Origin of the sequence: Janthinobacterium sp. PLB04, assembly GCF_021165895.1 — a bacterium.
Lineage (GTDB): Bacteria > Pseudomonadota > Gammaproteobacteria > Burkholderiales > Burkholderiaceae_D > Janthinobacterium > Janthinobacterium lividum.
Window position 1 is genome coordinate 5477805 of the sequence record NZ_CP088968.1, and the last position, 115343, is coordinate 5593147.

General features: G+C 64.4%; 92 protein-coding genes, 1 other RNA gene and 1 pseudogene (2 of these 94 cut by a window edge). 52 read left to right on the forward strand and 42 right to left on the reverse strand.

What is annotated here, in order from left to right; genetic code table 11:
• Positions 1-513 carry the 5' portion of a short chain dehydrogenase gene (locus LSO07_RS24230; protein ID WP_151096806.1) on the reverse strand. 87 nt of this gene lie to the left of the window's left edge, so only the first 513 of its 600 coding nucleotides appear in the window; it begins with the start codon at positions 511-513; the stop codon falls past the left edge of the window.
• 112 nt (positions 514-625) lie between these two features.
• Between LSO07_RS24230 and LSO07_RS24235 the strand changes: the two genes are divergently transcribed.
• Positions 626-1543: a LysR family transcriptional regulator gene (locus LSO07_RS24235; protein ID WP_034786568.1), complete on the forward strand. Its 918-nt coding sequence runs from the start codon at positions 626-628 to the stop codon at positions 1541-1543.
• Between the two features lie 166 nt (positions 1544-1709).
• Here the strand turns inward: LSO07_RS24235 and LSO07_RS24240 are convergent, their stop codons facing one another.
• The 3 genes from LSO07_RS24240 to LSO07_RS24250 are packed head-to-tail and all read right to left on the reverse strand — an operon-like array spanning position 1710 to position 5979.
• A complete protein-coding gene (locus tag LSO07_RS24240) occupies positions 1710-3140 on the reverse strand; it encodes an efflux transporter outer membrane subunit (protein ID WP_225317407.1) in 1431 nt (476 codons plus the stop codon).
• Between the two features lie 40 nt (positions 3141-3180).
• On the reverse strand, positions 3181-4779 hold the full coding sequence (locus LSO07_RS24245) for a DHA2 family efflux MFS transporter permease subunit (RefSeq protein ID WP_034786566.1): 1599 nt from the start codon (positions 4777-4779) through the stop codon (positions 3181-3183).
• Positions 4780-4785: 6 nt separating this feature from the next.
• Positions 4786-5979, reverse strand: a complete 1194-nt coding sequence (locus LSO07_RS24250; protein WP_034786565.1) for an HlyD family secretion protein — start codon at positions 5977-5979, stop codon at positions 4786-4788.
• A gap of 144 nt (positions 5980-6123) precedes the next feature.
• On the opposite strand from LSO07_RS24250, the gene LSO07_RS24255 reads away from it, so the two are divergent.
• Positions 6124-6840, forward strand: a complete 717-nt coding sequence (locus tag LSO07_RS24255) for a TetR/AcrR family transcriptional regulator (RefSeq protein ID WP_034786564.1) — start codon at positions 6124-6126, stop codon at positions 6838-6840.
• Between the two features lie 23 nt (positions 6841-6863).
• On the opposite strand, the gene LSO07_RS24260 is transcribed toward LSO07_RS24255, so the two are convergent.
• From LSO07_RS24260 to aceE, 4 genes are all read right to left on the reverse strand, one after another.
• Positions 6864-8033, reverse strand: a complete 1170-nt coding sequence (locus LSO07_RS24260; protein ID WP_151096807.1) for a hypothetical protein — start codon at positions 8031-8033, stop codon at positions 6864-6866.
• 416 nt (positions 8034-8449) lie between these two features.
• Positions 8450-10234: a dihydrolipoyl dehydrogenase gene (gene lpdA, locus LSO07_RS24265; protein WP_034786562.1), complete on the reverse strand. Its 1785-nt coding sequence runs from the start codon at positions 10232-10234 to the stop codon at positions 8450-8452.
• Positions 10235-10244: 10 nt separating this feature from the next.
• On the reverse strand, positions 10245-11915 hold the full coding sequence (gene aceF, locus LSO07_RS24270) for a dihydrolipoyllysine-residue acetyltransferase (RefSeq protein WP_151096808.1): 1671 nt from the start codon (positions 11913-11915) through the stop codon (positions 10245-10247).
• 94 nt (positions 11916-12009) lie between these two features.
• Complete coding sequence (aceE, locus tag LSO07_RS24275) at positions 12010-14706, reverse strand: pyruvate dehydrogenase (acetyl-transferring), homodimeric type (RefSeq protein WP_034786560.1); 2697 nt, start codon at positions 14704-14706, stop codon at positions 12010-12012.
• A 535-nt stretch (positions 14707-15241) separates the two neighbouring features.
• Between aceE and folD the strand changes: the two genes are divergently transcribed.
• The 5 genes from folD to LSO07_RS24300 all read left to right on the forward strand — a co-directional run bounded on the left by folD (position 15242) and on the right by LSO07_RS24300 (position 20459).
• On the forward strand, positions 15242-16087 hold the full coding sequence (gene folD / locus LSO07_RS24280; RefSeq protein WP_151096809.1) for a bifunctional methylenetetrahydrofolate dehydrogenase/methenyltetrahydrofolate cyclohydrolase FolD: 846 nt from the start codon (positions 15242-15244) through the stop codon (positions 16085-16087).
• Between the two features lie 79 nt (positions 16088-16166).
• Positions 16167-18251, forward strand: coding sequence for a M3 family metallopeptidase (locus tag LSO07_RS24285; RefSeq protein ID WP_404811508.1), 2085 nt, complete (start codon positions 16167-16169; stop codon positions 18249-18251).
• 5 nt (positions 18252-18256) lie between these two features.
• Entirely contained in the window at positions 18257-18682 is a 426-nt protein-coding gene (locus tag LSO07_RS24290; RefSeq protein ID WP_034786773.1) for a DNA polymerase III subunit chi, read from the forward strand.
• Entirely contained in the window at positions 18679-19047 is a 369-nt protein-coding gene (locus tag LSO07_RS24295) for a hypothetical protein (RefSeq protein WP_151096810.1), read from the forward strand. The genes LSO07_RS24290 and LSO07_RS24295 overlap by 4 nt, the downstream gene beginning before the upstream one ends.
• A gap of 269 nt (positions 19048-19316) precedes the next feature.
• A complete protein-coding gene (locus LSO07_RS24300; protein ID WP_070257968.1) occupies positions 19317-20459 on the forward strand; it encodes a branched-chain amino acid ABC transporter substrate-binding protein in 1143 nt (380 codons plus the stop codon).
• A gap of 91 nt (positions 20460-20550) precedes the next feature.
• Here LSO07_RS24300 and LSO07_RS24305 read toward each other — a convergent pair whose 3' ends face one another.
• A complete protein-coding gene (locus tag LSO07_RS24305) occupies positions 20551-21453 on the reverse strand; it encodes a LysR family transcriptional regulator (RefSeq protein ID WP_151096811.1) in 903 nt (300 codons plus the stop codon).
• A 91-nt stretch (positions 21454-21544) separates the two neighbouring features.
• On the opposite strand from LSO07_RS24305, the gene LSO07_RS24310 reads away from it, so the two are divergent.
• Positions 21545-22558, forward strand: a complete 1014-nt coding sequence (locus LSO07_RS24310; RefSeq protein WP_151096812.1) for an NAD-dependent epimerase/dehydratase family protein — start codon at positions 21545-21547, stop codon at positions 22556-22558.
• Between the two features lie 21 nt (positions 22559-22579).
• Here the strand turns inward: LSO07_RS24310 and LSO07_RS24315 are convergent, their stop codons facing one another.
• Together LSO07_RS24315 and ilvD are read right to left on the reverse strand one after the other, a co-directional pair.
• On the reverse strand, positions 22580-22891 hold the full coding sequence (locus LSO07_RS24315; protein ID WP_034786554.1) for a c-type cytochrome: 312 nt from the start codon (positions 22889-22891) through the stop codon (positions 22580-22582).
• Between the two features lie 345 nt (positions 22892-23236).
• Positions 23237-25102: a dihydroxy-acid dehydratase gene (gene ilvD, locus LSO07_RS24320; RefSeq protein ID WP_151096813.1), complete on the reverse strand. Its 1866-nt coding sequence runs from the start codon at positions 25100-25102 to the stop codon at positions 23237-23239.
• Between the two features lie 170 nt (positions 25103-25272).
• On the opposite strand from ilvD, the gene LSO07_RS24325 reads away from it, so the two are divergent.
• The 3 genes from LSO07_RS24325 to LSO07_RS24335 all read left to right on the forward strand — a co-directional run bounded on the left by LSO07_RS24325 (position 25273) and on the right by LSO07_RS24335 (position 28769).
• The gene (locus tag LSO07_RS24325; protein WP_151096814.1) at positions 25273-26184 is read left to right on the forward strand and encodes a LysR family transcriptional regulator; all 912 of its coding nucleotides are present in this window, start codon (positions 25273-25275) and stop codon (positions 26182-26184) included.
• A 79-nt stretch (positions 26185-26263) separates the two neighbouring features.
• On the forward strand, positions 26264-27094 hold the full coding sequence (gene lgt / locus LSO07_RS24330; protein ID WP_034786551.1) for a prolipoprotein diacylglyceryl transferase: 831 nt from the start codon (positions 26264-26266) through the stop codon (positions 27092-27094).
• A gap of 157 nt (positions 27095-27251) precedes the next feature.
• Positions 27252-28769: a GGDEF domain-containing protein gene (locus LSO07_RS24335; protein ID WP_151096815.1), complete on the forward strand. Its 1518-nt coding sequence runs from the start codon at positions 27252-27254 to the stop codon at positions 28767-28769.
• On the opposite strand, the gene LSO07_RS24340 is transcribed toward LSO07_RS24335, so the two are convergent.
• The 5 genes from LSO07_RS24340 to LSO07_RS24360 all read right to left on the reverse strand — a co-directional run bounded on the left by LSO07_RS24340 (position 28766) and on the right by LSO07_RS24360 (position 31154).
• Positions 28766-29230: an EVE domain-containing protein gene (locus LSO07_RS24340; protein ID WP_151096816.1), complete on the reverse strand. Its 465-nt coding sequence runs from the start codon at positions 29228-29230 to the stop codon at positions 28766-28768. The genes LSO07_RS24335 and LSO07_RS24340 overlap by 4 nt on opposite strands.
• Positions 29231-29309: 79 nt before the next feature.
• Positions 29310-29487, reverse strand: a non-coding RNA gene (gene ssrS / locus LSO07_RS24345) — 6S RNA.
• A 189-nt stretch (positions 29488-29676) separates the two neighbouring features.
• Positions 29677-29988 carry a cell division protein ZapA gene (locus LSO07_RS24350; protein WP_034747344.1) on the reverse strand — a complete coding sequence of 104 codons (312 nt, stop codon included), beginning with the start codon at positions 29986-29988 and terminating at the stop codon, positions 29677-29679.
• Positions 29988-30278, reverse strand: a complete 291-nt coding sequence (locus LSO07_RS24355; RefSeq protein ID WP_306532427.1) for a DUF904 domain-containing protein — start codon at positions 30276-30278, stop codon at positions 29988-29990. The genes LSO07_RS24350 and LSO07_RS24355 overlap by 1 nt, the downstream gene beginning before the upstream one ends.
• 129 nt (positions 30279-30407) lie before the next feature.
• Positions 30408-31154, reverse strand: coding sequence for a hypothetical protein (locus tag LSO07_RS24360; RefSeq protein ID WP_151096817.1), 747 nt, complete (start codon positions 31152-31154; stop codon positions 30408-30410).
• 513 nt (positions 31155-31667) lie between these two features.
• On the opposite strand from LSO07_RS24360, the gene groES reads away from it, so the two are divergent.
• From groES to LSO07_RS24385, 5 genes are all read left to right on the forward strand, one after another.
• Positions 31668-31958, forward strand: a complete 291-nt coding sequence (gene groES, locus LSO07_RS24365; RefSeq protein WP_010400979.1) for a co-chaperone GroES — start codon at positions 31668-31670, stop codon at positions 31956-31958.
• A 50-nt stretch (positions 31959-32008) separates the two neighbouring features.
• Positions 32009-33658 carry a chaperonin GroEL gene (groL, locus tag LSO07_RS24370; RefSeq protein ID WP_034786546.1) on the forward strand — a complete coding sequence of 550 codons (1650 nt, stop codon included), beginning with the start codon at positions 32009-32011 and terminating at the stop codon, positions 33656-33658.
• Positions 33659-33906: 248 nt separating this feature from the next.
• Positions 33907-34383 (forward strand): hypothetical protein, encoded by a 477-nt coding sequence (locus tag LSO07_RS24375; protein ID WP_225317408.1) that lies wholly within the window; start codon positions 33907-33909, stop codon positions 34381-34383.
• An 85-nt stretch (positions 34384-34468) separates the two neighbouring features.
• The gene (locus LSO07_RS24380) at positions 34469-35026 is read left to right on the forward strand and encodes a GNAT family N-acetyltransferase (protein WP_052140513.1); all 558 of its coding nucleotides are present in this window, start codon (positions 34469-34471) and stop codon (positions 35024-35026) included.
• Between the two features lie 81 nt (positions 35027-35107).
• Positions 35108-36682 (forward strand): POT-type proton-dependent oligopeptide transporter, encoded by a 1575-nt coding sequence (locus tag LSO07_RS24385; RefSeq protein WP_151096819.1) that lies wholly within the window; start codon positions 35108-35110, stop codon positions 36680-36682.
• A gap of 51 nt (positions 36683-36733) precedes the next feature.
• Here the strand turns inward: LSO07_RS24385 and LSO07_RS24390 are convergent, their stop codons facing one another.
• The gene (locus LSO07_RS24390) at positions 36734-38377 is read right to left on the reverse strand and encodes an alpha-D-glucose phosphate-specific phosphoglucomutase (RefSeq protein ID WP_151096820.1); all 1644 of its coding nucleotides are present in this window, start codon (positions 38375-38377) and stop codon (positions 36734-36736) included.
• Positions 38378-38545: 168 nt separating this feature from the next.
• Between LSO07_RS24390 and LSO07_RS24395 the strand changes: the two genes are divergently transcribed.
• The 11 genes from LSO07_RS24395 to LSO07_RS24445 all read left to right on the forward strand — a co-directional run bounded on the left by LSO07_RS24395 (position 38546) and on the right by LSO07_RS24445 (position 52458).
• Positions 38546-39031: a sigma-70 family RNA polymerase sigma factor gene (locus LSO07_RS24395; RefSeq protein ID WP_170846370.1), complete on the forward strand. Its 486-nt coding sequence runs from the start codon at positions 38546-38548 to the stop codon at positions 39029-39031.
• Positions 39031-40128: a FecR family protein gene (locus LSO07_RS24400; RefSeq protein ID WP_151096821.1), complete on the forward strand. Its 1098-nt coding sequence runs from the start codon at positions 39031-39033 to the stop codon at positions 40126-40128. The genes LSO07_RS24395 and LSO07_RS24400 overlap by 1 nt, the downstream gene beginning before the upstream one ends.
• Before the next feature lie 91 nt (positions 40129-40219).
• Positions 40220-42616: a TonB-dependent siderophore receptor gene (locus LSO07_RS24405; RefSeq protein ID WP_151096822.1), complete on the forward strand. Its 2397-nt coding sequence runs from the start codon at positions 40220-40222 to the stop codon at positions 42614-42616.
• A gap of 294 nt (positions 42617-42910) precedes the next feature.
• Positions 42911-45172 carry a TonB-dependent siderophore receptor gene (locus LSO07_RS24410; protein ID WP_151096823.1) on the forward strand — a complete coding sequence of 754 codons (2262 nt, stop codon included), beginning with the start codon at positions 42911-42913 and terminating at the stop codon, positions 45170-45172.
• Between the two features lie 73 nt (positions 45173-45245).
• On the forward strand, positions 45246-45992 hold the full coding sequence (locus tag LSO07_RS24415; protein WP_151096824.1) for a DUF4198 domain-containing protein: 747 nt from the start codon (positions 45246-45248) through the stop codon (positions 45990-45992).
• A gap of 2 nt (positions 45993-45994) precedes the next feature.
• Positions 45995-46342, forward strand: coding sequence for a DUF3649 domain-containing protein (locus LSO07_RS24420; RefSeq protein WP_151096825.1), 348 nt, complete (start codon positions 45995-45997; stop codon positions 46340-46342).
• Positions 46339-47961, forward strand: a complete 1623-nt coding sequence (locus LSO07_RS24425; protein WP_151096826.1) for a PepSY-associated TM helix domain-containing protein — start codon at positions 46339-46341, stop codon at positions 47959-47961. Before LSO07_RS24420 ends, LSO07_RS24425 begins: the two co-directional genes overlap by 4 nt.
• Positions 47961-48314 (forward strand): DUF3325 domain-containing protein, encoded by a 354-nt coding sequence (locus LSO07_RS24430; RefSeq protein WP_151097940.1) that lies wholly within the window; start codon positions 47961-47963, stop codon positions 48312-48314. The genes LSO07_RS24425 and LSO07_RS24430 overlap by 1 nt, the downstream gene beginning before the upstream one ends.
• Before the next feature lie 123 nt (positions 48315-48437).
• A complete protein-coding gene (locus LSO07_RS24435; protein ID WP_151096827.1) occupies positions 48438-48980 on the forward strand; it encodes a sigma-70 family RNA polymerase sigma factor in 543 nt (180 codons plus the stop codon).
• Complete coding sequence (locus tag LSO07_RS24440) at positions 48977-49936, forward strand: FecR domain-containing protein (RefSeq protein ID WP_151096828.1); 960 nt, start codon at positions 48977-48979, stop codon at positions 49934-49936. Before LSO07_RS24435 ends, LSO07_RS24440 begins: the two co-directional genes overlap by 4 nt.
• A 74-nt stretch (positions 49937-50010) precedes the next feature.
• The gene (locus LSO07_RS24445) at positions 50011-52458 is read left to right on the forward strand and encodes a TonB-dependent siderophore receptor (RefSeq protein ID WP_151096829.1); all 2448 of its coding nucleotides are present in this window, start codon (positions 50011-50013) and stop codon (positions 52456-52458) included.
• On the opposite strand, the gene LSO07_RS24450 is transcribed toward LSO07_RS24445, so the two are convergent.
• The 12 genes and pseudogenes from LSO07_RS24450 to LSO07_RS24505 form a co-directional block, all read right to left on the reverse strand.
• Complete coding sequence (locus LSO07_RS24450) at positions 52449-54263, reverse strand: putative bifunctional diguanylate cyclase/phosphodiesterase (RefSeq protein WP_151096830.1); 1815 nt, start codon at positions 54261-54263, stop codon at positions 52449-52451. The two genes, LSO07_RS24445 and LSO07_RS24450, sit on opposite strands and share 10 nt — an antisense overlap.
• 168 nt (positions 54264-54431) lie before the next feature.
• Positions 54432-56060: a methyl-accepting chemotaxis protein gene (locus LSO07_RS24455; protein ID WP_151096831.1), complete on the reverse strand. Its 1629-nt coding sequence runs from the start codon at positions 56058-56060 to the stop codon at positions 54432-54434.
• A 226-nt stretch (positions 56061-56286) separates the two neighbouring features.
• Positions 56287-57762: a xylulokinase gene (xylB, locus tag LSO07_RS24460; RefSeq protein WP_151096832.1), complete on the reverse strand. Its 1476-nt coding sequence runs from the start codon at positions 57760-57762 to the stop codon at positions 56287-56289.
• Positions 57763-57779: 17 nt separating this feature from the next.
• Positions 57780-58670, reverse strand: a complete 891-nt coding sequence (locus LSO07_RS24465; protein WP_034786532.1) for an AraC family transcriptional regulator — start codon at positions 58668-58670, stop codon at positions 57780-57782.
• Positions 58671-58739: 69 nt separating this feature from the next.
• A pseudogene (locus LSO07_RS24470) lies at positions 58740-59828 on the reverse strand (ABC transporter ATP-binding protein); the annotation flags it as partial.
• A gap of 2 nt (positions 59829-59830) precedes the next feature.
• Positions 59831-60871: an NAD(P)-dependent alcohol dehydrogenase gene (locus LSO07_RS24475; RefSeq protein WP_070281392.1), complete on the reverse strand. Its 1041-nt coding sequence runs from the start codon at positions 60869-60871 to the stop codon at positions 59831-59833.
• Positions 60872-60882: 11 nt separating this feature from the next.
• A complete protein-coding gene (locus LSO07_RS24480; protein WP_070257990.1) occupies positions 60883-61710 on the reverse strand; it encodes a carbohydrate ABC transporter permease in 828 nt (275 codons plus the stop codon).
• Positions 61698-62588 carry a carbohydrate ABC transporter permease gene (locus LSO07_RS24485; RefSeq protein WP_099388896.1) on the reverse strand — a complete coding sequence of 297 codons (891 nt, stop codon included), beginning with the start codon at positions 62586-62588 and terminating at the stop codon, positions 61698-61700. Before LSO07_RS24485 ends, LSO07_RS24480 begins: the two co-directional genes overlap by 13 nt.
• Before the next feature lie 81 nt (positions 62589-62669).
• Positions 62670-63941, reverse strand: coding sequence for an ABC transporter substrate-binding protein (locus LSO07_RS24490; protein ID WP_034786528.1), 1272 nt, complete (start codon positions 63939-63941; stop codon positions 62670-62672).
• A gap of 136 nt (positions 63942-64077) precedes the next feature.
• Positions 64078-64608: a GNAT family N-acetyltransferase gene (locus LSO07_RS24495; protein WP_208672431.1), complete on the reverse strand. Its 531-nt coding sequence runs from the start codon at positions 64606-64608 to the stop codon at positions 64078-64080.
• A gap of 8 nt (positions 64609-64616) precedes the next feature.
• Entirely contained in the window at positions 64617-65135 is a 519-nt protein-coding gene (locus LSO07_RS24500; RefSeq protein WP_070257992.1) for a GNAT family N-acetyltransferase, read from the reverse strand.
• Between the two features lie 36 nt (positions 65136-65171).
• Positions 65172-66446 carry an amidohydrolase family protein gene (locus LSO07_RS24505; protein WP_151096833.1) on the reverse strand — a complete coding sequence of 425 codons (1275 nt, stop codon included), beginning with the start codon at positions 66444-66446 and terminating at the stop codon, positions 65172-65174.
• A 381-nt stretch (positions 66447-66827) separates the two neighbouring features.
• Here LSO07_RS24505 and LSO07_RS24510 point away from each other — a divergent pair, with 381 nt between their 5' ends.
• The 4 genes from LSO07_RS24510 to LSO07_RS24525 all read left to right on the forward strand — a co-directional run bounded on the left by LSO07_RS24510 (position 66828) and on the right by LSO07_RS24525 (position 73622).
• The gene (locus LSO07_RS24510) at positions 66828-67667 is read left to right on the forward strand and encodes a phasin family protein (protein ID WP_151096834.1); all 840 of its coding nucleotides are present in this window, start codon (positions 66828-66830) and stop codon (positions 67665-67667) included.
• Positions 67668-67832: 165 nt separating this feature from the next.
• Positions 67833-69584, forward strand: coding sequence for an ABC transporter ATP-binding protein (locus LSO07_RS24515; protein ID WP_151096835.1), 1752 nt, complete (start codon positions 67833-67835; stop codon positions 69582-69584).
• Positions 69574-71382, forward strand: a complete 1809-nt coding sequence (locus LSO07_RS24520) for an ABC transporter ATP-binding protein (protein WP_151096836.1) — start codon at positions 69574-69576, stop codon at positions 71380-71382. The genes LSO07_RS24515 and LSO07_RS24520 overlap by 11 nt, the downstream gene beginning before the upstream one ends.
• Before the next feature lie 182 nt (positions 71383-71564).
• Positions 71565-73622 carry a tetratricopeptide repeat-containing diguanylate cyclase gene (locus LSO07_RS24525; protein ID WP_318526604.1) on the forward strand — a complete coding sequence of 686 codons (2058 nt, stop codon included), beginning with the start codon at positions 71565-71567 and terminating at the stop codon, positions 73620-73622.
• A 57-nt stretch (positions 73623-73679) separates the two neighbouring features.
• Here LSO07_RS24525 and LSO07_RS24530 read toward each other — a convergent pair whose 3' ends face one another.
• Together LSO07_RS24530 and LSO07_RS24535 are read right to left on the reverse strand one after the other, a co-directional pair.
• Positions 73680-74009, reverse strand: coding sequence for a hypothetical protein (locus LSO07_RS24530; protein ID WP_034786523.1), 330 nt, complete (start codon positions 74007-74009; stop codon positions 73680-73682).
• 138 nt (positions 74010-74147) lie between these two features.
• Positions 74148-75425, reverse strand: a complete 1278-nt coding sequence (locus LSO07_RS24535; RefSeq protein WP_404811520.1) for a cytochrome-c peroxidase — start codon at positions 75423-75425, stop codon at positions 74148-74150.
• Positions 75426-75591: 166 nt separating this feature from the next.
• Between LSO07_RS24535 and acpA the strand changes: the two genes are divergently transcribed.
• Positions 75592-77712 carry an acid phosphatase gene (gene acpA / locus LSO07_RS24540; protein WP_151096838.1) on the forward strand — a complete coding sequence of 707 codons (2121 nt, stop codon included), beginning with the start codon at positions 75592-75594 and terminating at the stop codon, positions 77710-77712.
• A 57-nt stretch (positions 77713-77769) separates the two neighbouring features.
• Here the strand turns inward: acpA and LSO07_RS24545 are convergent, their stop codons facing one another.
• Complete coding sequence (locus LSO07_RS24545) at positions 77770-78699, reverse strand: hypothetical protein (protein ID WP_151096839.1); 930 nt, start codon at positions 78697-78699, stop codon at positions 77770-77772.
• A 168-nt stretch (positions 78700-78867) separates the two neighbouring features.
• On the opposite strand from LSO07_RS24545, the gene LSO07_RS24550 reads away from it, so the two are divergent.
• Entirely contained in the window at positions 78868-79743 is an 876-nt protein-coding gene (locus LSO07_RS24550) for a hypothetical protein (RefSeq protein ID WP_151096840.1), read from the forward strand.
• On the forward strand, positions 79740-81254 hold the full coding sequence (locus LSO07_RS24555; protein WP_151096841.1) for a hypothetical protein: 1515 nt from the start codon (positions 79740-79742) through the stop codon (positions 81252-81254). Before LSO07_RS24550 ends, LSO07_RS24555 begins: the two co-directional genes overlap by 4 nt.
• Positions 81255-81472: 218 nt before the next feature.
• Here LSO07_RS24555 and LSO07_RS24560 read toward each other — a convergent pair whose 3' ends face one another.
• Complete coding sequence (locus tag LSO07_RS24560) at positions 81473-81892, reverse strand: hypothetical protein (RefSeq protein WP_081345510.1); 420 nt, start codon at positions 81890-81892, stop codon at positions 81473-81475.
• Positions 81893-82172: 280 nt separating this feature from the next.
• On the opposite strand from LSO07_RS24560, the gene LSO07_RS24565 reads away from it, so the two are divergent.
• Positions 82173-83243 (forward strand): hypothetical protein, encoded by a 1071-nt coding sequence (locus LSO07_RS24565; RefSeq protein WP_034786519.1) that lies wholly within the window; start codon positions 82173-82175, stop codon positions 83241-83243.
• Positions 83244-83246: 3 nt separating this feature from the next.
• Here LSO07_RS24565 and LSO07_RS24570 read toward each other — a convergent pair whose 3' ends face one another.
• Positions 83247-84206: a LysR family transcriptional regulator gene (locus LSO07_RS24570; RefSeq protein WP_225317409.1), complete on the reverse strand. Its 960-nt coding sequence runs from the start codon at positions 84204-84206 to the stop codon at positions 83247-83249.
• A 109-nt stretch (positions 84207-84315) separates the two neighbouring features.
• Between LSO07_RS24570 and LSO07_RS24575 the strand changes: the two genes are divergently transcribed.
• The 13 genes from LSO07_RS24575 to LSO07_RS24635 all read left to right on the forward strand — a co-directional run bounded on the left by LSO07_RS24575 (position 84316) and on the right by LSO07_RS24635 (position 101795).
• Entirely contained in the window at positions 84316-85155 is an 840-nt protein-coding gene (locus LSO07_RS24575) for a phytanoyl-CoA dioxygenase family protein (RefSeq protein ID WP_151096842.1), read from the forward strand.
• Positions 85155-85973, forward strand: a complete 819-nt coding sequence (locus LSO07_RS24580; protein ID WP_151096843.1) for a sugar phosphate isomerase/epimerase family protein — start codon at positions 85155-85157, stop codon at positions 85971-85973. Before LSO07_RS24575 ends, LSO07_RS24580 begins: the two co-directional genes overlap by 1 nt.
• A gap of 101 nt (positions 85974-86074) precedes the next feature.
• The gene (locus LSO07_RS24585; RefSeq protein WP_034786515.1) at positions 86075-86536 is read left to right on the forward strand and encodes a MarR family winged helix-turn-helix transcriptional regulator; all 462 of its coding nucleotides are present in this window, start codon (positions 86075-86077) and stop codon (positions 86534-86536) included.
• Positions 86537-86701: 165 nt separating this feature from the next.
• Positions 86702-89077 (forward strand): M1 family metallopeptidase, encoded by a 2376-nt coding sequence (locus tag LSO07_RS24590; RefSeq protein ID WP_151096844.1) that lies wholly within the window; start codon positions 86702-86704, stop codon positions 89075-89077.
• Positions 89074-89580 carry a DUF6702 family protein gene (locus tag LSO07_RS24595; protein WP_151096845.1) on the forward strand — a complete coding sequence of 169 codons (507 nt, stop codon included), beginning with the start codon at positions 89074-89076 and terminating at the stop codon, positions 89578-89580. The genes LSO07_RS24590 and LSO07_RS24595 overlap by 4 nt, the downstream gene beginning before the upstream one ends.
• Positions 89577-91613, forward strand: coding sequence for a TonB-dependent receptor (locus tag LSO07_RS24600; protein ID WP_151096846.1), 2037 nt, complete (start codon positions 89577-89579; stop codon positions 91611-91613). The genes LSO07_RS24595 and LSO07_RS24600 overlap by 4 nt, the downstream gene beginning before the upstream one ends.
• Positions 91614-91716: 103 nt before the next feature.
• Positions 91717-92451 (forward strand): 2OG-Fe dioxygenase family protein, encoded by a 735-nt coding sequence (locus LSO07_RS24605; RefSeq protein ID WP_034786511.1) that lies wholly within the window; start codon positions 91717-91719, stop codon positions 92449-92451.
• A gap of 142 nt (positions 92452-92593) precedes the next feature.
• Complete coding sequence (locus LSO07_RS24610; protein ID WP_034786510.1) at positions 92594-93955, forward strand: hybrid sensor histidine kinase/response regulator; 1362 nt, start codon at positions 92594-92596, stop codon at positions 93953-93955.
• A gap of 265 nt (positions 93956-94220) precedes the next feature.
• Positions 94221-94949: a CerR family C-terminal domain-containing protein gene (locus LSO07_RS24615; RefSeq protein WP_034786509.1), complete on the forward strand. Its 729-nt coding sequence runs from the start codon at positions 94221-94223 to the stop codon at positions 94947-94949.
• Positions 94946-96370, forward strand: a complete 1425-nt coding sequence (locus LSO07_RS24620; protein WP_225317410.1) for an efflux transporter outer membrane subunit — start codon at positions 94946-94948, stop codon at positions 96368-96370. Before LSO07_RS24615 ends, LSO07_RS24620 begins: the two co-directional genes overlap by 4 nt.
• A gap of 13 nt (positions 96371-96383) precedes the next feature.
• Positions 96384-97559 (forward strand): efflux RND transporter periplasmic adaptor subunit, encoded by a 1176-nt coding sequence (locus tag LSO07_RS24625; protein WP_151096847.1) that lies wholly within the window; start codon positions 96384-96386, stop codon positions 97557-97559.
• Positions 97560-97568: 9 nt separating this feature from the next.
• A complete protein-coding gene (locus LSO07_RS24630) occupies positions 97569-100685 on the forward strand; it encodes an efflux RND transporter permease subunit (protein ID WP_034786506.1) in 3117 nt (1038 codons plus the stop codon).
• 132 nt (positions 100686-100817) lie between these two features.
• Positions 100818-101795, forward strand: a complete 978-nt coding sequence (locus LSO07_RS24635) for a hypothetical protein (RefSeq protein WP_092608179.1) — start codon at positions 100818-100820, stop codon at positions 101793-101795.
• A gap of 39 nt (positions 101796-101834) precedes the next feature.
• On the opposite strand, the gene LSO07_RS24640 is transcribed toward LSO07_RS24635, so the two are convergent.
• From LSO07_RS24640 to LSO07_RS24665, 6 genes are all read right to left on the reverse strand, one after another.
• On the reverse strand, positions 101835-102575 hold the full coding sequence (locus LSO07_RS24640) for a tetratricopeptide repeat protein (RefSeq protein WP_070254494.1): 741 nt from the start codon (positions 102573-102575) through the stop codon (positions 101835-101837).
• Positions 102576-102679: 104 nt separating this feature from the next.
• Positions 102680-104077, reverse strand: a complete 1398-nt coding sequence (locus tag LSO07_RS24645) for an efflux transporter outer membrane subunit (RefSeq protein ID WP_151096848.1) — start codon at positions 104075-104077, stop codon at positions 102680-102682.
• Positions 104074-105276: an HlyD family secretion protein gene (locus LSO07_RS24650; protein ID WP_225317411.1), complete on the reverse strand. Its 1203-nt coding sequence runs from the start codon at positions 105274-105276 to the stop codon at positions 104074-104076. Before LSO07_RS24650 ends, LSO07_RS24645 begins: the two co-directional genes overlap by 4 nt.
• Positions 105263-106957 (reverse strand): MFS transporter, encoded by a 1695-nt coding sequence (locus LSO07_RS24655; RefSeq protein WP_070254491.1) that lies wholly within the window; start codon positions 106955-106957, stop codon positions 105263-105265. Before LSO07_RS24655 ends, LSO07_RS24650 begins: the two co-directional genes overlap by 14 nt.
• 208 nt (positions 106958-107165) lie before the next feature.
• Positions 107166-109577 carry a catalase gene (locus LSO07_RS24660; protein ID WP_151096849.1) on the reverse strand — a complete coding sequence of 804 codons (2412 nt, stop codon included), beginning with the start codon at positions 109575-109577 and terminating at the stop codon, positions 107166-107168.
• A gap of 242 nt (positions 109578-109819) precedes the next feature.
• A complete protein-coding gene (locus LSO07_RS24665; protein WP_070254489.1) occupies positions 109820-110173 on the reverse strand; it encodes a DUF883 family protein in 354 nt (117 codons plus the stop codon).
• A gap of 370 nt (positions 110174-110543) precedes the next feature.
• Here LSO07_RS24665 and LSO07_RS24670 point away from each other — a divergent pair, with 370 nt between their 5' ends.
• On the forward strand, positions 110544-111944 hold the full coding sequence (locus tag LSO07_RS24670) for an aminotransferase-like domain-containing protein (RefSeq protein ID WP_151096850.1): 1401 nt from the start codon (positions 110544-110546) through the stop codon (positions 111942-111944).
• Here the strand turns inward: LSO07_RS24670 and LSO07_RS24675 are convergent.
• Positions 111941-112354, reverse strand: a complete 414-nt coding sequence (locus tag LSO07_RS24675; RefSeq protein ID WP_208672432.1) for a DoxX family protein — start codon at positions 112352-112354, stop codon at positions 111941-111943. The two genes, LSO07_RS24670 and LSO07_RS24675, sit on opposite strands and share 4 nt — an antisense overlap.
• Before the next feature lie 185 nt (positions 112355-112539).
• Between LSO07_RS24675 and LSO07_RS24680 the strand changes: the two genes are divergently transcribed.
• The 3 genes from LSO07_RS24680 to LSO07_RS24690 all read left to right on the forward strand — a co-directional run bounded on the left by LSO07_RS24680 (position 112540) and on the right by LSO07_RS24690 (position 115085).
• Positions 112540-113520, forward strand: coding sequence for an alpha/beta fold hydrolase (locus LSO07_RS24680; protein WP_151096851.1), 981 nt, complete (start codon positions 112540-112542; stop codon positions 113518-113520).
• Between the two features lie 165 nt (positions 113521-113685).
• The gene (locus LSO07_RS24685) at positions 113686-114429 is read left to right on the forward strand and encodes a sensor histidine kinase (protein WP_151096852.1); all 744 of its coding nucleotides are present in this window, start codon (positions 113686-113688) and stop codon (positions 114427-114429) included.
• Positions 114426-115085, forward strand: coding sequence for a response regulator (locus LSO07_RS24690; protein ID WP_225317412.1), 660 nt, complete (start codon positions 114426-114428; stop codon positions 115083-115085). Before LSO07_RS24685 ends, LSO07_RS24690 begins: the two co-directional genes overlap by 4 nt.
• Before the next feature lie 12 nt (positions 115086-115097).
• On the opposite strand, the gene LSO07_RS24695 is transcribed toward LSO07_RS24690, so the two are convergent.
• Positions 115098-115343, reverse strand: partial view of a XapX domain-containing protein gene (locus LSO07_RS24695; RefSeq protein ID WP_034786497.1) — the 3' portion only. The gene runs 36 nt beyond the window's last position; 246 of the gene's 282 nt are visible here — the last part of the coding sequence; its start codon lies off the right edge, out of view; the stop codon is at positions 115098-115100.

Consider the following 115343-nt stretch of genomic DNA (forward strand, 5'->3'; position numbering starts at 1 on the left):
GAAGCCGTAGAAGAAGGGGCCATACGACTCCAGCGACTCCTCCAGCACCGTGGGGCTGACGACATTGATGCGCACGCCGCGCGGCAACTCGATGGCGGCGCCCCGCACGAAACCTTCCACGGCCGCGTTGGTCATGCTGGCGGCCGTGCCGAAGCGGATCGGCTGCTCGGCCACGATGCCGCTGGTGAGGGTGATCGAACCGCCGTCGTTCAGGTATTCCTGCGCCACCAGCGCCACGTTGACCTGGCCCATCAGCTTGCTGTCCAGGCCCAGCTGGAATTGCTCGGGCGTGAATTCGGCCAGGGGGCCGAAATGCAGCTTGCCGGCCGTGACGACGACGGCATCGACCTTGCCGATGCGCTTGAACAGGGCGCGCACTTGCACGATGTCGCCCATGTCGGCCTGGTGCGTGCCGCTGCGGCTGCCCACTTCGATGATTTCATGGCGTTGCGCCAGTTGGGCGGCGACGGCCGTGCCGATGGTGCCGCTGGCGCCGATGATAACGATTTTCATGCTGCTTCCTTGTGTGGGTTGAACGATGGAGCCAGTATGCGCCGCTTACAAAAAGGAATAAATACGCTAGAATTTACAAGATTACTAATCTACAGTTTGCAATCAAGGCGCCATGGATAAATTGCGCAGCATGGAGATTTTTGTCGCCGTCGTCGATGCGGGCAGTTTCACGGCTGCCGCCGAGGCGTTCCGGATCTCGCCCGTGATGGTGGGCAAGCACATCAAATATCTGGAAGAGCGGCTGGGCACGCGGCTGCTGGCGCGCACCACGCGGCGGCAAAGCCTGACGGAAATCGGCCAGCAGTATGTGGAGCAGTGCCGCCAGATTTTGGCCAGCATCCATGCGGCCGAACGGGGCGCGGAAGCCATGCGCACGGCGCCGCGCGGCAAGCTGAAGATCACGGCGCCCGTGTCCTTCGGCAGCGAGTGCATCGCGCCGCTGCTGGCCGACTACCTCGATGCGTATCCGGAAGTGAGCCTGGAATTGAACCTGAACGACAGGACAGTGGACCTGGTGGAAGAAGGATTCGATGCCGCCATCCGCATCGGCAAGCTGGAAGATTCCGCCATGGTAGCGCGCGCGCTGCGGCCGTATGCGATGGTGATCTGCGCCGCGCCCGCCTACCTGGCCAGACACGGCACGCCGCGCACGCCGGCCGATCTGGCGCGCCACGAATGCCTCGATTTCATGCAATGGACGCGTCATGTGCGCTGGCGCCTGGCCAGGAGCGGCGACGACGATGGCAGCCCCGTGCGCGAGAGCCGCTTCCGCTCAAATAATGGGCAGGCGCTGCGCGTAGCGGCCCTGCACGGCTTCGGCATCGTCATGCAGGCGGAGATCCTGATGGCCGGCGATATCGCCGCCGGCAGGCTGGTGCCGCTGCTGGCCGACTACGTGCCGGCGCCGCGCCCCATGCACCTCGTGTATGCGCGCGACCGCCAGCCCACGCCGAAGCTGACGACCTTCATCGATTTTCTGCTGGAACGCTACGGGCCGGCGGCGACACCGCCGCCGGCCACGCTCACGTAACTAGTTGAATTGACTTACCATTTTTTGCTCATGGTTGACATTGCGACACCTGAGAAAACCGTAGCGAGCGGCAGTGATTTGTGGCCGAGAAGCGCAACCGTACTTTAGTACGGTGAGCATCGCCGGCCGCAAAGCGCGACGCGCAGTAGGTTTTATCTGGTGTCCTTCAATGCTGCCAGCCTGCACCTAAAGACCTCGCCACGGCGACGGTCGCCAGCAGGCGCTGGGTCTTGATCTGCGCGGCGGCGCGGTCCGCTGCCAGCGAACTGCGCTGCGCGTCCGTCACGTCCAGGTAGGTCGAGATGCCGCGCTCGTAGCGCGTGCGCGCCACCAGGTAGGCGCGCGCCGCCGCTGCCTGCGACAGGGCCTGGGCGTCGCCCTGCAACTGGCGCTGCTCCACGTCGGACAGCGCATCTTCCACTTCGCGCAAGGCCGTCAGCAGCTTGGTTTCATGGTTCGCCACGGCTTCCGCATAGCGCGCCTTGCTCAAGTCCAGGTTGGCCTGGTTGCGGCCACCGTCGAAGATCGGCAGGGACAGGGCCAGCGGACCAAAGCTGAACTGGCGCGAACCGCCCTGCGCCAGGTCGCGCAGCTTTTCGGACGCATAGCCGAAATTGCCCGTCAATTGCAGCGACGGATAGAACGCGCCTTCGGCCACGCCTACTTGTGCATTCGCCGCGCGCAGGCTCGCCACGCTGGAAACCAGGTCCGGGCGGTGCGCCAGCAGGCTGGCTGGCAGGCCGACAGGGATACCTGGCGGCAGCGGCAAGATGGATGGATCGGCGGCGACCGGCAATTGCAGCGCCGACGGCGGCTTGCCCGTCAGGGTGGCCAGGCTGTTTTCCAGCTGGTTGCGCTGGCGCTTGACTTCATGCAGGTCGGCCTGCGCGTTCGACAGTTCGACTTTCGCGCGCGCCAGGTCCAGCTCATTCGTCAGGCCCGCGTTGAAGCGCGCCTCGACCAGCTGCGCCGATTCGCGGCGCGTATCGAGCGCACCATTCAGGATCGCCATTTCCGCATCGAGGCCGCGCAGCTGCCAGTAGTTGCTGGCCACTTGCGCCGACAGCATCAGCAGCACGCCGTCGCGGTCGGCCTGCGCCGCCAGCGCCTGCGAATCGGCCGCTTCGACCATGCGCTTGACGCGCCCCAGCAAGTCCACTTCGTACGACAGCGTGCCACCCACGGAAAAATTGTTGCCGCTGATGGAGCGGTTGCCCAGGGCCAGGCCCTGCGAGGTGTTGGCCGAGGTGCGCGAGTTGGAGATGCCCGTGCTGACGTTCACGCTCGGTCCCTGGTTCGCACGCGCCGTGCCGCTTTGCGCCAGTGCCTGCAGCAATCGCTCGCCAGCCGCTTTCACGCTCGGGTTGTCGCGCAGCGCGGCTTGTTCCAGCCGGTTCAGGGTATCGTCGCCGAACACGTTCCACCATTCGGCCGGCAATTGCGCGGCGTCCGCGCTACCCGCGCCATGGCGGAACGTGGCCGTGTCGATGCCGGCCAGATTGGCGGGCGCCTTGAAATCCTGGCCCACGGTGCCGCAGGCGGCAAGCAGCACGGCCAGCGAGGCGGCTGCGGCGATTTTGGTCATAACTGTGTTCATGATGTGTACCTTCTTGTTCTTGAGGTGTTTGCGTACGCGGTCAATGACCGCCGCCACCGCCACCGGGGGCTTTGAGTTTGTCGGCCAGCCACAGGGGCACGATGCAGGCCAGCAGGATGGCGCCGATCAGGAAGAAGCCGTCGTTATAGGCCATCACATACGCTTCGCGGCGCACGATGCCATCGATCGCCTGCAAGGCCTGGTTGCCGGCCGTGACGGCGTCATAGCCCTTGGCCATGAACGAGGACGTCAGCTGGTCGATGCGCAGCTGCGTGGCGCTGGAATAGGCATTGATCGCTTCACCCAGGCGCTGCGAATGGAAGTGCTCGCGGGTGCTCAGGGCCGTGGCCAGCAGGGCGATGCCGATCGAGCCGCCGAGGTTGCGCGTCATGTTGAACAGGCTCGAAGCGGATGCCATGTCCTTCGGCGCGATGCCCTTCATGGCGAAGTTCGACAGGGTCAGCATGACGAAGGGCTGGCCCAGCGCGCGCACCACCTGCGACCACAGCAGCTGGTCGTAGCCGGTGGAAGCGTCCATGTAGGCATTCATCATGCACGAGCCGCCAAACAGCAGCAGGCCGATCGAACACAGGATGCGGTTATCCACCGTCGAGGACAGCTTGGCGACGAATGGCATGATGAACAGCTGCGGCAAGCCCACCCACATGATGACTTCACCGATCTGCATCGGCGAGTAGCCGGCGATCTGGCCCAGGAACAGCGGCAGCAAAAAGGCCGAGCCATACAGGCCCATGCCCGTCACGGCCGACAGCACGGTGGCGACCAGGAAATTGCGCTGGCCGTACAGGGCCAGGTTGACGAACGGTTCGGCGCGCGTGGCGCTGGTGACGACCCAGCCCAGGATGCCCGTCAGGGCCAGCGCGGCAAAGGCGATGATGAAACCCGAGTCGAACCAGTCCTTCGAATTGCCCTCTTCCAGGAAGATGGTCAGGCAACCGAGGCCCAGGGCCATGAAGAAGATGCCCAGCCAGTCGGCCTTCCAGAACAGCTTCAGTTGCAGCGGCTCCTTGTCCAGGCCATAGATCATGCCGACGATCAGCAGCACGCCGGGCACCCAGTTGATGTAGAAGATCGATGGCCAGCCATACAGCTCGGAGAGGTATCCGCCCAGGGTCGGTCCCATGGCCGGCGCCAGGGTCGCCGTCAAGCCAAAGATGGCCATGCCGACGGCGCGCTTCGATGGCGGCAGCTTGAGCATCACCAGGGTAAACGCCATCGGAATCAGGGCGCCGCCGGTGAACCCCTGCAGCATGCGGAAGACGATCATGCTTTCCAGGTTCCAGGCCGCCCCGCACAGGGTGGAGAACAGCAGGAAGAAAGCGGTGGTGCCGATCATGTAGGTACGCAGTCCGAACACGCGCGCCAGCAGCGCGGTGAGGGGAATGACGATGATTTCCGCCACCAGGTAGGCCGTGGAAATCCACGAGCCCTCTTCCTGGGTGGCCGACAGCGAGCCAAGGATATCCTTGAGCGAGGAGTTGGTGATCTGGATGTCGAGCACCGCCATGAAGGCGCCCAGCATGCCGGCGGCGACCGCCAGCCAGGTGCGCCCGGAGACTTTTTCGTCGATCACGGGAAACGCTGGCGGCTTCGCCAGCGTGGTGGAGGGGCTGCTCATGGAAGCTTAGCGGGTGGCAGTCTGGGCAGCGGGAGCGGCGGCGTGGCGCGCAGCCGGCTGCGTTTCAGGCTGGTTCACTTCCACTTCGGCGATCACCGACATGCCCGGCACCAGGCGGCCATTCATGGCCTTGATGTCTTCCGGCTGGAAGACGATTTTCACGGGCACGCGCTGGACGATCTTGGTGAAGTTGCCGGTGGCGTTATCGGCCGGCAGCAGGGCGAATTGCGCGCCCGAGGCAGGCGCGAAGCTGTCCACGGTACCCACCAGTTTCTTGCCCGGCATGGCGTCGATGGTCACGTGCACGCTCTGGCCTCGGTGCAGGTCGGCCAGCTGCGTTTCCTTGAAGTTGGCGGTGACCCAGACGTTGTCCTGCACGATGGCCGTCAGTTGCTGGCCCGGCTGCACGCGCATGCCCGTTTCCACGTTGCGCTTGCCGATGCGGCCGGCGACGGGGGCCAGGATGCGGTTGTATTGCAGCTGTTGTTCCGCGTCCTTCAATTGCACGCGCAGCACGGCCACTTGTGCCTTGGCCACGTCGCGCGCAGCTTGCGCCGCGCCAATCTGCGCCTTGGCGGCCGAGGCGCTGTCGCGGCGGGCGGCCAGGTCGGCCACGGCGCTCGAGCGGGCCGCGTTGGCCGCGTCGAGTTCCGCTTTCGATACGGCTTTCATCTGGCTTGTGTACAGCTGGCCATAACGGTCCGCATCCTGTTTTGCGCGCAGCAGTTGCGCATCCGCTTGCGCCACTTGCGCCTGGGCGCCGCTGGCTTGCGCCTGCACTTGCGCGATCTGCGCGTCCGCCTGCAGCACTTGCTGCTCGGCGCTGGCGATCTGCGCGGCGATCTGCTCGGTTTTCACGCGCTGGTCGAACGGGTCGAGTTCGGCGATCACGTCGCCCTCTTTCACCATTTGATTGTCGTCGATGAAGACCTTGGTGACGACGCCGGAAATGCGCGCCGAGACGGGATGCACGTGGCCGGCCACGTAGGCGTTTTCCGTTTCCACGAAATAGTGGCTGCGGTACCACATGCGGGCGCCAGCGCCCAGGGCGACCAGGACGATCAGGCCGGCGATGATTTTCACGCGGTTGTTAGGTGGTGCGGAGCTGGCGGAAGCGGCGGGCGCGGAAGGTGCGGCAGGGGCCGCGGGTGGGACGGCACTCAGCACCTTGTGCTCTGCCTGGCCTGGCTGGTTGGACATACTTGCTCCGGAAATGAAATGATGTATGTTCATTATTGGGCAAAGAAAAGCCAAAGTCAAGAAATGAAACGATTGCATTTCATTTTAATTTGCACTACAGTGTGAGCCATCACTTACCTTCCACCTTATAAAGAGACCCAGACCATGTCCGATCCCGGCCTCAGCGATACCTTGCCTACCGATAAAGAATCCGACGACGCCCAGGAGCTTTCCTGCTGCGGCAAGCCTGCCGGCCGGCCGCGCGCGGCCGACATGGAAGCGCGCATGGAAAACCTGCTGCACACGGCAGGCTGCCTGTTTCTGGAAAAGGGGTATGGAAAGGTAAGCCTGGAAATGATCGCCCGCGAAGCCCATGTAGCCGTGCGCACGATTTATGTGAAGTTTGGCGGCAAGTCCGGCTTGTTCAATGCCGTGGTGGAATTGCGCCGCGCCGCCTACTTCTCGACCATGCCGGCGCTAGAAACGGATATGCGGCCCCTGCCCACCATCCTGGGCGAATTCGGCCTGCTGTTCGTGCAACTCGTCACCATGCCGGCGGCCATCCGCCTCAATCGCATGGTGGTGGCGGAAGCGGCCACGCACCCGGAACTGGCGGAAACGTTTTACAAGGTGGGGCCGGGACAGACGCGCGAGATGCTGACCAGGTTTTTCAGCCGCCCCGACATCGCGCCCCTGTTTCGCGCGGAGCTGACGGCGGCCATGCTGTCGCTGCACCTGCTCAATTGCCTGCTGGGCGATCAGATGTCGCGCCTGCTGTTCCCGCCACAGGCACAACCGGATGTGGCGCAATTGCGCGCCAAGGTGGCGGTCAGTCTCGACCTGTTCCTGCGTGGCACCCTGCGCCAGCCGCTGGCGGACTGACGCGGGATGGCTGGCCGGGGAATTCAGCCAGGGCGGCTGCAATCTTCCGGCAGCGCCGCTTCGGCGCGTGCATCGCTCAAGCCCAGCGCCCGCAGGAAAGGCTGGGCCGCCGACGCGCCATCAAGACTGAGTGAAGACTCACTTCCATCGTAGCGATCCGGGCCATAGCGCATCAGGTCGAACGAGGTTTCAAAGCGCTGCGCCAGGAAATATGTGCGGAAGTAATCGAAGGAAAACGCCACCTGGCCATCGGCCCGCAACAGCAAGCCATGCGCATACAGCGGCGCCAGCCAATCCCCGGCCGCCATGCTCCAGCCCTTCACGCCACAATAGTCGCTGGCAAAACGCTCCAGTTCCGCCTCGCTGAGGAAGACGGTCTTGGCTTCGAACATCACGAACGCCAGTTCGATCAGGAATTCGCGCGCATCGGCAGCCACGCCGGCGTCCACGCGCTGCTGCACGCCCGCCTTGCCCAGCAAGCCATCGAGATAAGCGCGCTCGCCTGCCAGCTGCGGCAGCAAGGTGGCAAACACATACTCGGCATCCATCTGCCCCGTTTCCTGACCATTCGGCGTGTACAGCACCGACAGGGCGAAGTTCTTGCTCACGTCATCGAACTCGCGCAGGGACACCGTCCACTGCGTGCCAGCCGCGCCACCATCGGCCGCGCCCGTGCCAAACTCGAGCACGGCAAACGCCGCCATCTGGCCCTGCGCACTGTACAGGCTGCCGGGATTGCTCTTGAACAGGATGCCCAGCGACTTCATCAGCGAACTGGCATCGCCCGTATGCTGGTGGCCATGGAACACGGCGTGGATATTCTTGTAGTACGCGCGCTGCTCGGCGCTGGCGTGCTCGTCGGCGGAGAAAAAGCTGAAGCCGGCATTGCCCAGCGCCGCAGCCGCGACACCCTGCACGCGGCTGCCTGGCACCAGATAGAAACGCGCGCCGGGCAAGCTGGCCGCCTGCAGCAAGGGGCGCAGGAAGTATTCGTAGACATACACGGGCGTCGTATCGGCACAGGCGTCCAGCGCCACCAGCTGGCCCGTGAAGAAAATCGCATCGATCTTCTTGCCTGCCGCCAGGATAGCAGCCACATCCTGGTACAAGGCATGCAGCATCACGGCTTGCTCTTGCTCATCGGCCCGGCGCAAACGGACATCGGCAATATGAAGGGCGGTAAATTTTTTCATCGTTGCAAAACTCTCTCAGTACAGCGGAATTTGACCGTATCCCACGCTGGCAACATTCCTGGAAAAATCACACGCTTCCGTTGAAGCAAAAGCAAAACATGGTTACAGACCTCCATTCTGCCACTTTTTCCGCACGGCAATACTCACCAATTTTCACAAGACACCGCTGCGCCACGTTTTACTATGCTGCAGGTCAAGGGAAATAAAAAAACCGGGAACATGTCCCGGTTTTTCATACTGAAAGTTAACTCTTTATCAGCGCTTGCGCGGCGGCGGCAAGTCTGTACACACGCCTTCGTACACTTCCGCGGTTTTTTCCTACCTGCCGGTCGATTCACGCAGGGTCGGGTGCGGGTAGTAACCCGCTCCAATAAAAAACCCCGCAATCGCTTGCGGGGTTTTTTAGTGTTACAACATCAGCGCTTGCGCGGCGGCGGCAAGTCCGTGCACACGCCTTCGTACACTTCCGCAGCCATGCCGATCGACTCGCCCAGGGTTGGATGCGGGTGGATGGTCTTGCCGATGTCGGTGCCGTCGCAACCCATTTCGATGGCCAGCGCAATTTCACCGATCATGTCGCCCGCATGCGTGCCGACGATGGTGCCGCCGATGATGCGGTGCGTTTCCGCGTCGAACAGCAGCTTGGTGAAGCCTTCGGCGCGGCCATTGGCCACGGCGCGGCCGGAAGCGGCCCAAGGGAAGTGGCCCTTCTCGACCTTGATGCCCTTGGCTTTCGCTTCGTCTTCCGTGATGCCGGCCCATGCCACTTCCGGATCCGTGTAGGCGACCGACGGGATCACCTTGACGTCGAAGTGCGACTTCTGGCCGGCAGCGGCTTCCGCTGCCACGTGGCCTTCATGCACGGCCTTGTGCGCCAGCATCGGCTGGCCCACCAGGTCGCCGATGGCGAAGATGTTCGGCACGTTGGTGCGCATCTGGCTGTCGACGTTGATGAAACCGCGGTCCGTCACCTGCACGCCGGCCTTGTCGGCGGCAATCTTCTTGCCGTTCGGGCTGCGGCCCACGGCGACCAGCACCAGGTCGTAGACTTGCGGCGCCGGTGCCGTGGCACCCGCTTCGGCTGCTTCGAACGTGACCTTGATGCCTTCCGGCAGCGCCTCGACGGCCACCGTCTTGGTCTTGGTCATGATGTTGTCGAAGCGCTTCTCGTTGAACTTCTGCCACACCTTGACGGCGTCGCGGTCCGCGCCCTGCATCAGGCCATCCATCATTTCAACCACGTCGATGCGCGCGCCGAAGGTGGAATACACCGTCGCCATTTCCAGGCCGATGATGCCGCCGCCGATGACCAGCATGCGTTTCGGGATCTGGCGCAATTCCAGCGCGCCCGTCGAATCCACGATGCGCGGGTCTTCCGGCACGAATGGCAGTTTCACCACGGACGAACCGGCCGCGATGATGGCTTGCTTGAACTGCACGACTTTTTTCGAACCGTCGCCTGCCGTCACTTCGATATGGTTCGCGGAGAGGAACTGGCCCACGCCCGTGACGACTTGCGTCTTGCGCGCCTTGGCCATGCCGGCAAGGCCGCCCGTCATGTTCTTGATCACGCCTTCCTTGTAAGCGCGGACCTGGTCGATGTCGATGGTCGGCTTGGCAAACGTCACGCCCGTGTTGGACATGTGCGCCGTTTCATCGATGACGGAAGCGACGTGCAGCAGCGCCTTGGACGGGATGCAGCCGACGTTCAGGCACACGCCACCCAGGGTGGCGTAGCGCTCGACGATGACGGTGCTCATGCCCAGGTCGGCCGCGCGGAACGCCGCCGAGTAGCCGCCGGGACCGCCGCCCAATACCATCATGTCGACATCGATGTCGACCTGGCCGCTGTAATTGCCGGCCGGGATGGCGGCAACGGCTGCCGGTGCTGCCGCCGGGGCAGCCGCCGGAGCTGCTGCCGCAGGTGCAGGAGCCGCCGCAGGAGCGGCAGCAGCCGCACCTTCAGCTGCTTCCACCAACAGCAGCGCGCTGCCTTCGGCGATCTTGTCGCCGACCTTGACCTTGACTTCCTTGACGACGCCCGCGTGGGTCGATGGAATCTCCATGCTGGCCTTGTCCGATTCGACCGTGATCAGGGACTGGTCCACCTTGATGGTGTCGCCGACCTTGACCATCAGTTCGATGACTTCGACTTCCTTGAAATCGCCGATATTCGGTACTTTTACCTCTACTGTGCTCATCAATCGCTCCTTACAGCAGAATTTTGCGCATGTCGGCCAGGACTTCGCCGAGGTACACGGAGAATCGCGCGCCCATCGCGCCATCGACCACGCGGTGGTCGTAGGACAGCGAGGTACCCATCATCAGGCGTGGCTGGAAGGCCTTGCCATCCCATACCGGCTTGATCGAGGCTTTCGACAGGCCCAGGATCGCCACTTCCGGCGCATTGACGATAGGCGTGAAGTGCGTGCCGCCGATGCCGCCCAGGGACGAAATCGTGAAGCTGGCGCCCTGCATGTCGGCCGGTTTCAGCTTGCCTTCGCGCGCCTGCAGCGACAGTTCCGTCATTTCGCGGGCGATCTGCGAGACCGACTTCTGGTCCGCGCCCTTGATCACCGGTACCACCAGGCCATTCGGCGTGTCGGCCGCGAAGCCGATGTTGTAGTACTGCTTGAGGATCAGGTTTTCGCCCTTGGCGTCGAGCGAAGCGTTAAACGCGGGGAATTTCTTCAGCGCGGCGACGGACGCCTTGATGACGAAGGCCAGCATGGTCAGCTTGGCCGCATCCTTGTTCTTCGCATTGGCCGCGTTGGTGTCGACGCGGAACGCTTCCAGGTCCGTCACGTCCGCTTCGTCGAACTGCGTGACGTGCGGGATCATGACCCAGTTGCGGTGCAGGTTCGGACCCGAGATTTTCTTGATGCGCGACAGCGGCAGCAATTCGGTCGTGCCGAACTTGCTGAAGTCCAGCGACGGCCATGGCAGCAGGTCCAGACCCACGCCCGAACCGGCTTTGGCGGCCGGCGCATTTGGCGCGGCGACGGCGCCCGACATCACGCCCTTGACGAAGTTCTGCACGTCTTCCTGGGTGATGCGGCCTTTCGGACCGGAACCGCCCACGCGGGCCAGGTCCACGCCCAGTTCGCGCGCGAACTTGCGGATCGATGGCGACGCGTGCGCCAGCTTGCCATTTGCGGCAGGCGCGGCGGCGGGAGCTGGTGCGGCAGCAGGTGCGGCGGCAGGCGCCGGCGCCGAAGCGACGGCGGCCGCTGGTGCGGCGGCAGCTTGCGCGGCAGGTGCAGGTGCAGCAGCGGCAGGAGCAGCGCCGCCCGTCGTTTCCACGACCAGTACCAGCGAACCCTTGGCAACCTTGTCGCCGACCTTGACTTTCAATTCCTTGACGACACCGGCATGGCTCGATGGAATTTCCATGCTGGCCTTGTCCGATTCGACCGTCAGAAGCGACTGGTCGACCTTGATCGCATCGCCCACCTTGACCATCAGTTCGATGACTTCGACTTCCTTGAAGTCGCCGATATCGGGCACGGTCACTTCCACCAGCGCAGGCGCGCCGGCAGGTGCGGCAGGTGCAGCGGCGGCGGGGGCGGCTTCAGCGGCAGGTGCAGGTGCTGCAGCGGCGGGTGCCGGTGCAGCGGCAGGCGCGGCCGTAGCGGACGCATCATCCGCCACTTCCAGCAGCAGGACCAGCGAACCTTCGGCGATCTTGTCGCCCACGTTGACTTTCAATTCCTTGACGACACCGGCGTGGCTCGATGGAATTTCCATGCTGGCCTTGTCCGATTCGACCGTGATCAGGGACTGGTCAACCTTGACCGTATCGCCTGGCTTGACCATCAGTTCAATGATCTCGACTTCCTTGAAATCGCCGATATCCGGGACTTTGACTTCCACAATGCTCATAGCTTGCTCCGTTATTTTATTTGTCAGATGGACCCGCACACACGCCAGGGCGGCACTTTCGCACCGCCCTGGCATCATCGGGTCCGCACAACGATTACTGGGTCACCGGATTCGGTTTGTTCGCGTCGATGCCGTACTTGGCGATCGCCTGCTCCACCACCGACACGTCGATCTTGCCTTCGTCGGCCAGCGATTTGAGCGCGGCCACGGTGACATAATAACGGTTCACTTCGAAGAACTCGCGCAGCTTGGCGCGGCTGTCCGAGCGGCCAAAGCCATCGGTACCCAGCACTTTATAAGTGCGGCCCTTCGGCATGAAGGCGCGGATCTGTTCTGCAAACGCGCGCATGTAGTCGGTCGTGGCGACGATCGGGCCATCCGTGTCCTGCATCAGCGACGTCACGTACGGCACGCGCTGCTCTTTCGACGGGTTGACCATGTTCCAGCGTTCCGCATCCTGGCCATCGCGGGCCACCAGGGTCAGCGACGGCGCCGACCACACGTCCGCAGCCACGCCCCAGTCGTTTTGCAACAGCTCGGCGGCGAAGATCGATTCGCGCAGGATGGTGCCGCAACCGATCAGCTGTACGCGCAGCTTGGCGTCAGCCTGGCCTTCCTGCAGCTTGTACATGCCTTTCAGGATGCCTTCTTCCTGGCCTGGCTTGATGCCTGGCTGGGCGTAGTTCTCGTTCATGATCGTGATGTAGTAGAACACATCTTCCTGGTTGGCGATCATGCGGCGCAGGCCGTCCTGGATGATGACGGCGACTTCATGGCTGAAGGTCGGATCGTACGGCATGCAGGTCGGGATGGTCGCGGCGAAGATATGGCTGTGGCCATCTTCGTGCTGCAAGCCTTCGCCGTTCAAGGTCGTACGGCCAGCCGTGCCGCCCATCAGGAAGCCACGGGCGCGCATGTCGGCCGAAGCCCACACCTGGTCGCCGATACGCTGGAAGCCGAACATCGAGTAGAAGGTGTAGAACGGGATCATGATGCGGTCGTTGGTCGAGTACGACGTCGCCGCGGCGATCCACGAGCTCATGCCGCCCGCTTCGTTGATGCCCTCCTGCAGGATCTGGCCAGCCTTGTCTTCGCGGTAGTACATGACCTGGTCTTTGTCGACTGGCTCGTACAACTGGCCTTTCGGGTTGTAGATGCCGATCTGGCGGAACAGGCCTTCCATGCCGAAGGTACGCGATTCATCGACCAGGATAGGCACCACGCGCTGGCCCAGGTTCGGGTCTTTCAGCAGGGTCGAGATGACGCGCACGAACGCTTGCGTGGTCGAGATTTCACGGCCTTCCGGCGTCGCTTCCAGCACGTTCTTGAAGGCGTCCAGGCCAGGCACGGGCAGGGTTTCTTCCGACTTCTGGCGGCGCTGCGGCAGGTAGCCGCCCAGGGCCTTGCGGCGCTCGTGCAGGTAGACCATTTCCGGCGCGTCGTCGGCCGGCTTGAAGAACGGGATGTCGGCCAGCTTGTCGTCAGGGATAGGCAGCGAGAAGCGGTCGCGCATTTCGCGGATGGCTTCGTCGTCCAGTTTTTTCGTCTGGTGCGCCGTGTTGCGCGCTTCGCCGGACTTGCCCATGCCGTAGCCCTTGATGGTTTTCACCAGCAGGACGGTTGGCTGGCCCTTGTGTTCCTGGGCGATCTTGAATGCCGCGTAGATCTTGTGCGGATCGTGACCGCCACGGGTCAGGCGCCAGATGTCGTCGTCCGTCATGTTGGCAACCATTTCCAGCAGCTTCGGATGCTTGCCGAAGAAGTGCTTGCGCACGTAGGCGCCATCTTTCGCCTTGTAGTTCTGGTATTCGCCGTCGACGGTTTCCATCATCACGCGCTGCAGGATGCCTTCCTTGTCCTGTGCCAGCAGGGCGTCCCAGCCCGGACCCCAGATGACCTTGACGACGTTCCAGCCGGCGCCGCGGAATTCGCCTTCCAGCTCCTGGATGATCTTGGTATTGCCGCGCACAGGGCCGTCCAGGCGCTGCAGGTTGCAGTTGACCACGATGACCAGGTTGTCGAGCATGTCGCGTGCGGCCAGGCCGATCGCGCCCAGCGATTCCGGCTCGTCCATCTCGCCGTCGCCGCAGAAGGCCCAGACCTTGCGGTTGTCGGTCTTGGCGATGCCGCGTGCGTGCAGGTATTTCAGGAAGCGCGCCTGGTAGATCGCCATGTGCGGGCCCAGGCCCATCGACACGGTCGGGAACTGCCAGAAGTCAGGCATCAGCTTCGGATGCGGGTACGAAGACAGGCCCTTGCCGTCGACTTCCTTGCGGAAGTTCAGCATTTGCTCTTCCGTCAAACGTCCTTCGAGGAAGGCGCGCGCGTAGACGCCGGGCGAGGAGTGGCCCTGGATGTACAGCAGGTCGCCGCCGTGGTCGGCCGTTGGCGCGTGCCAGAAATGGTTGAAACCGATGCCCAGCATGTTCGCCAGCGAAGCGAACGAGGACAAGTGGCCGCCCAGGTCGCCGTCGGCACGGTTGGCCTTGACGACCATGGCCATGGCGTTCCAGCGCATCCACGAGCGCAGGCGCTCTTCGTATTCCAGGTTGCCGGGACAGTGTGCTTCTTGCTTGGTGGGGATGGTATTGACGTAGGCGGTGGTGCTGGAGAACGGGATCTGGGCGCCGCGGCGGCGAGCCAGGTCAACCATGCGCTCCATCAGGTAATGCGCGCGCTCCGGACCTTCATTTTCCAGAACGGCTTCGAGCGCGTCCAGCCACTCCTTGGTTTCCTGCATATCCGGGTCGGTGCCGATCTGTGTCGTTACCTGGTTCAGTTGAGCTGACATCTGTTGAGTCTCCTTTGTGAACGCCCCACCCCGATTTTCCGGATCGCTGTCGGACGGTATTTCGCTGATTATTTACTATTAAGTCGGTTTAGTGTGGGGATTCTAACAGCGTATTTACTATTTTTCAAATTACGATATAGCATTTCACATCATGAAATCACCCTATGAAATTTATGCTGCACTGCCGCAAATTCTGCCCGGAAATTAGGGTGATCAAAGTGCCAAAAACGGCGCCAAAAGAACCGCAGGCCCTTGCGCTCCCTAGGCCACCAGCACACCAGCAAAACGCATTAACGCCCCAGTCGTCCGCACAGGCATACCGGGCCAAGCGGGCCTGAAAAATGTCGAGGGCAAGGCGCGGCGACGCAGACAGTACGCCAGTACGGCAAGGAGCCGCAACGCCGCCATCGGCATTTTCTCAGGCTCGCGTCTCTGGCCCGCTGTTGTTAAGCCTTTACATAGCCAAAACCGCCCCTTTGCGCCGCCCGGCTTTATAATCTGACTTTTCCCTCCCACAGCTCTCAGCCTCCCTACCATGCCAGCACAACTGATCGACGGAATCGCCCTCTCCCAAAAACTGCGCAGCGAGATCGCCACGCGCGCCGCTGCCCTCACGGCCAAGGGCACCCAGCCCGGCCTGGCCGTGATACTCGTCGGCGAAGACCCGGCCAGCCAGGTGTATGTCCGCAACAAGGTCAAGGCGTGCGGCGACGTGGGTTTTCACTCGGTGCTGGAAAAATATGAAGCGGACCTGTCCGAAGCGGACTTGCTGGCACGTATTGCCAGCCTGAATGCCGACCCGACTATCCACGGCATCCTCGTGCAGATGCCCTTGCCCAAGCACATCAACCCGCACAAGGTCATCGAAGCGATCGCCACGACAAAAGACGTGGATGGCTATTCCGTCCTGAGCGCCGGCGAACTGATGACGGGCTTGCCCGGCTTCCGCCCTTGCACGCCGTACGGCTGCATGAAACTGATCGAAAGCACGGGCGTGGACTTGCGCGGCAAGCACGCCGTCGTCATCGGCCGCAGCAACACCGTCGGCAAGCCGATGGCCCTGCTGCTCTTGCAAGCGAACGCTACCGTCACCATCTGCCATAGTGCAACCCCGGACTTGGGCCTGTACACGCGCCAGGCGGACGTGGTCGTGGCCGCCGTCGGCCGCCGCAACACCCTGACGGCCGACATGGTCAAGCCGGGCGCCATCGTGATTGACGTGGGCATGAACCGCGACGATAACGGCAAGCTGTGCGGCGACGTGGACTTTGCCGGTGTGCAAGAGATCGCTTCGCACATCACGCCCGTGCCGGGTGGCGTGGGGCCGATGACGATCACCATGCTACTCATGAACACGGTCGAAGCCGCCGAGCGCATTTAAGAGGAGCACCTGAGACAATGCTCATGGCGGCGTTGCCTGGCCTTGAACATTTTTCAGGCGCTCCATATATGAAGACAGAATGGACGAACCGACGATGAATACCAATCCCCTGCTTGATTTTTCCGGCCTGCCACGCTTCGACGCGATCACGCACGAGCATGTCACGCCTGCCATCGATACCTTGCTGGCCCAGGCGCGCGCCACGGTGGCGCGGCTGGAAGCGCCTATGGAAGAAGTGAGCTGGGAAAACTTCGTCGCCCCCCAGGACCAGATCGCCGAAACCCTGGGCCGCGCCTGGAGCATCGTCAACCACTTGAACAGCGTGGTCGATACGCCGGAGCTGCGCGCCGCCTACAATGCGAACCAGCCCAAGGTGACGGAATTCTGGACCGAACTGGGCCAGAACGAAATCCTCTTCGGCAAATACAAGCAACTGCAGGCGCGCGCCGATTTCGCCAGCCTGTCGCCAGCGCGCCGCCGCATCGTCGACAATGCCGTGCGCGATTTCCGCCTCGGTGGCGCTGAGTTGCCCGAGGACAAGAAAGAGCGCTTTGGCGCCATCCAGGAAGAACATGCGGCCGTCTCGACGCGTTTTTCCGAAAACGTGCTCGACGCCACCAATGACTACAAGCTGCTGGTCGAGAGCGAAGCTGAACTGGCCGGCTTGCCCGACGACGTGAAGGCGGCCGCGCGCGCCGCCGCCGAAAAAGCGGGCAAAGCGGGCTATGAATTCTCGCTGCACTTCCCGTCCTATTACCCGATCCTGCAATTTGCCGACAACCGCGCGCTGCGCGAAACCATCTACCGCGCCAACGCCACCAAGGCCTCGGACCAGGGCGACGTCTTCAGCAAAAAAGAGGACTGGGACAATACGCAAAACATCGTTACCCTGTTGCGGTTGCGCAACGAAGAAGCACAGCTGCTCGGCTACGCCAATTTCGCCGAAGTGTCGCTGGTCTCCAAGATGGCCACCTCGCCCGCGCAAGTGATCGCCTTCCTGGAAGACCTGGCCAAACGCGCGCGCCCGTTCGCCGAGAAGGACTTGGCAGAACTGAAACAATTCGCGAAGGAAGAGCTGGGCATTGCGGAACTGCAAGCGTGGGACGTGCCTTACGCTTCCGAAAAACTGCAGGAACGCCGCTACGCATTCTCGGCCCAGGAAGTCAAACAGTATTTCCCTGAACACAAGGTGATCGACGGCCTGTTCCGCCAGATCCAGAACCTGTTCGCGGTCGAGATCAAGCCTGATACGGCACCCGTGTGGCACCCGGATGTGCGTTTCTACCGCATCGAGCGCGACGGCACACTGGTCGGCCAGTTCTACCTGGACCTGTATGCGCGCGCGGGCAAGAGCGGCGGCGCATGGATGGACGACGCGCGCGGCCGACGCGCCGACGCGCAACACGTGCAAACGCCGATCGCTTATCTCACCTGCAACTTCACGGAACCGGCCGTGGTCGACGGCAAGGTACAGCCAGCCCTGTTCACGCACGATGAAGTGATCACCCTGTTCCACGAATTCGGCCACGGCCTGCACCACATGTTGACGGTGGTCGACGAGCTGGGCGTGTCGGGCATTGCCGGCGTCGAATGGGATGCCGTGGAACTGCCATCGCAATTCATGGAAAACTTTTGCTGGGAATGGGACGTGCTCGAACACATGACGGCGCATGCCGTCACGGGCGCGCCGCTGCCGCGCGCGCTGTACGACAAAATGCTGGCCGCCAAGAATTTCCAGTCCGGCTTGCAAACCCTGCGCCAGGTGGAGTTTTCCTTGCTCGACATGCATTTGCACTATGACTACGACGCCAGCACGGGCCAGAGCGTGCAGCAACTGATCGACGGCGTGCGCGCCAAGTTTTCGCTGCTCATCCCGCCCCCGTTCAACCGCTTCCAGAATGCCTTCGGGCACATTTTCTCCGGCGGCTACGCGGCTGGCTACTACAGCTACAAGTGGGCCGAGGTGCTGTCCGCCGACGCGTATGCGGCGTTTGAAGAAGCCAGGGCGCTGGGACCGGCCGCCACCACGGCGGCAGGCAAGCGCTACCTGCAAGAAATCCTGTCCGTCGGCGGCTCGCGCCCCGCGCTGGAATCATTCACGGCCTTCCGCGGCCGCGAGCCGTCCATCGACGCCCTGCTGCGCCACAGCGGCATGGCCGCTTGATCGCCATGAGCCGCGTCGATTTTCACAGCAATGTGCCGGACAAGCTGGCCTACGCCTGCCGCCTGGCCCGCAAGGCGTATATGGCCGGCAACAAGGTCGTCGTACTGGCGGCCGACAGCGCCCAGCTCGACGCCTTGAACAGCGCCATGTGGACCATTTCCGCCACGGATTTCCTGCCGCACGTGCTGGCCGGCGATCCGCTGGCGGCGCAAACGCCCATCATCCTGACCGATGACGAGGCGGCCGAGCTGCCGCACCACGACATCCTCGTCAACCTGTCGCAGTTGCCGCCCGCCAATTACGCGCAATTCCAGCGCGTCTTCGAGATCGTTTCCATGGATGAGCAGGATGCGCAGGCGGGCCGCCAGCGCTTCCTGCATTACCGCCAGCAAAACGTGCAGCCGACGCACTTCGTGGCAGGGAAGACATGAATCAACCGCCATTCGACCAGGGCATTCCCCTGCTGACGGAGGTGCTGCTGGGACCGGAGGCGGCGCCCGCCATGCCAGTCGAGCCTGTTGTCGAGGCAGTGCCGGCGTTGCCGCCAACGGTGGCGCAACCCGACTGGGACGCCATCGAACAGCGGCTGACCCAGCGCATCCTGCACCAGGTGCAGGGCAAGATAGACCATCTGCTGGAAGAGCGCATCGCCCACGTCCTGCAGACGGCCCTGCAAAACGCCCTGATCGGCATGCGCGGCGCCCTGCGCGAAGATCTGCAGCAGTCGCTGGAGCAGATCGTCGCGCATGCGGTGAGCCATGAGCTGGGACACTTGCACCCTCCCGCACAGCCCTGAGTAGCGCCAGCATCGTCGGGTTACGCGCTACGCGCTAACCCGACCTACCCATCTACCCTATTCCTTCTTGCAACGCCATTCTTTGGTGCGCTCGCGCCTGCGAAATCGGTGCATCGCGCCTCACTTTGGTGATTGTTGCGACAAAATGTAAAAAGCCCGAAATGCGGCTTTGCGCCGCCTGTTTTTTGTTGTACCTTTCTTCACACGTACCGCCTGTCGAAGCGGTTTTCACGAGACGCCGCCGTATCTTTATCCATTGGAGAATGTTTATGCTGCTCAAGACCAAAGTCCTTCCTCTCGCCGTCGCCCTTGCCTTTGCCGGCCATGCGGGCGCACAGGAAATCATCAAGATCGGCCACGTCGCCCCGGTCTCTGGCGCCAGCTCCCACCTGGGCAAGGATAACGAGAACGCGGCCAAGATGGCCATCGAGGATTTGAACGCCAAAGGCTTCAAGATCGACGGCAAAGCCGTGAAATTCGTGCTGGTCCCCGAAGATGACGCAGCCGATCCCAAGCAGGGCACGGCCGTGGCGCAAAAGCTGGTCGACGCCAAGGTCAACGGCGTGGTCGGCCACCTGAATTCGGGCACGACGATTCCCGCTTCGCGCATTTACTTCAATGCCGGCATTCCACAGATTTCACCGGCCGCCACCAACCCGACGTATACCCAGCAGAAATTCAACACGGCCTTCCGCGTCGTCGCCAATGACAACAAGCTGGGTGGAACGTTGGGCGCGTATGCCGTGGGCAAGCTGCAAGCGAAGAAAATCGCCGTCATCGATGACCGCACGGCATACGGCCAGGGCGTGGCGGAACAATTCGTCAAGGGCGCCAAGAAGGCGGCCCCAGGCGTGCAAATCGTCGGCAAGGAATTTACCAATGCCAACGCGACGGACTTCAATGCCATCCTGACCAGCATCAAGTCGAAAAATCCCGACCTGATCTTCTTTGGCGGCATGGATTCCGTGGGCGGCCCCATGCTGCGCCAGATGAAGGCGCTGGGCATCAAGGCCAAGTTCATGGGCGGCGATGGCTTGTGCACGGAGCCGCTGGGCAAGCTGGCAGGCGACGCCGTGGGCGAAGACATGGTCACTTGCGCGGAAGCGGGCGGCGTGACGGGCGCGCAGCAAAAAGGCATGGACGACTTCCGCGCCCGCTACAAGCAGAAATACAACATGGAAGTGCAGCTGTACGCGCCGTACGTCTACGATGCCGTGATGACCATGGCCACCGCCATGGCCGACGCGAAATCGTCGAAACCGTCCGTCTACCTGCCTTTCCTGGCCAAGGTGCACTACCAGGGCGTGACGGGCCCGATCTCGTTCGACGCCAACGGCGACATCAAGGATGGCGCGCTGACCTTGTTCACCTATCGTGACGGCAAGAAGACCAAGATGGAAGTGGTCAAATAATAGAACCTACTGCGCGGCGCGATTTGCGGCCTGCGATGCTCACTGTGCATTCGCACAGCTCCGCTTCTCAGCCACAACTCACATCCGCTCGCTACGGTTCTTGCTGCCCGGCTACATAAGCCAGTAACCCTTCGGCCAGCGCGTCGAAGGTGGCGCGGCAGCGCAGGCTGCCGCGCAAGTCTTCATGCATGGTGACCCAGGTTTCCATCGGTAGCGCAAACGCTTGCGGCAACACGCGCCGCAGGGCTGGATCGCGCGCCGCCAGACCCGCCTGGCACACGCCGATGCCGGCGCCCGCGCGTATCAGGGCCAGTTGCGCCAGGTCGCTGTCGCTGCGCCAGGCAAAATTTTCCCGCGCAAATCCGTTGAAAGCCGCGCCCGCGTTGCGCACGAAAGGGCTCGCCTCGTCGTAGCCGATGACGGCATGCTGCGCCAGATCGGCCAGTACCAGCGGCGTGCCATGCCGCGCCAGGTAATCCACGCGGGCATGCAGGCCCAGTTCGATATCGCCCACCTTGCGCGCCACCAGTTGTTCCTGCCGCGGCCGCAGCATGCGCACGGCGATGTCCGCTTCCCGGCGCAGCAAATCCTGCACCTTGTTACTCAATACCAATTCAATGATCAAGCCCGGATGGCGCGCGCGCAGGCGGGCCAGGATGGGCGGCAGCACTTCCACGCCCACCACTTCGCTGGCCGCGATGCGCACGACGCCGGCCACGCCCTGCCCCTGGCTGCTGGCGGCGCGCTGCATCAGGGCGGCCGTATGTTCCATGGTTTCCGCATGGGGCCGCAGCGCGAGGGCCACTTCCGTGGGCAGCAAGCCCAGCTGGGAGCGCGTGAACAGGGTCGCGCCCAGCGCCTGCTCGAGCGCGGCGATATGCCGGCCGACGGTGGGCTGCGTGATGCCCAGCGCGCGTGCCGCGCCGGACAGGGAACCGTGCTTCAGCACGGCCAGCAGCGAACGGTAGTATTCCCAGGCGATCGAGGTGGTCATACATAAATGTATAGCCCATGGTCGATGCTCGTCAATTCCCAATTAGCCTTGCGCGGCAGATACTGGCGCCATCAACCACACGGAGGACAATATGGACAAAACGGTATTGGTACTGGGCGCGACGGGCGGCATCGGCGGCGAGATGGTCCGCCAACTGCAGGCGGCAGGCTGGCAGGTGCGCGCCCTGACGCGGGGAGAAACGCCATCGCCACGCGGCGATAACATCGAGTGGCTGCGCGGCGATGCGCTGTCGCGCGCGGACGTGCTGGCGGCCGCGAAAGGCTGCGCCGTCATCGTGCACGCCGTCAACCCGCCCGGCTACCGCCACTGGGGCCGACTGGTGCTGCCCATGCTCGACAACACGATTTCAGCGGCGATTGCCGAGGGCGCCACCATCGTGCTGCCGGGCACCGTGTACAACTTCGGTCCAGACGCCTTTCCCGCATCGGGAGACTTACTTGCGGAAGCTGCGCCGCAACGCCCGCTCACGCGCAAGGGCGCCATCCGCGTGGCACTGGAAGCGCGGCTGGAATGGGCCAGCACGCAGGGCGCCAGGGTCATCATCGTGCGCGCCGGCGACTTCTTCGGCCCCCGCGCCGGCAACAACTGGTTTTCGCAGGGGCTGGTGAAACCGGGCCAGCCCGTGCGCAGCGTGCTGTATCCCGGCGCGCACGGCGTGGGCCACCAGTGGTCCTACCTGCCCGACGTGGCACGCACAATGCTGCAATTGCTGGCCATGCGCGCCACCTTGCCGGCGTTCTCCCGCTTTCACATGGCTGGCCACTGGGACCACGACGGCCGGCAAATGACGGGCGCGATTGCCCGCGTGGTGGAACAGGCGACAGGAACTGCGCCCGCCATCCGGCGTTTTCCGTGGTGGCTGGTGGCGCTGGCGTCGCCGTTCGTGGCGACCCTGCGCGAAATGCGCGAGATGCGCTATCTGTGGCACACGCCCTTGGCCATGGACAATGCGCGGCTGCTGGCCGTGCTGGGCCAGGAGCCGCATACGCCGCTCGACGAGGCGGTGCGGGCGACATTGGAAGGCATGGGCAATCTGCAGAAGGCAGCGGGCAAAAAAAACGCGCCGGGATTGCCGGCGCGCTGATTGCAGTTACTGCGGCACAGATTATTTCTGTGCGAGTACCCATTTGACCAGGGTGTGGGCTTCCGCATCGCTCACTTGCGGGTTCGCTGGCATCGGGATCGCGCCCCAGGTGCCGGAACCGCCCTTCATGACTTTCGCCACGAGCTTGGCTTCCGCGTCTTTCTGACCGGCATACTTGGCAGCCACGTCCTTGAACGCAGGGCCCACCAGTTTCGTGCTCACCGCGTGGCAAGCCATGCAGTTTTTTGCTTTCGCCAAGTCCGGATTGGCCAACGCTGCTTGCGATGCCAGAGCCGATACGGCCAATACACTCACCAACATAAAACGTTTCATTGTCTTTTCTCCAAAGTTACTTCCTGCGGCATTTTACTGTGTTTCCGCAGATGCACCACGAGCCCAGATCAAGCGTTTCAATGTAGTAACGCAATGTAGTCAGGAGGCATACATATTCTGCCCCATCTGCGCGTCCATGACCATGTTGTTTGTAAGGCGATGTAACGACAGCCGGCCCCGCGCAGCAGATCGGGGCCGGTTGTCTTACCTGCGCAACAGTATCCAACACCTGGCAAAACCGTAGCGAGCGGCAGCGAGTTGTGGCTGAGAAGCGCAGCTGTGCGGATGCACAGTGAGCATCGCAGGCCGCAAATCGCGACGCGCAGTAGGTTTTGCCTGGTGTGGTCAGCGCTTCTTCAGTTGGGAGAGATCGCGCACGGCGCCCCGGTCAGCCGACGTCGTCAGCGCCGCATACGCCTGCAGCGCCTGCGACACATAGCGCTCGCGGTTGACGGGCAGCCAGGCCGCGTCGCCCTTCGCTTCCATGGCGGCGCGGCGCGCGGCCAGTTCAACGTCCGTCACACGCAAATTAATGGTGCGCTCGGGGATGTCGATGTCGATGAAGTCGCCCTCTTCCACCAGGCCGATAGCGCCGCCTTCGGCCGCTTCCGGCGAGGCGTGGCCGATCACCAGGCCCGAGGAACCGCCCGAGAAGCGCCCGTCCGTGAACAGCGCGCACGCCTTGCCCAGACCTTTGGATTTGATGTACGAAGTCGGGTACAGCATTTCCTGCATGCCGGGGCCGCCTTTCGGGCCTTCGTAGCGGATGATGACAACGTCGCCTTCATGCACGGTGTCTTCCAGGATGGCTGCCACGGCCGCATCCTGGCTTTCGAACACGCGCGCCTTGCCCGAGAATTTCAGGATGCTTTCATCGACGCCTGCCGTCTTGACGATGCAGCCCTTTTCCGCCAGGTTGCCGTACAAGACGGCCAGGCCGCCATCCTGCGAGTACGCATGCGCCTTGTCGCGGATGCAGCCCGTGCTGCGGTCCGTGTCGACTGCCGCGAAGCGCTCCGATTGCGAGAACGCCGTCTGCGTCGGTACGCCACCCGGGGCGGCGCGGAACAATTCATGCACGGCCGGATTGTCCGTGCACATGATGTCGTTTTGCGCGATGGCGTCGGCCAGGGTCGGCGCGTGGATGGTCGGCAGGGTCGTGTTCAGCAGGCCCGCGCGTGCCAGTTCGCCCAGGATGCCCACGATGCCGCCCGCGCGGTGCACGTCTTCGATATGGTATTTGTCCGTCATCGGCGCGACTTTGCACAGGCACGGTACCTTGCGCGAGATGCGGTCGATGTCGGCCATCGTGAATGCCACTTCCGCTTCGTGCGCGGCGGCCAGCAAGTGCAGCACGGTATTCGTCGAGCCGCCCATGGAAACGTCGAGCGCCATGGCGTTTTCAAATGCGGACTTGGTGGCGATGGAACGTGGCAGCACCGAGTAATCGTCCTGCTCGTAATGGCGCTTGGCCAGCTCGACGATCAGGCGGCCCGCGCGCAGGAACAGCTGCTGGCGGTCCGAGTGCGTGGCCAGGATGGTGCCGTTGCCGGGCAAGGCCAGGCCCAGCGCCTCGGTCAGGCAGTTCATCGAGTTGGCCGTAAACATGCCGGAGCAGGAACCGCAGGTAGGACAGGCCGAGCGTTCGATCTCGGCCACGTCGGCGTCGGACACCGTGCTGTCGCCCGCCTTGATCATGGCGTCGACCAGGTCCAGCTTGATGATCTTCTGCGTGCCATTGACCACCTTGACGACCTTGCCCGCTTCCATCGGACCGCCCGAGATGAAGACGACGGGGATATTGATGCGCATGGCGGCCATCAGCATGCCCGGCGTGATCTTGTCGCAGTTCGAGATGCAGACCATGGCGTCGGCGCAGTGGGCGTTGACCATGTATTCGACGGAGTCGGCGATCAGGTCGCGCGAAGGCAGCGAATACAGCATGCCGCCGTGGCCCATGGCGATGCCGTCATCGACGGCGATGGTGTTGAATTCCTTGGCTACGCCGCCGGCCGCCTCGATTTCGCGCGCCACCATCTGGCCCAGGTCCTTCAGGTGCACGTGGCCGGGCACGAACTGGGTAAACGAGTTGACGACGGCGATGATCGGCTTGTCGAAGTCGCCATCCTTCATGCCGGTGGCGCGCCACAGGGCGCGGGCGCCAGCCATGTTGCGGCCGTGGGTGGTGGTGCGGGAGCGGTATTGCGGCATGATGGACCTTCCAAAAGTGTTGGTGCCTGACTGTGCAGGTCTGCAGTAAAACCCTGCATGCAGTGGGGGTACGCCAGATTGCCTTGCGCGCGCCCCACTGTCAAATATATGATGCACGTGTCTGTGAGTCGTTTTATATATCACAGCATCCGATCAGCATGGAAATGCATATGAATCTTGAATTACGACAACTTCGCTATTTCGTCACGGTGGCCGAGGAATTGCACTTCGGCCGCGCCGCCGCGCGCCTGCACATGACGCAGCCGCCCCTGTCGCAAACCATCATGGCCCTGGAAGAATTGCTGGGCGCGCCCCTGTTCGTGCGCACGCGCCGCGAAGTGCAGCTGACGCCGGCCGGCACGGCCCTGCTGCCCGAGGCGCGCCGGCTGCTGGCGCAGGCGTTCGATTTGCCCGCGCTGGTGCAACGGGCCGCGCAGGGCGAGGCGGGGCGATTGAGCCTAGCGTTTGTTTCCTCGGCCGACTACAGCGTGCTGCCGCCGCTGCTGCGCGCGTATCAGACGGCTTATCCGCAAGTACAAATCCAGTTGCAGGAGGCCACTTCCGACCTGCAGCTGGACGAATTGCTGGCCGGGCGCACGGATGCGGGCCTGTTGATCCCGCCGCTGCCCGAAAAGGCCAAAGGGGAACTCGATTACCTGCCCGTGCTGGCCGAACCGCTGGTGCTGGCCGCGCCGTCCGGCCTCGACATCTTGAACACGCCGGGCGCCGTGGGCCTGCGCGACGTGCCGTCCCTGCCCTTGATCATTTTCCCGCGCGCGATCTCGCCCGCCCTGCACGATGCCATCCTCGGCGTGTTCCGCGCGGCCGGCATCACGCCGCAGATCGGCCAGGAAGCGATCCAGATGCAAACCATCGTCAGCCTCGTCTCGGCTGGCATGGGCATCGCGCTTGTGCCACAATCGGTATCGAATCTGATGCGCCCGGGCGTAGAATACAGGCCGCTGCAGGACGCCACGCCGCTGGTGGAAACGGGCCTGGCCTGGCGCCGCGACAATCCGTCCGCCGTGCTGCAAGGCTTTCTGGCGCTGTTGCGCAAGCAGATAGGCCACCCAGCACGATAAATTAAGTGGCCGCTAAGGCAAAGAACCGCAAGCGCCCCCATACTACGCAACCTTGGCTTTAAACAAAGAAAGAAACTCCATGCTGATACACCCGATGCCCGACCCGATAGCCATCCAGATCGGCCCGCTCGCCGTGCACTGGTACGGCCTGATGTATGTGCTGGCCTTTGCCCTGTTTATTATCCTGGGCCGCGTGCGCATCAAGCAGCCGCATATCGCCGTGCTGGGCTGGAAGAAGGAAGACCTCGATGACATGCTGTTCTACGGCATGCTGGGCGTGGTGATCGGCGGGCGCCTGGGCGAAGTGCTGTTCTACCGCCCCGAATACTTCATGCACAATCCGCTCGAGATCTTCATGGTCTGGCATGGCGGCATGTCCTTCCATGGCGGCTTCCTCGGCGTCATCCTGGCCATGTACCTGTGGAGCCGCAAGGCGGGCCGCAACCTGTTCGACGTGCTCGACTTCATCGCGCCGCTGGTGCCGCTCGGCTACGCGGCCGGCCGCCTGGGCAACTTCATCAATGCAGAGCTGCCGGGCCGCATCGCCCCGGAAACCCTGCCGTGGGCCATGCAATGGCCAGGCATTCCGTATCCCGTGCACCCGTCGCCGCTCTACCAGATGCTGGTAGACGGCATCCTGGTGTTCATCATCCTGTGGCTGTATGCACGCAAGCAGCGTCCGCGCATGGCCGTCGGCGCCATGTTCACCCTGCTGTACGGCTGCGCGCGCTTCTTCACGGAATACTTCCGCACGCCGGACTGGGAAGTCGTGTGGCTGGGCGTGCCGATCACGTCGGGCCAGATGCTGTCCCTGCCGATGATCGTCGGCGCCATCGCGCTGCTGGTGTGGGCGTATAAAAGCCAGGTAATGGGCACGCCGCCCACCAAGGCCCGCCCGGCCAACACGTAAAACGGCCGTTCCCCCCGATGGCGCGCCAGGCAGGCGCGCCATCACCCTCCTCCGGCAACCTTTCCCTCAAAGCAGCATAATTTCCTTGCGGAATGAATCTTCGCTTGCGATAGCGCAATGATCGCTTTACCCTGCAGCAAGAGCAAAGCATGCAATCATGCTGTGTTGGCAATTCGAGCGGGGAGTCCCATCCATGCAGTATGCGAGGAAGACCACGACATTCTGGCTGGCGCTGGCGGGCGGCTACGTGCTGGCGCAACTGGCCTTGACGGCCTGGGCCGGGACGCGCGGTCCCGCCGTAAGCTACCTGTTCGGCGTGATGGCGCCGCTGCTGGCGCTGGCCGCCTGCTGCCGCAACGCCAGCCTGAGCACCCCCGGCGTCGTGCGCACGGGCTGGGGCCTGTTTGCGGCCGCCATGCTGTTCTGGAGCGTGGGCATGGCGTTATCCGCCTGGCAAGACCTGAGCGGCCATGTGGCGTCCGACACGACGTATTTCTCCGATTTTGCCTATTTCATGTATGGCGCACCCTTGCTGCTGGCCATTTCCTCCGTCAGCGACCGCCACCCTTCGCGCACCCTGCAATGGCTGGACGCCGTGCAAGTGCTGCTGGCAGCTTACCTGACCTATACGGCCATCTTTTCCGTCTCGCCCTTCGACCAGCGCTCGATCGCGCCGATACCCGCCAGCCTGCTGGTGACGACGTACAACGTGGAAAACCTCGTTCTGGCCTGTTGCGCCTCGCTGCGCCTGCTGGCGCACCGCCGCGATGGTGCACAAGGGCGTTTCTACCTGCTGCTCAGCGTGTTCCTGTGGTGCTACGCCGCCTGCGCGGGCGCCTATAATTACCTGACCCTGCATGCGCTGGCCGAAGCCGGTCCCAGCGAGGTACTGCCCAGCCTGCCTTTCCTGCTGCTGGCGGTGCTGGCCATGCGCGTGCAGCCGGGTGAGGAAGAAGCACGGCCGCCGCGGCCGTTGACCTTGCTGATTGACAACTTCAGCCCCATCTTCTTCACGGCAGCCCTGCTGGGACTGGGATTCGTCGTGCTGCGCGAACATTTCTACCTGGCGGCCAGCGCCCTGTTTGTCGCGCTGACGGTCCACGCGCTGCGCTCGGCCACCCTGCAAAGCCGCTACATGCAAAGCGAACGGGCTTTGCGCGAAGCCCACGACAAACTGGAAAAGCTGTCGCTGACGGATGGCTTGACGGGCATCGCCAACCGGCGCTGCTTCGACCAGACCCTGCAGCTGGAGTGGCAGCGCGCCGCGCGCAACAATCAACCGCTGGCGCTGCTGATCATCGATATCGACTTCTTCAAAAGCCTCAACGATACCTTCGGCCACCCGTATGGCGACGCCTGCCTGCAGCAGATCGCGGCGGCCCTGCATTCCGCGCTGCCGCGCGCCAGCGACCTGGCGGCCCGCTTCGGCGGAGAGGAGTTTGCCGCCATCCTGCCCGCCACCGATGGCGCGGGCGCGCTGGCCGTGGCGCACAAGATGCAGGAAGCGATTGCCGCGGCCGCCATCGGCCACGCGCCGTCGCGCGGCGGCCTGGTGACGGCCAGCATCGGCCTCGCGCTGAATGACGCAGGACAGACGCCGGAACAGTTGCTGGCCGCCGCCGACCAGGCCCTGTACCGGGCCAAGCAGAATGGCCGCAACCGGGTCGAAGGCTAGCCTGTCAGCTTGCCGGTAATGACTTTCCATTGCGCCGGCGTCACGGGCGTGATCGACAGACGGCTGCCCTTCTTTAGCAGCAGCATGTCTTCCAGCTCCGGCATCTGGCGCATCTCGGACAGGGGCAGCAGCGCCGTCTTCCTGACACCGCGCACGTCGACGCTGATCCAGCGCGGCTGCTCTTGCGTGGCCTTGGCATCGAAATATTTGCCGCCCTCTTCAAACTGGCTGTGATCGGGGTACGCGCCGCTGGCCACTTCGGCCACGCCCACCACGCCCGGCTGCGGGCAGCTCGAGTGATAGAACAGCACGCCATCGCCCGGTTGCATGCCATCGCGCATGAAGTTGCGCGCCTGGTAGTTGCGCACGCCAAACCACGGCATGGTGTGTTTGGGCGCCGCCATCAGGTCGTCGATGCTCACTTCATCGGGTTCGGATTTCATCAGCCAATATTGTTTCATATTCACTCCCTATCAAAAGCAACAGGCGTAAAAAAACGGTTGCGCATCGATGCTGCAACCGTTTTCTTGGTACTGCAAATTGGGCCCCGCCTGTGCCGCTATGCCGGCATCCCGAACCAAACGGTTCAAGGTGGTCACGTTAGTTCAATTTCGGGTTCGTCGAACGAGCGACGCTCACTCCCATCAAACAAAATTCGCAACCGATGCGCATAAATGGTTCAAGGAATATATGGCAATCGCGAACACCGCAGGGTAGACCCAAGTTTACTCCTTTGATCGCGCATCGCAAAGACAAATCGTACCGTATCCGCTTAAAAACCAATTAATAACACCGAATAAAACCGTAGCGAGCGGCGATGAATTGTGGCTAAGAAGCGCAGCTGTGCTAAAGCACAGCGAGCATCGCAGGCCGCAATGCGCGACGCGCAGCAGGTTTGATTCGATGTTTAAAAAAGGTTTTCCTGGGGCGTCAGAGCGCTGTCCAAGACAGTGTGCATGGCCGAGATTTTCTGCTTCACTTCCAGTATCGTCAATTCCGACAGCGGACCTTGCGGCGACTTCACGGAGAGGAATTCCGCGGCCACGCCCAGGGCGGCCAGCACGGCGATGCGGTCGTTGCCCTTGACCTTGCCCGCGTCGCGGATGGCTTTCATTTTGCTATCGAGATAGATCGCCGCTTCGCGCAGCGCGCGCTCTTCGCCGTCGCGGCACACCATGCTGTAGGACTGGCCCATGATATTGACATCGACACGCGGCATTACGCTTCCTTCTCGTTCTCGGCACTATAAGCGCCCGCTTCCGAAGCGGCTTGCTCCAGGCCGGCTTGCACCAGTTCGGGAATTTTTTCCAGCAAAGCTTCCACCCGCTCCTGCGCCTCGCGCATGCGCTGCACATACAGGGCGTTCTCGGCGGCCAGCGCGGCATTGTCCTTGCGCAGTTGCGCGTTTTCACGGCGCAGCGCATGGGTCATTTCGGCCAGCAGGCCTATTTTGTCGGATAATTCGTTGAATTCGGAAATCATCCCGCCACTATAGGGCGGACGCTCCATGGGCGTCAATCGAATCACGCCGCTGTCACACATATTTACATCAATGCAGGGCAGTTGGCGGACAATACACGCTTTTTCCGGCGCTTTTCGCCAAGTGCGCGCATCTGCCGGCGCCGCGATGGCAGCGTTTTACTCGTCGACGTAATCGGGTTCGATATCGAGTCCGCCATAGCGGTTTTCGCAAGAGCGGCGCGTCAGCGTCTGTTGTCCGCCCTTGCCGTCAAGAACCATCGTCAAGTCGCGGCAAGTACTGCGATAACTGCCAGGCTTGGCGTCCGTCCGCGAGGGCGTCAAGCGCACTGCCAGCGGCACCGCATTCCCCAGGCCCTTGTTGCTCCACTGGCGCGTCTTGCCATCCTCTTCATCTTTCAAGGTGCGCACGGCGGCCGTCAGCAGCGCTTTCTGTTCCCTGGCATTGAGCTTGGCGATGGTGACGTCGGACAGGAATGGCGGATACACGACGGGCGCCGGGTCCTTGCCCTGCACATCCCAGCGTCCGCTGTTCTGCGAACAGGTGCGGCGGCTCAGGTTCTGCGACTTGCCGCCCGCGGTGACGACGAATTTCAGGTCGCGGCACACGTGCGCCTTCAAGCTGTGTTCCGTCATGCCGGAGTTGCTGAAGTTATATGCGACCTTCACCAGCACGCCATTGTCGGCGCCGTTGTCCCACACATGGGCTTCCTGGTCGTCGTCATCCTTGTTCAGATCGTTGAACAAATCATTGAGCAACATTTCCTTTTCCAGCGGCGTCAGGGCCGCCACGGTGATCTCGTCGACGATGGTGGGCGTTTGCGCCGCGGCATTGCCCAGGCAGGCGAGACCGACGAGAGTAGCGCCCAACAGGCGCAGGGCGGGATGGGAAATCGGGAATGGCATGGCGTGCTTTCTGGTGCGAGTGGTGATATTGATATGCAATTGCAATCATCTTATCAAATTTCATAGTCAAACTCTGTTTCCTATGCGTACAGGAACGCCCCCTCTCCGAACGGCATGCTAGAGTCGCGCCTGTTGCTGACGCCCGGGAACGAGGCTTGTGCTGGCGCAAACCCTGTGTAGATGCAGGCTCTGCTCAGCATCTATCTATATGTTCCCCTTGAATAAGCCCCCTACCGTCCCTATAATTAGCACTCGTTAGTAGAGAGTGCTAACAAACTCTTTCGTAGCAATCCTCAGGAAATGATGGTGCTTGCCAGGCCACTGCAGGGAACGCTACGCGGCGGGCGACGCCGCGATGCACCACTGCCGGATACAGGCAAGGACAGGATGACATGGGGTTTGCTTGACCGTTGCGGGCTGCTTTCAACGGCGGTCACTGAAAGCACGTCTGGCGCTGTGCCAGGCATGTATTCATTTAGCAACACCTATCCATTGAACTTTAAGGAGTTTTGTATGAATCTGCGCCCATTGAACGATCGCGTCATCGTCAAACGCCTCGACCAGGAAACCAAGACTGCGTCCGGCCTCATCATTCCTGATGCAGCTGCTGAAAAACCGGATCAAGGCGAAGTCCTTGCCGTAGGCAATGGCAAGATTCTCGACGACGGCAAAGTGCGTCCTCTGGATGTCAAAGTGGGCGACCGCGTCCTGTTCGGCAAGTACGCCGGCCAAACCGTCAAAGTTGACGGCGATGAGCTGCTGGTCATGCGCGAAGAAGACATCATGGCGATCGTCGTCAAGTAATTGTTTCCACGTTGTAGACAGATACATCCCGAAACTCAGGAGAATTGAACATGGCAGCTAAAGAAGTAGTATTCGGCGACGCAGCGCGCGCCAAGATGGTCGAAGGCGTCAACATCCTCGCCAACGCAGTCAAAGTAACGCTGGGCCCGAAAGGCCGCAACGTGGTCCTGGAGCGCTCGTTCGGCGCCCCTACCGTCACCAAGGATGGTGTCTCGGTAGCGAAAGAAGTTGAACTCAAAGACAAGCTCATGAACATGGGCGCGCAAATGGTCAAGGAAGTTGCTTCCCGCACCAGCGACAACGCCGGCGACGGCACCACCACCGCAACCGTGCTGGCACAAGCCATCGTGCGCGAAGGCATGAAGTTCGTTGCCGCCGGCATGAACCCGATGGACCTGAAGCGCGGTATCGACAAGGCAGTTGCTGCCACCGTCGAAGAACTGGCGAAAATCGCCCGTCCTTGCACCACGACCAAGGAAATCGCCCAGGTTGGCGCGATCTCGGCAAACTCGGACTACTCGATCGGCGAGCGTATCGCTGAAGCGATGGAAAAAGTCGGCAAAGAAGGCGTCATCACCGTTGAAGACGGCAAGTCGCTGAACGACGAGCTGGACATCGTTGAAGGCATGCAGTTCGACCGCGGCTACCTGTCGCCATACTTCATCAACAACCCGGAGAAACAAGTTGCCGTGCTGGACAGCCCATTCGTCCTGCTGTGCGACAAGAAAATCTCGAACATCCGCGACCTGCTGCCGGTACTGGAACAAGTTGCAAAAGCTGGCCGTCCACTGCTGATCATCGCAGAAGACATCGAAGGCGAAGCGCTGGCTACCCTGGTTGTGAACAACATCCGCGGCATCCTGAAAACTTGCGCAGTGAAAGCACCTGGCTTCGGCGACCGCCGCAAAGCCATGCTGGAAGACATCGCTGTCCTGACCGGCGGCCAAGTGATCGCTGAAGAAGTCGGCCTGACCCTGGAAAAAGTGACCCTGGCCGAACTGGGCCAAGCGAAACGCATCGAAGTGGGCAAGGAAAACACCATCGTTATCGATGGCGCCGGCGAAGCAGCTTCGATCGAAGCACGCGTGAAACAAGTGCGCGTACAGATCGAAGAAGCGACCTCGGACTACGACCGTGAAAAACTGCAAGAGCGCGTCGCCAAACTGGCTGGCGGCGTTGCCGTGATCAAGGTTGGCGCAGCCACCGAAGTCGAAATGAAAGAGAAAAAAGCCCGCGTTGAAGATGCACTGCACGCGACCCGCGCTGCCGTGGAAGAAGGCATCGTGCCAGGCGGCGGCGTAGCCCTGCTGCGCGCACGCGCCAACATCACGGTCAAGGGCGACAATCCTGATCAAGACGCCGGTATCAAGATCGTCCTGCGCGCAATGGAAGAGCCACTGCGCATGATCGTGCAAAACGCTGGCGAAGAAGCTTCGGTCGTCGTGGCAGCCGTACTGGCTGGCTCGGGCAACTACGGCTACAACGCTGCCAACGGCACGTATGGCGACATGGTGGAAATGGGCGTCCTGGACCCAGCCAAAGTGACCCGTTCGGCGCTGCAAAACGCCGCTTCGATCGCTTCGCTGATGCTGACGACCGACTGCATGGTCTGCGAAATCGCTGACGACAAAGCAGGCGGCGGCATGGGCGGCGGCATGGGTGGTATGGGCGGCATGGGCGGCATGGACGGCATGATGTAATGTCCGGCGGCCAGTCGCGCAGGCGACGGCGAGACTGGCCGCATACGCAGGGACAGGGCTGGCAGACCAAAAGCTGCCAGCGCCTCCCGGCGGCCCCGAAAGCCACCTTCTACGGAAGGTGGCTTTTTTTCGCCTGTTGATTTTACAAGCCCGTTTGGCAAACCCGTTCGGCAAGCCCGGCGATTGCCGGCCTGTGCGTTTTGCTTTAGCATGGCCGCCATCCTCCACCTTCTTACGCCACTACCGCCATGTCGCCACGCGCCTCTTCTTCCAAAACCACCATCATCGCCGGCATCCTGGCCGGCTTGCTGGCCGCCGGGCTCGGTGCTTTCTACCTGCACCAGCAGTCCGCGCCGCAGGCAGACAATGCCCCGGCCGCGAACAGCCAGACGGCGGTGCCGGAGCAGAACGCGCGCGCCGTCGATGCGCTGATGGCTTTGCCGGAAATCAAGGCATGGTCGGCGCATATCGAAAAGGCGTCCGGCGGCCGCGCGCACGGCGCCGTGATGGAAACGTCGCCCGAGACGCGCCTCGTCGATGGCGTCGCTTGCTACCAGCTGAGCTTTTTCGAAAGCACGCCCGATGCGGCGCACCGGTGGGAGAGTTTCGTCGTCACGCCCGATGGCAAGCGCATCCTCGTCGACGACATCGTCAGCGGCGACCTGATCAGCCTGGAACAATGGCGCAAGGACAATGCGCCCATGCAGCGCATCGCCACGCAGTAACACCCCAAGCCGACGCGATGGCCAGGGACACTGGCGTTGCAGCGCAAGCTTTACTTTCTGGCATCGAAGCCCGATACTCGCCCACATGCCCGCCATCACTGTCCGCCCCCTCACGCCAGACGACGCCAGCGCCTACCGCGCGCTGCGCCTGGCCGGCATCGCCGAACTGCCCGCCGCCTTCTGCACCACGCATGCGGCGGAAAGCGGCTTGCCGCTGGCACAGATAGCCGAGCGCCTGCACGCCACCTCCCACCAAATAATATTTGGCGCTTTCGCCAAGGAACAATTGATCGCCATGGCCGGCCTGCGCCGCGAACCGATCGCCGTCGTGCATGACAAGGCCAGCCTGTGGGGCGTGTACGTGGCGCCGCAGGCGCGCGGGCGCGGCGCGGGACGGCAACTGGTGCAGGCCGCCATCGCCCATGCCTGCGCCATTCCCGAGCTGGGCCGCGTGCGCCTGGCCGTGGCGCAGGACAACCACGCGGCGCTGACTCTGTACCTGGCTTGCGGTTTTACCCTGGAAGACTGTCCCGCATCGGATGGCATGCTGCAAATGCAGCTGTGGCTGCCCCGCCCTGCGCGTGCAAGTGCCGAAAGTAATGTCTTTATGAAAATCAATACCTTACAAATCCCTGCGAAATAGCGGACAGGCCGTTTTTTCTGTTGCAAGCAAACGCGGCAGGCCTTAGCATCGCGGCTTACAAAAAAAACTTGGGGAGAGCCAATGTCATCGGCCGAGACACAAACCGCCACGGGCAAGATGCCCCGGCAAATACCGTACATCATCGCCAACGAAGGCTGCGAACGCTTCAGCTTTTATGGCATGCGCAACATCCTGACGCCATTCCTCATCAGCACCCTGCTGCTGATGATCCCGATCGACCAGCGCACGGGCGAAGCCAAGCACGTGTTCCACACCTTCGTCATCGGCGTGTACTTCTTCCCGCTGCTGGGCGGCTGGCTGGCCGACCGCTTCTTCGGCAAATACAACACCATCTTCTGGCTCAGCCTCGTGTATTGCGCAGGCCATGCCTGCCTGGCCCTGTTTGAAAACAGCGTCAACGGCTTCTATTTCGGCCTGTTCCTGATCGCCTTCGGTTCCGGCGGCATCAAGCCGCTCGTGGCCTCGTTTGTCGGCGACCAGTTCGACCAGACCAACAAGCACAAGGCCAAGCTGGTCTTCGACCTGTTCTACTGGATCATCAACTTCGGCTCCTTCTTCGCTTCGCTGCTGATGCCGATGTTCCTGCGCGACTACGGCCCATCGATCGCCTTCGGCATCCCCGGCCTGATGATGCTGGCCGCCACCATCGTCTTCTGGATGGGCGCCAAAAAATACGTGCACGTGCCGCCGGCACCGCCGAACCCCGATTCGTTCACCCGCGTGGCCCGCACGGCCCTGCTGGCGCGTATCGACGGCGGTTCGCGTCCCGGCCTGTATGTGGCCTACGTCGGCGTGATCGGCGCCCTGTATGCGTTCTACAGCATTCCCGAATGGGGCTTCGTGATTTCCGCGTGTACGGCGCTGGTATTGCTGCTGGCCTTCGGCAGCATCGGCACGGCCATGCAGCTGGAACGCGCGCGCGGCATTCACCCCGACGAAGCCGTCGAAGGCGTGCGCGCCGTGCTGCGCATCCTCGTCATCTTCGCCCTCGTCACGCCCTTCTTCTCGCTGTTCGACCAGAAGGCTTCGACGTGGATCGTGCAGGCGAACACCATGGAAAAACCAAGCTGGTTCCTGCCGGCGCAGATGCAGGCGCTGAACCCGATGCTGGTGATGCTGCTGATCCCGTTCAACAACCTGGTGCTGTACCCGATGCTGAACCGCTTCGGCCTGGAAGCGACGGCCCTGCGCCGCATGACGGCCGGTATCGGCTTTTCCTCGCTGGCGTGGATCGTCATTGGCCTCTTGCAGCTGGCCCTCGACAGCGGCAATGCCGTCTCCATCATGTGGCAGATCCTGCCGTACGCCCTGCTGACGTTCGGCGAAGTGCTGGTCTCGGCGACAGGACTCGAGTTTGCCTACAGCCAGGCGCCCGTCTCGATGAAGGGCGCCATCATGAGCTTCTGGAATCTGTCGACCACGGTGGGCAACCTGTGGGTGCTGATCGTCAACCGCAGCGTCATGAACGAAGGCGTGATCGGCAAGATCGCCGAAAGCGGCATCAGCGTGACAGCCTTCCAGATGTTCTTCTTCGCCGCCTTTGCCGCCGTCGCCATGCTGGCCTTCGGCCTGTATGCGAAGCGCTACAAGATGGTGGACAACTACCGCCAGGCGGCCATCCCGGCAAAAGCATGATGCCGGTTTGACCTGCCACAATGAAGAAGGGCGCCCTCGGGCGCCCTTTTTTTACGTCGTCACGGTCGGCCCGTCGCGCCCCGTGTGCGCGCGTATCTGCGCCACCTGCTCGGCCACGGCGATCAGTCCCGCCAGCGCTTCCTGGGTAGGGATGGCGTGCTGGCCCGGATCGGCCTCGTAGCGCTCCAGGTACAGGCGCAGGGTGGCGCCTTCGGTGCCCGTGCCGGACAAGCGCAGCACGATGCGCGCGCCGTCCGTCATGACGATGCGGATGCCCTGCTGCGCCGCCACGGAGCCGTCGACGGGGTCCGTGTAGCTGAAATCGTCGGCCAGCGCCACCGTGTAGCCATTGACTACCTGGCCCGGCAAGGCGGCCAGCTGGCCGCGCACGGCCTGCATCAACTGCTGCGCGCCGGCGCTGTCGATGTCTTCGTAATCGTGGCGCGAATAGTAATTGCGGCCATAGGCGGCCCAGTGCGCGCGCACGATCTCTTCCACCGACTGTTTTTTCTCTGCCAGCAGGTTAAGCCAGAACAGCACGGCCCATACGCCATCCTTTTCGCGCACGTGGTTCGAGCCCGTGCCGTAGCTTTCTTCGCCGCACAGGGTGGCCATGCCGGCGTCGAGCAGGGTGCCGAAGAACTTCCAGCCCGTCGGCGTCTCGTAGCACGGAATGCCCAGCGCGCTAGCGACCCGGTCGGCCGCGCCCGACGTGGGCATGGAGCGGGCGATGCCCTTCAAGCCGGCGCGGTAGCCGGGCGCCACGCTGGCATTCGCGGCCAAAATCGCCAGGCTGTCCGATGGCGTCACGTCGAAGCGCCGGCCAACGATCATGTTGCGGTCGCCGTCGCCATCCGAGGCGGCGCCGAAGTCGGGGGCCTCATTGTCACCATCTCCGGCCGCCATGATGGAAATCAATTCCTGCGCGTTGACGGGATTCGGGTCCGGATGGCCGCCGCCAAAGTCTTCCAGGGGCACGCCGTTGATGACGCTGCCCTTGGGCGCGCCCAGCATGCCTTCCAGGATGGCCGTCGCATACGGGCCGGAGACGGCGTGCATGCCGTCAAAGCAGATGCGCAAGCCGCCCGCGAACAGGGCACGGATGGCGTCGAAGTCGAACAGCTGCTGCATCAGTTCCGCGTAATCTTGCACCGGATCGATCACTTCGACCGTCATCTGCTCGATGCGCACCGAACCCGGTTTGTCGAGATCGATGTCGGCAGCGTCGCTGATGCGGTATTCGGCGATGCCTTGCGTGCAGGCGTAGATGGCCTCGGTGACCTTTTCGGGCGCCGGGCCGCCATTGGCGATGTTGTACTTGATGCCGAAATCGCCATCGGGGCCGCCCGGGTTGTGGCTGGCCGACAGGATGATGCCGCCGCTGGCGCCATGCTTGCGGATCACGCAGCTGACGGCCGGCGTCGACAGGATGCCGCCCTGCCCCAGCAGTACGCGCGCGTAACCATGCGCGGCCGCCATGCGCAGCACCGTCTGGATGGCCGCGCGATTGTAAAAGCGCCCGTCGCCGCCCAGCACCAGGGTCTGGCCGCGGCAGTCGCCCAGCGTGTCAAAAACGCTCTGCACGAAGTTTTCCAGATACTGCGGCTGGCTGAACACAGCCACCTTCTTGCGCAGGCCCGAAGTACCGGGCCGCTGGCCGGCTACCGGCGCCGTGTTGATGATTTGAATAGCCATCTTGCCTCCATATTAACTTCCGATGGTAACGCATGCCTGGCAAGCGGCAAAGCGTTGTACGCCTGCCACGGTGCGCCAAGCCGCTTAGCGCTACACTCCGGCATGCCATATAATGAGAATCATTCTCATATGCGGCACTCCTGGCTGCGGACTCATACATCGGACGCCGTGGTTGCACGCTATTACCAAGAACTGTTGAACTTTTGCTGGCGCAGCTTGCGCAACCGCGAAGCTGCTGCCGACCTGGTGCAGGAAAGCTATGCACGCGTGCTGGGCGAAGCGGCCGTGCGCGAACCGCGCGCGCTGCTGTACCGCACGGCGCGCAATCTGCTGATCGACAATCACCGCCGCGCCGCCCTGCGCCAGCATGAGGAGCTCGACGCCCTGCCCGAGGCCGCGCATCCGGCCGCGCCGCGCCACTTGCAGCCGGAGCAGGCGCTCGAAAGCAGCCAGGACTGGCAAGCCTGCGTGGCCGCCATCGACGCCTTGCCGCCCCGCTGCCGCGACGCCTTCGTGCTGCACGTCTTCGAGGAATTGCCGCACGCGCAGATCGCCGCGCGCATGGGCATTTCCGTGAGCATGGTGGAAAAACATATCGCGCGGGGCATGCTCAGTTGCCAGGCGCAGTTGCATTCTTTGCGGGAAGCCACATAATGGCGCCCATGACCGCCCACCCGCCCCGCTACGATTTCGGCCCGTCCGCGCAGGACGAGGCGGAATTGCGCGAATACGCCGACTTTGCCGCTACGCAGGACGGCGTGGCGCTGGCTGCGGCAAGCTGGTTCAGCCGGTGCGGCAACCTGGATGCACAGCAACAGGCCGAATTTTCCGCCTGGCTGGCGGCCGACGCGCTGCACGCGCAAGCGTACGCGCAGCTGCGGGACACGCACCGCGTGGCGCGCAAGATTCCCGCGCAGGTCGCCGCGCGCTGGGCAGTGCCCCAAGCCGCGCCATCCTCCCGCCCCCGCCGCCACTGGCTGCGCGCGCTGCCGTATGCAGCCGCCGCCATGTTGCTGCTCAGCGTGGGCGCGGGCGGCTACCAGTGGTGGCAACAGCAAGCCGTGTTCAGCCAGTCGTATGCCACCATGCGCGGCCAGCGCCTGGCCGTCTCGCTGCCCGACGGCAGCAAGGTAGAACTCGATACGGCCACGCAGCTGCACGTCACCCTGTACCGCCAGCGCCGCGAAGTGCGCCTGGCGCACGGCGAAGCGCTGTTTCAGGTGCAAAGCAGACAGGGCCAGCCCTTCGACGTGCTGAGCGGCCCCTTGAAAGTGACGGTGGTGGGCACGCAGTTTTCCGTACGCAATACGCTCGAACACGACGGCCAGCTGCGCGTGGCCGTGCAGCAAGGTTACGTGCGCGTGGCGGGCGCAGGACAAGACCTGGCCGACCTGCGGGCCGGCCAGGGCGTCAGCGCCGACGCCGGCGGCCGCCTGTCCGCCATTGCCAGCCTGGCCCCAGGCAGCGTTGCGCCATGGCGCAACGGCAGGGTCACCTTCGACAATGTGCCGCTGGGTGCGGCACTGGCCGAATTCGAGCGCTATGGCGACACGGGCTTCGTCGTGCGCGATCCCGCCGTGGCGCAGCTGCGCATCGGCGGCAGCTTCAGCCTGACCCAGCTCGGCCGCTTCGCCGCCGCCCTGCCGCAGCTGCTGCCCGTGCAGATCGTGCGCAGCGGCGGCGCCAGCGAGATCCGCATGGCAGCAAAAATGCCGGCGCAAGCCCCTGCGATGCGCCTGCCCGAAAAATAAATGCAAATAATTCGCATTCGCAGGTGAGGGTTTTGCCCGCTGCCGCGTCTACCAAGTTAATCGACAATAAATTAACCTGGAGAAATGCAACATGTGGTCCCCCCGCCTCAATCTGACACCCGCCCCCCTCGCCCTGGCCGCCATGCTGGCCCTGGGCACCATTTCCCTGGCACAGGCGCAAACGGCGCCCGCCGTCACACTGGTCATCGCCGCCCAGCCGCTGGGCCAGGCGCTGAATGAGCTGGCGCGGCAAGCCAATCTGCAACTGCTGTTCGCGCCCGAACTCGTTGCCGGCAAGACGGCGCCCGCCGTCAGCGGCACCCTCAGCGTGGCCGACAGCCTGGAGCGTCTGCTGGCCGGCAGCGGCCTGACGGCTGCCATCGACGGCAGCAGCGTCATCATCCGCTCCGCACCCGCCGCCACGGGCAAGGTGGCGACCCTGGCGGAAATTACCGTCAGCGCCCGCCAGGAGGCAGTGATCGACAGTGAGCTGACCAAGTCATACGCGGCGCAAGCGGTGAGCATCGGCAAGGGCCAGCAAAGCCTGCGCGAAATTCCCCAATCCGTCTCCGTGCTGACGCGCCAGCAGTTGAATGACCAGAATTTGCTGAGCCTGGATGACGCCATGCGCGGCGTGACGGGCATCACCGTCGAGGCCAGCAGCACGGGCGGCAACCACGGCAACTTTTATTCGCGCGGCTATGCGCTTGATTCGGTGCAGGTCGATGGCGTGATGACGCCGGCCAGCACGGGCAACGACCTGTCGGCCGGCTTCGGCCTGGCCATCTATGACCGGGTGGAAGTGCTGCGCGGCCCCGCCGGCCTGTTCCAGGGCGCGGGCGACCCGGGCGGCACCATCAACCTGGTGCGCAAGCGCGCGCGCGACACCTTTGCCGCCAGCGGCGTGCTCAGCGCAGGTTCCTGGGACCGCTACTACGCGGAAGCGGACGTCACGGGCCCCCTGAGCGCGGATGGCAAGGTGCGCGGCCGCCTGGTGGCCGCGTATGAACACCGACGCTCCTTCGTCGACCATGTGTATGCGGAAAAACCGCTGCTGTACGGCACTGTTGCCATCGACGTGGCGCCGGGCACCGTGCTGACGGGCGGCGTCACCCACCAGCAATACAAGGGCCGTCCCGCCTTCGGCCTGCCCGCGTATGAAGACGGGCGCCTGCTCGACGTGCCCCGCTCCACCTATCTCGACCCGGCCTGGAACCACATCACGGAAAAGGTCACCGAATACTTTGCCGAACTCGATCATAAACTGGCGAACGGCGGCCAGTTCAAGGCGACCGCCCTGTACCGCGAGCAGGATGAACCGTCGCGCAATTTCGGCTGGTCCGACTGTTCCGCCGATCCCGTCACGGGCGACAGCTGCCTGGTCAGCTGGAACTACCGCAGCCACTGGAAGACGCAGGGCCTGGACGCCTACCTGGCCACGCCGTTCCAGGCGTTTGGCCGCAGCCACGACCTGATCGTAGGCGCCGACTACCGCCAGGTGCACAAGAATTTCCAGTATGGCGGCGGAGACAATGCGCCGATCAACATCTTCCATCCCGATAACAATATCGCGCGGCCCAGCTATACCTTTTCCAACGGCAATGACAACCGCACCAAACAGTTCGGCCTGTACGCGCGCACCCGCCTGCAAGCGACCGAGCGCCTGGCCGTCAACCTGGGCGGACGCGTGACGCACTGGGACAACCATACCGTCAACCGCAACGCGTATTTCAACCAGTTCACCGATGTCAGCAACACCATCAAGGCCAAGTTCACGCCGTATGCGGGCCTGGTCTACGAGCTCGACAAGCAGGTGTCGGCCTACGGCAGCTACACGCGCATCTTCTCGCCCCAGTCCACCACGGACGCTGCAGGCCAGACGCTGAAACCGCGCACGGGCCAGCAGTTCGAGCTGGGGCTGAAGGCGGAGCTGTTCGACAAGAACGTCAACGCGCATGCGGCCCTGTTCCGCATGGAAGACGAGAACCGCGTCATGCCCGACCCGGCCAACCCGCTGTTCTCCATCGGCGCCGGCAAGATGCGCAGCCAGGGCATGGAAGCCGAGCTGAGCGGCAGCCCCCTGCCCGGCTGGAACATCACGGGCGGCTATTCCTACACCAGCACGCGCACCCTCGAAGGCAGCGACGACCAGAAGGCGCAGCTGTATTCCTTCATCGCGCCGCGCCACAATGTCAATCTGTGGACCAATTACCGGCTCGCCGGCGCGCTCGATAAAGTCAGCGTGGGCGGCGGCTTGCGCAGCGTCAGCAGCATGTACCGCCTGAACGGGCCCGTGAAATTCGAGCAGGGACCCGTCACCACGGTGGGCTTGCAGGCTGGCTACCGCCTCAGTCCCACACTGGAGCTGTCGCTGACGGTGAACAACCTGTTCGACAAAAAATACTACACGCGCGTGTGGGCCGCCTATGGCTCCAACTTCTATGGCGAACCGCGCAACGCCATGCTGACCCTGCGCGGCCAGCTGTAAACGCCCGCGCTCCTGCGCATACACGGCCGCCGCCAGCAATGGGGCGGCCGTGCGCGTTGACGACATCGCTGCGGCTTCATTACCACATCGCTCTCTTGCATGTCTCGCAACCCCGCACTATAATAAGAATAGTTCTCATTCACATTTAGACTCCCACCCGAGTTTGCGCACAGTCGCCTGACTGATGCGCGGCTGGATGACACGCTGCGCCAGCCAGGCACCACCGCCAAGCAAGCCTCCCATACCAAAAACGCCAGCCGCTCGACGGCGGGCATACGAGAAGAAGGATGTTTCATGGCGCGAGCACGTTCGCTGGCCGGCATGGTTGCCGGCCCGTTTTCCCCACCAGTTTCCAATGTCGCCATGCGTCCGCTGGCCATCGCCGTGCATTCCGCATTGCTGACTGCAGCGCTGGGCGCCGGCGCGGCCCTGGCTGCGGAGGCACCCGCCAAGCCCGATGAAGCCACTCTGAGCGAGATCAAGGTAGTGGGCCAGCAAGACAAGGCATCGACCGAGCACACGGGTTCCTACACCACCAAACAGATGGCCACGGCGACGCGCATGGGCCTGTCGATCCGCGAAACGCCGCAATCGATTTCCGTGGTGACGCGCCAGCGCATGGACGACATGGGCTTGAACAGCCTGGCCGAGGTACTGGTGCAGTCGACGGGCGTGACGGTGCAGGAAAACGACAGCGAACGCACGAATTTTTCGGCGCGCGGCTTTTCCATCGGCAATTACCAGATCGACGGCGTGGCCGTCAATTCAGGCAGCAATGCGCTGTTCGACACGGCCATCTATGACCGCATCGAGATCGTGCGCGGCGCCACGGGCCTGGTCAGCGGCAATGGCGACCCATCGGCCACCATCAACATGATGCACAAGCGTCCCGGCAAGGAGTTTGCCGCGTCGGCCGGCCTGACCGTGGGTTCCTGGAGCAAGGTCCGGCTCGAAGGCGACATCAGCGCGCCGCTGAATGCGGACGGCAGCATCCGCGGGCGCGTCGTGGTGGCAGGCCAGAACCGCCATTCCTACATGGACCTGTACAAGGAACGCAAGCTGGTGGGCGCCGTCATCGTCGAGGCGGATCTGACGCCTGCAACGTTGCTGACGGCCGGCATCGACTATCAAAAGAACACGCCGAAAGGCACGAGCTGGGGCACCACGCCCCTGTTCTTCTCGGACGGCACGCCGGCCAACATGCCCCGCTCGTTCAACATGGCGGCCAAGTGGAGCAGCTGGGAGCGCGCATTCGAAAACAAATACGTCTACCTCGAACACCGCTTCGCCAACGACTGGAAAATCAAGGCCGCCTACGGACGCCTGGACAGCTCCTCGAACGGCAAGCTGTTCTACGGCGGCAGCGGCTATCCGAAACGCGACGGCAGCGGCCTGGAAGTCTGGAGCGGCGCCTTCCCCTACGATGAAAAGCAGGACAACTTCGACCTGTCGGCCAACGGCACCTTCCCCCTGTTCGGCCGCCAGCACGACCTGGTGCTGGGCGTGAACGGCTGGAAGCGCACCGGCACGACGAATGAAACCTTGCTGCCCGATCCGCTGCCATTCGCCACCACCATCCCCGACTTCCGCAACTGGACCGGCGACGTGCCCGAGCCGGCGCTCACGCGCACGGGCGCGCGCGACGTCGCCACCACCAAGCAGTCCGGCGCCTTCATCGCCACGCGCATCAATGTCACGGACAGTTTCAAGGTACTGGCCGGCGCGCGCGTCTCCAAATGGGAAACATATAACGACCGCTACGATACCCAGGGCCGTTTTGTGAAACGCAGCTCCGCCTACAAGACGGACGATGTCGTCACGCCGTACGCGGGCCTGGTGCTCGACGTCAGCAAGAGCACGTCGCTGTACGCCAGCTACACGGACCTGTTCAAGCCGCAAAACCTGAAGGACAAGAACAACGCCTTCCTCGACCCGATCACGGGCAGCAATGTGGAAGCGGGCGTGAAGAGCGAATTCTTCGACGGCGCCGTGAATGCCTCGTTTGCCGTGTATGAAGCCAAGCAGGACAACCTGGGCGAGGAAGACAAATCGGTGCCGCTGACCTTCGTGCTGCCGGACGGCAGCCGTCCCTATATCTCGACGGGCAAGGGCACGAAAAGCAAGGGTTACGAGGCGGAAGTGTCGGGCAGCCCCTTGAGCGGCTGGCAGCTGTTCGCCGGCTACACGCACAGCAAATCGAAGACGGGCAAGGGCGTGGTGACCAACACCATCCAGCCGACCAACATGCTGCGCGTCTCGACCACCTACCGCCTGCCGGGCGAGCTGCAAAATCTCACCATCGGCGGCGGCTTGAACTGGCAGAACGAGATCTGGACGACGGCCACCCTGCCGAACAAAAGCAAGATCCGGGTCAGCCAGGGCAGCTACGTGCTGGCCAACCTGATGGCGCGCTATCAGATCAGCCCGAAACTGTCGGCCAGCCTGAATGTCAACAACCTGTTCGACAAGACGTATTTCCGCCGCGTGGGTTTCTATAACGGCGGCTATTACGGCGAACCGCGCAACGTGGCGCTGAACCTGCGCTACCAGTACTGATGCATCGCAGGCCGCTATCCCCCGGGAGCGCGGCCGCTTTGTCCATTTCACATAAGAAGATAAGGGATACACCATGCACATCACTTCCATCGCGCGCCTCGGCGCCCTCGCTGCCGCCCTGCTGGGCGCGGCCCTCGTTTCCGGCACGGCCAGCGCGCACCAGATCTGGCTGCAGCAGGACGGCAAGGCGGCCAGCGTGTACTTCGGCGAATTCGGCGACAACCTGCGCGAGGCGTCGCCCGGCCTGCTGGACAAGTTCAGCATCAAGAACGTGACATGGGTGTCGGCCAAGGGCGCGCAGCCGCTGCAGGCGAGCAAGACGGCCGGCGCCTTCATCCTGAATGGCAAGGTGGGTGCCGGCGAAAGCATCATCGTCGAGGAAGACAACTACCCGTCTTGGGAAGAGAAAAAGGATGGCAAGAGCACGCGCACCGTGTGGGTCCCGGCCGCGCGCCTGATCGCCGACGGCAAGGCGCAAGCGCCCGCGCTGACCCTCGACCTGGTGCCGACCGGCAAAGCAGGCCAGTTCCAGGTCAGCTACCAGGGCAAGCCGCTGGCGCAAGCCAAGGTCAACGCCGTGGTGCAATCGGGCTGGGGCAAGGAAGCGTGGAGCGATGCGCAAGGCCTGGTCAGCTTTCCGCTGCCATGGAAGGGCACCTATGTGCTGGAAGTGCAGCACACGGACAAGACGGCCGGCCAGCGCGGCACGCAAGCCTATGACAAGGCCATGTTCGTGACGACCCTGAGCCTGGTGCAGCCGCAAGGCGTGACGCCGCTGCCGGCCGGCCCGGCCCTGCCGCCGAGCAAGGATCACGACTGACCATGCAAGCGCCAGCCACCACTGAAACGATTGAAAAACCTGCGCGCCTGCGTCTGTCCGCCGGCGCGGTGTACCGCCTCGGCGTGGCTTCGCGCAGCGTGGCGGCCATCGTTGGCGGCTACGTGCTGGCCGCGCTGGTCACCATGCTGCTGTCGGTAAGCCTGCCCATGGCCCGTTCCGAAGCCGTCATGACAGCCACCCTGCTGTCGTTTGCCATCTACACTTGCGCCGTGATGTGGGTCTTCGCCACGCGCAGCGCCCTGCGCGCCTGGCTGGGCCTCGCGATCCCCGCCGCCGTCATCGCCGCCATCCTGCAGTGGATGGACGCACTATCCTGGAGTTTCGCATGAAAGAAGGTTTCCGCCAGTCGATGGCATGGCTGCACACGTGGTCCGGCCTGCTCGTCTGCTGGATTTTGCTGCTGGTGTTTTGCGCCGGCACGGCCAGCTACTACCGCAATGAAATCACCCTGTGGATGCAGCCCGAATTGCACGGCGCCGCCGCCAGCCAGGTCAGCACCGAGGAAGCGGCCAGCGTGGCGCAGAAGGCGATGGAAGAGCGGGCAGAAGGCGCCACGCGCTGGTTCATCAGCCTGCCCGGCGAACGCAGCCCGACCACGCAACTGGGCTGGAGCAAGCCTTCGAAGCCCGGCGAAAAGAAACGCGGACGGCGCGGCAATTTTCATAGCGAAAAAGCCGACCCGGCCACGGGCGAAGTGCTGTCCAAGCCGCGCGAGACGCGGGGCGGCGAATTCCTCTACCGCCTGCATTTCGACCTGCATTACATGCCGGCCATCTGGGCCCGCTGGATCGTGGGTTTCTGCGCCATGTTCATGTTTGTCTCCATCATCAGCGGCATCGTCACGCACAAGCGCATCTTCAAGGACCTGTTTACCTTCCGGCCGAAAAAGGGCCAGCGCTCGTGGCTGGACGCGCATAACGTGACGGCCGTGCTGGCCCTGCCCTACCACATCATGATCACCTACACGGGCCTGGTCACGTTGATGTTCCTGTACATGCCTTCCGGCGTCACGGCCGCCTACAAGGGCGACCAGGATGCCTTCTTCGCCGAAGCCTTCCCGGGCCGCTCGGGCGACAGCAAGCCAGCCGGCGTGGCCGCGCCGTTGGCACGGTTGGCGCCCCTCGTGCGCCAGGCGGAACAGCATTGGGGCGGCGGCAAGGTCGAGCGCATTTCCATCAACCACCCGGGCGACGCCAACGCCACCATTTCGCTGACGCGCGCCGGTGGACGCGACATGTCGTCGAAGCAGCCGTCGATGGAATTCGATGGCGTTTCCGGCAAGCTGTTGTCAAGCGATGGCGACGCGCAGCCCGGCGCGGCAGCCACGCAAGGCGTGATGGTTGGACTGCACGTCGCACATTTCGGCGGGCCGCTGCTGCGCGCCCTGTTCTTCCTGTCCGGCCTGGCCGGCTGCGCCATGGTGGCCACTGGCGCCTTGCTGTGGGCCGTCAAGACGCGCCAGAAGCAGGCCAAGGCGCTGGCCGCCGGCAAGCGCGCCAGCTTCGGCCTGCGCCTGGTCGAAGCGCTCAACATCGGCGCCATCGCCGGCATCCCGATCGCCTTTGGCGCCTACTTCTGGGCCAACCGCCTGCTGTCCGTGACGATGGAAGACCGGCCGAAAGAGGAAATCGCCTGCTTCTTCGGCGCCTGGGCCCTGGCCGCCATCATCGCCCAGCTGCGCCCGTCGCGCGCCATGTGGCGCATGCAGCTGGCCGCCGGCGCCTTCCTGCTGGCATCGCTGCCTGTGCTGAACGTCTTCACGACCGGTTCGCACCTGGGCGTGACCCTGTTCCTGGGCCGCGGCCCCGTGGCGGTCGCCGCCTTCGACCTGGTGGTGCTGGTGCTGGGCCTGGGCCTCGCGTATGCGGCGTTCAAATTGAAACCGCTGCCCGTGAAGGCGGCCAAGGCAGCACCGGTGAAACCGGCGCAAACGATGGAGGCCGCGTGATGGAACTGTTAGCGAATTTCCTCGTCTTCGCATTGTGCTATGCGGGCCTGTCCTCGCTGTGCCTGGCGATGGACCGCCATTACGCCGACCTGCACGGACGCGGCGCCGAACCGCCCGCGCCACTGCGCCGCCGCTTGCAATGGACCGGCTGGCTGGCGCTGGCGGCCGGCCTCGCCTGGGCCATGCACATCGCCGGCGGCGGCTACGGCCTCGTCTACTGGGTGGGCAGCCTGACGGGCTGCGGCTTGCTGCTGATCTGGCTGCTGCCCTATGCGCCGCACCAGGCCATGCGCCTGGCGCGCATCATCGGCGGCGCGGCCGTACTGGCCGCCGTCGCGCTGGTCTTGCTGTAGAGGACCTGGCGGTCGCGCCACGTGACGGCAAGTGCGTGGCGGGACAGCAACAGCGCATTGCATCGGCACGCTCACCGCGCTAAAATGAGAATAATTCTTATTTGCATTAAGGCCATCCCCACCATGCCAGGCAGTCCGTTCGCGCCCTCTCCCCTGCTGGCCACGCAGCTGGAAAGCCATTACCGCGCACACCACGGCTGGCTGGCGCACTGGCTGCAACGGCGCCTGGGTAACGCTGCCGAGGCCGCCGACCTGATGCAGGATACTTTCGCGCGCCTGCTGGCCGGCGCGCCAATGCAGCCGCAAACGCCTGCCCTGCGCGCCCCCAAGGCTTACCTGGCGACCGTCGCCAAACATCTGCTGATCAATCACTTGCGGCGCCAGTCGCTGGAGCAGGCGTGGCTGGCAGCGCTCGCCGCCCTGCCCGAACAGCATCTGCCATCGACCGAGCAGCGCGTGGAAATCCTGCAGGCGCTGCAAGCGGTCGATGCCATGCTCGACGGCCTGAAACCGAAGGTGCGCGCCGTCTTCATCATGGCGCAGATCGAAGGCCATGCCTACGCGGATATCGCCGCGCTGCTGGGCATCGGCGAGCGCTCCGTGAAACGCTACATGGCCGAGGCGCTGACGGAATGCGTGCTGCTGGCGCCGGATTTTCCGGCATGAGCGCGGCTGCTTCGCCATATCCTCCGCTGTCGCGCAAGGTGGCGCGCCAGGCCGTCGAATGGTATTTATTGGAGCAGTCGGGCCAGGCCACGCCGGACGACCTGGCCGCCAGCGCCGAATGGCGCGCACGCGACCCGGAACATGCGCGCGCCTGGAACAGGGTGCAGCAGGTGAGCCAGACGGCTGGCCTGCTGCCGCCGGATCTGGCCGTGCCTGTGCTGCGCCGGCCGCAGCGCCGCGTGGCCGTGCAGGTATTGCTGGCGCTGATGGCGGCGCCCGCCGCCTGGCTGCTGGTGCGCCACGAAATGCTGGCCGATTACCGCAGCGGCGTGGGAGAACGGCGTGTAGTGTCCCTGCCCGATGGCGGCACCCTGGTGCTCAACACGGACAGCGCAGTCGATGTGGCGTATGGCGCCGGCGAACGCCTGCTGACCCTGCGCCGCGGTGAAGTGCTGGTGCAGACGCGCGCCGATCATGCGGGCAGCCGCCCTTTCATCGTCGCCACCTGCCATGGCCGCATCCGCGCGCTGGGCACGCGCTTCACCGTGCGCGTCGACGACGACAGCAGCCGCGTGACGGTGCTCGAACACGCGGTGGAAATCACGCCGCGCGCGCCCTCGGCCACCGTCCGCACGCTCATGGCGGGACAGCAAAGCCGCTTCGACGCCAGCCACGCCGGCCTGCCCACGCCGGCCCCACTGCAAGCCGATGCGTGGACGCACGGCATGCTGGCGGCGCAGGACATGCGCCTCGATGCCTTCGCCTTGGAGCTGTCACGCTACCGCCCCGGCCTGCTGCGCGTGGAGCCGCAAGTGGCTGCCCTGCGCCTGTCGGGCGCCTTCCAGCTCGACGACACGGACGCCGTGCTGGAAAGCCTGGCGCGCATGCTGCCCGTCGACGTGCTGTACCGCACTCCGTACTGGGTCACCATCGCGGCCCGCAAAAAAAATAGTTGACAAAAATTGGCCCCTTTTTTCGACATGGCCTGTCCTGTGAGTATTACAACGACACTCACCGGAAAGGCAAGACCATGCACCCACCCCGTTTGACTCCCCTCGCGCGCGCCATCGGCAGCGCCGTGATCCTGCTGTCGCTGGCGCAGGCACCGGCCATGGCAGCCGATGCCGCCACGCCAGCCGCCGCGCAAACGGTTTTCCACGTGCCGGCCGGCGAACTGTCCACCGCCATCGCCAGCTTTGCCATCGAGGCGAAGGTGAGCGTGGGCGCGGCGGCCGAACTGCTGCAAGGCGTGCGCACGCAGGGCCTGAGCGGCAGCTACACGGTGCCGCAGGCACTGGCCCGCCTGCTGGCTGGCACGGGCCTCGATGCGCTGCCCAGCGGGGAAAGCAGCTACGTGCTGCGCAAGGCAGGCACGGCATCGCCCGCCGCGCCGATTGCCGCCACCCTGGGCGAAGTAGCCGTCAGCTCCAGCGCCCTGCGCGACGGCACCACGGAAGGCAAGCGCGGCTACGCGGGCCTGACCAGCGCCACGCGCCTGAACCTGTCGCTGCGCGAAACGCCGCAAGCCGTCAGCGTCATCACGCGCCAGCAGATCGAGGACCAGGGCTTGCGCACCTTGCAGGACGTGCTGGTGCAGGCGCCCGGCATCACGGTCGACCATTCATCGAGCACGCGCGAATACGACCAGGTATTTTCACGCGGCTTCGAAGTGACGTCGTACATGTTCGACGGCATCCCGACCAGCAAGAACCTGGAAGCGCGCACCTACGACATGGCCATCTACGACCGCGTCGAAATCATCCGCGGCGCCACGGGCCTGATCAGCGGCACGGGCAGCCCGTCGGCCGCCATCAACCTCGTGCGCAAGCGCCCGGGCCGCGCGTTTGCCGCCGCGGCCGGCGCGCAGCTGGGTTCATGGGACCGCTACCGCATCGAAGGCGATGTCTCGACGCCGTTGACGGCGGACGGCAAGGTGCGCGCGCGCATCGTCGCCGCGCATGAAGACCAGCGCTCGTTCATCGACCGCTACCAGCAGAAAAAGGACGTGCTGTACGCCATCGTCGAAGCGGACCTGACGCCGTCGACGGTGCTCAGCGCCGGCATCAACTACCAGCAGGAAAAGCTCAAGGGCGCGGGGCGCGAGTTCCCCATGTTCTATGCTGACGGCTCGCAGACCCGCTTCCCCCGCTCGATGAACGGCACGGCCGCGTGGAGCACGTATGACCGCGAACAGAGCATGCTGTTCGCCACGCTCGATCATTATTTCGACAATGACTGGATCGCCAAGGTGGCCGTCAGCCGCAGCAGCAACCAGTACGATGCCTTGCAGGGTTTTTCCGGCAACGGCTACCCGGACCGCGCGACGGGCGGCGGCATGAAGCTGTGGCTGGCCAACTGGCACAGCAAGCCGCAACAGACCTCGCTCGACGCCTACGTCAGCGGCCCGTTCCAGGCCTTCGGCCGCAAGCATGAACTGGTGCTGGGCGTGAGCGCCTCGGAACTCAAGACGAATAGCCCCATCTATCCGGGCTGGCGCCTGAATGGCTACGACTACACGGTGCCGGATATCCACGCCTGGAATGGCGCCATGCCGGTGCCCGACTACAGTGGCACGCGCCTGGGCAGCTCGTACGACAAGGAACGCGAAAGCGGCCTGTATTCGACCCTGCGCCTGCGCCCCACGGACGCGCTGTCGGTGATTTTGGGTGCGCGCCTGTCGTACTGGAAGCGCGACATCCGCAGCGATTACGATGCCGACACGGACTTGTACGACGCGATGCGCGAAAACGGCAAGATCACGCCGTATGCGGGCCTCGTCTACGACCTGGGCCGGCACTGGTCGGCCTATGCCAGCTACACCAGCATCTTCACGCCGCAAAGCCAGCGCGACGTCAACAGCCGCTTCCTGGCGCCGCTGGAAGGCAAGAACTACGAAGTGGGCGCCAAGGGCGAATTCTTCGACGGCAAGCTCACCACCAGCGCCGCCCTCTTCCAGCTGAAGCAGGAAAACCTGGCCGAAGCCGATCCGGGCAATGTCTGGATCATCGGCACGGGCGGCGGTTCTTACGCCTACCACACGGTCAAGGGCGCCACCACGCGCGGCTTCGAGGCGGAAGTCTCGGGCCAGCTGCGTCCCGACTGGCAACTGACGGCCAGCTATGCCTATAGCCGCATCCGCAATGCCGCCGGCGCACGCATCCAGACCAACCAGCCGCAGAACATGGCCAAGCTGTGGACCACCTGGCGCCTGGCGCAAGGCGTGCCGGGCCTGGTGCTGGGCGGCGGCGTGAACTGGCAAAGCGATATCTACATGGATGACCGCGGGCCGAACGGCGAACGCTTCACGCAGAAGGCCTATGCGGTGGCGGGACTGATGGCGCAGTACCAGCTCGGCAAGCAACTGGTGGCGACCCTGAACGTCAACAATGTCTTCGACAAGCGCTACTACTCGACGGGCATGGGCGGCTATTACGGCGATCCGCGCAACGCCATGCTGTCGCTGCGCTATCAGTTCTGAATGGCTTCGCCACTTTTGAGCAGCGCCTCGATACCCTCGGGCGCCATGGCGCGGCCCAGGTAGTAGCCAAACGCCTCGTCGCAGCCCATCTCGGCCAGCAGTTCCAGCTGCTCGCCGCTTTCCACCCCGCCGGCGATGGTGCGCAGTCCGAGCGTGCGCGCCATCGCCACGATGGCGCGCACCATGGCGCCGTCGCCGCCCGGCTTTCCCACGTCGTCGACAAAACACTTTTCGATCTTCACGGCATCCGTGGGAAAGCGTTTCAGGTAGTTCAGCGAAGCGTCGCCCGTGCCAAAATCGCTGATGGCAATCGCCATGCCCAGCTGGCGGAACTGGCTCAGTATCAGTTCGCAGTTCTGGTTGCGGGCGATCAGAATGCCGGCGGCGATTTCCAGTTCGATGCAATGCCCCGGCACGCCGGCCGCCTCCAGCGCAGCGGCGAAATTGCGTGCGATATCGCGCTGGTAGAACTGGCGCGCCGACAGGCTGACGGACACCGTCAGCATCTGCCCCTGCGCGATCCAGCTGCGCGCCTGCTCCACCGCCGTGGCCATCACCCACGCTCCCACCGGCAGGATCAAGGCGCTTTCCTCCAGTACCGGTAAAAAGTCGAGCGGCATCATCAGGCCCAGTTCCGGGTGCTTCCAGCGCAGCAGCGCCTTCACGCCCGTGATCCTGCGCATCTTCAAGTCCATGCGTGGCTGGTAGTACAGCGCGAATTCATCGCGTTCGAGCGCGTGGCGCAGGGCCGTCTCGAGGATGGTGCGCGAATACGACTGCGTCTGCATGCGCGGCGCGTAACGCAGACAGGTACCGGGCGCGTGGCGCTTGGCCGCATACATGGCCAGGTCGGCCTTTTCGATCAGCGCATTGACGTCGTCGTCGTCGTCCGGGTACAGGGCCACGCCCACGCTGGCCGCCACCGACAGGCTGTATTCGCCGATGACGAAGGGGGCGGCGATGGCGCCGACGATTTTTTCGGCCACCCGCTCGGCATCGTGCGCCGTGCGCAGTTCCGTCAGCAGGATGATGAATTCGTCGCCGCCCTGGCGCGCCACCGTGTCGACCTTGCGCACGCACTGCTGCACCCGGCGCGCGAACTCCGTCAGCACCTGGTCGCCCACGTCGTGCCCCAGGCTGTCGTTGATGGATTTGAAGCGGTCGATGTCGACGAACAGCACGGCCAGCAACGCCTGGTGGCGGCGTGCGTAGGCGATGCCGTGCTCGAAGCGGATCTGGAAATGCAGCCGGTTCGGCAGCCCCGTCAAGCCGTCGTGGTGGGCGATGAATTCCAGCTGCTGCTCGGCGCGCCGGCGCGCCGACACATCGTGCAGCAGCAGTACGGCGCCGCCCTGCGCCAGCGGCGCGCAGCTGTACTGCACGTCGATGCGCTTGCCGTCGAGATGGCGCAGCAGCACGGCGCCGCGCGCCACTTCCAGCACTTCCTGCTGCGCCACGCAGTCGCGCACCTGGTGCGCCGCATCGATGGGCGTGCCGTCATGGAACAGGGGCAGCAGCTGCGTCACGGGCTGGCCCAGGCCACCATCGCCCAGCAGTCCGCCCATGGCGCTGGCGCGGGGATTCAGGTACTGCACAACGCCATCGTGGTCCGTGCCGATGACGGCCGCCGGCAGCGCCTGCAACAGGGCCAGCGCATCGGCCATGCGCTGGCCCTGCGCCGCCTGCAGCACCACGCCCGTCGCATGGCGCAGGCGCCACGTGCGCGCCGCCTGCCACTGGCAGGCCAGCAGCAAGCTCAGCACCACGGCCAGGACCAGGCACAGCGCCAGCAGCAGCGCCGTCATGCGTCACCCGGCAGGCAAGATTTGGAAGACATGCTTTTCCTTTGCAACGCGCGCCATGCGGCCGGGCGCAGAACCATGCGGAAAGGAAATAGTATAAGAATTTGGGCGCGATATTTGCCTGATCGGGGGCCGCTTGACTGGCATCAAGCGGCACGGGGCAGCTCTTCGTCAGGCCAGCGACAGCCTCCGGGCCAGCGCGGCACCCGCCGGTGCGGCCGCGCCGGGCTCCGCATGCAGCTTGAAGATACTGACGGCGTCGGCCAGGCTGGCCGCCTGCTGCTGCAGCGCGTCCGCAGCGGCGGCGGCCTGCTCCACCAGGGCCGCATTCTGCTGCGTCACGCCATCCATCTGGCTGATGGCGATGCTGATCTGCTCGATGCCGTCGCGCTGCTCCACGCTGGCCACGGCGATCTCGCCAATGATGGCGTTGACGCGCTGCACGCTGCTCACCACGTCATCCATCGTGCGCCCCGCCTGGCCGGCCAGCACACTGCCCTCTTCCACCGTGCGCACGGATTCGCCGATCAGCTGCTTGATTTCCATGGCCGCCGCGGCCGAGCGTTGCGCCAGGTTGCGCACCTCGGTGGCAACGACGGCAAAGCCACGTCCCTGCTCGCCGGCCCGCGCCGCTTCCACGGCCGCATTCAGGGCCAGGATATTCGTCTGGAAAGCGATACCGTCGATGACGGCGATGATGTCGACGATACGCTTCGACGAGGCATTGATATGGCTCATGGTCTGCACCACCTGCGCCACGGCCTCGCCGCCGCGCTGCGCCACGTCGGAGGCGCCGCCGGCCAGCTGGCGCGCCTGGTCCGCGTTGTCGTTATTCTGCCGCACGGTGGACGTCAGCTCGATCATCGAGGCAGCCGTTTCTTCCAGCGAACTGGCTTGTTCCTCCGTGCGCGAAGACAGGTCCATATTGCCGCTGGCGATTTCGCCGGACGCCGTGGCGATGGCGTCCGTGCCGGCGCGCACGCGTCCCACGATGGCGGCCAGGTTGCCGCTCATGGCTTTCAAGGCGCGCAACAGGTCGCCGATTTCATCGCGGCTGCCGTCGGCCACCACGGCGCGCAGGTCGCCCGCCGCCACTTGCTGGGCGATGCCGACGGCCGCACCGAGCGGCACGGTGATGCTGCGGATCAGCCACCACACGGTCACGCTGCCGACGACCAGGGTCACCAGCACGGTGGCCAGCATCGCGATGCTGGCGCTGCGGTGCGCGGCAGCATCCTGCTCCTTCATCTGCGCCATCAGGGTGTGCGACTGCTTGCCGATGGTCGCGACGATGGCATCGATCTGGCGCGTCGGTTCGCGGTCCATGCCTTTCACCAGCGCATCGACGGCCTGCGCGCTGTCGGCGCGCGCGCCGTCATACTTTTGCAGCGCCGCCAGGTAGCTGACGCCCAGCGCGTCGTGCGCCTGCAGCGCCTGCTCCACGGACGCCGTGTCGAGTTTTAATGCGCCCATCATCGCCTGCAGGCTTTTCAATTCCTTGCGCGTCTGCGCGCCGCTGGCAACAAACGCTTCGCGGTAGCGCTGGAAGGCGGCCGCATCGCCGCCGCGCAGCAGGATGTTTTTCCATTCCTGCACCTGGATCTTGAATTCCACCTGCGCGCTGCGCGCCGCGTCGACCGCTTCCGTCAAGGCCACGGAACGCTGCATGGCGTCCGCGCTGCGCGCACTGGCCGCGTCGAGCGCGCTCCAGCCACGCGCGCCAACGAACACCAGCGCAAGGAAGAAGAAGGCGCCCAACAGACCCAGGCGGACGGAAATTTTCAGATTCGCGAGTTGCATGTGTTTCTCCCGGCTGCAAGAACAGGATGGCAACAAAGACGCCACCAAAACTATCCAATTCTCACCAAATAGGGAAATCATGGGGCGCGCCCCGTGAAAAACCAAGCAGCGCTTTCGTTAGAGAAACACTTTCAACATAGAAACAACAAATTACATGGAAAAGTTGACTGCCTGGCCATATTGGCGCGCCCACAGAATGGTCAGGCCGGCAATCTTGCTGGCAGCGTCAGCGCGCCACCACAGCCGCTCCCGCGAACTCTTCGCGCAGCAGCGGATACAGCCGCCGGTAGCGCGCCAGGCGGTCGTCCAGCACGGCGGACGCCTGCGGTGCGATGGTTTCCTGCACGGGCGGGCGCGTGCACACCTGCGCGGGAGGCAAGCCCGTCACCGCCATCTGCGCCAGGCGCGCCGCGCCCATGGTGCCGCCCGCCACGCCGTGGTCGTGGCGCAGCACGCGCAAGCCCGAGGCATTCGCGCACAGCTGCGCCCAGAAGCGGCTGCGCGAGCCGCCGCCGACGAACGACGCTTCTTCCAGATGCGTGCCGGCGCTGCGCAAGGCCGCATTGCCGTCGGCCATGGCAAAGGCCACGCCTTCCATCACGCTGTAGGCCAGTTCGGCGCGCCCGTGTTCCGTCGACAAGCCGAAAAATACGCCGCGCGCGGAGGCATCGTTATGCGGCGTGCGTTCGCCGCTCAGATAGGGCAGGAAGACCGGCGCCGTGCGCGCCTCGACATTTTCCGCCAGGCTGACCAGTTCGCCGATGTCGCTCGACTGCGTCAGCCGCGCCACCCAGCTGAGGCTGGACGCGGCGCTGAGGATCACGCTCATCTGGTGCCAGCGCTCGGGCAGGCAATGGCAGAACGCATGCACGCCCTGGCCCGGATTCGGCGCAAAACCATCGCTGCCCGCGAACAGCACGCCCGAGGTACCCAGCGACAGCAGGCCGGCGCCCGGCTCCACCACGCCCAGGCCCACGGCGGCGGCCGCGTTGTCGCCCGCGCCGCCGGCCAGCAGCACCGGATGCGCGATGCCCCACTCCTGGCACAGGGATGGGCGCACCTGCGCCGCAGCGTCGCTGCCTTCGACCAGGCGCGGCATATGCTCGCGCGTCAAGCCAGTAGCGGCCAGCATGCGCTCGGACCAGTCGCGCCTGGCCACGTCCAGCCACAGGGTGCCGGAAGCGTCGGACATGTCGGACACATACTCGCCTGTCAGGCGCAGCGCCACGTAATCCTTCGGCAGCAAGACCTTGGCCGTGGCGCGGAACAGCGAGGGTTCGTACTTTTGCAGCCACAGCAGCTTGGGCGCCGTGAAGCCGGGCATCGCCTGGTTGCCCGTGATGGCGCGCGACTCGGGCACCAGCGCCTCGAGTTCCACGCATTCGGCAAACGCCCGCGTGTCATTCCACAGGATGGCCGCGCGCAGCACATGCTGCTGCTTGTCGAGCAGGGTCGCGCCATGCATCTGGCCCGACAGGGCGATGCCGCGCAGGCCGGAAAACGCCACCGGCTGCGCGGCGCGGATGGCCGCGATGACGTCCAGGGTAGCGTGCCACCAGTCCTCGGGATTCTGTTCCGACCAGCCGGGATGGGGGCTGGAGACGCGCAGGGTCACGCCGGCGCTGGCAAGGATGGCCTGGGCGTCATCGGTGAGGATGGCCTTGACTTCGGAAGTGCCGATATCGATACCGAGATAAGTCATTTGATTCCAAAAGAAAGTTAAGAATGGCCGTCGCCTGACGGCTCGGGCATGTTCATCAGCAGGCAGGAGCGGAATTTCGACGGCGACATCTGCTTGTGTGCCAAAAACTGGCGGTTGAAATTGGAAAGGTTGTTGAAGCCCGTGCGATAGCAGATATCGGTGACCTTCATGTCCGTGTTCATCAGCAGCTCGCAGGCCAGCGCGATGCGCTCCTGGTTGACGTATTGAATGAACGAGGTGCCCGTATGCTTGCGGAAGAAACGCGTGAATTTGAGCGTATTCATCTCCGCCACGTCAGCCACGTCCTGCTCGCAAAAATCGAGCGTGATGTTCTGCTTGATATAGGCCAGCACCAGGTTGATGGTCGACGACATGTAGCGGCCAGCCTGCGCCAGGTAGGTGACGCTGGCCAGCGGACGCCGCTCGCGGCAGTCGCACAGCTCGCCGAACAGGCGCGTAAACAGTTCGACCCGGCGCAAGCCCTGCGCCGTCGTCAATTCCTTCATCAGCGGCACCAGGCGCAGGCCCAGCGCATCGGGAAATTGCAAGCCCCTCCCCGCCTCGGCCAGCAGGGCTTTCAGGGGCGCCATCTCCGGGAACAGCAGCGCGCAACGTTCGATGAAGTCGCTGGAAAACTGCAGCACCAGGTCGCGCTCGGGCAGGACCACGCCTTCCGGCAGTTCGCTGACCCAGTTATGCGGCAGGTTCGGCCCTGTCAGGATCAGATTGCCTGCCCCGTAACTGCCGATATGGTCGCCGATAAAAAATTTGCCATTCGATGTGATGATGAAGTGCAGCTCGTACTCGGGATGAAAATGCCATTTCGCCACGGTGTGCGGAAAACCGTGCGCCCACGCGCGAAACGATTCATGGATCGGTTTATGGATCAGTTCCAGGTCAGGCGTCACGGCAGTTCCCTTGCACGGTCTTGGTCACCCTATTCTAACCACTTACTGACCACCGGGCGCCACGGCCAGCCCGCTGTCGGCGTCGAACAGATGCATGTGCTCTTCGTCGAAGGCCAGCGCCAGGGTCTGCCCTACCTGCGCCGCGCTGTTGGCCGCATTCGCCGGCAGCAGGGCCGACAAGGTCAAGGCGCCGCACTGAAAGCTGATCAGCGCTTCGGCACCCAGCAGCTCGACCAGGTCGATGGCGCACGCCAGGCCATGGCTGCCGGCGTGTTCCTGCGGCAGCGCCGCGCGCAAGTGGTTCGGCCGCAGGCCGAAGACCACGCGCATGCCGGCCGGCAGCGGGGCGAAGCGGGGCGAAATCAGCGGCCAGCGATAGCCGGCGCATACCAGCACCGTTTGCCCGTTCTCTTTTTCGATGACGCCGTCGATGAAATTCATGGCTGGCGTGCCGATGAAACCGGCCGCAAACAGGGTGCGCGGGTGGTTGTACAGCTCCGCCGGCGTGCCGATCTGCTCGATATGCCCGCCCCTCATCAGCACCACCCTGTCGGCCAGGGTCATCGCTTCGAGCTGGTCGTGCGTGACGTACAGGGTGGTGGTGCGCAAACGGCGGTGCAAGCGCTTGATATCGGCGCGCAGCTGCGCGCGCAGCTTGGCGTCCAGGTTCGACAGCGGCTCATCGAACAGGAATACCTGCGGCGTCTTGATCATGGCGCGCGCAATCGCCGTGCGCTGCTGCTGGCCGCCCGACATGGCGCGCGGCTTGCGCTCGAGCAGGCTGTCCAGGCTGAGGATGGCCGCCACCTCGCGCACGCGGCGCTCGATCTCGTCGTTCGGCACCTTCAGGCGGCGCAGGCCGAAGGCGATATTGTCGTACACCGTCATGTGCGGATACAGCGCGTAATTCTGGAACACCATCGCCACGTTGCGCGCGCGGGGCGGCAAGTCGTTGACGACGGCGCCGCCGATCAGCAGCTCGCCGCCGCTGATGTCTTCCAGGCCCGCGATCATGCGCAGCAAGGTCGACTTGCCGCAGCCCGATGGCCCCAGCAGGACGATGAATTCGCCGTCATCGATTTCCAGGTCGAACGGCTGCAGCACGGCCGTCTTCTCGTCATACGTCTTGTGCAGCTGCCTGCAGGCGATATTTGCCATGGTTAGTCTCCTGCCAGTTCAATCTGGATCTTGACGTCGCGCGGATGGCCCTTGGCCGCTTCCTCGAACGCCTGCACGCCGTCGGCAAAGCCGAAGGTACGCGAAATGAAGGGCTTCACGTCGATCTTGCCGGAGGCCAGCAAGGCGATGGCGCGCGGGAAGATGTTCGCGTAGCGGAACACGGATTCGATGCGCACTTCCTTGGCCTGAATGGCGACGATATCCAAAGGTACCTTATCCGGCGGCATGCCGACCAGCACCAGGCAGCCGTTCGGGCAGAGCAGATCGATGATGTTGTCGTAGGCGCGCATGCTGCCGCTGGCTTCAAAAACGATGTCGGCGCCCCAGCCGTCCGTCAGCTCGCGCACCGTATCTGCCAGGCTGGCCTGGCGCACGTCGACCGTGGTGACGGCGGGATTGCCGGCGAACAGGGCCAGTTTTTCCGGCACCAGGTCGGCCAGGATCACGCGCGAGCAGCCGCCCGCCAGCGCGGCCAGGGTGTTCATGGCGCCAATGGTGCCGGCGCCGATCACCACGGCCACGTCGCCCGGCTTGATGGCCGCCTTCCTGGCCGCCTGCAGGCCGATGGCCAGCGGTTCGACGATGGCGCCTTCGCCGAAGCTGACGTTGTCGGGCAGCTTGAAGGTGAACGAGGCCGGATGCACGACATATGGCGTGAGACAACCATGGATGGGCGGCGTGGCCCAAAAGCGCACGGCGGGATCGAGGTTGTACAGGCCGCGCATGGTGGCCGGCGAATCGAACTGCGGCACGCCCGGCTCCATGCAGACCCGGTCCCCTGCCTTCAGGTGCGTGACTTCCGCGCCCACTGCGGCCACCACGCCGGATGCCTCGTGGCCGAGCACCATCGGCGCTTCGACGGCGAAGGGGCCGATCTTGCCGTGCTTGAAGTAATGTACGTCGCTGCCGCAGATGCCCACGGTATGAATCTTGATTTTCACATCGCGCGGGCCGACGGCGAGCGGCACGTCGATATCGCGCAGGGTGATGGAATGCGCCTGTTCCAGTACGAGTGCTTGCATGATAGCCTTCCTTATTTATGTTTGAGCATGGAGTTGAGCAGCCGTCCCAGGATGCCGACGAACAGCAGCGGCGGCAGCGCCAGCAGCACGGTGGAAGCGTTCACCACGCCCCACGGCACTTCCTGGCCCATCGACGTGAAGGCCGACGCCACCACGGGCAGGGTCATGCTTTTCGAGGAGGTGAGCGCCAGCGCGATCATCAGTTCGTTCCAGACCAGCACGAAGCTGAAGACGATGCCGCCCATCAGGGTTTTAGAGGCCACCGGCAGGGCTACGTGCCAGAACACCTGGTAAGGGCCGTAGCCGTCCAGCGCCGCCGCTTCCTCGATCTCTTTCGGGATGCGGGCAAACGCGGGAATCGACAGCCAGATGATGGTCGACAGGGTCACCAGCAGATATGTCACCACCATCGACAGGCGCGAGTCGTACAGGCCCAGGTCGATCCAGATCGAGATCAAGGGAATGGCGACGGCGACGGGTGGCAAAAAGCGCAGGGAGAGCAGGAAGAACTGGATATCCTTCTTGGCCGGGATCGGATAGCGGGCGATCGCATACGCGGCCGGCACGCCCAGCACGGCGCCCAGCAACACGGCCACGCCGACGATGGCCACGCTGTTGCCCAGTCCCGTCAGCACTTCGGGGCTGGCCAGCACCTGTTTGTAGTTGGCCAGGGTCGGGCTGAAGAAAAAGCGCGGCACGGGCGTGACGATATCCATCAACTCCTTGAAGGAATTGAGCACGGCCCACAGGATGGGAAACAGCGCCACCAGCACGATGGCGGTGGTAATGGCGGTGGTGGCGGCATGGTCCATGCCGCGCCGAACAGTCAGTTTTCCCATTTGGCGACCCGCTTCCAGAGTAAAGTGAAGATGACAGTCGTGGCCAGCATCATCAGCACGGCCATGCTGGACGCATACGACACCTTGCCCATCAGACCGATGCCTTGCGCATACGCGTACATGTCCAGGGTTTCGGTGGAGATGCCGGGGCCGCCCTTGGTCATCACGTAGATCAGGTCGAACGAGCGCAGCGACTCGACCATCTTGATGAACACGAGGCTCATGATGGGCACCTTCAGCATCGGCAGCGCAATATACGCATACACCTGGAGCGTGCTGGCGTAATCGAGGCGCGCCGCTTCCAGCGGTTCGGCGGGCAGGGTTTCCAGCAGCTTCAGGATGACGGCGCCGAAGAACAGACCCCACTGCCAGATGTCGACCAGCGCCACCGCATACAGCGCCGTGGCGGGATCGGACAGCAGGGCCGTGCCGCCCAGGCCCACGCACTCGAGCAGCCAGTTGAGGATGCCCATCAGCGGCGAATACATGAACTTCCAGATGAAGGCGGCCGAGACGCGCGGCAGCAGCACGGGCACGATCAGCAGCAGCGCGATGACGTCACGCGTGCGTCCCTTGACTCTCTCGAACAGGAACACGGCCAGCAGCACGCCGACGATCAACGAGCCGGCCACGGTGACCACTTCCCAGATGGCCGATACCTGCACGGCATTGACGAAGCGGCGGTCGCCGAACAGGCGGATGAAATTGGCAAAGCCGACGTAATCGCTGTCGCTGTAGCGCAGCACGCGGTTTTGCAGTGCCAGGTTGATGGCGGCGATGCTGGGCACCAGGCCCAGTATCAGCAGGACCAGCAGCGGCAGCGTCAGAAACACGGCCGGCAGCCAGGTATGGCGTTTTTTACGGATAGTGTGTGGCATAGGAGAGACTCTCGCAACGGACTGTCAGGCACAGGGAAGCTGGCCGCCGCCTTCGCGGGCGGCGGCGGAACGGCATGCGGCTTACTTTCTTTTGCTAGCCCGTTGCATCACTTCAGTCGCGTACTCATTCGCTTCATCGAGCGCGCTTTGCACGTCGCCGCGCGTGCCCGTAAATACCTCTTCCAGCACCACGCCCAGGTTGTCGCCGATGTCCGGCCACTCGGGGCTAGGCCAGATGGTGACGCGCGAGACGGGCGTGGTGTCCGTCAGGCCCGCCTGGATCTGCGGCTTGACGTGCTTGCGGAAGTAGTCGCTGGCGATGGTGCTGCTGCGGTTGTAGTCGCTGAAGACGTTGTCCTTCAGGCGCGCCTGCTCCTGTTCCTTGCCCGTGGCGAAAGCGATAAACTTGCCGGCCGCCTGGCGCGTGCATTCATCCTTCGCGCCCGTGGCGGAGATGGCCAGGCCGTGGCCATAAGCGGCCGATGCCAGCGGCGCGGGCGGGCGCACATAACCGACCTTGTCGACCACCGAGGATTTTTTCGGGTCTTCCATCCAGTCGGCAAACGGCGTCGACTCGATCATGAAGGCCACCTTGCCCGACCTGAACGCTTCGAGCGCATTGCTCCAGTCGTAGGTGGCGCCGCCCGGCGGCGAATACTTGAACAGGTCGCGGTACAAGGTGGTGGCCTTCACGGCCTGCGGCGAATTGAAGGTCGGCACGCCATCCTTTTCCCACTTGCCGCCGGCGGCCAGCATGAACGGCGACCAGCGCCACACATTCATGCCAGAACCGCGCTGGCCCCGCGCCGCCCAGCCATACACGTTGGGCGGGCTGTTGAGTTTTTTCACGGCGGCAACCAGTTCGTCGAGCGTCTTCGGCACGGCGATGCCGGCCTTTTCCAGCAGGTCGCGGCGGTAGAACAGGAAGTCGCTGCCGCCGATCAGGGGCGCGAAATACGCCACGCCCTTGTACGAGGCGACGGCGCGGCGGCCCGGCAGGAAGTCGTCGTAGTCGGCTTCCTTGGGCAGGTATTTGAGCAGGGGGACGACCCAGCCTGCCGTGGCAAATTCGGCCACGTTGGCTTCATCGATGTAATAGATCTGGTAGGAACCGGCCTTGGTGGAAGCATCGAGCCTGGCCTTGGAGCGGCGGTCGTTTTCGCCGAAATAGCTGATTTGTACCTTGGTGCCGCTTTTCTTTTCATACTCGGCGAGGGTCTTTTCCATCACGGTCAGGCCCAGGCTTTTTTGCGCCAGCACCTTGAGCACAGGCACCGAGCAGCTTTGCGCCGAAGCGTCTGCGAACCCGGCGGACATGAGGGCGCCCCATGCAACAGCAGTCATGATTTTCATAACACGTCTCCATTTTTATAGTCCGGCGGTTTTCCACCGGTATGCCAACTATAAAAACAAAGACCGCGCGCCACCACTACAAAAGGCGCGGGTTTCTAAATACTTTTTTTCACTTCCCTGATACGCATTTGCCGCCTCAGTCCAGACGAAAATCCTTGCGGTAGACATTCGTCTCCCTGCCATCCGGCGGCAGGCGCGAGAAACGCTCGAAACGCAGGCCCAGCTTGTTGAGCAGGTTGATCGACGCCTGGTTCTGCTGTGAAGTGATGCCGTACAGGGTGCGCAGGCGCAGCACGTGCTGCGCATGCTGCACGATGGCGGCCGCCGCTTCCCAGGCATAGCCCTGGCCCCAGTAGGCAGGACGCACTGCATAGCCGATATCGGGGCCGGGCAGGCTGTCGCGGCGCACCAGGCCGGCCATGCCGACAGGCGCGCCGTCGCTGCGGCGCTCGACGATGTACAGCGAATAGCCATGCTCGCGGAACTGCGCCATGGGTCCCGTTTCCAGCGCGGCGCGGGCCGCTTCCAGGGTGTGGATGTTGCGCTGCCCGATGTTGGCGATCCACGACGGGTCGTTGACCAGCTCCATGTAGAAGGCCGCATCGTCCAGGGTAGCGGTGCGCAGGCGCAAGCGGGGCGTCTCGATGACGGTGATCGGCTCTGTCATGGCGCCGCTCATGCCGGCCACTGCATCGGGTCGGTCAGCAGCTGGTACATCACGTAGGCATCGACATAGCCCAGCTGCGCATGGCGGTAGGCCAGCGGCAGGGTGGCAACGACCGTGAAGCCCAGTTTTTTCCACAGGGTGACGGCGGCCAGGTTGGTGCTGACGACGAAGTTGAACTGCATCGCCAGATAGCCCGCGCGGCGTGCTTCTTCCATGCAGTGCACGCCCAGCAGGCGGCCCACGCCCACGCCCTGCGCGGCGGGATCGACCATGAACGAGGCATTGGCCACGTGCGACCCATGGCCCGGCTGGTTCGCCACCAGCTTGTACATGCCCAGCAGGCGCTCGCTGCCCATCACGGCGACAAAGCTTTGCACGCCGGGACCGAACCAGTAGGCATGGCACTCTTCGCGCGTGGTATCGGCGGGGAAGGTATAGGTGTCGCCGCCGGCAACCAGGGTCTGGAAGATCGGCCACATGGCGTCGAAGTCGGCTTCGTTGGCCGGGCGGATATCAATTTCTTTCAAAGCGGTACTCCCGATAACAAGTGATGGCTGATTGTATCAGCGCCCAAGGCGAAAATTGACCGTTTCGGGTCGTCCCGGCAGGTGCAGGCGCGATTGCGCGCGGGGCGCCTCGCTGACGACTTTCCCCCGCCGCAGCACCAGGCGCCGCGCCGCGCGCAGGCGCAGCGCTTCCACCGTGGAGCTGCAATCGAGGATCAGCAGATCCGCATGGCAGCCGGGAGCGATGCCATAGCCATCGAGGCCCAGGATGCGCGCCGGCGTCTCCGTCACGGCCAGGAAGCAGTCGTGCATGGCTTGCTGGCCCGTCATCTGCGCCACGTGCAAACCCATGTGCGCCACTTCCAGCATGTCGCCCGACCCCAGGCTGTACCACGGGTCCATCACGCAGTCGTGGCCGAAGGCGACGGGAATGCCGGCGGCCAGCATCTCGGGCACGCGCGTCATGCCGCGCCGCTTCGGATACGTGTCGTGGCGCGCCTGCAAAGTGATGTTGATGAGGGGGTTGGCAATGGCCGCCACGCCCGCCTCGCGGATCAGCGGCAGCAGTTTGCTCACATAATAATTGTCCATCGAATGCATGGACGTCAGGTGCGAACCCGTCACCCTGCCCTGCATGCCGAGGCGCTGGCTGTGGAAGGCCAGGGTCTCGATGTGGCGCGACAGCGGGTCGTCCGACTCGTCGCAATGCATGTCGACCATCAGGCCCCGCTCGCAGGCAAATTCGCACAGCAGGCGCACGGATTCCGCGCCGTCCGCCATGGTGCGCTCGAAATGCGGGATGCCGCCCACCACGTCGACGCCCATGGCGATGGCGCGCTTCAGGTTGTCGAAAGCGCCCGGGCTGCGCAGGATGCCGTCCTGCGGGAAGGCCACCAGCTGCAGGTCGAGGTAGGGCGCCACCTGGCGTTTCACGTCGAGCAGCGCTTCGACGGCCAGCAGGCGCGGGTCGCAGATATCCACGTGCGAGCGGATGGCCAGCAAGCCGCGCGCCACGGCCCAGTCGCAATACTGCAAGGCGCGCTCCACCAGCGCCTGCTGCGTCAATTGCGGCTTCAGTTCGCCCCACAGGGCGATGCCTTCGAGCAAAGTGCCGGAAGCGTTCACGCGCGGCAAGCCGTAGCTGAGCGTGGCGTCCATGTGGAAGTGGGCGTCGACGAACGGCGGCGTGACGAGGTCGCCGGCGGCGTCGATCTCTTGCGCGCCCGCCACGGGCAAGGCGGGGCCGACGGCGGCGATGCGGCCGCCCTCGATGGCGATATCGATGGCGCGGCGCCCGTCGGACAGGCTGGCATTGCGGATGACAAGGTCCATGCGGACACTCCTTCTGTTGGCTACTTGGGGGCAATGACATCATTGCCATTAAATCTACTTCCGTGCGAATGCTGCAGTGCAAAAATATAGCGACTGGCAAAAACATAGCCATAGAATCACGATGCGCGCCTTGCGCGGGCGCAAACATTCGTCAGACAGCAACAAGCTGATGAATACTATGCCGCCATGACAGGGCGGCGCGATAAAAATAACTTTCAACCAACTCGAATCACCGCTAGAATATTCATATTGCGTTGCATCAAAATCAGCCTATGATCAGCTATTCAGCACGCTACCCGCTTTACAAAACGCGGCCAACTCTGGTTTTCGGGATTTTGCAGAGCGTTTTGCCAGCATTTTAATCCGTACAAAGGAGTAAATATGTTTCCGCTTCCTGAACAAATTTCCAGCGCCGCCAAGTCGCAACTGGAAAACCAGCTGCAGATCTTCAGCACGCTGACCAGCAAAGTCTTTGAAAGCGCCGAGAAAATCATCGCCCTGAACTTGAACGCAAGCAAAGCCGCCCTGTCGCAGACAGCGGAAACGGCGCAGCACCTGCTGGAAACGCAGGACCCGCGCGACTTCTTCAGCTACAGCACCAACCAGGCGCAGCCTAACATCGAGAGCGTGCTGGCCTACAGCCGCCAGCTGTTCGGCATCGCCTCGAGCACCCAGGCGGAATTGCTGGCCTCGGCCAAGGCCCGCCTCGATGCTGCCGCCCCTGCCGCCGCATCCGTCCCTGTCGCTGCCAAGCCGGCGCCGGCCATCGCTGCCGCTGCCCCTGTCGCTGCACCTGCGCCAGCAGCGGCCCCAGCGCCCGTTGCCGCCAAGCCTGCCGAAGTGGCCAAGCCTGTCGCCAAGCCAGCGCCCGCCCCCGTTGCCGCCCCCGCCCCCGCAGCCAAACCGGCGGCAGCGCCTGCCAAGGTGGCCGAGAAGGCCGCCGACAAGCCCGCCGTGAAAGCGGTCGAAGCCAAACCGGTTGCCAAGCCTGAAGCGGCCAAGCCCGCACCTGCACCCGCCGCCGCGCCAGCGAAAGCCGCCGCGCCAGCACCGGCCAAACCAGCCACCAAGCCGGCCAGCGCCGTCGGCAAGAGCGTGGCCAAGGCCGCCGTGAAGCACGCTCCTGCGCCAGCCGCCAAGCCGGCAGCCAAGGCCGCCCCCAAAGGCACGCCATCGAAACAGCTCGACATGCTGGGCGGCAAAGGCAGCGGTCGCAAGTAAGCGTCGCACGCCGCACTGATGCAGCAAAACAACGGGCTACGGCCCGTTTTTTGCGTGCCCGTCCACAGCGCGCTTTTCTACCTTGTTGTATCCTACGCGTACTTTCCGTCCGCGTGCCCGTCCTTCCGCCCCGCGACACCCCATTACTAAAAACAAAAGGTAACCATGAGTTTATCGAGGCTCATCGCCGGCTTCGTGCGTCAGCATTGGCCGGCGTATGCCGCCGCTGCCGTCATGCTGACAGGCGTGGCAACACTGACCGTCTGGATCCCGCGCCGCGTGGGCGCCATCATCGACGCATTGGCCGCGCACCGCATGACGGCGGCCGAACTGTGGCTTGAGCTGCTGACCCTGCTCGCCGTCGGCGTCGTCATCTACTTCCTGCGGGTGGGCTGGCGCATCACCCTGTTCAAGGCCGCCTACCAGCTGGGCGTGATGCTGCGCACGCGTTTCTACACGCGCATGTCGCAGCAGGGCGCGTCGTTCTACCAGAACCAGCGCACGGGCGACCTGATGGCGCTGGCGACGAACGACATCGACGCCATCGAAATGGCCGCCGGCGAAGCCATGCTGGCCGGCTTCGACGGCACATTGACCTTGCTGATGGTGCTGGGCATCATGCTGCTGGGCGTGGACTGGCGCCTGGCCTGCATCGCCCTCTTGCCCTTCCCCCTGATGGGACTGGCCTTCTGGCGCATTTCCAGCCATATCCACACGGCGTCGACGGATTCATTGAAGCGCTTTTCCGCGCTGAACGACCATGTGCAGGAATCGCTGTCGGGCGTGCGCACCCTGCGTGCGCTGGGCCTGGAAGAGCGCAGCAGCAAGCAGTTTTCCGCCCTGGCCGGCCACGCGGCGAACGCCAGCCTGACGGCGCAGCGCTGGGAAGCGGCATACGAACCGGCCGTCGGCCTGACGCTGACGGCCGCCACGGCGCTGACCCTGGGCCTGGGCGGCTACCTCGTATGGCAAGACCAGCTGACCATCGGCGCGCTGACGAGCTTTTCCATGTACCTGGGCCAGCTGATCTGGCCCATGTTCGCCGCCGGCTGGGTGCTCTCCCTGATCGAACGGGGCCGTGCCGCCTGGCAGCGCTTGCAGCCCATGCTGGACGCGCCGCTGGCCATCGACGACCATGGCACCATCGCCACCCTCACGCCCGGGCCCCTGCAATTGCAGGACGTCGGCTTCGCCTACGCGGGCCAGACGGCACCCGCGCTGTCCGGCATCTCGCTGCGCCTGCAGCCGGGCCAGACCCTGGGCCTCGTGGGCCCAACGGGCAGCGGCAAGTCGACCCTGCTGCGCGTGCTGCTGCGCCAGGTCACGCCGCAATCGGGCACGGCCACGTGGAGCGGCCAGCCGCTGGACGCCTACACCCTGCATGCGCTGCGCGCTGCCATCAGCTGGGTGCCGCAGGAATCGTTCCTGTTCTCCGCCACCATCGCCGACAATATCGCCCTGGCCCGTCCCGGCGCCACGCGCGAGGAAGTGGAGCGGGCGGCGCAGCTGGCCGACATCCATGCCGATATCCTGCAATTCCCCGACGGCTATGCCACCCACGTGGGCGAGAAAGGCATCACCCTGTCCGGCGGCCAGCGCCAGCGCGTGGCGATTGCCCGGGCTCTGCTGGCCGACAATGGCTTGCTGCTGCTCGATGACGCGCTGTCCGCCGTCGACACGGGCACGGAAACGCGCATCCTGCAGCACCTGGAGGAACTGCGCCGCAAGCGCCCCGAACGCAGCGCCATCATCGCCAGCCACCGCCTGAGCGCCGTCGTCAACGCGGACCTGATCCTGGTGCTGCGCGACGGCCACGTCACGGAAACGGGCAACCACGACGCGCTGATGCAGCGCGACGGCTGGTATGCCAGCCAGTGGCGCTATCAACAACTGGAGGCCAGCCTCGATGCCATCTAAGACCGACCAAGCCACCACCGCCACGCAATCCGTGCGCCACCAGGCCGCGCAAGCCATCGGCCTGCTGCGCCGCGCCGCCGCGCCCGACCTGCGCCACCTGTACTGGGCCACGTTCTGGCTGATCCTCGCCGCCGCCCTGGAAGTGACGGGGCCGATCCTGGGCAAGGCCCTGATCGACCAGCATCTGCTGCCGCGCAACCTGGACTGGACGCGCATGTCGCTGCTGCTGGGCGGATGCCTGCTGACGGGCTGGGTCGCTTCCGGGCTGCGCTATCTGCAGCTGGTGCGCCTGTCGGGCCTGGCCATGCGTTCGGTGCAGCGCCTGCGCGAAACCGTCTACCAGCACGTGCTGCGCCTGCCCATGGCCTTCTTCGACCGCGCCATCACGGGGCAACTGGTCAGCCGGGTCACCAACGACACGGAAGCCGTGAAATCGCTGTACGTGCAGGTGCTGTTCGTCATCCTCGACAGCTCCATCGTTCTGGTCGGCACCATGGCCGCGATGGCCTTTCTCGACTGGCGGCTGATGCTGATCGTGCTGGCCCTGCTGCCGGCCGTGCTGGTCATCGTCTTCCTGTACCAGCGGTGGAGCGCGCCGGCCGTCACGCGCGCGCGCGCCCTGCGCAGCGAAATCAACGGCCAGATCGCCGAATCGATCGGTGGCATGAGCGTGCTGCAGGCGAATAACGCGGAAAAGCGCTTCGGCGCGCGCTTCACGGGCATCAACCAGGACCACTACACGGCGCGCATGCAGGAATTGCGCGCCAACGCCTGGCTGCTGCGCCCTGCGCTCGACATGCTCAACATCGTGCTGCTGGCCGTCGTCATCTTCAGCTTCGGCCGGCGCGAGATGGGCGCCGTGGAAGTGGGCGTGCTGTATGCGTTCATCAGCTACATCGCGCGCGTGATCGAACCCTTGATCCAGATCACCATGCAATTCAGCCAGTTGCAGCAGTCGGTGGTGGCCACGGCCCGCGTCTCGGCCCTGCTGGACGAAGCGCAGGCGCTCGAACATGCACAGGGAAGGGAAACACCGGCCCTGCGGCAAACGAAAGCGGGCAGCGACCTGCCCGCCGTGGACATCCAGAACCTGACGTTCGCCTACGTGGAAAACCAGCCCGTGCTGCACGACCTGTCGCTGACGATTCCGCAGGGCGCCTTCTTCGGCATCGTCGGCCATACGGGCAGCGGCAAGTCGACCCTGCTCTCCTTGCTGCTGCGCTTTTATCCCGTCGCGCGGGGCAGCATCGCCATCAATGGCGTCGCCCTCGACAGCATCGACAACGAGCACTTCCGCGCCGACGTGGGCCTGGTGCCGCAAGACCCCTTCCTGCTGGCGGCCTCGGCGCGCGAAAACATCGACATGGGCCGCGGCTACACGCAGCAGCAGATCGAGACGGCCGCCCGCGCCGCGCATGCGCACGATTTCATCGCCGCGCTGGAACACGGCTACGACACGCCGCTGGGCGAAGGCGGCTCGCGCCTGTCATCGGGGCAGAAGCAGCTGATCGCGATTGCCCGCGCGCTGGCCGGCCAGCCGCGCATCCTGCTGCTGGACGAAGCGACGTCGCGCATCGATAGCCAGACGGAGCAGATCGTGCAGCAGGCCCTCAACGAGTTGCGCGGCAAGGTGACCATCATCGCCATCGCCCACCGCCTGTCGACCATCCGCGAGGCCGACCGCATCATCGTGCTGAACCACGGCCGCATCACGGAAGCGGGGCCGCACGATGCCCTGATGCAGATCGAAGGCGGCCTGTACCAGCGCCTGTACCTGCTGCAGCAGCTGGCGCAGTAAGGAGGCCTTGTCAATGCCGGCAGTGTGCACTTTCGCAAATTTCTGTGTCCCGCATGATATTTCTTGATTGCAACAGAATATAATCTGTTACAGACAGGTGTCATTGCGGGAGCGGGACGTTGGCAGGCAGACAGAATCGGGCATCATGGCGAAAGGCGCATTGGCTGCTGGTACTGGCCTGCTTGCTGCCGCCCGCCAGCCATGCCCAGGTCAGCAAGCTGGAACAGCATATTGCCGCCGTGCGCGAGGATGGCCGCTTCGTCCCCGCGCGCGCCCTGCAGCGCCTGGAGGAGGTGGAATCACAGGCGCGCAACGCTCCCCTGCTGGTGCGCGCGGAATTCCTGACACAGCTGAGTACCGTCCGCATGCGCCTGGGACAGAACGATATTGCTATGCGGCTGGCCGAGGAACTGATCGCCTACGCCCGCCAGAACAAGAGCGACGTGGCGCTGGCGAAAGGCATCCTCTGCAAGGCCTATGTCACGTTCGCCATGAACGAGCGCCGCGCCTCGCACCTGCTGGCCTTTGAGGCGGAACGCATCGCCAACCGCACGGACGACCTGCCCGTGCGCGTGCAGGCCACCATCAGCGCGGGCCAGTCCTGGGCCGAGGAAGGCAATTTCCCGTTTGCGCTGGCCAAGCTGCAGGCGGCTGTCGACCTGGCGCGCCAGAGCAACTCCCCCTCCAGTCTGGCCGCCGCGCTGAATGCCCTTACCCTGCTGTACACGCAGATGCGCGAATACGACAAGGGCTTCGAGGTGCTCGACGAATTGCTGGCCGTGTCCGGCACCCTGGCATCGCCGGGCCGCATGGCGCAGGCCAAGAATACGGAATACGGGCTGGCGCTCGACGCGCAGCAGCCGCAGCGGGGCCAGCGCGCCCTGCTGGCGGCCCTGGCGCTGGAACGCCAGCTGGGCGCGCGCGGCATGGTCGCCGTCACCCTCGTCAATCTGTCGGACAGCTACCTGAAGGAAGGCGACTACACGCGCGCCCTGCGCTTTGCGAATGAAGCCATCACGGCGGCGCGCCTGGTCAACAATGAACAGGTGGAGGCGACGGCGCGCCTGAACATCGGCCAGGCGCTGATCGGCCAGGGGCGTTTACAGGAAGGCAAGCAAAGCGTGGCCACGGGCCTGGCCTACTACGAACGCACGGCCAACCAGCCGGAAATGCAGGCCGTGATGCTGGAATACGGCATGGCGCTGGAAAAGGCAGGCGACCTGCGCGGCGCCGTCACGGCGTATCACCGCGAACGGGGCATCTCGAACCAGCTGTTCGAGAAACAGCGGCAAAAGGCCGTATATGAGCTGCAGGAAAAGTATGAGGCGGAAAAGAAACAGCGCCAGATCGAGCTGCTGAGCCGCGAGAATCAGATCAAGAGCACGGAAATCGACAACCGCCGCCTGCAGCAGCGCGTATGGTGGCTGCTGGCACTGGTACTGGCCATGGCCTCCGTCATCGTCGGCTTGCTGTACCGCAAGGTGCGCCACGCGAACGTGCAGCTGAAGGTGAAAAACCAGGAGCTCAAGCGCCAGAGCTCGCGCGACCCGCTGACGGCCCTGTACAACCGCCGCCATTTCCAGGAATTCATGCGCAGCCATGCGGGCAAGCCGCAGCCGTCCTATGGCGGCGCCGATGTCGTGGGCGCGCTGTTCCTGCTCGACGTCGACCATTTCAAGCACATCAACGACGCTTACGGCCATGCGGCAGGCGACCTGGTGCTGACGACGATCGCCGAAACCCTGCACGAAGTGCTGCGCGAAACGGACATGATCGTGCGCTGGGGTGGCGAAGAATTCCTCGCCTTCCTGCCAGCCGTCGCGCGCGACGGACTCGACGATATCGCGCGGCGCATCCTCAACGGCATGGCGGCGCAAAGCATCCACTACCAGGGGCAAGCCATCAAGGTACACGTGTCCGTGGGCTTTGCGCCCTATCCGCTGGCGCCGCTGGGACGGCCGCTCACGTGGGAGCGCAGCGTCAACCTGATCGACATGGCGCTGTACCTGGCCAAGGCGCACGGGCGCAACCGGGCGTATGGCTTGCGCGGTTTTCAGCAGGTGGAAAGAACGACCCTGGAAGCGGTGGAGCAAGACCTGGAACGCGCGTGGCGTGACGGCTTTGTCGATTTGAGCGTGGTACTGGGGAGCGCGGACGGGGTGGACAAAACGGAGACGGCGGGGAAGAAGAGGCCAGGCGGCCAGGCCAGCGATGGCGTCGCCGCAGCCGCCATCACCTGACGACAGCTGCGGGGGCCGGGCCGGAAGTGGCCGGCCCTGGCGCGCTTGCTACGATGATTACTTGTGCGCGGATTCCTGCATCTTTTCGCCGGCTTTTTCCACTTTCTTGCCGACGGCATCGGCCGCTTCGCTCATTTTCTTGTCGGCGTCAGCGGCGACCTGGTCCATCTTGGCGCCCGTATCGGCAGCGGCCTGGCTCACGGCAGCGTCAGCTTTGGTAGCGGCGGCCTTGATGTCGGCTTCAGCCTTGGCAGCGGCCGCATCGATCTTCTGGCCAGCCTGTTCAGCAGGGCCTGCAGCGACATCGTCCTTCTTCTGGCAGGCAGCCAGTGCCACAACCATCATCCCGGCGGCGCACACGGTCATCCAATTTTTGCTTACTTTCATGATATTCCCTTTCATTGTTATCAAAAGACACAGATCAGTTCGCAATATACACCTGCCTAAAATTTTCTAGCGTGCGCTAACGCACATAAAAACAGGCTTTTGTGGCGTAGTTGTAAGCAATGGTATCTTGATATCTTTTCAGCCATTTTTTCCCTGTGCCGGGCGGGGTGCCTGATAGCCATCCGTCAGGGTATGCAGGAAGGCGATCACGTCGGCGATCTCCGTTTCGTTCAGGGCGGGCGCCTGGCCCGGCTGGCGGTCGAATGGCGCTTCCACGTTCACGTTCGCCACCAGGCCGGGCGGCAAGTCGTCGTATTTGCGCACCTTGCCGTTCTTATCTGCCGGATACCATTTTTGCGGCGCCGTATCGCGCTGCACGTAAAAACGCAGCACCTGCTCCAGGCTGTCAAAGCTGCCATTGTGGAAAAACACCTTGCGCAGGGCGACGTTGCGCAAGGACGGCGTCTTGAAGCTGCCGCAGTATTCCTTGTGTTCCATCAAGTCGGTGCGGTCCGGGCCGCACAAGCCCATGTCGAAGAACGCCGGGTCCGCATTGACGGGCAGCTTGCCATTGCGCGGCACGCCGATATTGATCAAGCCGTAATCCGTAAAATGGGGAAAGGCGCCGCCGGCGCTCACCTGGCTGATATGGCAGGACGCGCAATTGCCCTTGCGCTCATCATTGAACAGGGCCAGGCCGCGCGCTTCCTGCGGGCTCAGGACGGCCTGCTTGCGCAGCACGGCGTCGTACTTGCTCGTGTACGGATAGAAGTCCAACGGGCTTTCCTGGAACACTTCCAGCGACATCAGCGCCCAGCGCAGCGCCTGGCCCGGCTGTTCGAAGATATCCGCGCCGTACGTCTGGCGAAACTGCGCCGCCAGCGGGCCGGCCTGCAGCTTGGCGACGACGGCGGCCGCATCGCGGTTGCCCATCTCGCGCGGCGACAGCAACGGCGCCAGCGCCTGTTCGTGGCCGGACTGGGCACGGCCATCCCAGTTGCGCCCGCCCGTGGGGCCCGCGTCGACGCTGTCGTCGCCATCATCGTCATGGAAATGCTCGGTAAAGGCGGGCGCCGTCTGCAGGTAGCGCAGCGACGGCGCGGCCCGCGTGCCCGCATCCTTCAGTTCGGGGCCGCCCAGCTGCACCGCCAGGGCATTTGGCGGGCCATACGCGTGATCCGGACTGTGGCAGCTGGCGCACGACATCTTCCCCGAGACGGACAGGCTGGGCTCGAAAAACATGGTGCGGCCCATGGCCGTCATCTGGGCCACGGAAGGCTGGCGTTGCAGGGTGGGGGCGTATGCGCCCGACAGATAGGCGGGCTTGGCTGCGGCTTCTTTCTGCGCTGCCGGATGGCAGGCGGCCAGCAGGCAGGTAGCCACGGCGGCAAGCAGCAGGGTGGGATTCGTATTCATCATGGGCTGGCAGCGTAGCAACGGCATGTGACAGCTGCGTGACAAAACCCTGCAAAACCTCATGTATCAAGTCCGTACATTACGTCATGTAACAGGCGCTGACATGTCACGCAGCTGACATATTGCCTGCCTAGCATGCGACGTTTTCCACCAAAAAGGCATAAACATGAAACCGCAAGCTCACCCCGTCTTACGCCCCCTGCCAATCCTGCTGTCGCTGGGCCTGGCCGCCTGCGGCAGCAACTATGCGATCACGCCCAGTACCCATGGCCAGGTGATCGGCAGCTACTATGAAAACGCCCAGGTGTGCCTGGAAAGCGCCACCGCCAGACTCACGTGCGACAGCGCCTCCGCCGCCGTGCGCACGGCCGCCGACGGCAGCTACACGCTCGACGGCCAGGGCGCCGTGCTGGTGACCATCGGCACGGATGCCATCCGTCATGAAACCATCGGCGACGTGGGCAGCAAGGTGACGCAAAAACTGCTGCTGCGCGCCCCCGCCGGGCACAGCGGTTTCGTCAGCGCCCTGTCGACGGAACTGGCGCAAGTCATGGACGGCAACGGCGGCGACTTTGCGGCCGCCAGCAGCAAGCTGGCCGCGCGCCTCGGCGTGTCCGAAGCGGGCCTGGCGTCCGACTTCAACAAGGCTAGCGGCGACGAGCTGGCGAAACTGAAGGCGGAAAACGCCAGCGTGACGGCATTCATCGCCAGCGCCAGCGCGCAGGCGGCGCCCGCCGACGCGCTGGCTGCACTGAACAGCGCGCTGGCGCTGAACAATATCCAGACCATCGTCGTCATCTACGCGGAAAACCGCGGCTTCGACAATCTGTACGGCCTGTTCCCGGGCGCGAACGGCGTGCCGGGCGTCAATCCGACATCGACCTCCTCGTATGTCGCGCAGAAAGACATCGACGGCAGCACCCTGCCCGTGCTGCCGCCCACCTGGGGCGGCATGACGGCAGCCGGCCAGGGCACCGTCATCACCCAGGCGCAATCGGCCAACCTGCCCAACAAGCCGTTCCAGATCGATGATGCCAACAGCCCCCTGTACCTGCCGCAATCGGTCATCACGCGCGACCTGGTCCACCGCTTCTACAACAACCAGATGCAGATCAACGGCGGCGCCAACGACAAGTTCGCCGCGTATTCCGATGCGGGCGGTTTGAGCATGGGCTATTACGACGGCAGCAAGATGCAGCTGTGGGACATCGCCAAACAGTATGCGCTGGCCGACAATCTGTTCATCGGCGCCTTCGGCGGTTCCTTCCTCACGCACCAGTACCTGATCTGCGCCTGCGCGCCCACCTATCCGAACGCGGACACCTCGGTGGCCAAGGGCTCGATCGCGAAGATCGACGTCGATGCCAACGGCAACTTCCTGCGCCTGACGCCGTCTGCCACGGCGCCAAGCACCGTCCTGAACGGCGCGCCTGCCTATGCCAACGACGGCGCGCTGACGCCGGCCGACAGCACGGGCATGTTCTACGCCGTCAATACCATGCAGCCGCCATTCCAGCCCAGCAGCAACGCGCCCGCCTCGGGCGACAGCAGCAAGCTGTATGCGGACACGGCCAAGGCCACCACCCTGCCGCCGCAAACACAGACGAATATCGGCGACTTGCTCTCTGGCAAGAACATCGACTGGGCCTGGTATGCGGGCGCCTGGAAGGACACGACGACCCTGGCCACGGCCAGCGCGCGCGCCGGCAGCTTCCCGAATCCGCCGAACTTCCAGTTCCACCACCAGCCGTTCAATTACTTTGCGAATATGGACCCCGTGAAGGCGCCCGCCTACCGCGCCGCCCACCTGCGCGACTTCGACAGCCAGTTCCTGGCCGACGCGAGTGCCGGCAAGCTGCCGCCCGTCGCCTTCTACAAGCCGCAGGGCAACCTGAACCAGCACGCGGGCTACGCCAGCGTGGCCGACGGCGACGCGCACATCGCCAGCGTCATCGCCCAGCTGAAAAAGAGTCCGCAGTGGAAGAACATGCTGGTCATCGTCACCTACGATGAAAACGGTGGCTTCTATGACCACGCCGCGCCGCCGAAGGGCGACCGCTGGGGTCCGGGCACGCGCGTGCCGGCCATCCTCGTTTCGCCGTACGTGAAAAAGGGATTAGTTGATCATACGCAATACGATTCGGCGTCCATCCTGCGCGCCATCACGCACCGCTTCGCCCTGCCCGTACTCGATGGCTTGAGCACGCGCGACAAGGCGCTGGTGGCCAATGGCGGCAAGCCGATGGGCGACTTCAGCGCGGCGCTGGCGCTGGTGCCGCAAGAGTAAGGCTGAGTAAAATGCGCCCGCCCGGCTTGACCCCGGCGGGTGTTTTACATGGTGGCGCTACTGGCCGGGGGACGCATCGAGCAGCGAACGTTCGAGCAATTGCGACAGCGCCGTGCGCAGCGCCTGCGTGCGCGCCGCCAGTTCCGGCCGTTTATAGCGTTCGGCGGCGATCAGGCTGTTTTCCAGGCACACCCGGTCCGAACGCGCCAGGCAGGCGTCGGCCAGGTCAAGCTGGGCGCTGGCCAGCGCCACTTTCACCTTGGCGTCGAGTTCCAGCGTGTCGGGATCGTCGCCCCAGCGCTTGACGTGCACGGCCAGGCGCGTGGCGGCCAGCTCCGGCTTGCCCGCGTCGAGGGCCTGGTTGACGCTGCCTTGCAGCGCCAGCCACGCCTGCGCCCGCTGCTGTTGCCTGTCGCAGGTAGCGGCGGACTTGGTGATGCTTGCCTGCAAGCGCTTGATCTGCGCGGCGGGCGCCTTGGCGCTTTTCAGCACGGCCAGCGCGCTGCGTGCGCCATCCAGGTCGCATTGCGCCGCCAGCGCAGTGGCGGCCTCGACCTGTTCCGCCACGCTGGCAGGCTTGTCGGCTGGCTTGTTGAAAAACCAGATACCGGTCAGCACCACTGCCGCCGCGATCCATGTGCGCAAGCGCACGGGCGGGCGCGGCGGCGGCACCGAGCCCCTGGTGGCAGGCTTGGCGGGCGGCGCCTTGGCTGGCGCAGCTGCCGGCGCGGCAGGCGCTGGCGGGATTGCCTGGGGAACGGGTGCGGGCTGCGGCACGGGGGTGGGCGCAGGAGCAGGCGAAGGAATGGGCGGAGCTGCGGGCACCGGCGGCGGCATGCGCGGCACGGGGGGCGGCGCTACGGTTTTCTCCAGAACAGGCGCTTGCGCCATCTGGCGCGCGCCGCAAAACGGGCAATGCGCCACGCGCAGCGGCAAGGTCCGGCCGCAAGCGGCGTTGATGCAAACGTCATTCACTGTTTCAAGCACATTCCAACCTTTTCCTGGAGTCATTCCACTGCATTCTGCCGCAATATTACCTTACGCGGGCACAGCAACGGTGCACCGGCGCCGTGTTCCATCGCCTTGATACCGATCAAAAAGCATACGCTGCCGCGGCCTAAGCTGGAAGCACCGGCCAAGGACAAGGAGAACGCCATGCCAGCCCACCTGATCATCGAAGACGGCCAGCCCTCGTGGTGGGACAGCGCCGATATCTGGGTCGTGCCAGGCAATGATCCGAATGGCCCGCCCGGCGCGCCCATCGCCGGCACCAGCAATTACCTGTGGGGCCGCGTGCACAATACGGGCAACAGCGCCTCGAACGGCGTGCGCGTGGACTTTTACTGGGCCGACCCTTCCGGCCAGATCGCCGTCGGCGCCGCCACGCAGATCGGCTCCGCCTTTGCGGACTTGCCGCCCGGCGCCACGCAGGAAGTGCTGTGCCTGGTGCCCTGGGTCCCCGTCATCGTCAATGGCGGCCACGAATGCCTGCTGGCCGTCGCCCATGGCCCGGGCGACATCAATCCGCTGCCCGATCCCCTGCCCAACGGTTTTCCTTTCCAGCCCAAGCAGCACGAGCAGATCGCCCAGCGCAATGTCACCGTGGTGCTGGCAGCCAGGCGCGCGCAATTGCTGAGCATCGCGGTGGCGGCCCTGCCCCGCGCAACGAAAAAAGTGGAATTGCAGATCGAGCAGGGCGGCGAGCTGCCGGAGCGCCTGCTGGCCACCCTGGGGCTAGCCCGATGGCAGCCGGCCAGGGAGGCGCGCCTGGTCGCAGGCCTGGCACGCACGCCCCACTGCAATGGCGATGCGCCCGGGGAGCAAAAATTGGCGCTGGAAGTGCCGCGCGGCCAGGCGCAGGCCGTGTACCTGAGCGTGCGCGCCGAAGCCTTGCCGCCACGCCAGTATGCGCTGCTGCGCGTGCTGGAGAGCCAGGAAGGCGAGGTCATGGGCGGCATCACGTATATCGTCACCGATCTGGAGAAAGAGCAAGCTCAAGAGCAGCAAAGCCCCGAGGAGCAAGCATCATGAGCGATACCCCCCTGCAGGTACTGACGCGGCCGTTCGCGATCGAGCCCGTCACCAATATCATGCTGCCCGATGGCATCTTCGACAATGCCATCTATGGCTTGCGCATCGCCGCCCACGTCACCAATATGTCCGGCAGCGCCCTGAACAATGTCACGGTGTACCTGGAAAGCGTGGGCGACCCCGGCATCGTGCCCGTGGCGCGCACTTTCTTCTTTGCCAGCATTCCCGCCGGCGCGGCCATGCTCGTCATGTGGGATGCCGACTTCCAGCATGCGGCGCCCGGCAAGCGCCTCGTCAGCTTCGTCGCCAAGGCGGACGGCTACGCGCCGCGCCGCTCGATTCAGCAAATCTTCGTCTCGCAAACGCGCTTCGACAGCGCCACCAATACCTACACGTGCACGGTCGAGGAAGGCACCCTGGAACTGTCCAAGCCGCAAGGCCACCTGCCTGGCAAGCGCTGGGGCAGCACGGGTACGGATGGCAAAGGTGGGGAAAATGCGTGCCGCTGTCCGCCCGGCCTGGGGCCCATCGTGCCGACCGGCATGACCCTCGTCTGGACGCCGAACCCCGCTTACGCGGGCACGCATGGCGAGCTGCCGTTTGCCGACCCGTGGTGGAAGATACTCGCCATCATCATCGCCATCATCGCCGCGCTGGTGGCCATCATTTCAGCCGCACTCGGTTCCGGCAAGGCCAGCTTCAGCGTGGGCGGCACCTTCGAGGAAACCGATCCCAGCGTCGACTGCTGCTCACTGGAAGGGGCCGGCTCGGGCCAGCCCGAATTCACGGTAGCGGGCGTCGCCTCGGCCATCGCCTCGGGCGCCATCGCCGTCGCCTGCTCCGATATCGCCGATCCGTTCTGGCGTGGCCAGGAAGCAACACCACCGGCCGCCGGCGAACTGACCCTGGCCGAGCGCGTGGTGGCGAAATGGGTGTTGCCCGAAGCGCCGAACGCGGGCTTGCCCTACACGGCCGACATCAACTGGGAGTATCAACGCTTCACGACGGGCGCCACCTACCAGCATGCCGTCACCGAAACGCAAGTCAACATCCATGTGGCGGGGCCCGTGGAAACGGATACGCCCGCCGTCGTGCAAGCCTATGAACCGCTGTGGATACGCGCCAGCTTCAAGCGCGACAATGGCAATGTGTTCCGCGGCACGGAGCTGTATGCCTTCGTGCTGTTCCAGGCGCCGCAGGGCCTGTATTTCGTGGAATCGCTGACCGACGACGGCCTGGGCTTCGACCCGGGCGCCAACGATGGCGTCTACGCAGGCAGCCTGGACTTGAAGCGGGCTTATCGCACCCTGCTGCAATACGACCAGAAGGTCTACGGCACCTGGCGCGTCTTCGTCTTCGCCCAGGACGTCAACCTGACCAAGCCCGGCACGCCGCCGGAAATCGCGGCCCAGCACATCGGCGGCATGTTCATCGCCAGCGCCATCGAAATCACCTTCGACGACACCCTGCCCTGTCCGCTCAAGGCGCAGGCGAATATCGTCGTGGTGTGAGGGGGGCGTGAGCGAGGCCAGGCGTAGGTCGCGCAGGTCGCGCAGGTCGGATCAGCGGGGCAAAGCCCTGCGTAATCCGACAACATCGTTGGCTCCCGTATGCACACCAGGAGCGGCTGAGAAAATGCTCAGGGCCAAGCGCGCCCGAAGACAGTACTTCAGTACAGTAAGGTAAATGCAGGACAGGCAACAACACCGAGGTGTTGTATCAGCCGCTCTTAAACTTTAACGCTTTCGGGCTTGGCGATCAGCGTGCGCGGAATGATATCCGTTGCCGGGCAGGACTCCATCGCATCCGAATACGCGAGCCAGCGCTGCAGGCTTTCCATGCGGCGGATGGTGATGCCCTTGCCATTGATATAGCCGATCTGCTCGAAATTGGCGGGGCTGGTGGTCAGTTTCGATACAGTGGGCGCATTGTCGACCAGGCGGTCGTAGGCCTTGCGCGCCTTGTGCTCCCACTTGGCCAAGACGGGATCATCAAAACGGTTGCTTTCAAAATACACGGTAATGGTGCGGTCGTGGTTGGCAAAGCCGACGATGGCCGCCCCCTTGCGTATGGTCAACAGGACATCTTCCTTCACGCCCGTGACGGGAACGAAGACGGCGGCGCGCCCATCCGTATCCGGCCGTTCCATGGGAATATCTTGTCCGATTATGCTCATCACATCACACTCTTAGTCATCGCCTGCTGGCTTGTTGTCCCTGCATCACTGAAAGCGTGCCATGCGCATGCGCGCGTTTGCCGCTGCGCCGGGCCGCTTCCAGGCTGTTTGTCAAATAATACATTGCCGTAAAGCACTACACAAGATAATCAGGGACGCGGCAGCCGCTTGTCCTCCGCCGGATGGGGAATGGTGTGCCCAGCGGCAATCGCCTTATAATGCTGCGATTACTTCACGTCCCCACCTCCGCACCATGACGCTTCCCGAGAATGACACCAGCCGGCTCGACGCCATCAGCGCCGCCGCCACCGAAGTGGCCGCGCAAAACGTGGCCGACCTGCTGGCCATGGCCATCTGCCACCGCCCGGACGAACCGTCCCTGATCGTCTGCGACAAGCGCAGCTGGCTCAATGTCGTGTTGACGGAAGCGTATCGCCAGGCCTTGCCCGACGCGACCTTCATCGATTTCGACGAGGTCACGCCCGATGCCGTGCTGGCTGCCTTTGCCGAGCTGCCGGCCGGCAGCCTCGTCGTGCTGATCCAGTCGACCAGCTTCCGCCTGGAAGCGTTCCGCATCCGCATCGAGCTGTTCAAGCGGGGCCTGAAGGTCATCGAGCACGTGCACCTGTCGCGCATGCCCGGCGTGCAAGGGCTGCATTACATCGCCTCGCTGGCGTACGATCCCGATTACTACCGGGGCGTGGGCCATGCACTGAAAGCGCGCATCGACGGCGCCCGCCACGGCATGGTCGACAGCGGCGGCGAGCAGCTGGTCTTTGCTTCGCCGTTCGAATCGGCCAAGCTCAATATCGGCGACTATAGCGGCATGAACAATATCGGCGGCCAGTTCCCGCTGGGCGAAGTGTTTACGGAAGCGCAGGACCTGGAAGCGGTCAATGGCCGCGTGCGCATCTTTGTTTTCGGCGATACGCACTTCATGGTCAACCGCCCCGACACGCCGATCACCCTGATCATCGAAAAGGGCAGAGTCACGGGCACGGAGCACGCCACGCCGGAATTTACCGCCATGCTGGAGATCATCCGCGCGCACGAGGGCGAAGTGTGGGTGCGCGAACTGGGCTTCGGCATGAACCGCGCCTTTTCGCGCGAGCAGCTGGTCAACGACATCGGCACGTATGAGCGCATGTGCGGCATCCACCTGTCGCTGGGCGCCAAGCACGGCGTCTACGCCAAGCCGCAATTCAAGCGCAAGGATGCGCGCTACCACGTCGACATCTTCGCCGTCACCGAAGCCGTCTACCTCGACGACGAAAGAGTGTACGCGGATGGCGCGTGGACGGTGGAACCCGTCGCCTTGAATTGACCCTCAGCTGAAAAAACCTGCCGCTGCCAGCTCGCGGTCCCACGGCGGCACGGGCTGGTATTCGGCCACCAGGAAATCGATCAGCGCGCGCACCTTGGGCGACGGCTGGCGGCTGGCCGGATACAGGGCGCTCAGGTGATTCAGGGGCAGGTCCCAGCCAGACAGCACGGGCAGCAGGCTGCCATCGAGCAGATTGCGCCAGGCGAGGAAGGTGGTGCTATAGACGATGCCGAGCCCCCGCTGCGCCGCCTGGTGCAGCACCAGGCCATTATTCGCCGTAAACCCCGCCTGCACGCGCACGCTCACCTCCTCCTGCTGGTCTCCCTCCCCACGCTGGAAATGCCAGTTCGTGCCATCCGTCAGGTGGCTGAAATGCAGGCACTGGTGCTGCAACAGCTCTTGCGGCGTCTGCGGCACGCCCCATTGCGCCAGATAGGCGGGGCTGGCGCACAGCACGGCGCGGCACGGCGCCAGCGGGCGCATGGCCAGCGCGCTGCTGTCCGGGATGCCGCCCACGCGGATGGTCAAATCAAAACCGTGGCGTATCGGGTCGAGCAGCGCATCGTCGACAAACAACTCGGCCTGCACCTGCGGGTGCAGCAAACTGAAACGGGCGATGGCATCGGCCAGCCACGCGCTGCCGAAACTCGATGGCGCCTGGATGCGCAGCGGCCCGGCCAGCTCCGCCCCCGCTCCCGCCTGCGCCACGTGCGCCACCATGCGCGCCGCCTCCTGCGCCTGGCTGACGGTGGCCATGCACGGCGCCAGATAGGCACGGCCCGCATCCGTCAAACTCACTTCGCGCGTGGAGCGGTGCAGCAGCCGCGCATGCAAGCGCTCTTCCAGCTGCATGATGGTCTTGCTGACCATGGCCCGCGTCAGGCCCAGGCGCTGCCCGGCCAGCGTGAAGCTGCGCTGACGCGCCACTTCGACAAAGATTTCCATCGCTTTTAATTGATCCATGTCAAAGATTGTCATCGTTTTGGCGACAATCTGTCAACCGCTGGGCGATTGTTTGCCGCCCTCGACCATCCTACAATGGCGCTTTCCATTGACCTCCGGAGCCGCCGCCATGCTGACAATCCCGCAACAAGAACAATACCAACGCGACGGCTACATCATCCTGCCCGATTTCAAGGGTGCGGACGAAATCGCCGCCCTGCGCGCGCGCGCCGAGCAGATTGTCAACGAATTCGATCCCAGCGTCAGTCAGTCGATCTTCACCACGCGCGACCAGGCCAAGAACACCAACGATTATTTCCTCGCTTCCGACAACACCATCCGCTGCTTCTTCGAGGAAGAGGCGTTTGGTCCGGACGGCCAGCTGAAGCAAGCCAAGTCCCTGTCGATCAACAAGATCGGCCACGCCATGCACGACCTGGATCCCGTCTTCCGCAGCTTTTCTGCCGATCCAAAACTGGCCGCAGTGGCACGCGACTTGGGCCTGGCGGACGCGCAGGTTTGGCAATCGATGTACATTTTCAAGCAGCCCGGCATCGGCGGCGAAGTGCGCTGGCACCAGGACGCCACGTATTTCGAAACCACGCCAGTCAGCGTGACCACCTTCTGGTTCGCGCTGGAAGACGCCACCCTGGACAATGGCTGCCTGTGGGCGGAACCGGGCGGCCACCGCGGCCCCCTGCGCGAACGCTTCATCCGCAACGGCGACCAGGTGCGCGTGGAAAAACTCGATAGCATGCCCTGGCCCGACGACAGCACGGCCGTGCCACTCGAAGTGAAGGCCGGCGCCCTCGTCTGCTTCCACGGCTTGCTGCCCCATTACAGCGCGCCGAACCGCTCGCCCGTCTCGCGCCACGCCTACACCTTGCACGCCACGGACGGCCAGACGGAATACGCGGCCCACAACTGGATCCAGCGCGACGATACCTTTCCTGTGCGGGGCTTCGTCTGATGCGCATCGACGTCTTTGCCGCCCACTGGGGCAATAACGAGCTGCCGCCCGAAGTCTTCATCGACAGGGTACTGGCGGCCGGCTTCGACGGCATCGAGATGTCGCTGCCGCTGGACGCGGCACTGCGCGAGGATTGGACGGACCGCATCGCCAAGGCGGGACTGCAGCTGATCGCCGCGCAGTGGGAAACCGTGTTCCACAGCGACTTCGAGCAGCACCGCGCCGCCCTGGCGGAACTGCTGGAAAACGCCTGCCTGGCGCGCCCCGTGCTGGTCAACACCCACACGGGCAAGGATTACTACAGCCAGGCGCAGAACGCGCAGCTGATCGACCTGGCCGCCGCCATCTCGAAAAAACACGGCGTGCCCATCGTGCATGAAATCCACCGCAGCCGCTTTTCCGGCCACCCGATGCTGCTGCTGCCCTACCTGGCGCAGTATCCCGAGCTGCCATTGACAGCCGACCTGTCGCACTGGTGCTGCGCCTGCGAATCCCTGCTGGAAGACCAGCCGCAGACGCTGGCGCAAGTACTGCCGCTGGTGCGCCACGTGCATGCCCGCGTGGGCCATGCGCAGGGTCCGCAGGTAGCCGACTTCCGCGCGCCGGAAGCGAAACCGGCGCTCGACGCCCACCTGGCCTGGTGGGACGCCATCGTCGCCCTGCGCCGCGCCGCCGGCGCCGAGCGCATGACGTTCACGCCGGAATTCGGCCCCGCGCCATACACGCAAACCCTGCCCTGGACGCAGCAGCCCGTGAGCGATGCCTGGGAACAGAACGTCGCGATGCTGCATCTGCTGCGCGCGCGTTACGCGCAGTAGTTCGTCACAGGCACTCTCCATGCACCGGGCCAGCCGGTCCGGTGCACGCGTGCATACCAGCCATGCTTGTCATTAAGTAGCGCGCTATATATACTGTGCCCATGGATACCACCACCTCCCCCAACCCCTTGCACCAGGTGCCGCGCCTGGACAGCCAGCTGTGCTTTGCGCTGTACTCGACCTCGCTTGCCATGAACAAGCTGTACCGCAAGCTCCTGCGCAAGCTCGGCCTTACCTATTCGCAATACCTGGTGATGATGGTGTTGTGGGAACGCGACGGCTTGACGGTGTCGGAAGTGGGCGAGCGCCTGTTCCTCGACTCGGCCACCCTGACGCCCCTGCTCAAGCGCATGGAGCAGTCGGGCCTGTTGACGCGCACGCGCGCCGCCAGCGACGAGCGGCAAGTCATCATTTCCCTCACGCAGCAAGGCGACCAGCTGCGCCATGAAGCAGCCTTGCTACCCGAAGCCATCCTGACGGCCAGCCACTGTAGCGTGGAGCAAGTTGTGGACATGAAACAACAGCTGAACCAGTTGCGCGACAGCCTGATGAAAAGTGAGTAAAAACGCCGCTTTTCCGAGCAAAATCAGGTAAAGCATTGCCCTGACGGCGCCAGGCAAAAGCTGGCGCAAAATCCGCCTTTCTTTATTACAAATCGATACATGGATGGTCTCACCCTGCGTATAGAATAGTTGCCACTATTTCCTTACAACAACATCAGGGTGAATATGCGCATACCTTTCGGCTCCGTAGCCTCGCTGGCTCTTTGCTTTACCGTGTCGGCCTTCGCCGCCGAACCCTTCGACGACAAGTTCCGCCAGCTCGAAGAGGTGTTGCCTACCCCAAATACCTACCGCACCGCCTCAGGCGCGCCGGGCCACGCCTACTGGCAGCAGCGCGCCGACTACACGCTGCGCGCCACCCTGGACGAAACCAGGCGCGAGATCGCCGGCAGCGGCACCATCACCTACCATAACCAGTCGCCCGACACCCTCGGCTACCTGTGGGTGCAGCTGGACCAGAATATCTACAAGCCCGATTCCGACGCGCGCCGTATGACCACGGCGCCGTCGCGCCAGGCGTGGGCCAGGACGGCGGGCGAAGACACCATGAAATTCGAAGGCTTGCGTGGCCTCCTGGCGCGCGGCGACTTCCAGGGCGGCTTCAATATCCGCGCCCTGAAAGGCGCCGATGGCCGGCCTTTGACGTACGTTATCAACCGCACCATGATGCGCATCGACTTGCCGCAGCCATTGAAACCGGGCCAGGATTTCGCCTTCCAGATCGACTGGGATTACCGCATCAACGAACAGAAGGTGCTGGGCGGGCGCGCCGGCTATGAAGTCTTCGACGACAAGAACGCCCTGTTCGAAGTGGCGCAGTGGTTCCCCCGCATGGCGGCGTATTACGACGCGGCAGGCTGGCAGCACAAGCAGTTCCTCGGCTCGGGCGAATTCACCCTGGAATTCGGCGACTACGACGTGCAACTGACGGTTCCGGCCGACCATATCGTCGCCTCCACGGGAGAGCTGCAAAACCCGCAGGACGTGCTGTCTTCCGCACAGCGCGAGCGCCTGGAAAAGGCCCGCGGCAGCGAAAAGCCCGTCGTCATCGTCACGCAAAAAGAGGCGGAAGCGGCCGAAAAATCCGTCAGCCGCGCGCAAAAGACGTGGCACTTCAAGGCGGCCAACGTGCGCGACTTCGCCTGGGCCTCGAGCCGCAAGTTCATCTGGGATGCGCAGGGCTACAAGAAGGGCGGCAGCGATGTGATGGCCATGTCCTACTATCCGAAAGAGGGCAATCCGCTGTGGGAAAAATACAGCACGCAAGCCATCGTGCACACGATTGAACAGTACAACAAGTACAGCATCGACTACCCGTATCCGACGGCCATTTCCGTCAACGGCCCCGTGGGCGGCATGGAGTATCCGATGATCTCGTTCAACGGCCCGCGCCCGGTGAAAGACAAAAAGACGGGCGAGCTGACGTATTCGAAGCGCACCAAGTATGGCCTGATCGGCGTGATCATCCACGAAGTGGGCCACAACTACTACCCGATGATCATCAACTCGGACGAGCGCCAGTGGACGTGGATGGACGAAGGCCTCAACACCTTCGTGCAATACCTGGCACAGCAGGCGTGGGAAGAAAACTACCCTGCCTCGCGCGGCGAACCGCGCGAAATCGTCGACTACATGCGTAGCCGCGACCAGGTGCCGATCATGACCAATTCCGAATCCCTGCTGCAGTTCGGCAACAACGCCTACGCCAAGCCGGCGGCGGGCCTGAACATCCTGCGCGAGACCATCCTCGGGCGCGAGCTGTTCGACTACGCGTTCAAGGAATATGCGCAGCGCTGGAAATTCAAGCGCCCCACGCCCGCCGATTTTTTCCGCACCATGGAAGACGCTTCCGGCACGGACCTGGACTGGTTCTGGCGCGGCTGGTTCTATACGACCGACCCGGTCGACATCAGCATCGACGGCATCAGCGAATACGGCGTAAGTTCAAAGGATCCGGCAACGGAAAAGGCCTGGAAGAAGGCGCAGAAGGACGCCCAGCCGGAATCCGTCACGAGCCGCGCCAACAAGGGCATGCCGCGCCGGGTCGACGCGCATCCGGAGCTGAAGGATTTCTACAACCAGCACGACGATTTCACGGTGACCAACAAGGACCGCAACTCCTATGCCGAGGCGCTGGCCGCTCTGGAGCCGTGGGAAAAGGACTTGCTGAAACAGGGCAAGCACCTGTACCTGGTCGACCTGTCGAACGTGGGCGGCATGGTCATGCCGCTGATACTCGAAATCGAACTGAAAAGCGGCAAGAAGTACGTCGAGCGCGTGCCGGCCGAAGTGTGGCGCTACTCGCCGAAGAAAATCACCAAGGTCGTCATCACGGACGAGCCGATGGTGGGCCTGGTGCAGGACCCGTACTGGGAAACGGCCGACATCGACACCAGCAACAATAGCTGGCCGCGAAAAATCACGCCATCGCGCCTGGAACTGTTCAAGAGCGAGAAGTCGCCCAAGGATAACCTGATGCGCGATTTTCATACGCCATTGAAAGGCAAGAATGGCGGCTCGGCCAAGGGCGACGAGGCATGAAGCGCTGGCGCGCGCTGGCCACCGCCACGCTGGCCTGCGCCAGCATGGCGGCCGGCGCCCACAATTTTCACATGGGTATCGCCGACATCAGCTATAACGCGGCCAGCGGCAGCACGGAAGTGGTGCATACCTACACGGGCCACGACGTCGAGGCGCTGCTGACGAACCTGTACCAGCGCCAGTTCGACCTGGGCCAGGAGGACAGTGAAGCGGCCCTGCGCCGCTATGTCGAAAAACAGTTTTACCTCGTTGGGCCGGATGGCAAACGCCTGCGCCTGAACTGGGTCGGCATGAAGGTCAATGCCGACAACGTGGTCATCTTCCAGGAGATCGAACGCACACGCCTGTCCCCCGCCACGCGCATCCATAACCAGTTGCTGATCGACTTCCTGCCCAGCCAGCGCAATACCCTCAACGTGCAGGACAGCGGCAGCATCCAGACGTTGATCTTCGACCGCCAGAACACGGAACTGCCGATCCGCCAAGTCCCACTACACCCATGACGCCACGCCATCTTCCCCTCCTCCTCGCCGCCCTGTTTTCCGCAGCGACCGCCCACGCCGACGACATCTTCCAGCGCGTGCTGGTCGACGGTTCGCGCCTGAACCAGCTGGGCGTGGCCGATTCGGCCAACGCGGGCAGCGTCACGCAACAGCAGCTTGACGCGCGCACCAGCTACCGGCCAGGCGAACTGCTCGAAGCCGTGCCAGGGCTGATCGTCAGCCAGCATAGCGGCGAGGGCAAGGCCAACCAGTTCTACCTGCGCGGCTTCAATCTCGATCACGGCACGGATCTGCGCACCACCGTCGACGAGATGCCCGTCAACCAGCGCAGTCATGGCCACGGCCAAGGCTGGACGGATCTGAACTTCCTGATCCCCGAACTGGCCATGCGTCTCGACTACAAAAAGGGGCCGTATTCGGCGGAGCAAGGCGATTTCTCCTCGGCCGGCGCGGCGTCCGTCGTCTACGCGAACCGCCTGACGCAAGGCATCGCCAGCGTGGGCATCGGGCAGAACGGCTTTCGCCGCGTCCTGCTGGCCGATTCGCTCGATGCGGGCGACGGCAGCCTGCTGTACGCGCTCGAAGCGCAGCACAACGATGGCCCGTTCACGCAGCCGGACCGCTACCGCAAGCTCAATGGCGTGCTGCGCTACAGCGAAGGCTATGCCAACAACGGCTTCAACGTCACGGCCATGGCGTATGACGCCAGCTGGAACGCCACCGACCAGATTCCGCTGCGCGCCGTGCAGGACGGCACGCTGGGCCGCTTCGACGCCATCGATGGCAGCGACGGCGGCAAGGCGCAGCGCTACAGCCTCTCGGGCGCCTGGCGCCAGACAACGGACGACATGTCGTCCAGGGTCAGCGCATATGTGATCGCCAACCGCCTGGCCCTGTTCTCGGATTTCACGTATGCGATGGATGACCCCGATAACGGCGACCAGTTCGCCCAGCCGGACCGGCGCGTGACGTCCGGCATCAACGCCAGCCACACCTGGCACCGCCACACGGACAGGGGCAGCAGCGACACCACCATCGGCCTGCAGCTACAGAACGACAATATCCACAATGGCCTGTACAACACGCGGCAGCGGCAGATCCTGTCAACCACGCGGCAAGACCATATCGTCGAATCGAGCCTCGGCGTGTATGGCGAAAACAGCACGCGCTGGTCGCGCTGGCTGCGCACCGTGGCCGGCCTGCGCGCGGACACCTACCGCTTCGACGTGCGCAGCGACCGCGCCGCCAATTCAGGCAAGGCCAGCGACCATTTGTTCAGCCCCAGCCTGAGCGTGATCGCCGGGCCGTGGCGCGATACGGAAGCGTATTTCAACATCGGCAATGGCTTTCACAGCAACGATGCGCGCGGCACGACGATCACGGTCGACCCGAAGACGGGTGTAGCGGCCGACAAGGTCACGCCTCTGGCGCGCTCGCGGGGACTGGAACTGGGCTTGCGCAGCGCCGCCATCGCCGGCCTGCAAACCTCGCTGTCGCTGTACCGCCTGGACTTCGATTCCGAACTGCTGTTCATCGGCGACGCGGGCGCCACCGAGGCGGGCCGCCCCAGCCGCCGCTACGGCATCGAGTTTTCCAGCTACTACAAGGCGGCAAGCTGGCTGTCGCTGGACCTGGACCTGGCGTATGCGCGCGCACGCTCGCGCGGCAGCGACCCGGAGGGCGACTTCATCCCCGGCGCCATCGAAGGCGTAGCCCAGCTGGCCATGACGGTGACGCCGCCGGGGCCGTGGTCGGGTTCTTTGCGCCTGCGCTACTTCGGTCCGCGCCCCCTGATTGAAGACAACAGCGTGCGCTCGTCGGCCAGCGTGGGCTTGAACGGGCGCATCGCCTACCAGATCGACAAGACCTTGCGCGTGGAGCTGGAAGGCTACAACCTGGCCAACCGGCGCGACTCGGCCATCGATTACTACTATGCCTCGCGCCTGCCCGGCGAGGCGCAGCCCGTCGACGACATCCACTTCCATCCGGTGGAATCGCGCTCGCTGCGCCTGACCCTGGTAAAGAATTTTTAACTCAACAAGAATAATTCCTGTCGCACTGCACAGGAAACGCCGCGAAGTCGTAGAATGCCAGGCTGGATAAACTGAGACAGGCCGCATTGCGGCCAGCACCGCCATGAGCACTTCCGCACCGATCTTTACCGACCCGTCCCACGTCAAGGATGCCTTGCGCGATGACGGCTATGCCGTGCTGCGCCCGCAGGATGTGGCCGCGCTGGCCGGCTGCCCGCTGGCCGCGCTGCGCGCGCTGGAGCCGAGCTGGAATACCCTGGCGCTGGACAACTACCTGAAGGATGGCGGCCGCTATCGCCGCCGGCGCCACTCGTGCTTCGTGCAGGATGGCGAGCGCCTGACCCAGACGGCGCACCGTCCGCACTGGCAACCGGTGGAATACAACGCCCTGCACGGCGGCATGCACCGCCTGTTCGAACCGGTCGAAGCGGCTATCGTCGCGCAAGCGGCCTGGCAGCAGCTGATCCGCGCGCTGGGCGACGCCTGCTCGCAGGTGAAGGGCAGCCAGCCCTGGTTCATCGAGGCGCACCAGTTCCGCATCGACACGACCGATGGCATCGGCCGGCCCACGCCGGAAGGCGCGCACCGCGACGGCGTCGATTTCGTCGCCGTGCTGCTGATCGGGCGCGAACAGGTCAAGGGCGGCGAGACGCGCATCTTCGAAGCAGACGGCCCCAACGGAAAGCGCTTTACCCTGACCGAACCGTGGTCGCTGCTGCTGCTCGACGATGCCGCCGTGATCCATGAATCGACGCCGATCCAGCCCATCGGCGAACATGGCCACCGCGATACGCTCGTGCTGACCTATCGCGCAGGCCAATTCCAGGGCGAAAACTGACAAGCGGCCACAGCATTCCCTGTGGCCAAAATAGTTACTTGGAAGTTACTTTTGCAGACCTAAATCCGATATAGTCATACGATGTCGATATTGTGCGCTCACTGCGCCCAGCATCACCACACTGAAATCCTAGGAGAGGTCTGTGGACTCCAACAACCAAATCAAGCCTGACGAAATCGAGATCCTGATCGTCGAGGACAGCCCGACCCAGGCGGAGCGCTTGCGCCGCCTGATCCAGTCCCTGCACTATAACGCGCGCGTGGCGGCGAATGGCCAGCTGGCCCTGGCCGCCATCCGCGAGCGCAAGCCGCACCTGGTGCTGTCCGATATCGTCATGCCTGAAATGAATGGCTACGACCTGTGCCGCGCCATCAAGTCCGATCCGACCCTGCGCGACATCCCCGTGATCCTCGTCACCTCGCTCAACGATCCGAAGGACATCATCCGCGGCATCGAGTGCGGCGCCGACAATTTCATCCGCAAGCCCTACGCGGAAGACTATCTGCTCAACCGCATCAGCCACATGCTGATGAACCAGAAGCTGCGCAAGAACCAGAATGTGGAAATCGGCATCGCCCTGTACCTGGGCGACCAGAAGCATTTCATCAATGCGGAACGCCAGCAAATCCTCGACCTGCTGATCTCCACGTATGAGCAGGCGGTGCAGGTCAACGGCGAGCTGCAGGCGCGCGAACGCCAGGTGATCGAGCTGAACATGCGCCTGGCGCACCATGCGGCCGAACTGGAAACCATCAACCGCGAAATCGCCCTGAAAAACCTGGAACTGGCCGAAGCGAGCCGCATGAAGTCGGCCTTCATCGCCAACATGTCGCATGAACTGCGCACGCCATTGAACGCCATCATTGGCTTCACGGGCGCGCTGCTGATGAAACTTCCCGGTCCCCTGACGTCCGACCAGGACAAGCAACTCAATACCATCCGCGCCAGCGCGCGCCATCTGCTCTCGCTGATCAACGACATCCTCGACGTCGCCAAGATCGAAGCGGGCAAGCTGACCCTGTCGATCGAACCCGTGCACTGCCAGGAGCTGATGGCAGACGTGGCCGACACGCTGCGCCCCCTGGCCCAGCAAAAAGGCCTGGCGCTGGAAATGGCACTGGGAGAAGCGGGCCAGCCCCCCGCCATCATCGACACGGACCGCCGCGCACTGACGCAAATCCTCATCAACCTGCTCAACAACGCCATCAAATTCACGGAACAGGGCACGGTGCGCATCAGCCTGTCCCAGCGCGACGAAGACGGCGTGCTGGTGACGGAAATGAGCATCGCCGACAGCGGCGCCGGCATCAAGGAAGAAGACCAGGCCAAGCTGTTCCAGGCCTTCTCGCAGCTCGATTCCACCTCCACGCGCCACGTGGAAGGCGCGGGACTGGGCCTGTACCTGTGCCAGAACCTGGCCAACGCCATCGGCGGCGCGCTGTTCTTCAACAGCGACTACGGCTCCGGCAGCACGTTTACGCTGGCACTGCGCAGCAAAGCCTGACTTTCTGTGCGCCGCAGCATGGAATGCTGACTTTTTGCCATCAAGGAGAGACCGATACAGTAGTTCTACGGTATTGCACTGCACCATTTTCGGCGCTATAGTAGAACTGTCTCCTCCAATTCGTTCTCCGAACATTGGATTCCGCCCGCGAATACAACCGCGGGCTTTTTTTTGCCTGCGTTTTTCACGCATCTTCATCCTTTCTTAACTAAATCAAACGATTTAGTTATATCAATCGTTTGAGATATATGATTAAATCTCCGACATGATTGAAAAAAACATTTCCCATACCGTGCCCGCCGACGACGGGCGCAAGCCCCGTTCCGATGGCGAACAGTCGCGCGAGCGGTTGCTGCACAGTGCCATCCGCCTATTTGCCGAGCAGGGTTACGCCAAGACGTCCACGCGCGAACTGGCGCAGGCGGCCGGCACGAACGCGGCCGCCATCAGCTACTATTTTGGCGACAAGGCGGGCCTGTACCGCGCCGCCTTCTCCCATCAACTATCGAATCCACAAGACAATATCGCCCTGTACGAGCAACCCCATTTCACCCTGCGCCAGAGCCTGGAAGGCTTTTATGCGCAATTGCTCGCCCCCATGCAGCAGGGAGAAATCGCGCGCGACTGCATGCGCCTGTGGTGCCGCGAGATGCTCGAACCGACGGGCCTGTGGGCGCGCGAGGTTGACCAGAACATCCGTGCCGAACACGAGGCGCTCACGCGCGTGCTGGCGCGCCACCTGGGCGCGCCCGACAACAGCGACGACATGCACCGGCTGGCCTTTTCCATCGCCTCGCTGGCCCTGCAGCACATGGTCGGCGCCGAGGTGCTGCACACCTTGCGCCCGCAACTGATGGAAACGCCGCACGCCATCGATACCTGGCTGGCGCGCATGACCGACTACGCGCTGGCCATGGCCGACGTGGAGCGCCGGCGCCTGGCCATTCCTCCCTCCCACCCTACCGCTCAACAACAAGCAGAAGGACAAGCATGACGACTATTCGATGCACCGTTCAACGCGTCCTGGCCGCCAGCATCGCGCTGGCGCTGGGCGGTTGCGCCCTGCAGGGACCGCCCGCAGCGGTGGCCGCCAGCGCACCCGCGCAATGGCAGGCGCCGCTGCCGCATAACGGGAAGCTGACGGACCTGGCCAGCTGGTGGCAGGGCCAGGGCGACAGCCTGCTGGTGGAATTGATCACCGACGCACAGCAGGTCAGCCCGACCATCGCCGCCGCCGGCACGCGCATCGTGCAGGCGCGCGCGGATCGCATCGCCGGCGGCGCCGCGCTGGCGCCCACGCTCGATGCGACAGGCAGCGTGGTGCGCACCAGCCAGCAATCGGCGCAGCCCAGCGGCACCACCTCGCAGGCGGCCTTGCAAGCGTCGTGGGAAATCGATGTGTTTGGGGCCAACCGCGCCACGCGCGATGCGGCGCAGGAGCGCTACGACAGCGCCCGCGCCGGCTGGCATGAAGCCCGCGTCTCGGTCGCCGCCGAAGTGGCAAACCAGTACTACGCCTTGCGCACCTGCCAGCAATTGCAGGCCGTGGCCGAACAGGATGCCGTCTCGCGACGCGACTCGGCGCGCCTGACGGAACTGAGCGCCGGCGCCGGCTTCCAGCCGCCCGCCAATGCCGCCCTGGCCCGTGCCAGCGCCGCCGAAGGCGCCAGCCGCGCCATCGAACAGCGCGCCGCCTGCGACGTGAATGTCAAGGCGCTGGTGGCCCTGTCGGCCATGCCGGAAGACTCGCTGCGCCAGAAGCTGGCGGCCAGCCCGGCGGTCCTGCCCTCGCCCGTGGCGATTGCGGAACTGCCGGCGCAAACCCTGGGCCAGCGTCCCGACATCTACAGCGCCGAACGCGAAGTGGCGGCCGCCAGCTTCGAAGTGCGCGGCGCGCAGGCGCAGCGCTATCCCCGTCTGAGTCTGGCCGGCTCCATCGGCAAGGGCAATATCCGCGCCGGCGGCACCAGCATCACGGCCAGTACCTGGAGCATCGGCCCGCTGGCCGTCAGCCTGCCCATCTTCGACGGCGGCACCCGCCGCGCCCAGGTCGACGCGGCCACGGCGCGCTACGACGAAGCCGTGGTGAAATACCGCGCCGGCGTGCGCCAGGCCGTGCGCGAAGTGGAAGAGGCATTGGTCAACCTGGCCAGCACGGACGCGCGCAGCGACCATGCGAAAACGGCCCTGGAAGGCTACCGCGTGTCGTTTGTCGCCACCGAAGACCGCTACAAGAATGGCCTGGCCAGCCTGATCGAACTGGAAGACGCGCGCCGCACGCGCCTGGCCGCCGAAAACACGGTGGTCAACCTCGAGCGCGAACGCAGCGCCGCCTGGGTGGCGCTGTACCGCGCCGCCGGCGGCGGCTGGAGCAGCAGCAACAGCAGCAGCGCCATCGCCAACAATGCCCCCTGACGGATACGACAACATGAAAAAAATGACCCTGAAACCGATGGCTCTCGCCCTGGCCGCCCTTTGCGTTGTGCTGGGCGCCGGCGTGGCCCTGTACTCCCCTTCCTCCACGGCGGCCGACGACGCCAAGGATAAGAACGCGGCGCAAAAGCCGGCGCTCACCGTCACCACGGCCAAGCCGCAAACGGCCAGCCTGCCCATCAAGCTGAACGCCAACGGCAACGTGGCCGCCTGGCAGGAAGCCGTCATCGGCAGCGAATCGAACGGCTTGCGCCTCACCGAGGTGCGCGTGAATGTCGGCGACGTCGTGCGCGCCGACCAGGTGCTGGCCGTGTTCTCGAACGACACGGTGAACGCCGACGTGGCGCAGGCGAAGGCCGCAGTGCTGGAAGCGGAAGCGAATGCGGCGGAAGCGGCCGCCAACGCGCAGCGCGCCCGCTCGCTGCAAAGCACGGGCGCCATCAGCGCGCAGCAGATCAGCCAGTACCTGACGGCCGAACAGACGGCCAACGCGCGCATCGCGTCCGCCAAGGCGCAACTGGCGTCGCAGCAGCTGCGCCTGAAATACACGCAGGTGCTGGCGCCCGACAGCGGCATCATTTCCTCGCGCTCGGCCACCGTCGGCTCCGTCGTCGGTGCCGGCACGGAACTGTTCCGCATGATCCGCCAGGGCCGCCTCGAATGGCGCGCCGAAGTGACGGCCACCGAGCTCATGAGCCTGAAACCGGGCACCCTGGCGCAGGTGAAGGCAGCCAACGGCAGCGTTTTGACGGGCAAGGTGCGCATGATCGCCCCTACCGTCGATCCGCAGACGCGTTCCGCCCTCGTGTACGTGGACCTGCCGGCCAGCGCCGGCAACAATGCGCCGTTCAAGGCCGGCATGTACGCCAGCGGCGAATTCGAACTGGGTAACTCGGGCGCGCTGACGGTGCCGCAGCAGGCGATCGCCGTGCGCGATGGCTTCAGCTATGTCTTCCGCCTGAATGCCGACCAGCGGGTCAGCCAGATCAAGGTGCAGGCCGGACGGCGCCTGAGCGACCGCATCGAGATTTTAGGCGGCATCACGGCCGACACGACCATCGTCGTCAGCGGCGCAGGCTTCCTCAATGACGGCGACCTGGTACGCAATGTTCAAAACCCGGTAGCAACCCCGGTCGCAGCAGCAGCCAAGCCGGCCGCAGCGAAAAAGTAAGGAGAGGCCATGAATTTTTCCTCCCTCTCGATCAAGAATCCGATCCCGGCCATCATGCTGTTCGCGCTGCTGACCCTGGCCGGTCTGCTGGCTTACAAGGCCAATCCGGTGCAGGATTTCCCCGACATCGAACTGCCCATCGTCACCGTCAGCGCGGTGCTGCCAGGCGCCGCGCCGGCCCAACTGGAAACGGAAGTGGCGCGCAAGATCGAGGACTCCGTCGCCACCCTGCAAGGCGTGAAAAACATCTACACCAAGGTGCTCGATGGCGTCGTCACGGTCACCGTCGAATTCATCCTGGAAAAGCAGATCGCCGAAGCCGTCAACGATGTACGCGATGCCGTCGCGCGGGTCAAGGCGGACATGCCGGCCGAGCTGCGCGACCCCACCGTCACCAAGGCGTCCACGGCCGGGCGCGTGGTGCTGACCTTTATCGCCACGGCGAAGCCGGGCGTCGACAACCCGCTCGACTCTCCCGACCTGTCCTGGTTCGTCGACAACACGGTGGCCAAGCGCCTCCTGACCGTGCCCGGCGTGGGCGCCGTCACCCGCGTGGGCGGCGTCTACCGCGAGATCCAGGTGGAACTCGACGAAGCGCGCATGGCGGCATTGAAGGTCTCCGCCCTCGACGTCTCGCGCCAGTTGCGCCTGGTCCAGCGCGAAGCGCCTGGCGGCCGGGGCGACATCAGCGGCGCCGAGCAATCGGTGCGCACCATCGCCACCGTGAAAACGGCCGATGAACTGTCGCGCGTGGAAGTGCCGCTGCCGGACGGCCGCCATGTGCGCCTGGACCAGGTGGCCACCGTGCGCGACACGGTCGCCGAACCGCGCGCGCTGGCCGAGCAGGATGGCAAGACGGTCGTCGCCTTTGAGGTGTTCCGCACCAAGGGCGCCAGTGAAGTGGCCGTTGCCAAGGGCGCACGCGACGCCATCGCCGACCTGCAGAAGGAAAACCCCAACGTGGTGCTGCAGCAGTCGATCGACAATGCCTTCCCCGTCGAGGAAAACTTCGACGGCTCGATGGAGCTGCTGTACGAAGGCGCGCTGCTGGCCGTGCTGGTGGTGTGGTGGTTCCTGCGCGACTGGCGCGCCACCCTGGTCGCCGCCGCAGCCCTGCCCCTGTCCGTGATGCCGGCTTTCCTCGGCATCTACTGGTTCGGCTACACGCTCAATACCGTCACCCTGCTGTCGCTGGCCCTGGTCGTCGGCGTGCTGGTCGACGACGCCATCGTGGAAATCGAAAACATCGAGCGCCATCTGCGCATGGGCAAGTCGCCCATGGAAGCGGCCATGGAAGCGGCCGACGAAATCGGCATGGCGGTGATCGCCACCACCTTCGCGCTGGTGGCAGTATTCCTGCCGACGGCCTTCATGAGCGGCATTCCCGGCCTGTTCTTCAAGCAGTTCGGCTGGACGGCCGTGCTGGCCGTGCTGGCATCCTTGGTGGTGGCGCGTCTGCTCACGCCGATGATGGCAGCCTACATATTGAAACCGCTGCCGCACAAGGAAGAGCAGGATGGCTGGCTGATGACGCGCTATCTGACGGTCATGCGCTGGTGCCTGAACCACCGCGGCATCACGGCCATCGCCGCGGCCCTGTTCTTTGTCGGCGCCATCGCGCTCGTGCCGCTGCTGCCGACCGGTTTCGTGCCGGCCGCCGACCGCGCGCAGACGCAGATCAACCTGGAACTGCCGCCCGGTTCCACCCTGGGTGAAACGCAGGCCGTGGCAGCCCTGGCGCGCGATGCGGCCATGCGCACGCCGGGCGTCAAGGGCGTCTTCAGTTCGATAGGCGGCGGCTCGAGCGGCGACGCCTTCGCCCCCGGCGCGGCGGCCGAAGCGCGCCGCGCCGTGCTGACCCTGACCACCGTGCACCGCACGGAGCGCAAGGAATCGATGGCGGACCTGGAAACGCAGCTGCGCCACAAGCTCGATACGATCCCCGGCGCCCGCTTCACGGTGGGGCCGCCCGACACGGGCGTCAAGATGCAGCTGGTGCTGCGCTCGGAAGACCCGGTGGCGCTGATGGCGGCGGCGCAAAAGGTCGAGCGCGAACTGCGCGGCCTGAAAGGCATCGGCAACGTCAATTCCAGCGCCTCGCTGGTGCGCCCGGAAATCATCGTGCGTCCCGATTTCGCCAAGGCTGCGGACCTGGGCGTGACGGCGGCAGCCATCGGCGAGACCGTGCGCGTGGCCACGGCCGGCGACTACGACACGGACCTGACGAAAATGAACCTGCCGGAGCGGCAAGTGCCGATCCGCGTCAAGCTGCCCAACAGCGTGCGCGCCGACCTGGCCGCCATCGAGCGCCTGACGGTGCCCGGCAAGAATGGCCCCGTGCGCCTGGCGAACGTGGCCAGCGTCACGATGGAAAGCGGCCCGGCGCAGATCGACCGCTTGAACCGCAGCCGCAACGTGACCCTCGACGTGGAGCTCGGTTCGCGCACCCTCGGTGAATTGAACGTGGAAGCGCGCGCGCTGCCATCGATGAAGAATTTGCCGCCATCCGTGAAGATCGCCGAACTGGGCGACGCGCAGGAGATGGCCTCGCTGTTCGCCAGCTTCGGCCTGGCCATGCTGATCGGCGTGCTGTGCATCTACTGCGTGCTGGTATTGCTGTTCAAGGACTTCATGCAGCCGGTGACCATCCTGGCGGCGCTGCCGCTGTCGATCGGCGGCGCCTTCGTGGCGCTGCTGATCACGGGCAGCGCCCTGTCGATGCCATCGATGATCGGCCTGATCATGCTGATGGGGATCGTCACCAAGAACTCGATCCTGCTGGTCGACTATGCGATCCTGGCGCGCCAGGCCGGCATGAACCGCTTCGATGCGCTGGTCGATGCCTGCCACAAGCGCAGCCGCCCCATCCTGATGACGACGATTGCCATGGGCGCCGGCATGATGCCGCTGGCACTGGGCTGGGGCGCCGACCCCAGCTTCCGTTCGCCGATGGCCATTACCGTGATCGGCGGCCTGATCACGTCGACCCTATTGAGCCTGCTGGTGGTGCCGGCCGTGTTCACCTACATCGACGACCTGGAGCACCTGCTCAAGCGCGGCATGGCCAGACTGCGCCGCCAGAAGGCGCCGCTGCGGCGCGATGACAAGGTGGCGCTGGAAAAATAGGCGTCGCCATTGTTTGCAAAAATCGCCCCTCGCGGGCAAGGAAGCGAAGGACCGGCCGCCAGGCCGCGCTCCCTCGCTTCCATCTATCTGGCATACTGCGCCCATTCTCCATGAACGCAATCTGCCCTGCCTATGAATTACCGTACCCCGCTCGTCCTGCTACTGGTATCCGCGCTGCTCGGCGCCTGCTCGGAAAAGACTGCTCCCGCCAGCGCCGACCTGGCCGCTGACGTGGTAAGCGATGTCCCCGCAGCCGCTGCCGCTGACGATGCAGCATCGGCCGAACACGTGCCGCCGCCGGCCGCCACCGCCCCCAGGACGGAAGCGATGAACACGCCGCAGGCGCGCGAGCGTGAAGTGGGCATGATGCGCGCCATCTTCGGCAAGGACTACCGCAGCGACAGCGAGGATGCGCTGGCCGACCTGCCCGATCCTGACAACCACGTCGACAAACTCAGTTACGTGGTCAGTGCCGTCAGCCACAAGCTCCTGCCCGATGGCCGCGCCATCCTGGTGGCGAATGCGGAAACGGCCAACACGGAAGGCACGGCGGAATCGGCGCATGCCTCGTCGGGACTGTTGAATGTGTTTTTCCTGGCGCCCAAGGGCCAGCCGGAAGACGGCCAGTGGCAAGTCGTGAAACGCCTGGAAAACATCGCCGCCCTCGGTTCATCGGGGCAGCTCGGTGAAGTCCACTGGGTCATGCTGGGCGCGAACAAGCCGGGACTGGCGATCCGCCATGGCTATACCGGCCAGGGCTACACCATCACGCAACTGGCCCTGTTTGAAATCGGCGACGGCAAGGTAACCGCGCTCGATGGCGGCATGGACCTGTACTCGGACAATATGGGCGCCTGCACGCCGGACATGGATGAATGCTGGATGGTCGAAGGCAAGTGGCGCTTCGCCCCCGCGCGCAATGGCGGCGCCTACGATGACTTGCTGATCGATTTCAAGGGTGCCTCCGAGAAGATCAAGCCCGGCGTCACGGTCAAGCCGGATGAAGATCCGCCGCGCATCGCCACGCCGTTGAATGGACACGCGCGCTATGCTTTCGATGGCAAGGGATATAAATTAATCGAAGGGAAAAACACGGTGCCTGGCGTTTAACGGGGTCGGACCCGCCGGGTCTGCCCCCACGCACGCCAGCTACCTGCGCGCCGCCTCCAGCCGCACCAGCAGCGGCGCATACATGGCACGCGTATGGCTGCTCCAGCGGGCCATGGCGCTGTCGATATCGAGCAGCAGGCGTTCCGACAACACCTTGTCGCCCTGCTGCAACGCCCAGATCGCGCACTCGGCGCGGCACTCGAAACTGTTGTAGCGCGTCAGCGCATCGTCGAATTCCGCCTTCGCTTCCACCTGGCGCCCGCTTTGCGCCAGGGCGCGCGCCGTCAGCAGGGACACCATCTCGGGACGGAAATGGATATCCGTGCGGCGGATGAATTCCAGGTGCGTCAATGCCTCGGCGCCCCGTTCGCATTCCAGATAGGCGCGCGCCGCGCCCAGGCGAATTTCCAGGTCCGATGAAAACGCTCCCCGCAGGCAGGCTTCATAGGTCGATGCCGCTTCCTGCGCGTCGCCCGCTTCGAGCAGCGCGCTGGCCAGGCGCATCTGGTTTTGCGCCGTCGGCGTGTACTCGAAAGCGGCTCTCGCCTCGCGCAGTTCGCGGTTCGGATCGAGCACTTGCACGGCCACCGAAGCGACCTTGCGCGCGCCTTGCGGCAGGCGCGAATTGGGCAGATAGATGGCGAAGAAATACACCACGCTGCCCAGCAGCGGGAACATGAATAAAATGAGCAGCCAATACAGCTGCTGCCCGTTGCGCACCACGTGAACCGCAAAAAATACCGCGATCAGGATGTGGATGCCTATGCCAAAAATCGTCATGCTGCGACCTCGTTCGTGACGGGAGCAGCTGGCACCATGCCGCCGCTTTCCCCGGTCAGAATATTACACTGGCCACGGCAAACGACCGCGCCGTGCACGCGCGCCTATTCCGTCTTGGCGGACCAGCCGCCGCCCATGGCCCGGTACAGGTCGACCGAGGCGACGAGGACGCGCGTCTTCAGTTGCAGCAGCCCCACGTCGGCACTGTATAGGGTGCGCTGGGCGTCGAGTTCTTCCAGGTACGAGGCGTAGCCATTGCGGTAGCGGTTGTGCGCGATGCGCAGAGTATCCGCCGCAGTGGCGCGGCGCGCCTCGTTTTCCACTGCTTGCTGCCGCAGGCGGTAGATGGCGCCCAGGCTGTTCTCCGTTTCGGCGAAGGCGTTGCGCACCACGTTTTCATACGCGTACACGAGCTGGTCGCGCTGCGCACCGGCCGCATCCGTCTGCGCCTGCACCCTGCCGCCATCGAACAGGGGGCCGGCCGCCAGCGCCGTCAAGCGCCACAGGGCGGTGGGCGCATGCAGGAAATCGGTGAGGGTTGTGGCTTGCCCGCCGCCAACGGCCGTCAGCTTGAACGAGGGCAGCAGCTGGTCGCGCGTGGCGGCCAGGCTGGCGTTGGCTGCCGCCAGGTTGTGTTCCGCGCGCGCGATGTCGGGCCGCCGGCGCAGCAATTCGGAAGGCAAGCCGGCAGGCACGCCAGGCGCCGCCAGCTCGGCCAGCGGCAAGCCGCGCGCGATGGGACCGGGATTGCCGCCAACGAGGACGGCCAGCGCGTTTTCCTGTTCGAAGATCTGCCGCTGCAACTGCGGCACCTGCTCGGCCGCCGCATGGTATTCCGATTGCGCCTGCAGCCATTCCAGACGCGAACTGTAGCCCACCTCGAACTGCTTGCGCGCCAGCTCGCGCGACTGTTCGCGCAGCTGCAGGGTCGATTGCGTCAACGCCAGCTGCGCGTCGAGGCCCCGCAAGTTCAGGTAGCTCGTCGCCACGCTGGCGGCGATCGACAGGGCTGCCGCATCGAGGCTGGCCTGTTCGGCACGATAGCTCTCGCCCGCTGCATCGCTCAGACTGGCCAGCCGGCCCCACACATCGATTTCATAGCTGGCCTGCAGTTCGGCCTGGAAGACGTTCGTCACATACGGCTTGCCGCTCGACGCAAGTGTGCGCGTGCGCGTCGGCGAGCCATCGAAGGCCAGGCTGGGCGCGCGGTTCGCATCGGCCTGCGCCAGGCGCGCGCGGTATTCCTGCACGCGGGCGCGCGCCACGCGCAAGTCGCCATTGCGCGCCAGCGCCTCGCCCACCAGATCACTTAAAACCGGATCGCCGAACGCCTGCCACCACAGCTGTTCCAGCTGTGTGCCATGCGCGGACGCTGCGCCGCCTTCGCCTTGCGCGCGCCAGCCGGACGGCAGTTGCAGGGCCGATGCGGGCGGCGGTGGCGCGTTGGCGGCGCAGCCCGCCAGCGCCAGCACGCCGGCAATCAGCAGGAGGCGGCGCTTCATGGCTTGGCCTTCGCGGTCGCCTTTTTTGGTGCAGGCGGTGGCGCGGGATTGTCCGCCGAGTCGTTCAGCACGGCCGACGTGTCGACGCTGACCACCACCGACATGCCCGGCACCAGGCGGCGCGCATTCGCCTGGCCCGCATCGATGCGGATGCGCACGGGAATGCGCTGGGCGATTTTGAGGTAGTTGCCCGTCGCATTATCGGCCGGCAGCACGGAAAACTCGGAGCCGGTGGCCGGCGAGATCCGTTCCACCTGGCCCGTCAGCACGGCGCCATCGAGCGCGTCGACGTGGAAGGTGGCGCTCTGCCCTTCCTGCACGCCATTCATTTGCGTTTCCTTGAAATTGGCAATCACCCACATCTGGCGCGGCACCAGCGCCATCAGCTGCGCACCGGAATTCACGTACGCGCCCTGGCGCACCGTCACCTGGCCCAATTGTCCATCGGATGGTGCCACGATGCGCGTGTTATCGAGGTCGATCTTCGCCGCCTTGACGGCCGCCTGCGCATTCGCCACGGCCGCTTCCAGCGCCTGCTTGTTGACCACCACACTGTGCACGCTTTGCTGGGCGATGTCGAGGTTGGCGCGCGCCTGCGCCAGCGCCGCCGCCATCTGCGCCTGCGCGGCGCGCGACTGGTCGTGTTCGCGCTGCGACAGGGAACCGTCTGCCACCAGCTGCTCCACGCGATTCAGATCGGCGCTGGCCTTGCGCGCCTGCGCTTCTGCATTGGCCATCACGGCCTCGCTGACGGAAATGCCCGCCTGCGCGCTGGCCTTTTGCTGCGCCCAGTTCGACAGCGCCGCCTGCTGCGCGGCCAGCTGGGCCTGCGCCTGTTCGTAGCGCTGCTGGTAGATGCGGTCGTCGATGCGCACCAGCAGCTGGCCTTCCTTGACGTCCATGAAGTCCTGCACCGTCACTTCCACCACATAGCCCGACAGCTGCGAGCCGATGATGGTCACCTGGCCCCGCACGGTGGCGTTTTCCGTCGTCACGATGGGGCTGGTGAACGGCGGCAGCCGCCACGCATACAGCACGATCAGCACGCCCACCAGGGCCACGGAGGCAAAGGCCAGCGCGGACAGCCACTGGTGACGCCGGTCCGGCTGCGGCGGCGTGCTGCTTGCCGCAGGCGCCGGGGCAGGTGGCGTAGCGGGTGCTGGTGTTGGTACTGGCGGCGTGGTGTTATTTTCTGTCATTGCTCGGTTCCGAATTGGTAATGGGGACGATGGCCATGGCCGTCTGCGCATCGCGCACGGGGCCGACCAGGCGACGCGCGCCGGTGGTGATGCGGGTCCAGGACTGGCTGACCAGCATCCAGATCAGGGTGGCGATGGCGACGCCGGCGATCATCAAAAAAACATCGTTATAGGCCAGCACATTGGCTTCGCGCGTGGCGATGGCGCCCAGGCGCGCCACGCCCTGGGCGCTGCGCAAGGCAGGGTCCGTCAGCACGCCGCCATAGCTTGCGGCTCCGGACTGCACGCGCGCGGCCACTTGCGGGTCAAGCATGGTGAGATGCTCGACCAGGTAGCTGGAATGGTATTTTTCACGCGCCGTCTGGATGGTGCCGACGATGGCCGCACCAAGCAGGCCGCCCAGGTTCTGCGTCATGGTAAACATCACGGAAAAACTCACCAGGTTGCGCGGTTCGGCGATGACGGCGCCCATGCCGGCCACCATGGTGGGACCGAGGAAATACGTGCCGCCAAAGGCCAGCAGGAACTGGCTGACATACATGTTGACGGGGCGCGTCTGGCTGGTGGCATGCGCGTCGATCAGGGCGCCTGCAGCGATCAGCAGCAGCGCGAACATCAGCGAGCGGTTCAACGTCGCCGGATTGATCGTCAGCGCGCTGACCACCAGGCCCGCCACGCTGCCCAGGAGCACCACGACGAACAGGTTTTGCATCTGGTCCGTGTTCAAGCCCAGCGCCTGCAGGAAGCCGACGGCGCCCGTCGATTCGGACAGCACGATACGAAACAGCAGCACGGATAAAAACAGCTTGGCGATCTTGCCCGTGGTGAGCCAGCGCGTGTTGAGCAGCGGGCGCGCGCGGTTATGCTCGATGGCCAGCGAGGCGGCGATCAGCACGATCGAGCATGCCAGGCACACGCCCACCCACTCGGATTCCATCCACCACGCCGTGCGCCCCTGCGCCAGCACGGCGCACAGCAGGGCCACGCCGGGCGCGAACAGGATGAAGGTGAGGAAATCGAGCGGCTCGAACGTCTGCACCCTGTCGCCGGGCGGCAGTTTCAGGGCCAGCACGCAGCCCAGCGCCAGCAGGGCCAGTCCCAGTTCGAACAAGTACAGGCCATGCCATTCGCCGATCTGCAGCAGTTCGGAAGTGAAGATGCGCGCCAGGGGCAGCGCCAGCTGGGCAAAACCGAGGCCCAGCACCACGCCCTTCAAGCGGTGCCGCGCGGGAAAGGCCTGCAGGGTGTAGTACAGGCCCAGCACGCCCAGCGCGCCGCCCACCATGCCATGCGCGGCGCGCACGGCGATCGCGGACGGCAAGGTATTCGCATACAAGTGGGCGAAGGTGACGAGCGCATACAGCACCAGGAACGCTTCCGTGAACAGGCGCAGGCCGAACTGCTGGCGGAACTTCACCAGCAGCAGATTCATGGAAACGATGGTCATCACGTAGGCCGCCGGCAGCCACTGCATCTGGTAGGCATAGGCAGCCAGCGAACCTTGCAGGTTCAGCAAATTGGCCGTCACCAGGCCGTTGCCCAGTCCCCCCGTCAGCGCGACGATCAGGCCGACGATGAAATACGCGACACGCTTGGGCGTCGAATGTTCGGGCATCGATGGCGACCCGGGCAAGGTCGGGCGTTCGCCCGGCCCCCAGGTGCGAGGTGTGTACTTGTCCATGCGGTAATCGCGATCCGGTTTGCTGAAGCCGTTCCTTGCTGCTGTTCTGCTTCCTTCAAGCAAATAGTTGCAAATGAACAGTTCTAGTCAGCAGCATATCACCGCAGGACGTTTTTATTGTTTACATTGTTGCAGGGCGTTGCGCATGCAGCTCAAACAGCGTATGCAAGGGGGCCGGCGGATCCGGCCCCCTTGCTGATGCCGCCACTCACACTCTCGGCGGATCCGTCTCGCGCGCAAACGCCCGGTGCGCGGCCAGCGCCTTTTTAAAGGCCGCCACGGCTTTCACCACGTCGCCGGAAGGCGCGACGATGATGGCGGGATCCGGCTTGCCATCGGGCAGGGTCGCCGGTACGCCAGCCTTGTCCAGCAAGTCCTTGCCGGCGCCGCTGGCCAGCATCGGCTTGCAGTGGCGGTATTGCAGGCGCAGGAAGTCGAGCGCGTTGGCGTCGCTGCCCAGCTGCTGCACGGCGCCCTGGCCGTCGGGAAGCACAACGGCGTCGAACAGCACGGACGGTCCCGCTTCGAGCGAGATTTCCACGTCGAGCGGCGCGCCGCCGCTGGTGTCGACTTTGCCCAGGTGGCTGCCCACCAGGCGCGGCACGGCGCCATCGGCCAGCAGCGAGGCATAGATATTGCGCACTTGCGCGCCATCGCTGCCCGGCCCCACCAGGATGGCCACGCGCAAGGTATGGATACCCGTCTTGCCGGGGCGGAAAAAGAGCGACAGGGCTGGCGATGGCGGATATGCCGGCAGCGGCTCCAGGGAGGCGCGCGGCATGACGGGCGGCAGCGCCAGGCCCAGGCCATCGGCCAGGCGCTGCGCCAGGGTCTCATCGACATTGCGCAGCATGGCGACGATGCGCTGGCGGATCGCCACCGTCTGCACCTTGCTCAGCTCAAAGCGGAACGCATGCACGATATGGTCTTGTTCCACCGGCGTCTGGCTGATCCAGAACAGGCGCGCCTGGCCATAATGCTCGGCGAATTTCTCGGGCTTGCCGCGCACCTTGTCGCCTTCGGCGGAAGCGGGAAAACTGTTGAAACCCTTCGCGCCCGCCTGGAACGGGCAGCCGCCCGCCAGCGAATTGGGCTCGTACGCGACCCGGCCCCGGTTGATGGCCTGGCGGTGGATGCCGTCGCGCTGGTTGTTGTGCACGGGCGCCAGCGGCGCATTGATGGGGATTTCATGGAAGTTGGCGCCGCCCAGGCGCGTCAGCTGGGTATCGACATAGGAATGGATGCGTCCCTGCAGCAGCGGGTCGTTGGAGAAATCGATGCCGGGCACGATGTGCGCCGTGCAGAACGCCACCTGCTCCGTCTCGGCGAAAAAATTGTCCGGGTTGCGGTTCAAGACCATCTTTCCGACGGGGACAAGAGGGACAAGTTCTTCGGGAATCAGCTTGGTCGGATCGAGCACGTCGAAGGGGAACGCTTCCGCCTGTGCTTCCGTGAAGACCTGAAAGGACAACTCGTATTCGGGATACTCGCCGCACTCGATGGCTTCCCACAGGTCGCGCCGGTGGAAGTCGGAATCGGCGCCGCTGATCTTGACGGCTTCGTCCCACACGAGCGAGTGCGTGCCGGCCATGGGCGACCAGTGGAATTTGCAGAACACGGACTGCCCCTTGGCATTCACGAGGCGGAAGGTATGCACGCCGAAGCCCTGCATCATCCGGTAACTGCGCGGGATGGCGCGGTCCGACATGGCCCACATCAGCATGTGCGTGATTTCCGGCGACAGTGAGGCGAAATCCCAGAAGGTGTCGTGCGCGCTGGCCGCCTGCGGCATGCCATTGTGCGGTTCGGGCTTGACCGCATGCACGAGGTCGGGGAATTTCATCGCATCCTGGATGAAGAAGACGGGGATGTTATTGCCCACCAAATCCCAGTTGCCTTCATCCGTATAGAACTTCACGGCAAAGCCGCGCACGTCGCGCGCCGTATCGGTCGAACCGCGTTCGCCGGCCACCGTGGAAAAGCGCACGAAGACGGGCGTGCGCTTGCCCGCCTTGGCAAACAGCCTGGCGCGCGTATGCTTGCTTTGCTCCTTGTAGCACTCGAAGTAACCGTGGGCGGCCGAACCGCGCGCATGCACGACGCGCTCGGGGATGCGCTCATGGTCGAAATGCGTGAGCTTTTCACGCAGGATGAAATCTTCCATCAGGGTGGGGCCGCGCAAGCCCGCCTTCAGCGAGTTCTGGTTGTCACCCACGGGCACGCCCTGGTTGGTCGTCAGCACGCAGCCGCTATCGTCGCTACGGGCGCCATCCAGCGAGCTATTCAGCGCATTCTCGCCCAGCGCGGGCTGGCCGTCACCCGTCTTCGGAGAAGGTAGCGTTTCGCCCGTGGTGCTGGCCGTGGCCAGCGCTTCGCCGGTCGCCACATGCACGCCTTCGACCGGCGTGCGCGCCGCCTCGCCATACTGGCCATCCTCCTTGGGATTGACGGCCATGGCGGCGGCCAGCTGCTGGCTGGCGGCCGTCTTTTGCAGCAGCGCGCGGGCCACGTCGTTGTCCGCACCCAGGCTGTGCGGCGCATTGCTGTCGGATGGGCCGGACATGCTGCTCAATACGGAACCCGCACCGTCCGTGGACGGCGTTTTCTTGTTGCTAGCCATTACATCTCCTGTGAGTAATTTGCCCCGGGAAGTAACGCTACAACTCCCTCATTCAGCGCACGAACAGGGCAATCAAAATAATGATGGGAATAGGTATGCCGATCAACCACAACAAAATGGAGCGCATCATCACTCTCCTTTACCGCTTGCTGCTACCTTGTGCGCGTGGGCGCTGGCACGGCCCGCAATGAAGGCAGACCGGGCCAGCGCCCACGACAACGACCTTGCCTGGCTGCGTACAGTTACTTACGCGAACCCAGCAGTTTCGACAGGCCATAACCGGCTGCCGCCGCAATCAGCAAGGACACGGCCGGACGCTCGCGCACATAATCGCGGCCCGTCTCGCCGGCGCGCTGGCAGGCGGCGCCCAATTGTTTGCCGCGCGCCATCAAGGTTTCGGAAGCCTTGTTGACGGTGTCGCTGACCTGGCCGATGCGGTCGCCCACCTGGTCCACGCCGTCATGGGCGCGCGTGGCCACCTTGTCGGCCAGAGGCTGGGCCTGGCTTGCCACCTTGTCAATGGTGCGGTGCAAATCCTGGCGGGTATCCTGGACGGTGCCGTTCAAATCGGAGCTGGTTTTTTCAATCGCGTTCATGATGGTTTCCTTTAACAGTGAATAATTTCAACCATGCTCGATGCCGTGACCGAATCATGATTCTCCTCGCTTCGGGGAAAAAGAAGCGGCTAAACGCTGCCGGGCTGAGCCATATCAAACAGTGGATCAGCAGCAAGCTGTTGGTACTACCTTAACCGCCCCCGCCACGCGCCACCGTGCGCTGCCACACCTTGAGACGCAGACTTAAATGCCTATTGGAAATAGCAATCCCCGCCTGCCTGGCGGGACGGGCGGGCAAACCATCCGTCATGCATCGTTCTGAAGTTACAGCCAGCCACGCATAAATGTATGGATTTTTTCAAGGCTTCAGCCCATAATTACGAGAAGCAATACCCATACATAAAACAAAATGCCCCAATCTAAATCCATACAAGAAGAAAGCCAGGCCAGCGCGTGGATCACGCCGTTCGTGCAGCACGGCGGCCCGCGCTACCTGCAGATCGCCGACATGCTCGAGCGCGCGTTGTCCGACGGCAGCCTGCGCCCGGGTGACCGATTGCCGCCGCAGCGCCGCCTGGCCGCCCTGTACCAGGTCGACCTGACGACGGTAACGCGCGCCTACGACGAAGCCAAGCGCCGCAACCTGCTGGAGGGACATGGCGCGCGCGGCACCTATGTGGCGGCGCCGAAAGTGGAATTGACGCAGATGCTGGACCTGAGCATGAACATCCCGCCGCCGCCCGTGGGCGTGGATTTCGACGACTTGCTGAAACAGGGCGTGGCGCAAGTGCTGATGCGCACGGACAGCGATCTGTTGATGAGTTATCACCTGGGCGGCGGCGGCAAGGCCGACCGCGCGGCGGGCGCCGTCTGGCTCGCGCCCATGTTCGGCGACGTCGATGCGGAACATGTGGTGGCCTGTCCCGGCGCGCAGGCGGCGCTGGCGGCGCTGATCTTGACTCTCAGCCGGCCCGGCGACAGCATCCTGACGGAAAGCGCCGTGTATCCGGGCCTGCGCCTGGCGGCGAGCCAGCTGAACCGCAAGGCCATCGTCGTGGAAACGGATGCCGACGGCATGCTGCCCGAAGCGCTGGAAAAGGCGTGCCGCAAGCACCAGGCGCGCCTCGTGTATTTGAACCCGACCCTGCAAAACCCGACAGCGCACACCATGCCGGCCGCGCGCCGCCTGGCCATCACGGAGGTGGTGCAGCGCTGCGGCATGCACATCATCGAGGATGACCCGTACTGGCTGCTGGCATCCGACGCACCGCCCCCGCTGGCCCATTACGCGCCCGCCCACGTGTCGTATATCGCCACCCTGTCGAAATGCCTGGCGCCGGGCCTGCGCATGGCCTACACCTTGATCGCCGAGGTGCAGCTGCGCGAACGCTTCCTGCAGGCTATGCGCTCGTTTTCCCTGATGGCCACGCCCCTGACGACGGCGCTGACGACGCAATGGATACACGACGGCTCCGCGCACGCGCTGCTGGCCGGCATACGCAGCGAAGCGGACGCGCGCCAGGACGTCATCCGCACGATTTTGACGGGCACCAGCCAGCCGCACAGCAACGGCATCCACGTATGGTATTCACTGCCCAGCTACTGGACCTCGCGCGAACTGGCCGCCACGGCCCGCGCCCAGGGCGTGGCCGTCACGGCCTCGGACGCCTTCTACGACAACCGCCCGCCGAACGCCATCCGCATTTCGCTGGGCAGCATCCGCGACCGCGCGCGCCTGGCCAACGCATTAAAGAAATTATCACTGCTGCTGGCGCACAAGCCGGAGCTGCCCCGGGAGTTCGTCATTTAACGGCGCAGCCGCGCATCCACCGAAAACTTGCCCGCGCCACTGATGGCAATCGTGCCAAAGACGATGATCAGCAGCCAGCCGAACTGGCCATCGGCGATGCTCCAGTCCGGGTGCACGAGCAGCATCGACACGCCCAGCAGGAACAACAATGGCAGGCAGGCCAGGCGCGTCAGCAAGCCGGCGGCGACCAGCAGCGGGCAGAGGATTTCCGCGAACAGGGCGCAGTACAGGGTGACGGTGCGCCCCAGGTGCAGCGGGTCGTCGATATGCGCCAGTTCATCGGAGAAGTGCAGCAGTTTGGGCAAGCCGTGCACGTGCAGTACCAGCAGCGCGCCCGTCACGCGCGCAAACAGCAAGCCCGCATCGGGCAAGAAGGGGCCGGCCAGCGCCGCCATCCAGTGTTTCTTCATGATTACTCCAGTGGGAAAGCCAGGCGACGCGGCGCGCCGCTGCCAGCCATCATAGGCAGGCGGGCGCCTGGGCGCGACTGGTCTTTTGGCAGAGGCGCCAGCGCGCGCGAAGGCCTAGACTGGCCGATGCCATTACTGGCTCAGGCCGTAACTGGTCCCTCCCCCATCCCCGAAGGAAATGCATCATGTCGAAGAAAATCGAAGCCGAAGAAGTCACATCCCGCCGCAAGCTGCTCGTCAGCGTCGCCGGTGTCGCCGCCGGCGCGGGCCTGCTGGCCGCCGGTGGCGCCAGCGCCGCCGCCAAGCCAGCCGCTGCCGCTGCCGCCGCGCCAGGCAAGCTCACCGTCAACAGCGTCACCGTCAAGGACGGCACCGTCATCCACTTCAAGGACTGGGGCAGCGGCACGCCCGTCGTCTTCAGCCACGGCTGGCCATTGCAAGGCGACGCCTGGGAAGACCAGATGATGTTCCTGGCCAGCCACGGCTACCGCGTAATCGCGCACGACCGCCGCGGCCACGGCCTGTCCAGCCAGCCATGGCAGGGCAATGACATGGATACCTATGCCGACGATCTGGCCACCCTGCTCGACGCGCTCGACATCAAGGGCGCGACCCTGGTCGGCCATTCGACGGGCGGCGGCGAAGTGGCGCGCTATATCGGCCGCCATGGCGAGAAGCGCGTGGCCAAGGCCGTGCTGGTGGGCGCCGTGCCGCCGCAGATGGTCAAGTCGGAGACGAATCCCGGCGGCTTGCCGATGTCCGTCTTCGACGGCATCCGCGCCGGCGTGCTGGCCGACCGTTCGCAATTTTTCAAGGACCTGACGGTGCCGTTCTTCGGCGCCAACCGTCCCGGCAACAAGGTGTCGCAAGGCATGCGCGACACTTTCTGGCTGCAGGGCATGCAATGCGGCATCAAGAACGCCTACGATTGCATCAAGCAGTTTTCCGAGACGGACTTCACGGCCGACCTGAAGAAAATCTCCGTGCCCACCCTGGTGGTGCACGGCGGCGACGACCAGATCGTGCCGATCGACGCTTCCGGCAAGGCTGCGGCCAAGCTCCTCAAGAACGCCAGGCTGGTCATCTATGAAGGCGCGCCGCACGGCTTGCCGGCCACCCACAAGGACCGCCTGAACGAAGACTTGCTGGCCTTTATCAAGTCCTGACCGTTCTGCGCCTCCCGCACCGCCGGCCAGCCCGGCGGTGCTACTCTTCCCCGCCGCGCAAAAAAAACCGCCCGCCTCCCCCATTCGTATAACTGCCTTGCCTGATGCGCCGTGCATACTTGTTGCAGCGCGGCATACGCCGCAGCGAACGACAGGAGTTCCGCGATGGCCAGCATGCATTATTTCCCTCAGAAGCAAGACCCCGGCCCGGCGCAGGCGCAGCGCATGGGCAGCATGGACGGTATGGGCGAATTTGCCGCATCGGTCGCGCACGAGGTGCGCCAGCCGCTGGCGGCCATCGCGCTCAATGCCGATGCAGCCTTGCGCTGGCTCGATCACGATCCGCCCCGCCTCGACGAGGCACGCACGGCGCTGGCCCTGGTTGCCAGTGCCGGCAGCCATGCCAGCGCCGTGCTGCGCAGCGTGCATGGCCTGGCCTGCAATTCGCCGGACAGCCACGATGATTTTGTGGCCGACGACGCCGTGCAGGACCTGCTGCCCCTGTTGCGCGCGCCACTGCAACGCCACGCCATCCATCTGGAAACGCAGCTGGCGCCGGGCCGCCCGCTGCTGCATGCCGACCCGGTGCAATTCCGGCAAGTCATCTTGAACCTGCTGATGAACGCCATCGAGGCTCTGCGCGACACCGGCGGCCGGCCGCGCACGGTGCTGCTGTCTTCGCGCCTGGATGGCAGCGTGCAGCACTTCAGCATTGCCGACAATGGCGCCGGCATCGCGCCGCAGGCGGCCGGCCGCCTGTACCACGCCCTGTATTCCAGCAAACCGGACGGCATGGGCATGGGCCTGGCCATCTGCCGCCGCATCCTCGACGCGCATGGCGGCCGCCTGTGGCATGCGCCCGGCGCGCCCCACGGCAGCGTCTTCCACTTCACCTTGCCAGCGCCATGAGCACAACCATGCACACGACCATGCCCCCGGCCGATCCGCCGATTACCCTGCTGATCGCCGACGACCACCCGCTGATCCTGGCCGGCCTGGCCTCGCTGATCGCGTCACTGCCTGGCTTACTCCTGCTGGGCCAGGCCGGCACGGGCAGCGCCGCCGTGGAACTGTACCGGCAACTGCGGCCCGACGTGGTGCTGATGGATTTGAACATGCCGGAAATGCATGGCGTCGAGGCGATCGAGCGCATCTGCGCCGACGACGCGCAAGCGAAGATCGTCATCCTCACCACCTACCAGGGCGAGGACAGCGTGCACCGGGCATTGCGCGCCGGCGCGCGCGGCTACCTGCTGAAGGATTCCGGCTTCCTGCAACTGACGCAGTGCATCCGCCAGGTGGCCGCCGGCAGGCACTACCTGCCGCCGGAACTGGCCGCGCAGCAGGCCGGCCGCATCGAGGCAAACCGCCTGTCGAAACGCGAGCACGACATCCTGCTGCACCTGTCAGCGGGCAAGAGCAACAAGATGATCGCGCGCAGCGCCGGCATCGAGGTGGGCACCGTCAAATTTCATGTGAATAATATTTTGACCAAGCTCAACGTATCAAGCCGCACCGAGGCGGCCACGGTGGCCGCCCGGCGCGGCTTGCTGGGCGCGTTCTAGCTGCCGGGAAGATCAGGCGGCGCTGTCGTCCTTCTGCTGCGGCTCGGCCTTGGCCAATGTCGGCTTCGCTTCCACGCCGCTGATCTTCGGCACGCATTCGCTGCGCAGCCACGACACGGTGATGGCTTCTCCCGCCATCAGGCGCTTGACGCCGGGAACGATCTGTTCGCCGATCAGCATGCCCAGCAGGCCGATCAGGGCAATGGCGGGCGGCGCCGGCGAGCGCACCTGCAAGACGGCGTAGATAATGCCAACCAG

Coding starts and splice junctions, on each gene's coding strand:
- LSO07_RS24605 (WP_034786511.1), top strand. CDS start 91,717: ATGAGCACTTCCGCACCGATCTTTACCGACCCGTCCCACGTCAAGGAT.
- LSO07_RS24675 (WP_208672432.1), bottom strand. CDS start 112,354: ATGAAGAAACACTGGATGGCGGCGCTGGCCGGCCCCTTCTTGCCCGAT.
- acpA (WP_151096838.1), top strand. CDS start 75,592: ATGAAACCGCAAGCTCACCCCGTCTTACGCCCCCTGCCAATCCTGCTG.
- LSO07_RS24555 (WP_151096841.1), top strand. CDS start 79,740: ATGAGCGATACCCCCCTGCAGGTACTGACGCGGCCGTTCGCGATCGAG.
- LSO07_RS24670 (WP_151096850.1), top strand. CDS start 110,544: ATGCCCCAATCTAAATCCATACAAGAAGAAAGCCAGGCCAGCGCGTGG.
- LSO07_RS24430 (WP_151097940.1), top strand. CDS start 47,961: ATGGAACTGTTAGCGAATTTCCTCGTCTTCGCATTGTGCTATGCGGGC.
- LSO07_RS24240 (WP_225317407.1), bottom strand. CDS start 3,140: ATGAACACAGTTATGACCAAAATCGCCGCAGCCGCCTCGCTGGCCGTG.
- LSO07_RS24530 (WP_034786523.1), bottom strand. CDS start 74,009: ATGAAAGTAAGCAAAAATTGGATGACCGTGTGCGCCGCCGGGATGATG.
- lpdA (WP_034786562.1), bottom strand. CDS start 10,234: ATGAGCACAGTAGAGGTAAAAGTACCGAATATCGGCGATTTCAAGGAA.
- LSO07_RS24400 (WP_151096821.1), top strand. CDS start 39,031: ATGGCGCCCATGACCGCCCACCCGCCCCGCTACGATTTCGGCCCGTCC.
- LSO07_RS24335 (WP_151096815.1), top strand. CDS start 27,252: ATGCTGTGTTGGCAATTCGAGCGGGGAGTCCCATCCATGCAGTATGCG.
- LSO07_RS24405 (WP_151096822.1), top strand. CDS start 40,220: ATGTGGTCCCCCCGCCTCAATCTGACACCCGCCCCCCTCGCCCTGGCC.
- LSO07_RS24450 (WP_151096830.1), bottom strand. CDS start 54,263: ATGACGGCGCTGCTGCTGGCGCTGTGCCTGGTCCTGGCCGTGGTGCTG.
- LSO07_RS24655 (WP_070254491.1), bottom strand. CDS start 106,957: ATGGACAAGTACACACCTCGCACCTGGGGGCCGGGCGAACGCCCGACC.
- LSO07_RS24300 (WP_070257968.1), top strand. CDS start 19,317: ATGCTGCTCAAGACCAAAGTCCTTCCTCTCGCCGTCGCCCTTGCCTTT.
- LSO07_RS24315 (WP_034786554.1), bottom strand. CDS start 22,891: ATGAAACGTTTTATGTTGGTGAGTGTATTGGCCGTATCGGCTCTGGCA.
- LSO07_RS24410 (WP_151096823.1), top strand. CDS start 42,911: ATGGCGCGAGCACGTTCGCTGGCCGGCATGGTTGCCGGCCCGTTTTCC.
- LSO07_RS24355 (WP_306532427.1), bottom strand. CDS start 30,278: ATGGAGCGTCCGCCCTATAGTGGCGGGATGATTTCCGAATTCAACGAA.
- LSO07_RS24485 (WP_099388896.1), bottom strand. CDS start 62,588: ATGCCACACACTATCCGTAAAAAACGCCATACCTGGCTGCCGGCCGTG.
- LSO07_RS24615 (WP_034786509.1), top strand. CDS start 94,221: ATGATTGAAAAAAACATTTCCCATACCGTGCCCGCCGACGACGGGCGC.
- LSO07_RS24255 (WP_034786564.1), top strand. CDS start 6,124: ATGTCCGATCCCGGCCTCAGCGATACCTTGCCTACCGATAAAGAATCC.
- LSO07_RS24445 (WP_151096829.1), top strand. CDS start 50,011: ATGCACCCACCCCGTTTGACTCCCCTCGCGCGCGCCATCGGCAGCGCC.
- LSO07_RS24575 (WP_151096842.1), top strand. CDS start 84,316: ATGCTGACAATCCCGCAACAAGAACAATACCAACGCGACGGCTACATC.
- LSO07_RS24495 (WP_208672431.1), bottom strand. CDS start 64,608: ATGACAGAGCCGATCACCGTCATCGAGACGCCCCGCTTGCGCCTGCGC.
- LSO07_RS24250 (WP_034786565.1), bottom strand. CDS start 5,979: ATGTCCAACCAGCCAGGCCAGGCAGAGCACAAGGTGCTGAGTGCCGTC.
- aceE (WP_034786560.1), bottom strand. CDS start 14,706: ATGTCAGCTCAACTGAACCAGGTAACGACACAGATCGGCACCGACCCG.
- LSO07_RS24570 (WP_225317409.1), bottom strand. CDS start 84,206: ATGGATCAATTAAAAGCGATGGAAATCTTTGTCGAAGTGGCGCGTCAG.
- LSO07_RS24435 (WP_151096827.1), top strand. CDS start 48,438: ATGCCAGGCAGTCCGTTCGCGCCCTCTCCCCTGCTGGCCACGCAGCTG.
- lgt (WP_034786551.1), top strand. CDS start 26,264: ATGCTGATACACCCGATGCCCGACCCGATAGCCATCCAGATCGGCCCG.
- LSO07_RS24235 (WP_034786568.1), top strand. CDS start 626: ATGGATAAATTGCGCAGCATGGAGATTTTTGTCGCCGTCGTCGATGCG.
- LSO07_RS24305 (WP_151096811.1), bottom strand. CDS start 21,453: ATGACCACCTCGATCGCCTGGGAATACTACCGTTCGCTGCTGGCCGTG.
- LSO07_RS24590 (WP_151096844.1), top strand. CDS start 86,702: ATGCGCATACCTTTCGGCTCCGTAGCCTCGCTGGCTCTTTGCTTTACC.
- LSO07_RS24520 (WP_151096836.1), top strand. CDS start 69,574: ATGCCATCTAAGACCGACCAAGCCACCACCGCCACGCAATCCGTGCGC.
- ilvD (WP_151096813.1), bottom strand. CDS start 25,102: ATGCCGCAATACCGCTCCCGCACCACCACCCACGGCCGCAACATGGCT.
- LSO07_RS24565 (WP_034786519.1), top strand. CDS start 82,173: ATGACGCTTCCCGAGAATGACACCAGCCGGCTCGACGCCATCAGCGCC.
- LSO07_RS24295 (WP_151096810.1), top strand. CDS start 18,679: ATGAATCAACCGCCATTCGACCAGGGCATTCCCCTGCTGACGGAGGTG.
- LSO07_RS24640 (WP_070254494.1), bottom strand. CDS start 102,575: ATGACGATTTTTGGCATAGGCATCCACATCCTGATCGCGGTATTTTTT.
- LSO07_RS24660 (WP_151096849.1), bottom strand. CDS start 109,577: ATGGCTAGCAACAAGAAAACGCCGTCCACGGACGGTGCGGGTTCCGTA.
- LSO07_RS24595 (WP_151096845.1), top strand. CDS start 89,074: ATGAAGCGCTGGCGCGCGCTGGCCACCGCCACGCTGGCCTGCGCCAGC.
- LSO07_RS24380 (WP_052140513.1), top strand. CDS start 34,469: ATGCCCGCCATCACTGTCCGCCCCCTCACGCCAGACGACGCCAGCGCC.
- LSO07_RS24510 (WP_151096834.1), top strand. CDS start 66,828: ATGTTTCCGCTTCCTGAACAAATTTCCAGCGCCGCCAAGTCGCAACTG.
- LSO07_RS24515 (WP_151096835.1), top strand. CDS start 67,833: ATGAGTTTATCGAGGCTCATCGCCGGCTTCGTGCGTCAGCATTGGCCG.
- LSO07_RS24690 (WP_225317412.1), top strand. CDS start 114,426: ATGAGCACAACCATGCACACGACCATGCCCCCGGCCGATCCGCCGATT.
- groL (WP_034786546.1), top strand. CDS start 32,009: ATGGCAGCTAAAGAAGTAGTATTCGGCGACGCAGCGCGCGCCAAGATG.
- LSO07_RS24630 (WP_034786506.1), top strand. CDS start 97,569: ATGAATTTTTCCTCCCTCTCGATCAAGAATCCGATCCCGGCCATCATG.
- LSO07_RS24480 (WP_070257990.1), bottom strand. CDS start 61,710: ATGGGAAAACTGACTGTTCGGCGCGGCATGGACCATGCCGCCACCACC.
- LSO07_RS24420 (WP_151096825.1), top strand. CDS start 45,995: ATGCAAGCGCCAGCCACCACTGAAACGATTGAAAAACCTGCGCGCCTG.
- LSO07_RS24375 (WP_225317408.1), top strand. CDS start 33,907: ATGTCGCCACGCGCCTCTTCTTCCAAAACCACCATCATCGCCGGCATC.
- LSO07_RS24360 (WP_151096817.1), bottom strand. CDS start 31,154: ATGCCATTCCCGATTTCCCATCCCGCCCTGCGCCTGTTGGGCGCTACT.
- LSO07_RS24535 (WP_404811520.1), bottom strand. CDS start 75,425: ATGAATACGAATCCCACCCTGCTGCTTGCCGCCGTGGCTACCTGCCTG.
- LSO07_RS24310 (WP_151096812.1), top strand. CDS start 21,545: ATGGACAAAACGGTATTGGTACTGGGCGCGACGGGCGGCATCGGCGGC.
- LSO07_RS24325 (WP_151096814.1), top strand. CDS start 25,273: ATGAATCTTGAATTACGACAACTTCGCTATTTCGTCACGGTGGCCGAG.
- LSO07_RS24685 (WP_151096852.1), top strand. CDS start 113,686: ATGGCCAGCATGCATTATTTCCCTCAGAAGCAAGACCCCGGCCCGGCG.
- LSO07_RS24285 (WP_404811508.1), top strand. CDS start 16,167: ATGGACGAACCGACGATGAATACCAATCCCCTGCTTGATTTTTCCGGC.
- folD (WP_151096809.1), top strand. CDS start 15,242: ATGCCAGCACAACTGATCGACGGAATCGCCCTCTCCCAAAAACTGCGC.
- xylB (WP_151096832.1), bottom strand. CDS start 57,762: ATGACTTATCTCGGTATCGATATCGGCACTTCCGAAGTCAAGGCCATC.
- LSO07_RS24390 (WP_151096820.1), bottom strand. CDS start 38,377: ATGGCTATTCAAATCATCAACACGGCGCCGGTAGCCGGCCAGCGGCCC.
- LSO07_RS24560 (WP_081345510.1), bottom strand. CDS start 81,892: ATGGAACGGCCGGATACGGATGGGCGCGCCGCCGTCTTCGTTCCCGTC.
- LSO07_RS24455 (WP_151096831.1), bottom strand. CDS start 56,060: ATGCAACTCGCGAATCTGAAAATTTCCGTCCGCCTGGGTCTGTTGGGC.
- LSO07_RS24475 (WP_070281392.1), bottom strand. CDS start 60,871: ATGCAAGCACTCGTACTGGAACAGGCGCATTCCATCACCCTGCGCGAT.
- LSO07_RS24620 (WP_225317410.1), top strand. CDS start 94,946: ATGACGACTATTCGATGCACCGTTCAACGCGTCCTGGCCGCCAGCATC.
- LSO07_RS24665 (WP_070254489.1), bottom strand. CDS start 110,173: ATGAACGCGATTGAAAAAACCAGCTCCGATTTGAACGGCACCGTCCAG.
- LSO07_RS24650 (WP_225317411.1), bottom strand. CDS start 105,276: ATGACAGAAAATAACACCACGCCGCCAGTACCAACACCAGCACCCGCT.
- LSO07_RS24425 (WP_151096826.1), top strand. CDS start 46,339: ATGAAAGAAGGTTTCCGCCAGTCGATGGCATGGCTGCACACGTGGTCC.
- LSO07_RS24550 (WP_151096840.1), top strand. CDS start 78,868: ATGCCAGCCCACCTGATCATCGAAGACGGCCAGCCCTCGTGGTGGGAC.
- LSO07_RS24260 (WP_151096807.1), bottom strand. CDS start 8,033: ATGAAAAAATTTACCGCCCTTCATATTGCCGATGTCCGTTTGCGCCGG.
- LSO07_RS24350 (WP_034747344.1), bottom strand. CDS start 29,988: ATGCCGCGTGTCGATGTCAATATCATGGGCCAGTCCTACAGCATGGTG.
- LSO07_RS24580 (WP_151096843.1), top strand. CDS start 85,155: ATGCGCATCGACGTCTTTGCCGCCCACTGGGGCAATAACGAGCTGCCG.
- LSO07_RS24505 (WP_151096833.1), bottom strand. CDS start 66,446: ATGGACCTTGTCATCCGCAATGCCAGCCTGTCCGACGGGCGCCGCGCC.
- LSO07_RS24490 (WP_034786528.1), bottom strand. CDS start 63,941: ATGAAAATCATGACTGCTGTTGCATGGGGCGCCCTCATGTCCGCCGGG.
- LSO07_RS24385 (WP_151096819.1), top strand. CDS start 35,108: ATGTCATCGGCCGAGACACAAACCGCCACGGGCAAGATGCCCCGGCAA.
- LSO07_RS24290 (WP_034786773.1), top strand. CDS start 18,257: ATGAGCCGCGTCGATTTTCACAGCAATGTGCCGGACAAGCTGGCCTAC.
- LSO07_RS24585 (WP_034786515.1), top strand. CDS start 86,075: ATGGATACCACCACCTCCCCCAACCCCTTGCACCAGGTGCCGCGCCTG.
- LSO07_RS24625 (WP_151096847.1), top strand. CDS start 96,384: ATGAAAAAAATGACCCTGAAACCGATGGCTCTCGCCCTGGCCGCCCTT.
- LSO07_RS24600 (WP_151096846.1), top strand. CDS start 89,577: ATGACGCCACGCCATCTTCCCCTCCTCCTCGCCGCCCTGTTTTCCGCA.
- LSO07_RS24680 (WP_151096851.1), top strand. CDS start 112,540: ATGTCGAAGAAAATCGAAGCCGAAGAAGTCACATCCCGCCGCAAGCTG.
- LSO07_RS24415 (WP_151096824.1), top strand. CDS start 45,246: ATGCACATCACTTCCATCGCGCGCCTCGGCGCCCTCGCTGCCGCCCTG.
- LSO07_RS24245 (WP_034786566.1), bottom strand. CDS start 4,779: ATGAGCAGCCCCTCCACCACGCTGGCGAAGCCGCCAGCGTTTCCCGTG.
- groES (WP_010400979.1), top strand. CDS start 31,668: ATGAATCTGCGCCCATTGAACGATCGCGTCATCGTCAAACGCCTCGAC.
- LSO07_RS24635 (WP_092608179.1), top strand. CDS start 100,818: ATGAATTACCGTACCCCGCTCGTCCTGCTACTGGTATCCGCGCTGCTC.
- LSO07_RS24645 (WP_151096848.1), bottom strand. CDS start 104,077: ATGAAGCGCCGCCTCCTGCTGATTGCCGGCGTGCTGGCGCTGGCGGGC.
- aceF (WP_151096808.1), bottom strand. CDS start 11,915: ATGAGCATTGTGGAAGTCAAAGTCCCGGATATCGGCGATTTCAAGGAA.
- LSO07_RS24340 (WP_151096816.1), bottom strand. CDS start 29,230: ATGAAACAATATTGGCTGATGAAATCCGAACCCGATGAAGTGAGCATC.
- LSO07_RS24440 (WP_151096828.1), top strand. CDS start 48,977: ATGAGCGCGGCTGCTTCGCCATATCCTCCGCTGTCGCGCAAGGTGGCG.